The 115,343-nt window shown below is 52.6% G+C and carries 93 protein-coding genes, 1 tRNA gene, 3 pseudogenes and 1 riboswitch (2 of these 98 running past the window's edge); of the genes and pseudogenes, 41 read left to right on the top strand and 56 right to left on the bottom strand.

Features of this window, described 5'->3' with window-relative positions; genetic code table 11:
- The 3 genes and pseudogenes from BQ5361_RS03145 to BQ5361_RS03135 all read left to right on the top strand — a co-directional run.
- Positions 1-58 carry the 3' portion of a hypothetical protein gene (locus BQ5361_RS03145; RefSeq protein ID WP_035474325.1) on the top strand. 749 nt of this gene lie to the left of the window's left edge, so only the last 58 of its 807 coding nucleotides appear in the window; its start codon lies beyond the left edge, outside the window; it ends in the stop codon at positions 56-58.
- A gap of 63 nt (positions 59-121) precedes the next feature.
- On the top strand, positions 122-496 hold the full coding sequence (locus BQ5361_RS03140) for a helix-turn-helix domain-containing protein (RefSeq protein ID WP_035474323.1): 375 nt from the start codon (positions 122-124) through the stop codon (positions 494-496).
- Positions 497-500: 4 nt separating this feature from the next.
- Positions 501-659, top strand: a pseudogene (locus BQ5361_RS03135) (AAA family ATPase); the annotation flags it as partial.
- Here BQ5361_RS03135 and BQ5361_RS10290 read toward each other — a convergent pair.
- Positions 655-1,491 carry a restriction endonuclease gene (locus BQ5361_RS10290; RefSeq protein ID WP_074021963.1) on the bottom strand — a complete coding sequence of 279 codons (837 nt, stop codon included), beginning with the start codon at positions 1,489-1,491 and terminating at the stop codon, positions 655-657. The pseudogene BQ5361_RS03135 and the gene BQ5361_RS10290 sit on opposite strands and share 5 nt — an antisense overlap.
- Positions 1,492-1,665: 174 nt before the next feature.
- A pseudogene (locus BQ5361_RS03125) lies at positions 1,666-2,592 on the bottom strand (tyrosine-type recombinase/integrase).
- Between the two features lie 38 nt (positions 2,593-2,630).
- Between BQ5361_RS03125 and BQ5361_RS03120 the strand changes: the two are divergent.
- From BQ5361_RS03120 to BQ5361_RS10500, 4 genes are all read left to right on the top strand, one after another.
- Positions 2,631-3,041: a restriction endonuclease subunit S gene (locus tag BQ5361_RS03120; protein WP_257587924.1), complete on the top strand. Its 411-nt coding sequence runs from the start codon at positions 2,631-2,633 to the stop codon at positions 3,039-3,041.
- Between the two features lie 51 nt (positions 3,042-3,092).
- Positions 3,093-3,365: a hypothetical protein gene (locus BQ5361_RS10795; RefSeq protein WP_257587923.1), complete on the top strand. Its 273-nt coding sequence runs from the start codon at positions 3,093-3,095 to the stop codon at positions 3,363-3,365.
- Positions 3,366-3,397: 32 nt separating this feature from the next.
- Positions 3,398-3,691 (top strand): restriction endonuclease subunit S, encoded by a 294-nt coding sequence (locus tag BQ5361_RS10505; protein ID WP_143047481.1) that lies wholly within the window; start codon positions 3,398-3,400, stop codon positions 3,689-3,691.
- A gap of 139 nt (positions 3,692-3,830) precedes the next feature.
- Positions 3,831-4,439: a DUF7255 family protein gene (locus tag BQ5361_RS10500; RefSeq protein WP_074021962.1), complete on the top strand. Its 609-nt coding sequence runs from the start codon at positions 3,831-3,833 to the stop codon at positions 4,437-4,439.
- Here the strand turns inward: BQ5361_RS10500 and BQ5361_RS10790 are convergent.
- The 21 genes and pseudogenes from BQ5361_RS10790 to BQ5361_RS03025 all read right to left on the bottom strand — a co-directional run bounded on the left by BQ5361_RS10790 (position 4,434) and on the right by BQ5361_RS03025 (position 37,124).
- Positions 4,434-5,060, bottom strand: a complete 627-nt coding sequence (locus BQ5361_RS10790) for a restriction endonuclease subunit S (protein WP_257587922.1) — start codon at positions 5,058-5,060, stop codon at positions 4,434-4,436. The genes BQ5361_RS10500 and BQ5361_RS10790 overlap by 6 nt on opposite strands.
- Before the next feature lie 51 nt (positions 5,061-5,111).
- Positions 5,112-5,624, bottom strand: coding sequence for a restriction endonuclease subunit S (locus BQ5361_RS10785; RefSeq protein ID WP_257587921.1), 513 nt, complete (start codon positions 5,622-5,624; stop codon positions 5,112-5,114).
- Positions 5,625-5,629: 5 nt separating this feature from the next.
- Positions 5,630-6,667: a virulence RhuM family protein gene (locus BQ5361_RS03110; RefSeq protein ID WP_035474648.1), complete on the bottom strand. Its 1,038-nt coding sequence runs from the start codon at positions 6,665-6,667 to the stop codon at positions 5,630-5,632.
- An 11-nt stretch (positions 6,668-6,678) separates the two neighbouring features.
- Positions 6,679-8,232 carry a type I restriction-modification system subunit M gene (locus tag BQ5361_RS03105; RefSeq protein WP_071424918.1) on the bottom strand — a complete coding sequence of 518 codons (1,554 nt, stop codon included), beginning with the start codon at positions 8,230-8,232 and terminating at the stop codon, positions 6,679-6,681.
- Positions 8,233-8,240: 8 nt separating this feature from the next.
- Positions 8,241-8,942: a GIY-YIG nuclease family protein gene (locus BQ5361_RS03100; RefSeq protein ID WP_071424917.1), complete on the bottom strand. Its 702-nt coding sequence runs from the start codon at positions 8,940-8,942 to the stop codon at positions 8,241-8,243.
- Positions 8,943-8,946: 4 nt separating this feature from the next.
- Positions 8,947-11,774: pseudogene (locus tag BQ5361_RS03095) on the bottom strand (type I restriction endonuclease subunit R, EcoR124 family).
- Positions 11,758-12,000 (bottom strand): helix-turn-helix transcriptional regulator, encoded by a 243-nt coding sequence (locus BQ5361_RS10280; protein ID WP_074021961.1) that lies wholly within the window; start codon positions 11,998-12,000, stop codon positions 11,758-11,760. The pseudogene BQ5361_RS03095 and the gene BQ5361_RS10280 overlap by 17 nt, the downstream one beginning before the upstream one ends.
- A 473-nt stretch (positions 12,001-12,473) precedes the next feature.
- Positions 12,474-17,054 (bottom strand): hypothetical protein, encoded by a 4,581-nt coding sequence (locus BQ5361_RS03090; RefSeq protein WP_161940419.1) that lies wholly within the window; start codon positions 17,052-17,054, stop codon positions 12,474-12,476.
- Positions 17,032-18,066, bottom strand: a complete 1,035-nt coding sequence (locus BQ5361_RS03085; RefSeq protein ID WP_161940418.1) for a ComEC/Rec2 family competence protein — start codon at positions 18,064-18,066, stop codon at positions 17,032-17,034. Before BQ5361_RS03085 ends, BQ5361_RS03090 begins: the two co-directional genes overlap by 23 nt.
- A gap of 274 nt (positions 18,067-18,340) precedes the next feature.
- Complete coding sequence (locus tag BQ5361_RS03080) at positions 18,341-19,465, bottom strand: AAA family ATPase (protein ID WP_071424914.1); 1,125 nt, start codon at positions 19,463-19,465, stop codon at positions 18,341-18,343.
- 105 nt (positions 19,466-19,570) lie between these two features.
- Complete coding sequence (locus tag BQ5361_RS03075; protein ID WP_035474578.1) at positions 19,571-20,185, bottom strand: hypothetical protein; 615 nt, start codon at positions 20,183-20,185, stop codon at positions 19,571-19,573.
- Positions 20,186-20,207: 22 nt separating this feature from the next.
- Complete coding sequence (locus BQ5361_RS03070) at positions 20,208-21,035, bottom strand: nucleotidyl transferase AbiEii/AbiGii toxin family protein (RefSeq protein WP_035474580.1); 828 nt, start codon at positions 21,033-21,035, stop codon at positions 20,208-20,210.
- A complete protein-coding gene (locus BQ5361_RS03065; RefSeq protein ID WP_071424913.1) occupies positions 21,032-21,658 on the bottom strand; it encodes a type IV toxin-antitoxin system AbiEi family antitoxin domain-containing protein in 627 nt (208 codons plus the stop codon). The genes BQ5361_RS03070 and BQ5361_RS03065 overlap by 4 nt, the downstream gene beginning before the upstream one ends.
- A gap of 1,043 nt (positions 21,659-22,701) precedes the next feature.
- Positions 22,702-25,992, bottom strand: a complete 3,291-nt coding sequence (locus tag BQ5361_RS03060; RefSeq protein ID WP_071424912.1) for a DEAD/DEAH box helicase family protein — start codon at positions 25,990-25,992, stop codon at positions 22,702-22,704.
- 15 nt (positions 25,993-26,007) lie between these two features.
- The gene (locus tag BQ5361_RS03055; protein ID WP_071425045.1) at positions 26,008-29,034 is read right to left on the bottom strand and encodes a DNA methyltransferase; all 3,027 of its coding nucleotides are present in this window, start codon (positions 29,032-29,034) and stop codon (positions 26,008-26,010) included.
- A 32-nt stretch (positions 29,035-29,066) separates the two neighbouring features.
- Positions 29,067-31,997, bottom strand: a complete 2,931-nt coding sequence (locus tag BQ5361_RS03050) for an SNF2-related protein (protein WP_083389226.1) — start codon at positions 31,995-31,997, stop codon at positions 29,067-29,069.
- Between the two features lie 12 nt (positions 31,998-32,009).
- The gene (locus BQ5361_RS03045) at positions 32,010-32,210 is read right to left on the bottom strand and encodes a helix-turn-helix transcriptional regulator (protein ID WP_022062757.1); all 201 of its coding nucleotides are present in this window, start codon (positions 32,208-32,210) and stop codon (positions 32,010-32,012) included.
- Positions 32,211-32,773: 563 nt separating this feature from the next.
- Positions 32,774-33,334 carry a flavin reductase family protein gene (locus BQ5361_RS03040; RefSeq protein WP_022062756.1) on the bottom strand — a complete coding sequence of 187 codons (561 nt, stop codon included), beginning with the start codon at positions 33,332-33,334 and terminating at the stop codon, positions 32,774-32,776.
- Positions 33,335-33,426: 92 nt separating this feature from the next.
- Complete coding sequence (locus BQ5361_RS03035) at positions 33,427-34,116, bottom strand: RibD family protein (protein ID WP_022062755.1); 690 nt, start codon at positions 34,114-34,116, stop codon at positions 33,427-33,429.
- 72 nt (positions 34,117-34,188) lie between these two features.
- Positions 34,189-35,169 (bottom strand): DUF362 domain-containing protein, encoded by a 981-nt coding sequence (locus tag BQ5361_RS03030; RefSeq protein WP_035471854.1) that lies wholly within the window; start codon positions 35,167-35,169, stop codon positions 34,189-34,191.
- A 26-nt stretch (positions 35,170-35,195) separates the two neighbouring features.
- Complete coding sequence (locus BQ5361_RS03025) at positions 35,196-37,124, bottom strand: TonB-dependent receptor (protein ID WP_035471853.1); 1,929 nt, start codon at positions 37,122-37,124, stop codon at positions 35,196-35,198.
- A gap of 207 nt (positions 37,125-37,331) precedes the next feature.
- Here BQ5361_RS03025 and BQ5361_RS03020 point away from each other — a divergent pair, with 207 nt between their 5' ends.
- The 4 genes from BQ5361_RS03020 to BQ5361_RS03005 all read left to right on the top strand — a co-directional run bounded on the left by BQ5361_RS03020 (position 37,332) and on the right by BQ5361_RS03005 (position 40,315).
- Positions 37,332-37,550, top strand: coding sequence for a hypothetical protein (locus tag BQ5361_RS03020; protein ID WP_035471851.1), 219 nt, complete (start codon positions 37,332-37,334; stop codon positions 37,548-37,550).
- A gap of 80 nt (positions 37,551-37,630) precedes the next feature.
- Positions 37,631-37,831: a cold-shock protein gene (locus BQ5361_RS03015; protein WP_022062751.1), complete on the top strand. Its 201-nt coding sequence runs from the start codon at positions 37,631-37,633 to the stop codon at positions 37,829-37,831.
- Positions 37,832-38,354: 523 nt separating this feature from the next.
- On the top strand, positions 38,355-39,584 hold the full coding sequence (locus BQ5361_RS03010; RefSeq protein ID WP_035471849.1) for a hypothetical protein: 1,230 nt from the start codon (positions 38,355-38,357) through the stop codon (positions 39,582-39,584).
- Between the two features lie 347 nt (positions 39,585-39,931).
- Positions 39,932-40,315, top strand: a complete 384-nt coding sequence (locus BQ5361_RS03005) for an MmcQ/YjbR family DNA-binding protein (RefSeq protein WP_035471846.1) — start codon at positions 39,932-39,934, stop codon at positions 40,313-40,315.
- A gap of 176 nt (positions 40,316-40,491) precedes the next feature.
- On the opposite strand, the gene rsmA is transcribed toward BQ5361_RS03005, so the two are convergent.
- From rsmA to recQ, 3 genes are all read right to left on the bottom strand, one after another.
- Positions 40,492-41,271 (bottom strand): 16S rRNA (adenine(1518)-N(6)/adenine(1519)-N(6))-dimethyltransferase RsmA, encoded by a 780-nt coding sequence (gene rsmA / locus BQ5361_RS03000; protein WP_035471844.1) that lies wholly within the window; start codon positions 41,269-41,271, stop codon positions 40,492-40,494.
- Between the two features lie 138 nt (positions 41,272-41,409).
- On the bottom strand, positions 41,410-42,786 hold the full coding sequence (locus BQ5361_RS02995; protein ID WP_022062747.1) for a tryptophanase TnaA: 1,377 nt from the start codon (positions 42,784-42,786) through the stop codon (positions 41,410-41,412).
- Positions 42,787-43,358: 572 nt separating this feature from the next.
- Complete coding sequence (recQ, locus tag BQ5361_RS02990; protein ID WP_022063179.1) at positions 43,359-45,551, bottom strand: DNA helicase RecQ; 2,193 nt, start codon at positions 45,549-45,551, stop codon at positions 43,359-43,361.
- A gap of 250 nt (positions 45,552-45,801) precedes the next feature.
- Here recQ and lptB point away from each other — a divergent pair, with 250 nt between their 5' ends.
- The 9 genes from lptB (at position 45,802) to BQ5361_RS02945 (ending at position 53,906) form a co-directional block, all read left to right on the top strand.
- The gene (gene lptB, locus BQ5361_RS02985) at positions 45,802-46,536 is read left to right on the top strand and encodes an LPS export ABC transporter ATP-binding protein (RefSeq protein ID WP_022063178.1); all 735 of its coding nucleotides are present in this window, start codon (positions 45,802-45,804) and stop codon (positions 46,534-46,536) included.
- Positions 46,537-46,599: 63 nt separating this feature from the next.
- Positions 46,600-47,847, top strand: a complete 1,248-nt coding sequence (gene aroA / locus BQ5361_RS02980) for a 3-phosphoshikimate 1-carboxyvinyltransferase (RefSeq protein ID WP_035471842.1) — start codon at positions 46,600-46,602, stop codon at positions 47,845-47,847.
- Complete coding sequence (locus tag BQ5361_RS02975) at positions 47,844-48,839, top strand: chorismate synthase (RefSeq protein ID WP_035471840.1); 996 nt, start codon at positions 47,844-47,846, stop codon at positions 48,837-48,839. The genes aroA and BQ5361_RS02975 overlap by 4 nt, the downstream gene beginning before the upstream one ends.
- Positions 48,840-49,091: 252 nt before the next feature.
- Positions 49,092-49,673: a YceD family protein gene (locus tag BQ5361_RS02970; RefSeq protein WP_257526101.1), complete on the top strand. Its 582-nt coding sequence runs from the start codon at positions 49,092-49,094 to the stop codon at positions 49,671-49,673.
- A gap of 32 nt (positions 49,674-49,705) precedes the next feature.
- Positions 49,706-49,888, top strand: a complete 183-nt coding sequence (rpmF, locus tag BQ5361_RS10275; RefSeq protein ID WP_022063174.1) for a 50S ribosomal protein L32 — start codon at positions 49,706-49,708, stop codon at positions 49,886-49,888.
- 33 nt (positions 49,889-49,921) lie between these two features.
- Entirely contained in the window at positions 49,922-50,872 is a 951-nt protein-coding gene (locus BQ5361_RS02965; RefSeq protein WP_074021960.1) for a phosphate acyltransferase, read from the top strand.
- Positions 50,872-51,882: a beta-ketoacyl-ACP synthase III gene (locus BQ5361_RS02960; RefSeq protein ID WP_022063172.1), complete on the top strand. Its 1,011-nt coding sequence runs from the start codon at positions 50,872-50,874 to the stop codon at positions 51,880-51,882. The genes BQ5361_RS02965 and BQ5361_RS02960 overlap by 1 nt, the downstream gene beginning before the upstream one ends.
- A gap of 83 nt (positions 51,883-51,965) precedes the next feature.
- Positions 51,966-52,037 (top strand) — tRNA-Arg (locus BQ5361_RS02955).
- Between the two features lie 663 nt (positions 52,038-52,700).
- A complete protein-coding gene (locus tag BQ5361_RS02945) occupies positions 52,701-53,906 on the top strand; it encodes an L-serine ammonia-lyase, iron-sulfur-dependent, subunit alpha (protein WP_022063171.1) in 1,206 nt (401 codons plus the stop codon).
- Between the two features lie 193 nt (positions 53,907-54,099).
- On the opposite strand, the gene BQ5361_RS02940 is transcribed toward BQ5361_RS02945, so the two are convergent.
- Positions 54,100-55,635, bottom strand: a complete 1,536-nt coding sequence (locus tag BQ5361_RS02940; RefSeq protein ID WP_052130971.1) for a DUF4465 domain-containing protein — start codon at positions 55,633-55,635, stop codon at positions 54,100-54,102.
- A 302-nt stretch (positions 55,636-55,937) separates the two neighbouring features.
- Positions 55,938-56,159: riboswitch (cobalamin riboswitch) on the bottom strand.
- 412 nt (positions 56,160-56,571) lie between these two features.
- On the opposite strand from BQ5361_RS02940, the gene BQ5361_RS02935 reads away from it, so the two are divergent.
- Complete coding sequence (locus BQ5361_RS02935) at positions 56,572-57,396, top strand: hypothetical protein (protein ID WP_035471834.1); 825 nt, start codon at positions 56,572-56,574, stop codon at positions 57,394-57,396.
- A gap of 107 nt (positions 57,397-57,503) precedes the next feature.
- Here the strand turns inward: BQ5361_RS02935 and era are convergent, their stop codons facing one another.
- A complete protein-coding gene (gene era, locus BQ5361_RS02930) occupies positions 57,504-58,385 on the bottom strand; it encodes a GTPase Era (RefSeq protein WP_022063167.1) in 882 nt (293 codons plus the stop codon).
- A gap of 147 nt (positions 58,386-58,532) precedes the next feature.
- Between era and obgE the strand changes: the two genes are divergently transcribed.
- Positions 58,533-59,543 carry a GTPase ObgE gene (gene obgE / locus BQ5361_RS02925; RefSeq protein WP_035471831.1) on the top strand — a complete coding sequence of 337 codons (1,011 nt, stop codon included), beginning with the start codon at positions 58,533-58,535 and terminating at the stop codon, positions 59,541-59,543.
- Positions 59,544-59,558: 15 nt separating this feature from the next.
- Here obgE and BQ5361_RS02920 read toward each other — a convergent pair whose 3' ends face one another.
- The 6 genes from BQ5361_RS02920 to BQ5361_RS02895 all read right to left on the bottom strand — a co-directional run bounded on the left by BQ5361_RS02920 (position 59,559) and on the right by BQ5361_RS02895 (position 67,927).
- Positions 59,559-60,368, bottom strand: a complete 810-nt coding sequence (locus tag BQ5361_RS02920; RefSeq protein WP_143047480.1) for a DUF5689 domain-containing protein — start codon at positions 60,366-60,368, stop codon at positions 59,559-59,561.
- A complete protein-coding gene (locus tag BQ5361_RS02915; RefSeq protein WP_022063164.1) occupies positions 60,352-61,152 on the bottom strand; it encodes a DUF5689 domain-containing protein in 801 nt (266 codons plus the stop codon). The genes BQ5361_RS02920 and BQ5361_RS02915 overlap by 17 nt, the downstream gene beginning before the upstream one ends.
- A 4-nt stretch (positions 61,153-61,156) precedes the next feature.
- The gene (locus BQ5361_RS02910; RefSeq protein WP_035471829.1) at positions 61,157-63,547 is read right to left on the bottom strand and encodes a hypothetical protein; all 2,391 of its coding nucleotides are present in this window, start codon (positions 63,545-63,547) and stop codon (positions 61,157-61,159) included.
- A gap of 217 nt (positions 63,548-63,764) precedes the next feature.
- Positions 63,765-64,922 (bottom strand): diaminopimelate decarboxylase, encoded by a 1,158-nt coding sequence (lysA, locus tag BQ5361_RS02905; protein WP_035471827.1) that lies wholly within the window; start codon positions 64,920-64,922, stop codon positions 63,765-63,767.
- Positions 64,912-66,225 (bottom strand): aspartate kinase, encoded by a 1,314-nt coding sequence (locus BQ5361_RS02900; RefSeq protein WP_052130969.1) that lies wholly within the window; start codon positions 66,223-66,225, stop codon positions 64,912-64,914. The genes lysA and BQ5361_RS02900 overlap by 11 nt, the downstream gene beginning before the upstream one ends.
- A gap of 310 nt (positions 66,226-66,535) precedes the next feature.
- Positions 66,536-67,927 (bottom strand): type III PLP-dependent enzyme domain-containing protein, encoded by a 1,392-nt coding sequence (locus BQ5361_RS02895; protein WP_022063159.1) that lies wholly within the window; start codon positions 67,925-67,927, stop codon positions 66,536-66,538.
- Between the two features lie 223 nt (positions 67,928-68,150).
- On the opposite strand from BQ5361_RS02895, the gene BQ5361_RS02890 reads away from it, so the two are divergent.
- The 5 genes from BQ5361_RS02890 (at position 68,151) to secG (ending at position 71,888) form a co-directional block, all read left to right on the top strand.
- Complete coding sequence (locus BQ5361_RS02890; RefSeq protein WP_035471825.1) at positions 68,151-69,098, top strand: hypothetical protein; 948 nt, start codon at positions 68,151-68,153, stop codon at positions 69,096-69,098.
- Between the two features lie 149 nt (positions 69,099-69,247).
- Entirely contained in the window at positions 69,248-70,453 is a 1,206-nt protein-coding gene (locus BQ5361_RS02885) for a sigma-54 interaction domain-containing protein (RefSeq protein WP_022063157.1), read from the top strand.
- Positions 70,443-70,955: an LptE family protein gene (locus tag BQ5361_RS02880; RefSeq protein ID WP_035471822.1), complete on the top strand. Its 513-nt coding sequence runs from the start codon at positions 70,443-70,445 to the stop codon at positions 70,953-70,955. Before BQ5361_RS02885 ends, BQ5361_RS02880 begins: the two co-directional genes overlap by 11 nt.
- A gap of 4 nt (positions 70,956-70,959) precedes the next feature.
- Positions 70,960-71,457 carry a hypothetical protein gene (locus tag BQ5361_RS10780; RefSeq protein WP_083389218.1) on the top strand — a complete coding sequence of 166 codons (498 nt, stop codon included), beginning with the start codon at positions 70,960-70,962 and terminating at the stop codon, positions 71,455-71,457.
- A 41-nt stretch (positions 71,458-71,498) separates the two neighbouring features.
- Complete coding sequence (gene secG, locus BQ5361_RS02870; protein WP_022063154.1) at positions 71,499-71,888, top strand: preprotein translocase subunit SecG; 390 nt, start codon at positions 71,499-71,501, stop codon at positions 71,886-71,888.
- A 341-nt stretch (positions 71,889-72,229) separates the two neighbouring features.
- Here the strand turns inward: secG and BQ5361_RS02865 are convergent, their stop codons facing one another.
- The 4 genes from BQ5361_RS02865 to BQ5361_RS02845 form a co-directional block, all read right to left on the bottom strand.
- A complete protein-coding gene (locus BQ5361_RS02865) occupies positions 72,230-73,309 on the bottom strand; it encodes a hypothetical protein (protein ID WP_052130967.1) in 1,080 nt (359 codons plus the stop codon).
- 193 nt (positions 73,310-73,502) lie between these two features.
- On the bottom strand, positions 73,503-75,716 hold the full coding sequence (locus BQ5361_RS02855; protein ID WP_022063152.1) for a sodium-translocating pyrophosphatase: 2,214 nt from the start codon (positions 75,714-75,716) through the stop codon (positions 73,503-73,505).
- A gap of 34 nt (positions 75,717-75,750) precedes the next feature.
- Positions 75,751-76,125: a DUF3795 domain-containing protein gene (locus BQ5361_RS02850; RefSeq protein WP_052130973.1), complete on the bottom strand. Its 375-nt coding sequence runs from the start codon at positions 76,123-76,125 to the stop codon at positions 75,751-75,753.
- Between the two features lie 67 nt (positions 76,126-76,192).
- Entirely contained in the window at positions 76,193-76,624 is a 432-nt protein-coding gene (locus tag BQ5361_RS02845) for a DUF4377 domain-containing protein (protein ID WP_257526092.1), read from the bottom strand.
- Between the two features lie 278 nt (positions 76,625-76,902).
- Here BQ5361_RS02845 and BQ5361_RS02840 point away from each other — a divergent pair, with 278 nt between their 5' ends.
- Both BQ5361_RS02840 and panB read left to right on the top strand, forming a co-directional pair.
- Entirely contained in the window at positions 76,903-77,460 is a 558-nt protein-coding gene (locus BQ5361_RS02840) for an RNA methyltransferase (protein WP_022063149.1), read from the top strand.
- Positions 77,461-77,506: 46 nt separating this feature from the next.
- Complete coding sequence (gene panB / locus BQ5361_RS02835; RefSeq protein ID WP_035471816.1) at positions 77,507-78,322, top strand: 3-methyl-2-oxobutanoate hydroxymethyltransferase; 816 nt, start codon at positions 77,507-77,509, stop codon at positions 78,320-78,322.
- A 74-nt stretch (positions 78,323-78,396) separates the two neighbouring features.
- Here the strand turns inward: panB and htpG are convergent, their stop codons facing one another.
- The 8 genes from htpG to dnaN all read right to left on the bottom strand — a co-directional run bounded on the left by htpG (position 78,397) and on the right by dnaN (position 87,045).
- A complete protein-coding gene (htpG, locus tag BQ5361_RS02830; RefSeq protein WP_035471813.1) occupies positions 78,397-80,457 on the bottom strand; it encodes a molecular chaperone HtpG in 2,061 nt (686 codons plus the stop codon).
- Positions 80,458-80,582: 125 nt separating this feature from the next.
- On the bottom strand, positions 80,583-81,233 hold the full coding sequence (locus BQ5361_RS02825) for a lysoplasmalogenase (RefSeq protein WP_052130965.1): 651 nt from the start codon (positions 81,231-81,233) through the stop codon (positions 80,583-80,585).
- A gap of 109 nt (positions 81,234-81,342) precedes the next feature.
- The gene (locus BQ5361_RS02820; RefSeq protein WP_022063145.1) at positions 81,343-81,741 is read right to left on the bottom strand and encodes an acyl-CoA thioesterase; all 399 of its coding nucleotides are present in this window, start codon (positions 81,739-81,741) and stop codon (positions 81,343-81,345) included.
- A 20-nt stretch (positions 81,742-81,761) separates the two neighbouring features.
- On the bottom strand, positions 81,762-82,523 hold the full coding sequence (locus BQ5361_RS02815; RefSeq protein WP_052130964.1) for an adenylyltransferase/cytidyltransferase family protein: 762 nt from the start codon (positions 82,521-82,523) through the stop codon (positions 81,762-81,764).
- A 9-nt stretch (positions 82,524-82,532) separates the two neighbouring features.
- On the bottom strand, positions 82,533-83,177 hold the full coding sequence (locus tag BQ5361_RS02810; protein WP_022063143.1) for a redox-sensing transcriptional repressor Rex: 645 nt from the start codon (positions 83,175-83,177) through the stop codon (positions 82,533-82,535).
- Between the two features lie 36 nt (positions 83,178-83,213).
- Complete coding sequence (locus tag BQ5361_RS02805) at positions 83,214-85,034, bottom strand: LysM peptidoglycan-binding domain-containing protein (protein ID WP_035471810.1); 1,821 nt, start codon at positions 85,032-85,034, stop codon at positions 83,214-83,216.
- A 98-nt stretch (positions 85,035-85,132) separates the two neighbouring features.
- Complete coding sequence (locus tag BQ5361_RS02800; protein WP_022063141.1) at positions 85,133-85,909, bottom strand: 3'-5' exonuclease; 777 nt, start codon at positions 85,907-85,909, stop codon at positions 85,133-85,135.
- Between the two features lie 11 nt (positions 85,910-85,920).
- A complete protein-coding gene (gene dnaN, locus BQ5361_RS02795) occupies positions 85,921-87,045 on the bottom strand; it encodes a DNA polymerase III subunit beta (RefSeq protein ID WP_022063140.1) in 1,125 nt (374 codons plus the stop codon).
- A gap of 197 nt (positions 87,046-87,242) precedes the next feature.
- On the opposite strand from dnaN, the gene BQ5361_RS02790 reads away from it, so the two are divergent.
- The 3 genes from BQ5361_RS02790 (at position 87,243) to BQ5361_RS02780 (ending at position 91,220) form a co-directional block, all read left to right on the top strand.
- Positions 87,243-87,794, top strand: a complete 552-nt coding sequence (locus tag BQ5361_RS02790; RefSeq protein ID WP_035471807.1) for a TlpA family protein disulfide reductase — start codon at positions 87,243-87,245, stop codon at positions 87,792-87,794.
- A 444-nt stretch (positions 87,795-88,238) separates the two neighbouring features.
- A complete protein-coding gene (locus tag BQ5361_RS02785; RefSeq protein ID WP_035471804.1) occupies positions 88,239-89,666 on the top strand; it encodes a BACON domain-containing protein in 1,428 nt (475 codons plus the stop codon).
- A 27-nt stretch (positions 89,667-89,693) separates the two neighbouring features.
- The gene (locus BQ5361_RS02780) at positions 89,694-91,220 is read left to right on the top strand and encodes a BACON domain-containing protein (RefSeq protein WP_035471802.1); all 1,527 of its coding nucleotides are present in this window, start codon (positions 89,694-89,696) and stop codon (positions 91,218-91,220) included.
- A 204-nt stretch (positions 91,221-91,424) separates the two neighbouring features.
- Here the strand turns inward: BQ5361_RS02780 and BQ5361_RS02775 are convergent, their stop codons facing one another.
- Both BQ5361_RS02775 and glmM read right to left on the bottom strand, forming a co-directional pair.
- On the bottom strand, positions 91,425-92,795 hold the full coding sequence (locus tag BQ5361_RS02775; protein WP_071424909.1) for a dipeptidase: 1,371 nt from the start codon (positions 92,793-92,795) through the stop codon (positions 91,425-91,427).
- Between the two features lie 60 nt (positions 92,796-92,855).
- On the bottom strand, positions 92,856-94,247 hold the full coding sequence (gene glmM / locus BQ5361_RS02770) for a phosphoglucosamine mutase (RefSeq protein ID WP_022063135.1): 1,392 nt from the start codon (positions 94,245-94,247) through the stop codon (positions 92,856-92,858).
- 82 nt (positions 94,248-94,329) lie between these two features.
- Between glmM and BQ5361_RS02765 the strand changes: the two genes are divergently transcribed.
- Positions 94,330-95,205, top strand: coding sequence for a nucleoside phosphorylase (locus BQ5361_RS02765; RefSeq protein ID WP_022063134.1), 876 nt, complete (start codon positions 94,330-94,332; stop codon positions 95,203-95,205).
- Positions 95,206-95,381: 176 nt separating this feature from the next.
- Here the strand turns inward: BQ5361_RS02765 and BQ5361_RS02760 are convergent, their stop codons facing one another.
- From BQ5361_RS02760 to prmA, 3 genes are all read right to left on the bottom strand, one after another.
- The gene (locus BQ5361_RS02760) at positions 95,382-96,956 is read right to left on the bottom strand and encodes a peptide chain release factor 3 (protein ID WP_022063133.1); all 1,575 of its coding nucleotides are present in this window, start codon (positions 96,954-96,956) and stop codon (positions 95,382-95,384) included.
- A gap of 24 nt (positions 96,957-96,980) precedes the next feature.
- Positions 96,981-98,585 (bottom strand): L-aspartate oxidase, encoded by a 1,605-nt coding sequence (gene nadB, locus BQ5361_RS02755; RefSeq protein ID WP_022063132.1) that lies wholly within the window; start codon positions 98,583-98,585, stop codon positions 96,981-96,983.
- A 227-nt stretch (positions 98,586-98,812) separates the two neighbouring features.
- The gene (gene prmA / locus BQ5361_RS02750; RefSeq protein ID WP_022063131.1) at positions 98,813-99,643 is read right to left on the bottom strand and encodes a 50S ribosomal protein L11 methyltransferase; all 831 of its coding nucleotides are present in this window, start codon (positions 99,641-99,643) and stop codon (positions 98,813-98,815) included.
- A 131-nt stretch (positions 99,644-99,774) separates the two neighbouring features.
- Between prmA and xerD the strand changes: the two genes are divergently transcribed.
- Together xerD and BQ5361_RS02740 are read left to right on the top strand one after the other, a co-directional pair.
- Positions 99,775-100,701, top strand: a complete 927-nt coding sequence (gene xerD, locus BQ5361_RS02745) for a site-specific tyrosine recombinase XerD (RefSeq protein WP_035471792.1) — start codon at positions 99,775-99,777, stop codon at positions 100,699-100,701.
- 469 nt (positions 100,702-101,170) lie between these two features.
- Positions 101,171-102,460 carry a hemolysin family protein gene (locus BQ5361_RS02740; RefSeq protein ID WP_035471789.1) on the top strand — a complete coding sequence of 430 codons (1,290 nt, stop codon included), beginning with the start codon at positions 101,171-101,173 and terminating at the stop codon, positions 102,458-102,460.
- A 102-nt stretch (positions 102,461-102,562) separates the two neighbouring features.
- On the opposite strand, the gene BQ5361_RS02735 is transcribed toward BQ5361_RS02740, so the two are convergent.
- The 3 genes from BQ5361_RS02735 to BQ5361_RS02725 all read right to left on the bottom strand — a co-directional run bounded on the left by BQ5361_RS02735 (position 102,563) and on the right by BQ5361_RS02725 (position 108,126).
- Positions 102,563-104,332, bottom strand: coding sequence for an oleate hydratase (locus tag BQ5361_RS02735; protein WP_022063128.1), 1,770 nt, complete (start codon positions 104,330-104,332; stop codon positions 102,563-102,565).
- A 324-nt stretch (positions 104,333-104,656) separates the two neighbouring features.
- A complete protein-coding gene (locus tag BQ5361_RS02730; protein ID WP_022064079.1) occupies positions 104,657-106,714 on the bottom strand; it encodes an acetate--CoA ligase family protein in 2,058 nt (685 codons plus the stop codon).
- 98 nt (positions 106,715-106,812) lie between these two features.
- Entirely contained in the window at positions 106,813-108,126 is a 1,314-nt protein-coding gene (locus BQ5361_RS02725) for an aminotransferase class I/II-fold pyridoxal phosphate-dependent enzyme (RefSeq protein ID WP_071424908.1), read from the bottom strand.
- 378 nt (positions 108,127-108,504) lie between these two features.
- On the opposite strand from BQ5361_RS02725, the gene BQ5361_RS02720 reads away from it, so the two are divergent.
- Positions 108,505-109,248, top strand: coding sequence for a FadR/GntR family transcriptional regulator (locus BQ5361_RS02720; protein WP_022064082.1), 744 nt, complete (start codon positions 108,505-108,507; stop codon positions 109,246-109,248).
- 176 nt (positions 109,249-109,424) lie between these two features.
- Here BQ5361_RS02720 and def read toward each other — a convergent pair whose 3' ends face one another.
- Both def and ruvX read right to left on the bottom strand, forming a co-directional pair.
- Positions 109,425-109,982, bottom strand: a complete 558-nt coding sequence (gene def / locus BQ5361_RS02715) for a peptide deformylase (RefSeq protein ID WP_022064083.1) — start codon at positions 109,980-109,982, stop codon at positions 109,425-109,427.
- A 7-nt stretch (positions 109,983-109,989) separates the two neighbouring features.
- Positions 109,990-110,424 carry a Holliday junction resolvase RuvX gene (gene ruvX, locus BQ5361_RS02710; RefSeq protein ID WP_022064084.1) on the bottom strand — a complete coding sequence of 145 codons (435 nt, stop codon included), beginning with the start codon at positions 110,422-110,424 and terminating at the stop codon, positions 109,990-109,992.
- A gap of 225 nt (positions 110,425-110,649) precedes the next feature.
- Here ruvX and BQ5361_RS02705 point away from each other — a divergent pair, with 225 nt between their 5' ends.
- The 5 genes in view from BQ5361_RS02705 to BQ5361_RS02685 are tightly spaced (at most 49 nt apart) and all read left to right on the top strand, a layout consistent with a single transcriptional unit that may run on beyond the window.
- Complete coding sequence (locus BQ5361_RS02705) at positions 110,650-112,191, top strand: glycine--tRNA ligase (protein ID WP_035471786.1); 1,542 nt, start codon at positions 110,650-110,652, stop codon at positions 112,189-112,191.
- A 6-nt stretch (positions 112,192-112,197) separates the two neighbouring features.
- Positions 112,198-112,668, top strand: coding sequence for a pantetheine-phosphate adenylyltransferase (gene coaD, locus BQ5361_RS02700; RefSeq protein ID WP_035471783.1), 471 nt, complete (start codon positions 112,198-112,200; stop codon positions 112,666-112,668).
- A gap of 6 nt (positions 112,669-112,674) precedes the next feature.
- Positions 112,675-113,718: a UDP-3-O-(3-hydroxymyristoyl)glucosamine N-acyltransferase gene (lpxD, locus tag BQ5361_RS02695; RefSeq protein WP_022064087.1), complete on the top strand. Its 1,044-nt coding sequence runs from the start codon at positions 112,675-112,677 to the stop codon at positions 113,716-113,718.
- Positions 113,719-113,767: 49 nt separating this feature from the next.
- Positions 113,768-114,373 carry a crossover junction endodeoxyribonuclease RuvC gene (gene ruvC / locus BQ5361_RS02690; protein ID WP_257526078.1) on the top strand — a complete coding sequence of 202 codons (606 nt, stop codon included), beginning with the start codon at positions 113,768-113,770 and terminating at the stop codon, positions 114,371-114,373.
- Between the two features lie 22 nt (positions 114,374-114,395).
- A protein-coding gene (locus BQ5361_RS02685) for a TlpA disulfide reductase family protein (RefSeq protein WP_035471781.1) crosses the window boundary here: on the top strand, positions 114,396-115,343 show its 5' portion. 81 nt of this gene lie beyond the right edge of the window; the window shows 948 of its 1,029 coding nt (coding positions 1-948); its start codon is at positions 114,396-114,398; the stop codon falls past the right edge of the window.

Raw genomic sequence — 115,343 nt, 5'->3', positions numbered from 1 at the left:
GGACTACCGGTTTGACTGCATAAGAAATTCTGCTGACGGGAAAATTAGTTCCTGCTGATTACAATCTGCATAACATCATTATATTGGTTTGCGGCATGTCAAACAATTAAATCGTTTAGTCATGCTGAAAGAAAACCTTACATTCAATGACCTGCCCGAAATGGTAGGCAGGCTGTGTGAAAAGATTGAGAGCCTTGAGAATGTTTTGAAAGACAATCTTGCAAAACAGGCTCCGGTCAAAGAAAACCTGCATGTCCCCATGACCGTGGAGGAAGTGTGCAGCTATCTCGGAATATCCAAATCATCCTTCTACTACAAAGCCAAGCACGGAGGCATTCCCACCATCAAGCAAGGCAAACATCTGTTTGTCTATCGTGACGAACTGGACAAATGGCTGGAGAGTGGAAGGAAAGGCCAGGTGCCTTTGAGCATCGAGGAAGAACACGAGCAGATGCTTGCTGCGACAAGGCACAAGGCAAAACCAAGAGAGCTGTAGGAATATGGAAAAGACGAACAGCAATATTCCTACCCCGGAGGAACTGAAAGCCTACATAGATGAATCGGTCATCAGTGTTACCGGGACATACGAGCAGTCCGCTTCCGTGCTGATGGTGGATGATTCCATCATCGGGACTCTGGAAAATTTTAGTATCTTTATAGCTGTCGTTTGTTTATTAACCGAATTTCTCCATTTAATGCATCTTTGAGAATCGCATCTACAAAGCCAGATACATCCAAACGAATAGTGCTAGTTTGGGTTTTATGCTCATATGAATATTGAACTTCTTTTATTTTTGTTAGTCCCCATTTTGCATTAACATAAGCGTCTTCGAATGTAAATGTGATGTCGTCGATACCATTATGATCTGATGGGATTTTCTTCTCTAATGCATCTAAAGATGAGATTGGTTTATCTGAAGCGTCACAAATATTTTTATTATTCAGTTCAATTGGTATATGCGAGCTGTTTGACCACCGACCCGTACAATGAAACATGTCAAGTCTTCGTCGATATGCCTGAAAATCATAACCATTATTTGTTGCCCATTCCTCATCTACGAGAAACAATGTATGTCTGATATTTGCCGAAGTTGTGGTTATTAACTCTCCAATGATACATTCTTCTCTTGTAGGATTCCTAAGTTCCTTTAAACTGATACCGTATTGTTTTGCAAATTTTTTCGCACCTTCTTGAAATCCGGCTTTAGTAACCATAATTCCGGCTACATTATTAAGCTCGGAAAGTACCCCATAAAAATCTCTTACTTTACTGATTGCAATAGGTTTACTGTAATTTTTACATTCAATCGCAACCTTATGTGTAATTCCAGCAATCTCGTATTCCCAATATACATCTATTTGATGTTTCTGTCCAGATTTACCCTCCAGCTTCACATTATGCTGTACTTTTGTGGCTTTAATAGTATCTGCATCAACAAGTTGTTGATAAATTTCCCGAGTAAAAAGCTCGTATTCTATGGAGTTATTCATATTCTTGACTTATTAAGACCTTAGGTATTGTCTCAGGTTCAATTTTGTTCAGTTGTTATTAGTGGCTGCGGCTGACCACCAGTAACAACTGCGAATTTATCAATCCAAAGAAAGAACTCCAAATATAAACGGTCAATTCAGTATCTCTGAAACCATTTCACTTTACACAGGGCTTTATTTGCCCAATGATTTGAACATTTTGGTAATGCAACGCTTCTTTTGTTCCATATTGGGATGGACATAAAGGTTGAGTGTGGTTGAAATATTGGAGTGGCCCAACAATACGCTGACAGTTTTATAGTCGCACCCTGCTTCAATGCAACGAGTAGCGAAGCTGTGACGCAAACCGTGATATTTTAATTTGGGTATACCCAGTTTCACCATTAAGCTGTTGTAGTAATTGCGATATGTACGGGGTTCTGTCGGACACTCGTCATTGGTAAGCACATAGAAATCGTCATTGACCACCTTTTTTAATGGCTTTATCATAGCAAGCAACTCCTTGCTCATGGGTATTTCACGGCAGGAGTTTTTTGTTTTGGGGGTGTTGATGACGAGTTCCGTATGCTTTTTCTCACCCTCAATGATATAGATGCGTTCAATCGTGCGGCTGACTGTTATCCTGCCGTCCGTAACATTGATGCCGCTCCACTTCAAAGCACATATTTCCCCGATGCGTAGCCCGGTACTAAGGCTGATATAGATACCAAGCCCAGTAAAAGTGAAATGACTTTGGATGTAATTCAGAATCTTTCTGTGATTGGCGACAGACAGCACTTCCAGTTCTTTGTTGGTGGAGGTCGTTGGATACTTTATATCCCATTCGTAATAGGTCATCCATTCATTTTTGACTCCGAACTTCATCACCATTTTAAGGACTATCAGAATGTCCTTGACGGTTTTGACGCTCAATCCGTTTTCCAACTTTTGTAAGACGAAAGCCTGTACCGCCTATTCGTGGAGTGAATCACTATCCCCGAAATAAGGAAGAACGTGGTTCTCCAAGATTAACACATAAGCCGCCATCGTGGACTGCTTCACATAAGGCCGCTTGTACTCTTTCCAAGCCGCCGCAATTTCTCTAACTGTTTTATGAATCATAATTTCAAATAATTGGTTCTTATAATTAGAGAAATATAGTGTGGTTAGTTCCGGTTTTGAGATTTCCGGAGTTCAGTAGAGAGTGGAAAAGGCACAAACTATCAGAGATTTGTTCATTCTATTCAGGAGGTACTCCTTCTTCTTCAAAAAAGGAATTCTACAATGGGAATATTCCATTTATACGTTCTGGAGAATTACATAAGGACAAAACAGAATTGTTCATAACAGAAGATGGCTTAAATAATTCCGCTGCAAAATTGGTGGAAACAGGCGACTTGTTATTAGCTTTATATGGAGCTACAAGTGGGGATATTGCTATAAGTAAAATCAAAGGAGCTATAAATCAAGCAATACTTTGTATTAGGACTAAACAAAACAAGAAATTTATAGAATCTGTTTGGAATAAGCATGTTGAAAGATTACTCCAAACATATTTGCAAGGAGGTTAAGGTAACTTATCCGCTGACATCGTAAAGAACATTCCATTCTATTTTGCGGACTTGGAAGAACAGGATAAATTAGCAAACTTCATTTCTTTGCTGGACGAGCGCATTTCTACTCAGAACAAAATCATTGAGAAACTTGAAACCTTAATTAAGGGGATTGTGGTTACTCACCATAGAAAGTGCCCTAATAAACAATTTGTTAAAATATCAAAACTTGGGGAATCATTTAGTGTTGGCGTATTATCAAAAGAAGATTTAGCCGAAGAGGAACTCCATGTATCTTATATGGAGAATTATTTACCACATATAATTGCGTTGCTAATGTAATAGAAAGTAGAACAAATAGGTCAGATAATCAAGTGTATAGCAAGGGAGATGAGTTACTATTTCCTGCTTCTACAACAGTAGATGCGGTTTCACTAATTACTCCAACAGCATTGATTGTCGCCAATGTTGTGTTAGGTGGTGATATGTTCGGTATTCATATAAACAAAGAATACAATGCTATTTATATCAGCTATATTCTAAACTATGTTTATAGACATCGTATAGCTAAATATGCACAAGGAAGCACTATAATTCATCTACATTATAAAGACATAAAAAATTTCAAACTATTGTTGCCGCCAATAGAAAAACAAGAAAAAGTGTGAATACACTCAATCATATGCAAGAAAAAATTGATTGCGAAAAACAAAACCTAAGATTGTTGAATGGTTTACGCTCTTTTTTGTTGTCAAAGCTATTTATATGATTGTTTATTCGTAATTTCGCACTAAAAAACAATAGTTTATGCCCAAGAAACAAGATTATTTGAAAAGAATTTGTCTCGGATTATATAATTCAGGAAATCATAATAAGCCAAGTGATAAAGTATTTATAGAGGCAAACTTCTATAGTGTTATAGCTGATATGTATAGAGCTTTAGGAGGGAAACTGGACGAAGCCCCCTTGAATATAGGTAAATATGATATAGACTGTAAAGATTTTATCATTGAGTTTGATGAAGAAAATCACTTCAATAGGTATCGCTTAAAAACATTAAGTTCTCCAATATATAAAAATTGGTGTAATTTCATAGTGGCTGATTATCAACAATATTGTACAAAGCATGAGGATAAATGCCGTAGTTATGGCAATTTTTGGCATACAAATTCCTCAGATAAGCAATATGGCATAAGTTCACCGTGCGGAGTTTTGGACGATATTGGTTCTTCACGTTGGACACAACGAGCTTTTTATGATTTTGTAAAAGATATATATTCAATTGTAATAAATACCCCTATAATACGAATATCCATATATGACATATATCATGCACAAACTATTCTTTCCTTAATTCAACAAGAACGAGAAGCTGAACTTATGCAATATATAAAAAACAGAGTGAATTGTTTATAAAAACATTTGTAAGAGTAAATACAATTTTTGTTTATGCAAACAAAGTAATATTTGCTTTTCAACTTCTATTTTGTCATTGATATTAGAAAGTTCTTTTGCAATTTCAAATTGTAGTTTAAGATTAGGACAAAATATTTTAGCTTTACCATAATCCTTAAAATAGATATGCGGTATAGCCATTCCCGTTTTATATGGCTCAAAACTAAATTCTTGCAAGGCGAAATATATGTACTTTAAGCAATAACCATCTTTTGCTGTTAAGCGGTTGAGAGTTCCGATGTAGCTGTATTCTCCAGTCACATACTTAACCGTACCAACCCCCGAACCATCTTTAATTATCAAAATGGATTCACCATTTACATCTGCTGCTTCTGTATAGCCTGTTATGCCTGTTGCTCCATAAACAGGGAAAGCACCATATTCTGTAACTTGGATTTCTTGCAATATGGATGAATTGCATTCAAGGCAGCTTGTTATAACTGTATTAGGTTTTTGCGATGAAATAAGAGTTTTTATAATCCCCTTAATTAAGGTTTCAAGTTTCTCAATGATTTTGTTCTGAGTAGAAATGCGCTCGTCCAGCAAAGAAATGAAGTTTGCTAATTTATCCTGTTCTTCCAAGTCCGCAAAATAGAATGGAATGTTCTTTACGATGTCAGCGGATAAGTTACCTTAACCTCCTTGCAAATATGTTTGGAGTAATCTTTCAACATGCTTATTCCAAACAGATTCTATAAATTTCTTGTTTTGTTTAGTCCTAATACAAAGTATTGCTTGATTTATAGCTCCTTTGATTTTACTTATAGCAATATCCCCACTTGTAGCTCCATATAAAGCTAATAACAAGTCGCCTGTTTCCACCAATTTTGCAGCGGAATTATTTAAGCCATCTTCTGTTATGAACAATTCTGTTTTGTCCTTATGTAATTCTCCAGAACGTATAAATGGAATATTCCCATTGTAGAATTCCTTTTTTGAAGAAGAAGGAGTACCTCCTGAATAGAATGAACAAATCTCTGATAGTTTGTGCCTTTTCCACTCTCTACTGAACTCCGGAAATCTCAAAACCGGAACATTAAGGTTCTTTGAACCTTTTATCTCCTCACACTCGGCAGAGCAAATAGATTCATTCTGCTCTCGTTCAATCGAAGATTTAAGGGCTTTCTTATCTTTATTATCTGCCATAATCACTATTCATTATCAGGATCAATTTCAATCGGCAACAAGTTGTCACCATCATTAAAGCGGTCGAAATCCGAGCTAAACAAGCGGTCTTGAATGACACGGTATTTCTCAAATTCAGTTTCTGCATATTTTTTAGCAAACTCAGCCGTAACCTTGCCTGCGTCTGGAAGAACCGCATCGCCACCTGCTTCAAGAATGATGTCTATACGTTTTGCCCAGTCTTCCATCGTCATAGGAATATGACGCTTTGCCATTCGTTCAGCCATATCCAACACGGCATTGACTAAGCGTCCCATATCTTCCAGTTCTACACCTTTCAGATAGTTTTTTGCAATGCTTACATCAGTCTTTACAATTTTCCCGTCAGGGGCATTCTCCCATGTAGTCAGCCCCATATGTTCTTTTTCAGCATTGGCTCTATTCACTATCAACTCTGCGGCAGTCTGACCATGTACGGCATAGTGCATTTTGTTCTGGACTTTCTTAAAGAACAATTTTGTGGTCGGAGCATTACGGTTATAGTCAATTGCAGTGGCATAAATATCGGTAAGTTTCTGATAAAAACGGCGTTCACTCAGTCTTATCTCCCTGATTTCGGCAAGCAAATGTTCAAAATAGTCCTCGCCAATGAATGATCCGTTTTCCATTCGCTTTTTGTCTATCACATAGCCCCGGATAGCAAACTGACGAAGCACATATGTTGCCCATTGGCGGAATTGCGTCGCCCGGACGGAGTTGACCCTATAACCGACAGATATAATGGCATCAAGGTTATAGAACATAGTCTGATAGTTTTTTCCGTCAGAAGCAGTTGCCGAGTTTTTCTCGGTAACTGAATCTTTGACAAGTTCTCCTGATGCGAATATATTTTTCAAATGAAGGCCAATATTATCACTAGAACAATCGAATAATTGAGCCATTGCTTTTTGCGTAGCCCAAATCGTTTCGTCCTTATACATCACTTGAATCCCATCCTCTTTGCCTTCAAGTATAAATATCAGGAACTCTACCGTACTGTTTCTTATTTCAAACCGCTTTGCCATTGTACCCAATTTTATTCAACCAGTCCCAACTCTTTCAAATACACATCTATCTCCTCGTCAAGCTCGGCACGTTTGGCCTCCAATTCTTTGATTTCCGCCATTACTGCCTTGATATCAATCGGTTCTTCCTCCTCAAAGGTGTCAACGTAACGAGGAATATTCAGGTTAAAGTCGTTGTCTGCCACCTCTTGCAGCGTGGCAAGATGGCTGTACTTCTCTATTTCCTTGCGGTCACGATAAGTTTCCACAATCTTTTGGATATGTTGCGGACGGAGCTTGTTTTGCGTCTTGACTTTCTCAAACTCCTTGCTTGCGTCAATGAATAGAATGTTATCATCCTCCTTGCGGCACTTCTTCAACACAAGGATGCAAGTCGGTATGCTTGTACCGTAGAAGATGTTGGCTGGCAAGCCGATGATGGCATCAATGTAATTCTTCTTCTCTATGAGAAAACGGCGGATTACACCCTCTGCATTTCCACGGAACAGCACCCCATGCGGAGCTACGCAAGCCATCGTACCACCCTCGTTCAAGTGGTAAATCATGTGGAGAATAAAGGCATAATCGGCTGTTTTCTTTGGTGCAAGCCGTCCGGCCTTGCTGAAACGGTCATCGTTGTTGAACTTGTCGGCAGCACTCCATTCGGCGGAGAACGGAGGATTTGCCACCACCGCATCAAACTGCGTATCGCCCAAAGCATCCCATTCCAATGTGTCGCCGTTCTCAATCTTGAAGTTGCTGAACTTGATACCGTGCAGCAGCATGTTCATTCGGGCAAGGTTATATGTGGTCGGATTCTTTTCCTGTCCGTAAATATCAACGGCATGACCTACTTTTGCTGCACGAAGAAGCAACGAACCGCTACCGCAAGTCGGGTCATATACATTGCGAAGCCTTGTGTGCCCAATAAAAACAATCTCGGCCAATATCTGACTGACTTCCTGCGGAGTGTAGAACTCCCCAGCTTTCTTTCCGGCCCCAGCAGCAAACTGCCCTATCATATACTCGTAGGCATCGCCAAGAATATCTATTTCATTCGAGGCTTCGACACCAAACTTTATGTCGTCCAATGCCAATAGCACATTGCTGACGAGCGTATTCTTGTCATCTGCCGTCTTACCCAATTTCGGTGATGCAAGGTCAATATCAGAGAACAGGCCTCCAAAATCTTCCTCACTGTCATGCCCCAATGTGCTATCCTCGATGCGCTTCAACGAGCGTTCAAGGATGGGCAATATGTTCTCTTTCTTCTTTATCCGGTCTATCACCGATGAGAAAAGGTAGGTCGGTTCAATGAAGTAGCCGACACCCTCCAAGCATTGCTTTTTCAGTTCCTCTTGTAGTTCGACGGCATCTTCATCTTCCATGTTCCACAAATCCTTAAATGACACTTCATCATCCACCAAGGCATTGTTGGCGTATGCCTCTATCTTTTCCGAAAGGTATTTGTAGAAGATGAAACCCAAAGTGAAATACATGAAATCACTGGCCGACATATTGCCGCGCAACTTATTGGCTACTTCCCAAAGCTGATCACGGAGTTTCTGTTGCAATTCTTCGCTCATATAATTTTCTATTCTATGTTATCAATATCGATTTCTGCTGACGCCGTTTCTTCATTCTCTATTGCGCTACGCAAATCATCCAACACTTTCCCTTTATACGAAAAGTATTTTGCACCTTGATAAGCTCCGGATGTATTTCTCTTGTCTTCAGGCATGAAAGTGCCGACAAAAGGAGAAAGCTTGTAAATACGGCCTTCGTATTCAATGGAATCGTCACTGGCAACTTTTACCTCTGTATTTGTAGGCATAAAAGTTATGCATTCCCCTATTTTGATGCCCACCATGCTGAACTTAAAGCGGCCTCGCCTGACTATGCGCTTATGATCATCAACATGCTCGTCCGGCTTTTCATTATTTGTAACAGGCTTGTTGTCTTTATAAACAGTGACAACGGCATCCTCGATCATCTTGGCAATGTCATAAAATATATCCAGCGCAATTTGCGGCGCGACATTGAAAAATTCCCTGTTTTGCCTGATGCGTAAATCGGTCAGACGGTCTATGGTTTTATGGACATGTTTCTCAACCTCATTGTACTTTACAGTCTTAATGGTTGCATATATCTCAAATGGCAAAGGCACGGCGGTATTGTCGAGTTCCTTTGATCGCACATCAACTGGACGTGAACTTTTACCAATCTTTACCCAATCCTCACGAAAACTTGGATTGGTCAAGATATATACATATCCCGGTTCTTTTATCTTATCCATATTCTTAGTCCCAACTAAATGTTCTTATTATGTTCCCCAACCTATCCATAATTCTCGTAAGAGCCTTTCGGGTCTTAATCAGTCCGAGGTGTTTCTCCTTGAGTGCCTGTTGTATGATTTCCGGCTGCTCTTTCTGAAGGTAGTCATACTCTTTCAGATAATGGTCGAGCACTTCCGAAGAAAGTCCTTCGTCTTGTGCCAAAGAGTTCACAGCCTTTTCACGTTCGGTCGATATATAGCGGTTAAGGCGTTCTTCCAGTTCACTTGTGCCGTCTGCCTTTTGCCGCTGTATCATGAAATTCTCTTTGTCTTCGTCCACATTCTTTTGGATGAAGCCGTCAATGAGCTTTGCCTTGCTACGCATTTCGGCATCCTTAATCATCGTATCAATAATGTTCTTACGATGCTCAGGATAATCGTTGCTGTAAGGATCAAGGTTGGCAATCAATTCAAGGATGTAAGCAACATTGATGATGTCGCTGTGCAGAAGTTCAAGGCAGAAATCAATATCGTCTAATCCCTGGTTATTCCCGTATGGAACAGGATCTTCCGCAACGACTGAAGGTGTGACTGGAGGCTCAATAAATCCGACAGTAATGTCGAGGTACTTGCTCTTATAATCGTTGAATTGCTGTTCGGTCATGCCGAGGTCATCTGCTTCATCGCTGTAGTCTTCGTATATCTGAATCTCTGCGTGCTTACGGATGATTTCACGGAAAGCCAGCACAAAGTCTTTCTTGTCCTTTTCGCTCTGTAACAGGTCAATGCTGCCTGGTTCCGGGTATTTCTGCAAGAAGTCCGTTGCCAACTGCCGGTATTGCCGTTTCACTTCCTCAAACGGAGGACGGACAATATCCTCCGGGTTATCGGAGTTGCTGAACAATTTTATGGCCGTATCGACATTATTTTTCAAATTACGGAAGCATATAATCTTGCCGAAACGCTTTTTTTCATTCAAGACACGGTTGGTTCGGCTGAACGCTTGCAACAGTCCATGATACTCAAGGTTCTTGTCAACATAGAGTGTATTGAGTTTCTTGCTGTCAAAGCCTGTAAGGAACATACCCACGACAAGGCAGAGGTCAAGCGGTTTCATGTCTGCCCGTTTCTTTTTCATGCGCAGGTTGATGTCATCGTAATAGGCACGGAAATTCTCGGTTGTGAACGCTGTGCCGAACATTTCATTATAATCATCCATGATGGCTTGCAGCTCGTCCGCCTCACCAGTGCTTTGATTTGCAAATTGCCCCGTATTCATCCCGGTCTGTTCATCGTCCTGACTGCTGTTGGCGGCATAAGTAAATACAGCTCCGATACGGATATCCGGCTTGAGAGACTTGAAAATCTTATAGTAACTGATAAGCATCGGTACGGACTGCACGGCAAACAGTGCATCAAACTCACCGTCAAAGGTTGACTTATTGAAATTATTGAGGATGAATTTGGCTATTTCCTCCATGCGGAGAGTATCGTCATTTCTCACTTCTCCGTTTCCATGATAATACTCCACGAGGAAACCCAGCACATTTTCATCGACAATGGCATCCTTGATAAGATACTGGTGCAGGCAGTTGCCGAATATCTCTTTGGTAGTATGCCCGTCAACGGCATTCTCTGTAAAGATAGGTGTACCCGTGAAGCCGCATACCTGGGCGTTGTCGAAAAATTTCATTATCTTCTTGTGACTTTCCCCGCAATGGCTTCTGTGGCACTCGTCAAAAATCATAACGATACGGGAGTGTCGTATGTTCTCTATCCGATTACTATACCATGTCTTGCTGACTGCTGCATTGAGTTTCTGGATAGTGGTGATGATTATTTTGGAGTTGCTCTGCAACCTTTTTACCAGTTCGTCCGTATTGTCCGTACCGTCCACAGCTCCCGGCTCAAATGCTTCATACTCAAATTGGGTCTGCGTGTCGAGGTCGTGTCGGTCTACAACAAACATCACCTTGTCCACATCATCCAGTTCGGAAACGAGTTGTGCGGCCTTGAATGAAGTCAATGTCTTTCCTGCTCCGGTGGTATGCCATATATAACCGTTGTCATTGGAGTTCTTTACCTTGTCCAATATCTTCTCCACGGCATAGAACTGATACGGACGAAGCACCATCAGACATTTGTCGCCCTCGTGAAGCACAATGTATTTGCCGATGATTTTTCCGAGAGTGCATTTCTCCAGAAAGAACGAGGCAAACATATTCAGTTCATTGAACGGATGATTGGCGGCATCCGTCCAGTTGAATGTAAACTTGTAACCGCTGTTCGGATTGTTGGCAAAGTAGCGGGTTTTACACCGTTGGAGATAACGAACAGTTGAATATAGTCAAACAGACCATGAAAAGATGTCTTGTGGTAACGCTGTATCTGATTGTATGCCTGTTTGAGTTCCACGCCACGGCGTTTCAACTCAATCTGCACCAATGGCAGACCATTTATAAGAATGGTCACATCGTAGCGGCATTTCTTTCGTCCTTCCACTGTGATTTGGTTGGACACCTGAAATTCATTTTGGCACCATTGCTGACAATCAAGAAACTCCACCCAGATGCGTTTGCCATCAGCTGTATCAAGCGGATAAAATTCTCGGAGTTTCTTTGCCTTCTCAAAACGTGTGCCTCCTTCAAGGTAGATGAGTATCTTGTCAAATTCCTCTTCCGTAAACTCGGTGCGACCGTGCTCTGCCAGCCGCTTACGGTTATGTATCTCCAACTGCTGTTTGAAATTGGCTTGAAGATTTTTCTCCTCCGCAATCTGGACATATTCATAGTCCATTTGCTGAAGTGTTGCAATTAGCCCAGCTTCTAATGCCGCTTCACTTTGTATTGCCATATTCTTGAAGATTATCTGGATTAGTTCGCTTTTCTATATGAAGAACTCCCTCACATCCAACATTCAAGACTTCAGCGATGCGAAACAATGTTTCAAGATCCGGCTGGGATGTGTTTGTACACCAACGGGACACAGAACAGGTATTCTTACCAATCTGTTCAGACAGCCATTTTGCCGTCCTGCTTTGCTCAACAAGTACTACCTTTATTCTATTTAGTTGCTTCATACAGAAAAAACTTATAGTTTGATGCAAAAGTACAAAATTTGATTGTAATAAGGCACATAAATAGAGGACTTTTCCCAAATGTATCTTAATTATATCATAGCAGTTGAACTTTTAATTCTAAAGTACATAGAACATTATTTTACACTAAAAATAGAACTATGTGTACAACTATGAATATAATACTATGAACATTACACTTCACTATTTATTCTTTTTCAATGGATTTTACCCTTGTCCTTATTTTCGATATACCATACCCTTCAATATGCCCCGACATCATTACTAATACATGAAACCGGACGTTGATTTTGTAAGTGACATGCTCGACTATGTCGATGTGCGATAAGGGTCATGAAACAAGCATACTAATTCCTCTTATCTCCCTTTTATTATGTAAGGTCGCAATGATTCGACTCTATAAAAATTTTTACTTCACAAGTATGCGTCATCCAGCGTCATCTTGTGTCAATACTCTATATGTAATAATCCCTAATCAGATATGCGACAGCAGAACCGTTGGATATCAAACCATTTAGAACTTCCACATAAGCTGCTCTTAAAGCATAATCTCTACGAATGGCATCCCTTGTCTTAGCATCATCATATAAATCCTCCACGGCATTTTGCCATCGTATCATCGAATGCCGATCGCTTGATGACTGACGAAGAATTGCTTTATCTATATGTCTTAAGCAATCAGGCATAAGCCACCTAAAACCAATCTTGCAAACAAGCCATGGTAGGAAAGAAACGCCCTCTTGAGGTAGTATATCCAAAAGCTTATAAATATGTTCATTCGCGCCATTAACGATTTCCCAATCTTCAAGCAAACTGGGCCTCATAACATCAAAATTAAGCATAAGCGAAGGAAGGATTTCCTTAGCATTATTTTTCTTATACCACTCAAACATAATCTCCCACAACTGCCAGAAATGAGTTTTATTCGCTGAAATGGCAATATAGCAATAGTGATTGAACACTGATCCTATCGGACTCTCACGCCTGTCATAATGATATCTATTCCGTTGAAGACTTGATGATAACCATATTTCTTCTATAAACTTACGTCTCTTTTGGGGCATCGCAACCATATATGTGGCACAAAATTCCTCTAATCGCGTATTTGGCATTCTCATGACGTATCGATCAGGTTTATTATCCGTCAAAGCATCCATGAATTGTTTACAATAGATAAACACCATCTCATCTATAATAGTATCCTCTATATCTGTAGGAATCAGTTTGCAAACATGCGCAAATTTATCAATATCGTCTCGTTTATTTTCAGTATTGTGAATGTACTGCAAAATAATCTTCTCTGCTAATTTTTTATGGTTAGGCCATAACAACGACTTGAAGGAGTTCTCAAAACGAGTAAACAAAGAATCATTATCATCTATAGCATCAATCAATCCCCATACTATTTGCAACAATTGCTCATCATCAGGCAGACGGTCAAGCAAATATACAAGCCCATCAGAGCTATACTCCGTGTACGACTGAAACATTCCAGATTCCGAGAATCGAGATGTCTCTTGAATAATGACTTCATAGCACCATGCCCGTTCTTCTTCGTTCAGATTTTCCCAATGTTTCTTTACACCCAACGCTGCAATCAGTCCCTTTGCTTCAAACACACCACCTTGGTCTTTATGTAAGCAATATGCTTCACGCCACTCATCAATAACTTGTTCAGAATCCTCATCGTAGCGTGTTCTTGATAGGTTACCCGTCAATAGTATCTTATTGAATTGGTTACTAAACACCTCGTTTTGAGCTGCCTCCTCTTTTATATCCTCGGAAGGACTCCCTTGTAAAATGAGCCCCTTGTCCGTCTTGCCTATAATTTCATACTGAGCTATATCCATACGATTGGCAGATACTTTCTCCAAATAAGTAGTGGCCGTTTCCTTTAGATGCTTGACAAGTTTTCTAAACTCGTCAGCAAATCCCTCAGTTATGGACATTCTCAGGATTATGCCTTCCAGATCCTGTTTTCTATGCGGTAACCGATAACTATCAGACACATCTTTCTGAACATTCTTGGATGCAAGGGGACTTATCATGGGCTGCATCAGTTCAGTGCTTAATCTGGTTTTATCCCATAATATGAAATCTCTACAACTATAGATAGGCATGGCTTTCATGCCGACAAATATCGGAAATCTTGTAGCGACACTGGCCAATACTCCCCAAGCACATACATTGTAACACTTTCTGTAAACAATATCAAATACAGTCAAAAGAGTCTCCGTAGAAAGAGCATATTTAGCACCATCATTATTGTTTTTGATGGAGTCCATCATCCACTTCTCAAATGTCATCAAAAGGCTTTCTCTCACATGTGACTGGTAATTGCGTCCTCTGTACTCACGCCAAAGAGAGTCATTGCCAAAGAGAGTAATTTCTTTACCATTTACTACAACTTTTATTTTCTCTAATTCCTGTGCATGCCCGCGTTTGGACTTCTCTATATCATAGTTAAGAATTTCACAGAGGAATTCGATTGCATCTACATGGTGAGAATAGAAGAAACATTTGTAAGAAGTTGTCAATCCGCTGGATTGATGAATCATAGGATAGTAACCATGTACGATTCCTTCATTATCAAGCCATTCCTGCCTGATTAAATCTTTATATATATCGGGATATGTATATATAAAGTCCAGTGCTTCTGCACCTTCACTGAGCAGGAGAATCTCTTTAATAACATCGTACTTATAAGAATCAGGCTCTAGCGTCTTTTCGGCCCATATCTTAATCAGTTCTGGATTCTCATTCATCCACTTGAAAAGAAGGCGTATTACTTCCTTATCAGGTTTCTCATGTATTCTATCATCAGCAAGAGTCTGATTTACATCATCTGCTAATATAGAAAAGACATATCTTTTTAGGTTGGGCGCATCCTTTTCAGAAAAACTGACAAGTTCGCATTGCAGTAACAATGGTATCAAATTGCTTCTATATGCGTTGAAGGCATCTCTGTTCTTATATAGGAATGTAACAAAGGTGTACCATCCCTTCCCTGAAGGGAGCATAAAAACAGAATTTCTTAATTTTGATTCTTCTTCAATCATTCTATGACTCTCAAAAAACTCTTTAGCACTCCAGTCCACTTTTCGGAACATATACGATAATGCGACCGACAATCTCCCTAAAAGCAAATTATTGTCTTTTAAAAGGAGGTCTTTTATTGAAGCAAGGAATGATGCTCCCTTATCAGAAATAAGGATAGCATAGAACAAGGCATCATAGAACACATCATCCAAGCGGAGCGAAAGACTCTCTCTAATAAAAGCATCAAGATTTCGATCTTCCTCAGAGATATGTGTCTCAATATACTGGCGAAACATGTTTCTTGAAGCAATGTTCGAATCTATGTTCTGATAGAACTGTGCAAGACTTATTTCACCTGTTTCAACCTCACGATAATTATTATCAATATAGCAATACAAGCCCCAATCAGTTAATATATCATGTCCGGGGCGCAATAGGCCTTGCGCTGGCTGTCCAACAAGAATATCATCATCAACAAGTGACTTTACAGCATCCGTCATCTCACATTTCACTAAATTCATACCTATATGGGACGTTCTTCTTGCCACATCAATAAGAACTTTTATGCGCTGACTGGCCTCTTCAGGCTTCTTTCCTGATACAATTTGTCGGCAAAGTCTATCTTTGAATTCACTTTCTTTCAAAGTGCCTGCATTTGCTATAGTTGCAATGGAACAAGCAGTATTCAGATAGAATGGGTTTCTTAGGATATGTCGGGTCTTATCTGTTGAACAGTATGGTTGAATTTGAGGAATATCCCTTTCCACTTCCATCAATTCGTCATCACTAAGAAGACCTATATCTATAACATAGTTATCTGTGACAATAATCCCATTACATGCCAGGCACAACCTAAATTGGTCAAGAGAATTTTTTCGAATTGTGAAGACTATTTTTACTTCATGGCTCTCGTTCAGAAGATTCTCTATGAATAATACTGCTGTATCAGTATTACCATTCAGCATTCGTTCAGCACTTTCCACGAGTAACACTTTACCTCCATCTCCCCATATGGGGGATTTGAAAAGCTCAGGAAGCCTGCTTGTTATATTCCAATTTGCCAGTATGTCTGATTCTTTTGATTCATCAAGGTCATCACCCAACACTGCCACAGAGTGATATTTATTATTTGCTAACACTTCTTTGGCAAGTGCTGATTTACCTATGCCAGCTTCACCGGTAATGATAACGATATTGCCTGTTTCTAAAGAAGAATTTATCTTATCTTTATATTCTTGACGGGGCAGCTGTATTGTTCCAACAATCTTATTTTTGATGCGTTTAAGAACAGACTCAGTGTTATCAATCAGTTTATTGTATTGATTGATAATCTGTTGACACAGTTCAATCGGGATTACAGGTATCTCAGACCAACCTTTACCTTTAATGACCTCATTAATTTTCTGCAATTTCCAACCAATAAATAGGTTCCTCTCTTCTTCAACCTTATGAATAATGCCAACGAGGTATTTTTCACCATTGGAATCAACAAATACGCCAGAGCCGGAGAAGCCGCTTTCCATATACTGCATCTCCATTCCATCTTTTCGCTCCTCGTTAAGCTTAACATAGAGTCCATTTCCCACCTCGCTCTCTTTTGAAATATAACATTTGTTTTCTATCCTAAGTTTATAATCGATTGCATTTGACGGAAAACCATCTATTTCACACGGATAACCAGAACCTTCAAACGTAGCACACTTCACATTGGCAGCTATCGTCATGGCAATATCCTCAGGAAGCTTCATTACACAAATGTCAAATTCCTCGGTTGGCGAAATTGCCATTTCTGTAGGGATGACTTCATTTTCTTTGCCATCAATATCTGTAATAACAACGGCTTTTTTCTCTGGATATTTATCGCACACGTGAGCCGCTGTAAGCAGATAATAACACTCATTATGTTTGATCAACACAGCACTACCTGTGTCGTTAGCTTTAAGCTTAACTGTAAAATCGTAGTTCTTATTCATGTTACTCAAAAGTGAAGTTGGCATCATAAACAACGTTTAGATTCCCACAATCATCGTTTGCAAAAATCTCCTTTAGTTTTAAGTTCATCTGGGTGAAATGCAATTCACACCCCATCGGGTTTGCGGCATTCAATCTAGCTATAGTTTCTTTGTCAGGTAGATGATATCTATTAGCACCATTGCCAGAGATAACATATTTGGGACAGATTATATCTTTCAAGAACATGAATGAGCTATTCCTACAGCTACCATGATGGGGAATATGCATAAGGTCAAACTTAAAGTTCCCATCCTTCAACATATTTGTATTCTTCAAGCCATCAGACAAAAGAGAAGAACATGAATCAGCAGAAAACAGAAGGTTATAACCATGATAGCTTAATACAAAAGCAATACTACTATTATTTTTTACTTCATTGTCTTCCTCGTACTGCATCAGATCGAAGTCCTTGAATTTCTTGTTATAGTCCCATTCTACACCTTTAATATGTCCATCTGCTGTTTGTATGGTATCTCTAAATTCTCTGTTATTCCACCATTCTTTATAGCGTTTCATCGCGTTCTCGTCTGGTGCAACCACGGTTATTGTGGCTTCAGATAAAATTGAAGTATGTCCTGCAAATATATCCTGCCTAACGTTTACATGCTTTTCTTTAAGTAAATCACGTAATTCTTTTCCGCCATGATAGCCTATTATTCCTGTGCGTTGTACTTCATAGTCTCCTTTACCACCATAGTTCATCCAAATCTCTTTTAACCGTTCATGGTGAGTTTCAAAGAATTCTGTGTCGTTGATAAAATTATAAAGCCCTCCTATATGGTCATTGTCAATATGTGTTATTATCCACAAGTCTATCGACTCCCCCTCTCCGAATAAGTGTTCAAGTTCCTTCTTAAGACTATCGGTATAGCAGAACTTTCGTGAAATAATATTACCACCATCCACAAATATATTATGCACACTGCCATCTTCACCCGTAAAACGGATGATAATGGTATCATAATATTGCATAGGAATATATTTTACAGATAACATAACAAAAAGTTTTCGTATTCAAATCCTTGTAGTTCCTTAATTCATATACTTTTCGTTTGATTTTTTTCTTCAAAAGAAAGATAGTTTATGTATTATTTATCAAAGTCACTTTGGAGTAGGCCGTCTTGTATAATACGATACATCTCAAATTCCGTTTCGCATGTTCTTTTGCTTGTTTGGCACTAACTTGTTCAGCCGTATATAAAACATCGTTGCCACTTATGATCAAAATGGAGCCAATCTGTTTCGTCCAATCTTCCATAATTTCTTGTCTCTAAAACCCCTGCCTCCTTAACCACTCGCCCATAAAGCGGTCATATATCATGTAACCGTCAGAAGTCTGATAAACCAGTTCGTTTTCCAGCAATTTCTTCAATGCAGCACTCACGCTGCTTGCTGCCCGAAGCCTGTAGGTGCTGATAAAATCCCCTGCCAGAACCTCCTTGACACAACCCTCCTTGGCGATTGCTTTCAACAGTCGCACCTGACCGGAGGAATATGCTTTCAGCATGTCTGCATAAATATAACTGTACTCGGATAAAATCTGCTCTATGGCACATGCAACTAGTTCCATATCCACATCACGGTCGTATCCATAGAGGCGATTAAGAAGACACTGCACATACCAGGTATGTCCTTCGTACTTTTCATAAATCGAATTGAAAATATCCTGAGACAGTTCCAGATTATGTAAAGAAAAATGCCCTGTAGCAAAATTTGCGTATTCATCCTGTTGTATCGGTCCGATTGTGAGAGGTTGCGTACTTTGATAAAACGGCCTTTTCGATGAAGTGAACATCTCTTGCATCATATGCTGCTTGCTGCCGGCAAAGATGAAGTTCACATTGGACAGGAACTGAATATAGGAACGCAACAAAGCCTCGACTCCTTTCTCCGGATATTCTGCAATCTGCTGGAACTCATCAATGGCGACATAGCACCGTTTCTCCGATGAACCCAAATACTCGAATATCTCTTTCAAAGTATTTTCTTCCTCAGCCGGAGCCACATCTATCGTCACCTTAGGAACACTTGTCAATTCATCAAAAGTAAAGACAGGACGGCAACTTCGGACAAATTGACGTATCCGACTCAAAGCCTTTTGCGGAACGAAATCTAACTGCCCCAACACCGTACTGGCAAACAATCTTACAAAATCTCCTAATGACTGGGTTGAGTATATATCCAAATAGAAAGTGACAATATCAGGCTGTTCCTCTTTCAAACGATAAAAAGCATGACGGACCAGTCCTGTCTTTCCCATACGGCGGGGCGCTATCAATGTCACATTGCGACCATTATGGAGCGCATCAAGAATAGTTACAGTCTCCAGCTCTCTGTCGCAAAAGAATTCAGGGCTATAATATCCCGATATAAGGAATGGATTATTGGGCCTCATATTATTTCTATTACTTTGTTACAAATTTATCGTAATGCAAACTACGCAATAAAATACAAGATAACAAAACAACTCACCTTAAAAAACAAAAATGAAATCGTTATCTTATTCATCTTCCTCAAATCCTTCCGAAGCATTTGCCACTAACGCTTTACCTATTTCCAGTTGCAGAAACTTAGGCAATCGAAGCAACTTTGCCATTAGTTGGCTGTATGTGAAATCAACTTTGGTATCCAGTATCGGTTCTTCTTCAATGTCCGTGTCAATTCTTTCTACATACTCAGAGCCTTCGATAAAATCGGAATAGTCCGGATTCTCAGGCCAGTTTTCTATCGTACCGTCACTATTGATCCTTAAACGGATATAGTCACCGCAATCATCTGACTCCGGAATCAGACCGTTTGGTACATAATCGACAATCTTGCATATCGCCTTTTTATCTTTATCGAGCAGGAAATACGTGCCGCTGTCGCATATCTTGGCCTGCAGGTACAGATCTCCATATTCAGGCTTCCAATTCAGCAGTTTATGTGTTTTCATGTCGACTATTCCCGACCACGCACCTTTAGCAACCAACGGGTATTTGTTCTCATACAGTTCACCCATCCATGCATCTGTATAGCTGCACATTTCCTCGTTATATGGGAAATATATCATGAGATAATGCGCAATCTCACTCAATTTCTTTTTCTCAATGCCAATCAAAATCTGTTTTGCCATAATCAGTAAATATTAGCTGTTACTATTCAAACTTCATCATATCCGCCAACTGGACAAAATAATCATTTGACCAGATGCCGAGTTCCTTGGGATTTCTGACAAACGGAAGGACATCACTCTTTATCTGATTGATGTCCGCTGAAGCCAATCTGTCTTTTAATTGAGCCATGAACTCCTCCTTGCTGATTGCTTCATTGTTGAACTGACGGATACGCTCTGCAAGATGAGCAAAATCAAGAGGCACATTGTGACGGACATACCATTCAAAATCATACCAGTCACGACCTTTCACCCTGTTTTTCCAGCCTCTGTATACCAGTGCGTGCATCTTCCCGGCAAACAGATCCGGCAAAGTGAAACAGCGTGTCATGAAAGAGTGAGGTTGTAAAAGTAGCTTTTGTTCAGTCCTGAAATTCAACGGTGGCTGGGTATCAACTTCAATTTTGATTTTTATGGATTTATCGGTCCGGAAAGACACATCATATACATCTGTATTGTCTTTCAGAAAAGCGGATTCGACCTTTCCGAATCCCTTTTTGTCCTTCTTTTTAATCTCCACCTCACGACCGACAATAGCAAATTCATCAATTATAGGCTGGAAGTATTTCGTGAAATCAAACTTGTCATCGGGAGCCAGTAGGGAAAAATCCATATCCTCGCTGAACCGTTGGAGACCATGAAAGATTCTAAGGCAAGTACCGCCGTAGAAAGCAGCCACATCGAAGAAGCCGCCATTGTAGAGCCCGGCAAGTATTACCTGCTGGTTTACTTCAAATATGGCATTTCGCCGCTGCTGCTCCGTAGCCATATCGTACGCCGAGAGCATATCGTCATAAATCTCATTCTTCATTTCTTCAGCAATTTAAGTAAAGTGCGTATCGAATCGGCCTTCTTGCCGACCTTGATGTATTTCTCGAATATCCCGGCATCCATCTGTATAAAATCCTCCCGTTCCATCCGGATATCTTCCTCCAAATAAATCTCGGCATCTTTCAGATAGCGCAAATTTACTTTTGGAGAATTGGCAATCAGATCGCACAGAGCCTTCTCCGGTGTAGCCATCACGAATGCATAGCCATCTTTCTTGATACTTGTCAGTCCTACAGAAAATGCGGCCTTAGATATATGCGTATATTCAAACCTTCCGAACGGCGTATCGAAGTTCTTGGCATACTTCAAAGTCATAGACTGTTTGATGTATACCTCTTCAGGTATCAGCCCATAGTAACGCAGAGCCGATGACATGGAAACATACGATGGGGCATACAGATGATTGGCTATCAATTCGGTCGAAAGGGTCTTACCCGTTATTTCAGGACTGCACACATAAAGTCCTTTCTTGAGGCGAATTATCTGTTTGTCACGCTCAAGCAACCTGAGTTTCTGGTTTCCGCCACTGATATGAGGAAACAGGGACTCCAAAACGGAAGCCGTAACAGGGATATTTCCTAACTGTCGCAATGGATTGTTCATGGCACAAAGATAGCTATTATTTTAATATAAAAGCATATTCAATATATTTTTCCACACAAAATATTGCTTTTATATAATCCTGATCTTTAGTGAAAGCACGTAGGAAAACAAAGTGAATTACACTTCCCACCAAATATTTTTCGGCATTTTGTCAATATCCACCAAATTTTTCTCAATCCGGTATTGTCCTATCCAACTATACACATCCGCCAAACACACAAGCACTTTACTTTATCCCCGTTCTCATATATACGCCTAATAAAGTAAAGTCAAAACAGAGGGAAGAAAAGAAATGGCTTCGCCAAACGAGCCAACCCCGATTTATAAAAATCCAGAAATAACACCACCTGTTTTTTTCTTTTGGCTGCAAAAATATTCGTGAGTGCATCTTGTTTTTAGTTGACATCAGTTGGTGAAAATCCCGCATATTTTCGTAACTTCGCATCGGAGAAAACAGGTGGACTTCGGACGGGGAAAGGAAGTTTTCCCGTTGGTTCTGATTCAAGTGAAAAGTGCGGCAAAACGGACGATTTTTGGTCTGAAAAACAAGCGAAAAAGAGCTTTTCTACCGTTTAAACAGCAACTTATTCATTTTCAAGCAGTTTATTAGAATGTATTGACAAGCAAAGCATGGTGTACTCACATAGTAACACACTACATTCTCAAAAACAGCAATGGCAGACCATCAGATTTCCGAATTTCAGGTCGTGGATTATGAACTACAAACTTTTTCCACAAGTCCTGAAAGGCTATACATCACATTTACAGGATTCAGATATTCTGACGGTGCCAACGTGGTCGGCACAATCACTGAAAAACGATAAAATCACAATCGACAATGTTGCGGACAACGGCGAACAGATAATCAACTTTATACCGTCGAATTAAAATACAAAAAATCAGATAATCCCCTTGTTGTAACTTATTTACAACAAGGGGATTTTTCTATCTCTGAACTATCGGTGCAAACTTGTATGCAAATGCCTATCTGAAATTTCTGAAGACCGTTTTTCCCAAACACACATGTTGAAAACAGCATTCGTTTACACATTGGTCTCTGACGAGGAAATCATATTCTCCAATATCAGTCTAATATATGAGTCCCTTTGGTCTCCTTGAAAATAGACATGATGTTCATTGAACTTCTTCTGTTTGCTGCTCAAATCCAATTCCGGGAAATCAACCCAATGCTTCACATCTTTCATCTCCGTGTTTGAGATAATATAGCTATTCAAGGTAATACTTGTATCGTGCAATCCCGGCTCTATATCATCACGGATAACTTTATACAACTGAATTTTGCTGCTGGCGAAGCCATTCAAATATGTAATACCCTTAGGATCAATAAACGACACATACTGATGCTCGCCTACGACAAGCCATACGATAAAATCAGGATAGAATCCACTATCATCAAAGAATCCAATACCTTTACGACTTTTGTTGCGAAGTAAATACAATGATTTACCTTCAAAAAAAGCAGGATTATTATCAAAGAACCGTTGTATATCGCATACGAAATCACGTTCACCTTTGTTCAACGCTACAGGCCTCACTTCAATGAGATTGCCGATTTCCTTGTGTTTGAAGCTCGATTCATTCAGATACAGTAACGGCTGATACAGGTGTCCGGCTATACACAACGCTTCAAAATCGTTCGAATTTGCAATCCTGATTGATTTCGAAAAGGTACCTGCCGTCAATTCCTGTTTCAGCTTATTGATTGCCTTGCAGAAACCAGCTTCATCCTCGTTCTTGAACAATTCCTTGTGTATAAGGACACGATATTCCTCTTCAAAATTAGGATGGCTGCTGTCAAGGTATGCAGTCTCCACATTTCGGCTCATCCAACGGCTTTTCGCATTGTTATACACCTTTTCTACATAGCCTTTTAACAGAGCGACAAGAATATCATGCCACATAGCCGTCTGGCTGCCAAAATCCGTAAACGACATCTGAGGTTCGGGAATAAACAGCGTGTACCAGCTGCTATCCAAGGCTATTTCCTTGATATCTTCGGAAGACACACACAGATTATACCAGCTACGTTCATTTTTGTAGTCTATTATGGCAAAGTATATCCTGTTCCAATCAACGAATGCAAGATGCTCCGGTGTCAATATTGCTTTATGCAAAGTGGTATTTGTCTCGTCAAGAATACTCTTGCGGCCCGCACTGCGCATCGCTTGTATTTTCGGATAATAATCAAGCGTAATAGGAGTATTACTCAGCATACCTGCTTTAATTATTACCTTCTCATCCTTCTTGAAATCACAGCCTGCTTTTATCTTCAGGTATTTCAACCGCTTTCCTCTGAGATTGGCAACGGGCAAAACAGGCAAATCAAACTTCTCCCAATCAGAGTCATTTGTCGGCAGGCCTTCATCTTCGAGGAACTGCTTGAACTGTTCCATATAATCGGCCTTAATACCAAAAATATTGAGCGTTTCAAGGTTATACATAAAACGCGGTTTACTTTCTGGCTGAAGAGAAGCGTCCAGGGCAGAGGAACGTTTCAGCGAGAACTTATAGCCTTTCAAACGTACACCTCGGCCAAATAACTGGATAATCTGACTCCCCTCCGACTTACCCACGTTGAGCAAGCCCATGGTAGAAACGCGCCACGACGACCATCCTTCCGTGAATTTCTTGCTACCTATGAGAATATTCAGACTACTGTCGGGCTTATTGATATTGGCAAAAAGCGACTTTTCGGTATACTCCTTACTCATTACGTTAAGTCCGACTTCCTCGCATTTCTTTGCCAACGTACCACTGTCTCCAACGTTGATGATGCCGAAGTATTCGCCATTGCCGATGCGCATACCTATCTCGCCGTCCTTACCTTTCAAGTTGTCAAGGTGCAAATGTGCTCCTGCAACCGAGCAATGGAACACCAGCCCCAGCATATCATTGTATATGTCTTCCGCCCCATGTTCCGGCAGGTTGCGCAAATAGGCAAACTGACGTGCAAAGACAGGATGCCCATACTTGTCAGTAAGCCCATCACTTCCATGCAAGAGATGATCTATATTGCCGATTGAAGCCTGTTTATCGGCAATGAACTGCTGAAAGAATTTCAGAATAAAGACAATGTCGCTGACTTCCTGTGACCCGATACTTTTATCAGCCGTCACCGAGCCACCTACAAACACGGCAAGAGGATTCTCCAAAAGGAATGGACGTAAATCAGCCCGATTGTCACGATACAAACGCTGTTGCTCGTAGAAGTTGAGCATACAAGCCGTCAGGTACATGATGAGCTGGTTGTCGCTAAGCGAACTGCCCCAATTGCTGTTCATGTTCAGAATCTGGTAGTCCTTACCATAGCCATCATTATAAAAATAGCGATAGCTGTAGTCGAAAAGCGTAGCCTTGCCATACTCGTGCAGCATCTCCAGACGTTTTGCAGCATTGCTGATCGCGGATATCGACTGACCGAAAGTGGCACTATACTCAAAAGAGAATCCGGTTTCACACAATTTGTCGCGTCTTTGTTTCCATGCATCACCGCCGGAGCCTCGATGCCCTTCATCTACCAACACCAGGTTGTTGCCCTCAAAAAAGCCCACTGCCACCGTCTTGTCGCCATCAGTGTCTCCAAGTTTGGTAATCTCAAGAACATCAATGTCATGACCCGCAAACATCCCGCTGGCGGTGTTCTTGTTGAACACATCTGCTCCGATATTGCTCTTCCGGAACTCTTCAAGGTGCTGGTTTGTCAAGCCCTCATTAGGCGTAATCAGAATGATGCGATTAGGCTTCTGACGATATTTCCCGGCATAATGGCGATACTGCAACACATTTACATGCATGAGCAGTGTCTTACCCGAACCCGTAGCCGACCAGAAAGCCACCTTGTTAAGATCGGCTTCCGTGAAATCCGTCATGCCATGATAAGTTTTCGGATCGGCATTGAAACCAGATTGAAGATATGTGTTAATATCGGCAAGCAACTTCTTCTTGTCGCTGAAATATTTGTCGAGATATATCTCCGTGAATAACAGACTAAGATACTGGAAATATTTCCACCTGATCCGAGCTTCGCGTTTCTCGCTGATTGCCTTGGTGTGACGGAAAATATGCTCGTCATAAGCCAACAACATCTCCTCGGTCAGCTCGCTGGTTGCAAACAACCGCTGCACAAGCTCTTTGTGAAAGTACGACACATTGTTTTCGTCCCAACCTTCAAGAACGGGGTCTTTCAAATGTTCGCTAAGCGCTTCCAAACTGGAAGCACCAAACAGCGAGAGTAGATACCGATTGAGGACAAGCGAATTGCTCAGCTTGCCTTCAACCTGTGGTTGTCTTGTTTGTCTTTGTTTTCTTGGCATGGTGCTTCTCCGGTTTTAGCAATCCTCAAACATGCGTTTTGCAAACTCCTGCTCAGTGAGAACCACTTTCCATTGCTCTTCATCGGTGCGCAGATTCTCCAGGTTGTTGTCGCCATTCACATAGATGCGGTCGAACTCCGTGTCGCGCGTAGAATAGCTCATACGACGGAAGAAATCGTTAAGCGCATCATTGTCCACCGTGTCGCAGTCACGCCAGATAACCAGTGTGCGTTCCCCGCGGCGGGTCACACCCTCGACCGTGCAAACCCCTTTCTTGGGATGGAGAATGCTCGTTACATTCAGACCGATAAGGTAGTTGAACGTTTCGATTACATCGATATTCTCTTCACGTGTTTCATTCTGCCGGATGATGCGCAGCTTCATATTCCACGGATTTCTAAACCACTGCATATTGAAAAGCGAATCGCGAGTCTCGATGTCGAGCATATAGCCAAGCATGTATCCGCCATAAAAGTCGACATTATCTTTGCTGATATTTGCCGGCTCTATGGTAAGGTTATTGAGCGTATCCTCGTACTGCTCCAAACGCATATATTTGAAACAATGGCTGCTGCCCTCACGTGACACAGGTTTGCCTCCGTCCCAATCCTTGCTGTAAATTACCTTTTGAATACGAGGTTTGGTTACCGTATCAAAATATTCGCCCATTTCACAGAGAATATACTTGCGCTTGCCTTGATCCTTTCTGTTAAGGTTGATAACTGCATGACCTGTAGTACCAGAACCTGCGAAATAATCAATTATATAACTATTTTTCTCTGTTACGGCATAAACACAATCTCTAGTCGTAAAAATTGATTTTGGGAATTGAAATAGGTCTTTCGATATTCCCATCGATGTTAAAATTTTAGTCCCATAATCACCCGCATTATATTTAGGACCATACCATAAGGTTTTGAATTGCTCAGAATACTTAGGCATTTCAATATCTATTCTATCTCCTATTTTCACAACCTTTAAAACATTGATAATTTCAGGCATCGTCTGAAAAGCATACCTCCACTTCCTTTCTATATTTTGAACATCAATAGGATATATTGCCACAACATCAGTATTCACGTCTTTAAGATTTCCGAAGGCGTCAAAGCATTTAGACAAATTCTTTATCTCAACATTAGATTTCGGGTGAAAATTATCATCACACACGCTTCCGTATCCTATAATTTGCAAATCTTTCACATAAATAGGGAAAAAGCAATTTCTAGCATCGGTTCTTTCTGATTCACTTCCCCAATTCCTAAACTTAGACCATTCCCAATCATTTTTATTTCTTATCTGAACATTTAACTTCTTCCTCGTATACGGCACTGTAAAAATTGCATATTCATTATTGTAAGAAAAATGATCTCCCATTGTCCCTTTTTTATTATGCTCAATTGCAACAGACACAATATCATAACCCTCAAAAATTTCCAATAATTGAAGATATAAACGTCCATGTTCATATTTATCAATAGCTACAACCTGGCTTCCTTCATATGATAGAAGCTTTTTCCCTAGATTCAGTCTATCATTAATCAAGGTTAGCCACGATGAATGTTTGTAACTATTTTTATAAGCAATTTCTGAAGAAGGAGAATTATATGGAGGATCAATATATACACAATCAACTGTTCCTTTATACTTCTCCTGCAACAGTTCCAATGCCTGAAAGTTCTCGGAGTTGATGAGCAGGCCATCGCACTGCTCATCAATATTGTCGATAGAAGCAAGCAGAGTATTCCTGAACTCTGCCGTAAAGAATTTGGTATCGAGCACGAGGAAAGGATTTTCCTTGAGGAATTCCACCGACAGCGGCACGGTATAGGCCGCCGTGTGTCGCTGGTCGCGTTCAATCCCGTCAATCGCAAACAGACGCACCCACTCCTCGCGCTGTGCATCGTTGACAGCAATCTCGGCGTAGAGGCTTTCCGGTACACGGTCGAGCGTCATGCAATAGTTGGACTCTATGACAAATTTCTTTTTCAGCCACAGCCGTTTCTGATAGTTCTCCAATGAAGCCAGGAAGGTAATGAGCTTCATGCCCACCATCTTTATGGCTTTGATTACGGTGAGATGCTTCAGGAATTCGCCGGGAGTGCGCGCATTGATATCGTCGATAACCAGTATTTCATTCTTGATGTAGAAATCGAGCTCGCGGGAAAGGAAGCCCCCAAGGTCTTTATGAATGAAATAATCGAACGTGTTGCGGGCTACATAGTCATTCAAATGTTTCTGCAACAGGGTACGGGTGCGGTCGCTTTCGGTCGGACGCGGAGCCAGAACGGAAATAAACTCAGCAGGGATAGCGTTTTTGATTGCATCAAAAGCCGCCTCTACAAGCGCCTTTTGCTTGGTCGCCTTCGGGTACAGTTCGTAGGTGAAGTATATGTGCAGCGTATCACCGATAACCTCGATCGGCGTTTCCTTACAAAGAGCAAAACGACGCTCCATATTATTCTGAGCCACATTGTTGTTTTGCTCAGTGGTAGCCTCACGCAGGGTAAACTCGCAGAATTTATCGCCATCGACAGCAAAACGGTAGTTGCGGAAATACTCGGCCGTCTTGATATAATACTGGTCGGCATTGGCCCAATACAGTTTCACCTCCTCGCCCTCGTAAGGTATGGCATATACGTCCTTCTTGTAACGGCGCTGAGAGACAAAGTCTCCACCATCATAATAGCGGCCAAAGAATATAGAAAGGTGTGAATACACCTCATTTTCAAGCTCTTCACTATTGCCGCAACGGGCAATACGTTCCTTGAGCTCCTGGACTTTGGGGGCATTGTCGGGATTCATGCCCGCCTCCGTCAGCGTAGAAACCAACTTCGCCAGCTCCTTTTGCAGGGCTTCCGCATCATTGGAGGCATTCTCGCTGATAGCTTCGGCCACCTGCCGGCGCAAGTCATTGTTGAGATAGGATTCTATTTGGTCACGTTTCCTGTTCATGATGCGATAGATACCGAAATCCAGGTCTGCCTGGTCAAGCATCAGCACCTTCTTCATCGTAGCTATGAACTTATCAAATTGTGTTGCCATATTGTTTTTATTCCATTTTATTACTTTGTCGTTTATACTACCTGCCAAGCTATGGTAAACAGATGTTCCTCTTCGGCTGCTTTATCCAACGAACTGTCGATGGCAGCGATGAGAGCATCTCGACGTACTATTATCTCGTCCTCAAGAGAAAACAGTTCTTGACGTTTTTGTCGCTGGTTACGCTGAAGATTAATGATTTCCGTTTGCAACTGCCGACGGCGATGGTCGTCAGTCTCTTTTCGGAATTCCCGCTCACGTTCCTTTATTCGTTTCTTCACGTCACGCAGCTCCTCTTCGAGCGAGAAGGTCTGATCTTCAGCCCATTGTTCAATCTTGGCACTTTCTTCATCGATAAATTGCTTGTCGCGCAAAGCGATGCTTTCATTCAGTGCCTTTCGCTTCAAGGCCATCTCCGTCTGTAAATGAGTGTCATCCATAACGGGCAAAAAGTCCTTTGAGACATGGCCGCTAATTGACATCAATTTCTCAACGAAATCATCCGGCATGACACGGCCTTCGCTATCAACGGCTGTGGCAATGATACAGTCTTCATCATCCTTTGGCGAATGGTAGTGCACGATTTTAACAGAAAGAATTCCATATTTGCCAACCTCGTTTTCAATTACAGACATCTTTTCCGGAGAATCGGTATAGTCGAATACGATACCGACAGTGTCCGATGTATCCTGCCGTTTGGCCTTTGCAAGAAGATATTGCGCCAACGGATGCCCTACACGGTAGGTATAGGCATCTGAAATATCTTTACCCATACGGTATGGCCCTGTGGAGAATGGCTGCCCAGCGTCGGCAGGAGTCTGACGCAAGGTGAAGCTATATCGCTTGCTGTCAATTTTGTCTATGCTGCTGCCAAGCATACTTATAGTGAGCTGCCACAACAGTTGATAAAATTGACTCAAAGCTTGTTCATCGGCAGACTTGCGCACTTTGAGTTTATTGACCACGTCGCGATCAAAATTCTCGATGAGTCGAGTACGTGTTTTGTCAAGTACCTCCTCTATCTGCTGGCGCATTTCTTCCTGCAATCGGTCAAAGGCAGCGTCTATTTCCTCCGTGGTGCGACAAGTCTGGTAGATGTCAAGTACACGATGCTCGAAGTCGATGCCATCCATTGTACTCCCCAGTACTTCGTCGCTGCTACCGAATACGCCTTTGAACAAGTTATATTTCTGGTCAAGCAACTCATATACGCGCTGGTCGGCTCGATTGGCTTTATTGATGAAATTGACCACAACCACATCATTCTTCTGCCCATAACGATGACAGCGGCCTATGCGCTGTTCTACTCGTTGTGGATTCCATGGCAAGTCGAAATTTACCAGCAGCGAACAGAATTGTAAATTGATACCTTCGCTTGCCGCTTCGGTTGCTATCATTATCTGCGCCTCTTCCCGAAAATAATCCACAAGAGCCTGTCGTTTATCCGCTGTCAACGAACCAGTTATACGAGACGTACCCGCATAGCGCTCTTTCCATGCTGCATATATCTCTTTTGATTTAGGGTCAGTATTACTCCCATTGAACAGCACTATACGCCCAGCATATCCATTTGCTTCAAGTAGTTGTTTCAGATATTGCTGGGTGCGATTGCTTTCTGTAAAGATAAGCGCTTTCTCAGGCTGCCCATTCTTCCGTTTATCCTCAAAGGCAATCTGCAAGGCTTGAAGCAAACATTCCCCCTTTGTATTCTCGGCAATACCAAGAGCAAGAGAGTGAATCTCTTTCAGATATTTTATCTCTGACCGAATTTCTTCAATCTCATCAGCCGAGTATGTACGCTTTCTCTCTTCTTTGTCCAATTCTTCATCGTTCTCATCGAGCCACTCGTCTTCATATTCCTCAAAATCCTCCATATCGCTGGAAAGCTCGTTCACAAGCACTGCATCGCGAGCTTCGTCAGAGGTATTATCCCCGACTATATTTTCCAAGCGTTCAATAATGGTTTGCAAGGTACCTGCAATGGCAAAAGTTGACGATGATAAAAGCTTGTGCAGAACAAGCGTGATAAGCGACCGCTGGCTGCGAGGCATACCAAAACATTCGTCCCGTTGCAAATATTCACTGACCATTTTACCCAAGGTCTGTTCGTCCTTACTTGGATAATATTCCTGCACCAAAGCCTTCCGCTCGGTATATTTCACGTATTCCTGGACGTCGCTTCGCAATGTGCGATGGATAATAGGCTGAATGCGCTCACGCAAATCTTTATATGTTGATTCCTTGCGAAGTTCGGTCTTACCATATCGAGTATTAAAGCTCTTAAGCCCCCCAAAATAGCCATCATCTATAATAGAAATAAGACCATACAGCTCTTGGACATTGTTCTGCAATGGTGTAGCCGTAAGTAACAATTTCTTGTAGTTTTTCAGCCCCTCCTTCAAGACAATGGCAGTCTTATTGCTTGATTTGTAAACATTACGGAGTTTATGCGCTTCGTCAAGGACTACCAAATCCCAGTTTACACGTTCAATGTGACGTATCTGTTTCTTTGCGAACTGGTAAGAGCAAATTACAATATGTTCTTTATCATCAAAAGGATTACTATATGTATCGGCAAGGATACGATTAAAATTCTTGGATTCCAGAATGACCGACGGGAGAAAAAACTTTTCCTCCAATTCCATACTCCACTGTTTTCGCAGTGTTGCCGGAGCAATGACAAGTATATGACGATGTCGCTCTGCCCACTGTTGTGAGATAACAAGCGCTGCTTCGATGGTTTTTCCAAGCCCTACTTCGTCAGCTAAAACAGCTCCCATACTCAACGGAGACTTGAAAGCAAAAAGCGCTGCATCCACCTGATGCGGATTCAAATCAACCTGAGCTTCAGCAAGTACACTCGTAAACTTATCTTCATCACTTGATGAGCGACGACGATCAAGTTGCCATGCAAGAAACTTTTGCTGATAGGCAGTAAGGGTTGGGATATTGTTAATTTTTGCCACAGTTTAAAATAACTAGTCCTCCTTGACGAGAGTTCGCATTGGTACATTAAGCACTTGGGCTATCCGGTCTAAAGTCTCAAGATTGGGTTGCAATCTATTGGCACAGTAAGCATTGACCGTACTGAAACTCTTACCAATTTGGGCCGCAAGCTCTTTCTGCGAGACATTCTTCTCAACAAGCACAACTTTAATCCTATTCAGTTTAGCTCCCATTCCTTTCCTGTATTTTGAATTCAAAGATACCATTTATTTTGCACAAACATAGCATCCAATTGCATATAATGCTAATTTATCGCTCAATACAAATAATCTTATATGCCTTTTATGTTTATTTAAAGGACCTCTCCATCATTGCAAACAAACGATTGGGGTAAATATTTGACATCTTTCTTTGGATGCAAAAGGTGCGAATAAGCCAAGCTAAAGGCCAGGGAAAATGCAGCCTCACTCGACCCGCAAAATGGCAACTCGCAAGCCTGAAAATATCCATGAGTCTGACCGCGATTTTGCAGGCCCGCTTGGGGAAATAAACCCCGATATACCCTATCCTTGTGAACAGGGCATATCGGGTCCCGAAAGGGCGGTTTTGCTCTTTCTCTCTCTGTTTTTGAGGGAGGCGATGAAAAATCGCCAAGTATTCAGTTCCACACGATAGTGTCCAGACCGGTGGGACCGTGCATGTCTTTGACATGCACGGTCCCACCGGTCTGGATATTCGTAAGACGGGATTCCCGGAGCCATATGGCTCCGGGAATCCCGTCTTGTCGTCCAGCCGGTCATTTCAGTTTCCGGCCTTCCGAGAAAGCATCGGCCACTTTGGGGCCCACCGCCAGATAATCATTGTTGAACGGGTCGAAAATGATAGGAGCCACTTTCGCCGCGTCCACCTTACCGTCCGCACCGCATACCCGTTCATCCACGCTGACATTCACGATTGCTCCGCGCAGGATGCAGCTTTCGGGGTCGTAATCTTTCAGCCGGCACTCGACCGCGACCGCCAGCTCCTCAATCAACGGTGCATCCACAAACTCCGACTTCAAGGCATGAAAACCGGCACGGGCAAACTTATCGGGAACCTGATGGCCCGACACGAGTCCCACATAATCGCATGCAGTCACATGCGCCGCATCCGCCATGCTCACGGTAAAAGCACCCCGCCGCAGGATATTCTCGACGGTCTTGTGCCCTCCGCTCAGGCACATACTGATTTCGTTATGCTCGCTGATGCCACCCCATGCGGCATTCATCGCATCGGGCGTACCGTCTTCACCGTATGTGGCGATGATGAACACCGGCTGCGGATAAGTCCAAGGCTTTACACCGAAATTTCTTCTCATACGTCTGTTCGTTTAAATTAAGTCCATTATCATCCATACCGTTCCGGTCACAATGGAAGCGTCTCCGGGTCTCGGAACTAAAAACCGTCTCTTCACTCCACCGGGGCCGGAAACCCGTAACGCATCCATACGGTTCCCTCGCCGACCTGTTTTACCGACCGGAGCTGCAGTTTGGTGGCCGGCCGCGCCGCATCGTCTATGCCGTCGAACACGGCCGTCATACCGGTGCGTCCGTCGATACCCGGTGCAACCATCAGGCTCACCTCATCGAGCAACCCGGCCGCAAGAAATGCCCCGTTGATGTTACCGCCACCGACAACGGCCAGCCGCTCGACCCCGAATGTCTCCCGAAGCATCTCCATCGCTTCCGGCAAATCGATACGCTCCTCTCCGACCGCAATCCACGAAATTCCCGCTCCGGCCAGCGTATCGAGGTACTCCGCCGCACACTTTTCGGAAGTTATCACCAACAGGGGCTGTCCGTCGAATTCGCCTGCGGGCCAACACAGGGAGCCGTGCGTATCGACGGCGACGAGATATCCCCCGGCCCGTCGTGCCACATGTACGGCCTGCCGGCCTATCGGTGCAGGTTCTTTTGCGACAAAAGGTTCCGCAGCCGCATAATGCAGCTGCATCGTCACCCGCCCCATCAACAACGAGGGACACCCGAGTTCGGCCAGCGCCTCGTAATACTCATCGCCCGATTCAATCTGCTCGGTCATGGCGCAGTCGATGCGCCCGTCCACGGATGCCATCATATGGCAAACGATGTAAGGTCTCATGCTTTCCCTGATTTTTTATCATTCCGCTTCCGCACAGCCGGAGCGCTCCTTTCGGACCGACGGCTGCATCCGTCAATCCATCTGCACCAATTCATACTGCTGGCTTCCCAGCCCTATCCGCTCGCCGTACTCCAGCGTATGCATGCCGTGACGGGAATCGATACGCTCGATGAGATGTATCTTCCCGTGGTCTTCGGAGGCACGTACCAGGTCGGTGCAGGCCTTGTCGAGCGCTATCGGGTCGAGCGAGGCGAGAATACCGATATCCCCCATCTGCGGGTCGGCAGGAGCAGCACTGCAGTCGCAGTCCACCGAAAGATTATTCGCTACGCTGATGTAGAGTATCCGTTCGCCGCAATGGTCGGCCACTGCCTTGGCCGCCTCGGCCATCGACTCCAGAAAGTCATCCTGCTCAGGCAGGTTGTTCCACACTTCGGCCACATCCCTGGTCCGGCCGGCAGAGTGTATCCACGCCTTGCCGGCCGACGAGGCGATACCGATGGACATGTTCTTGACGGCACCGCCAAAGCCGCCCATCGCATGCCCTTTGAAATGAGAGAGGATAATGACGAAATCGTAATCGGCAAAATGGGAGCCGACGAAATCCTCCTTCAGGTGTCTGCCGCCCTCCACGGGCAGAGCCATTTCACCGTCGGCATCCATGATATCCACCGGAGCGATTGCCGTGAAGCCATGTTCCTCAGCGGCCCTGCGATGCGCTTCCGTATCGGCACGACCTCCGCCGTAAGCCGTATTGCACTCTACTATCGTTCCGTTCACCCGCCGTACCAAATCCTCTATCAACGCAGGCTGCAAATAGTTGTGGCCGCCCGGTTCGCCCGTGGAGAGCTTCACGGCCACCTTGCCGGAGGCCTCCCGGCCGAGAACCTCATAAATCTTTACAAGATTCTCCGAGTTTATCTCTTCGAACATGTACACTTTCGGTACTCCGGCCGCTGCGGCCCCTCCTCCGGTACCCTGTGCACCGGCACATCCCGCTCCAGCCGCCAAGAATGCCAGGGCGGCCATTGCCATACAAACGCTCTTTTTCATATCCGTCTCTTTTAAATGGTTGCTTGTCAGAAATTCATATTCACACCGGCCATGACCGTAGCACGGGGCATCGGGAAACCGGCCAATATCTCGTACCGCTGTGCCAGCAGGTTCTCGCCGCGTACCCAAACCGAAAGCCACTTCGCCGCACGGAACGAAGCTCGCAGGTTCCACAACACGAAATTCTCCGTCCGGTACTCCCCCTGTCCGGCGACTTTCACCTCGGTATAGAGTCCCGCCACATACTGGATTCCCGTCGATACGTCCCAGCGGCCATGCGTGAAGAGAGCCCCGGCATACAGTTTGTGTTCGGGGGCCGCCAGCACCGGCTGCTCCATGTGCAGGTAACTGTAATTGGCATCTACCGTCCATGCCGCTCCGATTCTGTACGCCGCCTGCACCTCCGCTCCGGCATTCCGGATGCGCCCCGTATTGACATTCATGGGACGTCCGTCCACCGGGACACGCATTATCAGATTGCCGCCGTCGATATAGAACACATTTACCCCGTACGACAGGCGTCCGTCCTGCATCTGCTGCGAGAATGCGAGTTCATAGCTCCACAGCCGTTCCGGTTTCAGGTCAGGGTTGGCCGGCCGGAACATATAGAGTTCGCGTATCGTCGGATAACGGAACCCTTTGGCCGCCGAAACCTTGAGCACCATGTGTCGGGGCAAGCTGAACGAGAACCCCGCCTGCGGCACCCACTCCGTTCCCACATGCGAGTGGCGGTCGAGACGCACTCCCGCATCGAACGTCAGCCACCGGACAATCTGCTGGCGGAAATCGACATAACCGGCCATCTCGTGCTCCGTCTTGTCCACGAGCGGTTCCCGCGGACCGCCGTCCGTCGGCTGGTTCCACGATTCGCCTCCGAACCGGAAGTAGTCCACCCCGACCGTCAGACGGTTTCCCCGGAACAGGCTCACGCTCTGGTACCACGAGACGCCCGCCATGTCGTCCCGCGAATTGAAGCGGTAGTCGAGCGGACTCTCCCCTTCGGCCGGATGGTATCCATCGTTCAGCCAGTGCCAGCCCCAATTATAAAAGAGACTCAAGGCACCGGAAGTGCGGCCGTAATCGTTCGCCAGCGCAACGGAAGCCATGCCACGCGTCACCCGCTGGTCGGCATCGAGCAGCGGGTCGGAGACGGTACCCGGATTCGACGCATTGAAATGCGTGACATTCACATCGGCCCACACGTTCCAGTTTCCCGAAATCTCGTATCCGAATTTGGCATAACCGCCGTACTGCTCGAACCCCATGTCGGGACGGTGGCCGTCCGTCCGGTTATACGAACCGCTCACGATACTCGTAAACCGTCCACGGCGGACACGGTTGGTCACCTCCGTCTGGAGGGTATTATAGGAGCCGTAACCCGCCCCGACATGCGTCCTGACACCGTCCTCCTCCATCTTGCGCGTCACGATATTGACAACGCCCCCCATCGCATTGGAACCGTACAGCACGGAGGCCGGTCCGCGCAGCACCTCCACGCGCTCGGCCAGAAAGGACTGGCAGGCATCCGACACGGGGTGACCGAACAGCCCCATGTACTGCGGATGACCGTCTATCAGCACGAGCATACCCGTCGTAGGGACACCCTCCTGTGCAGGTCCTCCGATACCGCGTACCGACAACTGGCCGGCAGCGCCGCCCGACACGCCGTATCCCATCACGCCGCGGCCGGCAGCGAACAGCCCCGGTACCTGCTCCGTCAATACGGGCAGCAACGAAGGTTCGTTAGCCCGCTCGACGGTCTGCCGTCCGACGACCGAAACGGTCATCGGCAGATGCCTTATGTCCGTCCGGTTGCGCGTTCCGGTCACCACCACCCGTTCGATTGCATGGGTCTCCCCCGCTGCGAGGGAATCCCGTACAGACAAGGGCTCCTGCCCCGCAGCCATCGGCGACAGCAGACACAAGGTACCTATCAAAGGAATCAATCTTTTCATGCCAATCATTCTGAAATGCGTCTTTCCCCACGCCGGACACTCCGCAGTCTCTTTACCCGATACAAAATTACCCGCCTTTCCGGAAAAGAAATTACCCTGATTACCGTTTGTCATACCAAAATTACGGGAGGACGGTAAAATTAATATTGTCCTCCCGGCAGCCGGACCCCGTTTTTGCCTATATTTACATACAAAGAACGACAGCATATGCAACAGAAAGAGACGGAACGTGCGGACGACCGCATCGACGAAGAGTTCTATGAAGAACTTTCGGAGGAGGAAATTCAAGACGAAATCGCCTCCCTGTACCGGCGACGGGGTTACATGGATGCCGAGACATTATGCAGAATCGACCGCGAGATACGGATAGCGGAACAGGTCCTGCGCCGGAGGCTCGGAGGAGAAAACGACCGGCAGGAGGAATAAAAAACGGATGAAAAGCTTGTTTATCAAAAATTTTTACATTCCTTTGCAGGGTATTATTTTTTTATTTTAAACATTTTCAAATGAAAGGTACAGTCAAATGGTTCGATACTGCCAAAGGTTATGGCTTTATCACCACTGAAGCCGGCGGTGACATCTTCGTTCACTACACCGGAATCAACAAACAAGGTTTTCGCGGCCTCGAAGAGGGACAGAACGTCGAATTCGAAGTAGGCGAAGGCAAAAGGGGCGAACAGGCCGTCAACGTAAATGTAATTGGATAATGTTAGTTATATAGCATATATATAAGTAATTTACCGTTTTACACGAAGTTCCGCACGGCTCCGCAGAAATCTGCGGAGCCGTCGTTTTTCAAAAAAAGCAGATATCGCCGCTCCTTCCGTCCCCTGCCGGGCCGTCACGCCGTCCGCTCCTTGAAGACCATGAAACGATTATTCTTTTTCCGAAAACCTCTTTTTCTTATTTTTGTGTTCTCAAAACGGGACAGTTTCCATACACACATGAAATCTTCTCAGTCGAACGTGTACGAGCCCGAACCGGCTACCGCTCTCTTCCGAAGCCGAACGACGGCAAAAGAGACCGAATCCACTTCGACGATGCACAATACCCGCAGGAATCTTTCCTGCCGAATGCCAACGATTCCCGCAAGCCACCTGCTCCGTCCACTTCGGAACCGGACACCGTACCCGAGCCGATTCATCAAATCCGAAACGGCAACCTCCCCATACCATCCGTCCCGGTAGTAATGCGACAACTATTCCGAATAGGAACAAAAACGATAAGACCATGAAAAAAACGTTACTCTTCCTTTCGCTCGCTTTCCTGATATGCGGCAAGGCGTCTGCCCAAAAAGACGATGCTCCCTATGCCGCTTTCAGTTTCGGCCTGTTCCCCCCACTGTGCACGAACGGTACACAGGCCGCCGAATACACGAACGGCGCATCTGTCAACCTGCTGATAGGCAATTCGAGAAACGAAGAGAATCTGGTCGTTTCCGGATTGTGCAGCCTCATCTCCGAACGGGCTACCGGTGTACAGATAGCAGGTATCTCCAATTACATCGGCCATGAAGGCAAGGGCCTGGTCCTCGCAGGACTGACGAACATCACACGGGAGAGTTACACGGGCATGCAACTCTCCGGCATGGTAAACCGTTCCGGAGAACACAGCCGGGGTGTCATGGTCGGCGGACTGTTCAACAGTACCAAAGGGCATTTTAAAGGACTCCAGTTCACGGGAATGTGCAACATCGCCGACGGCTTCAAGGGAATGCAATTCTCCGGACTTGTCAATTATTCGGGCGACAACAGCAAGGGCGTCATGTTCGGCGGGCTGAGCAACAGTACGAAAGGCCGTTTTAAAGGAGTACAATTCGCAGGACTGCTGAATACGGCCGGGAACGTAAAAGGAGTCCAGTTTGCCGGACTGCTCAACACCGCAAAAGATGTGAAAGGAGTGCAATTCGCCGGGTTGGTCAATGTAGCAGAAGAAGTGACGGGCGTCCAGTTCGCTGCACTGGTCAACGTGGCCGAAGAGAGCGATTTTCCCATCGGTATCATCAATATCATCAAAAAGGGAGAAAAGGGCATCGCCCTGACTTACGACATGCTGGGAAATGCGGTCGTATCGTTCCGTTCCGGCGGTAAATATACTTACGGTATACTGGGCGTCGGCTACAACCACAAAGCCGACGGCAACGGAATAACGACGGAAGCGGGATACGGTATCCACATCCCGGTCTGCAAATGGTTCGAGCTGAACAACGAATTCAAAGCGACGACCATCGGGGCCTCGTCGTCCCTGCCCGTCCTCAATTTCGGTTACCTTTTCGCTCCCTCTTTCCGCATCGGAAAACACTATAACCTGTTCGGCGGCGTCAGCTTCAACTACATGATGTCTCAGGGAACGGACAATATCGGCCTGTTCCCCGAAACCCACCTCTGGACCGGTCACACAAAGAAGCTACTGCAACAGACCTATATCGGTTATCAGGCAGGTTTCCAATTCATCTTCTGACACGCAGGAGGCCGTTCCGCGGAACGGCCTCCTGCTCTTTCCGACCGGACCGTATGAACGGCCTCGACCGGATATCCCGGGTCTGCCACCCGGAGTCCGACGACCGTGCCCGAGACCTGCCCAAAACGAAACGACGGCCATGGGCCGCAAACGCCGCCCGTTTCGGACCTTACCTGCCCGCAGCAACGAAACCGACACACTGCCGCCACCGACGGACCAACGCAAGAGAAGCGATTCGCCGACCTCAACCGCCCCGATATATTATCCTACGGTACGAGCCGCCGATAAAACGGCTGAGACCGGTTCGGTAAATTTTCGTACCTTTACCCATACCGAAACGACATACCATGGATATTCTCGAACTCCGCACCTACTGCCTCTCCTTTCCGGAAAGCGAAGAGACCACTCCTTTCGACGAAACCACGCTCGTCTACAAGGTTGCCGGCAAGATGTTCGCCATGACGGACATGATTCATGCCGACCACGTGGCGCTCAAATGCGACCCGTCGCTCGCACTCGACCTGCGGGAAAAGTACCCCGACATCGACGCGGCCTACCACATGAACAAGAGACACTGGAACTCCGTCCGGCTCGACGGCGACCTGCCCGCGGCCTTCATCCGGAAGATGGTACGCGACTCCTACCTGCTGGTCATCGGCGGCATGCCCCGCCAGCCAAGAGAACGGCTGACAAAGCAATTCATCGAAGCGGAAAACGAACTGAACCGATAACTACGGCAACCGTCATTCCTCCTCCCCTACATCGACGGAATTTCCCGGCCCTGTCTGCGGACCTCCATTCCCGAATCGAACCGGAGACGGCACATCCCCCCGCCCGCAATACCGACCGGCCATCCCCACCGGCAGGGATTATCTTGCCGCAGGACGCCGAGGCGGCAACACCGCAGTCAACGGACGGTTCCGTGTACTTCCACCCAGCGGGTAAGTTCCACGAATTCCGCGACGGAAAGCGTTTCGGCACGGCGTGTAAACCACGGATGTTCCGCTCCCCCAAAATCGCCGAATACGGCTTTCAGGGGATTTTTCAGCATCTTGCGCCGCTGCGAGAAGGCCGCCTTCACTACCCGGACGAACAGCGCCTCATCGCATCCGAGCGCCCGGGTTCCGTTGCGGCGCAGGCGGATGACCGCACTCTTGACCTTGGGAGGAGGATTGAAAACATGCTCGTGCACCGTGAAAAGGTACTCAATATCATACCACGCCTGCAGCAACACGCTCAGGATGCCGTAATCGCGGCTGCCGGGCGGCTCCGCCAGTCGAACGGCCACCTCTTTCTGTACCATGCCCACGCTTTCGGGCACCAGGTCACGGTTTTCGAGTATCTTGAAGAATATTTGCGACGAAATATTATAGGGAAAATTGCCGATGACCTTCACCCCGCCGGGAAACATCTCCCGCAGGGGCATCCGCAGAAAATCCCCGTCATAAAGCCGGGGAGCGAAATCAGGAAACCGGCTGTGCAGAAAGCCGATGCTTTCACCGTCCACTTCGGCGCCGTAGAGCGTAATATCGGTACGCTCCAGCAGAAACTGCGTCAGCATTCCCGTTCCGCACCCCACCTCCAGTACATCGCCTCCTCCGGAGAGCGCTCCGGCTATCCTGCGCGCTATGTTTTCGTCCGTCAGGAAATGCTGCCCCAACGCCTTCTTCGCCCTTACTTCCTGCATAATCTCTCTGCAACTTCCGAGGGGCAAAGCTACTCATTCCGCCGGTCATACGCAACCCGTACCCTGCCGGGACGAGACGAAAAAGGGAGAGGCGCACCGATACGCCTCTCCCCATGACGAAGGATTGTTCGCAACGAACTACTCTATCGGTTTGAGTTTTACGGTGAAGTGACGCATCAGCGGAGCCTCCCATACGATTTCGACACCGTGGGTAATCTCGTCGCGGCGGTCGTACACGTTCTTCAGCGCAGCGGCAATCACCTTCATGTGGTTGTCCGTATAGACGCGGCGTGCCACGCAGATGCGGACGAAGTCGTTGCCGCCGAAACGGTTCTCGCGCGTGATGGGGTCGCGGTCGGCCAGAATATAGCCTATCTCGCAGCCACGGATACCGGCTTCCTTGTAAAGCTCGATGGTCAGTGTCTGTGCGGGGAACTCCTCCTTCGGAATCTTCGTGAGCACCTTGGAGGCATCGACGAAGATAGCGTGACCGCCTACGGGACGCTGATAAGGAATACCGTACTCATCGAGCAGCGACGCGAGATACTGTACCTGACGGATACGGGTATCGAGGTTGTCGAACTCGGTATTCTCGTCGAGACCTACTGCAAGCGCGGCCATGTCGCGGCCGTTCATACCGCCGTAGGTAAGATAACCTTCAAAGGGAATGCAGAATTTCTTCGCAGCCTCATACCAGTCTTCCCAGCGCGTAGCGATGAAACCGCCCATGTTCACGAGGCCGTCTTTTTTGGCCGACATGGTCATTCCGTCGGCGAGGGCAAACATTTCGCGGCAAATTTCCTTGATGGTCTTGTCGGCATAACCCTCCTCGCGGGTCTTGATGAAGTATGCGTTCTCGGCGAAACGGGCGGAGTCGAAGAGGACACGCTTGTTGTATTTGTCGGCGATAGCGCGGACTTCGCGAAGGTTCTGCATCGAAACGGGCTGACCTCCTGCGGTGTTGTTGGTTATCGTAACGATGATGAAAGGCACCTTGTCATGATACTCTTCCAGCGCCTTTTCCAGCTTCTTCGGGTCTACGTTGCCCTTGAAGGGAACCTCGAGCTGCGTATTCTTGGCCTCGTCCACCGTGCAGTCCAAAGCCATGGCACGGCGGCTTTCGATATGACCTTTGGTCGTGTCGAAGTGGGAGTTGCCGGGTACTACATCGCCCTCTTTCACGAGTGCGGAGAAGAGCACGTTCTCGGCTGCACGGCCCTGGTGTGTCGGAATGACATACTCGAAGCCCGTAATGCGGGTAATGGTATCCTTCAGTTCATAGAAAGAACGTGCACCGGCATAGGATTCGTCGCCCATCATCAGCGCAGCCCACTGGCGGTCGCTCATGGCGCCCGTACCGGAGTCGGTCAGACCGTCGATATAAACCTGGTCGGCCTTGAGCTGGAACACGTTGTAGTTCGCCTCTTTAATCCACTGCTCGCGCTCTGCGCGGGTACTTTTGCGGATGGGTTCAACCATCTTGATTTTCCACGATTCTGCAAATGGTAATTCCATAGCTGTACTTTTTAAGTTTATGTAAGTTTGCGTATCTTTTGCGTGATAAAATTTTAATGCGCCAGCACAAATTTGAAAAATTTTTCTTATTCGTGCAAGTGTCCCCGAAAAAATAATTTCCACGTAACACTTTGGCCTATCATACTTTATACTGTGTGTTCAAAAACGGAATGCAACCATTTCGATGCGTTGAAAAACGGAATTGTTTGTGTTATTAAGGAAACAGCTCCGAACATATAACAACACGAGGCCCCCTGACGGAGGGCCTCGATACCGCAAAGACCGTTGGCTGAAACACCCACCATTCGCCCACTAAAATATTCCCATCACCTCTTCCGGCAATATAAACGGCCCCGCCCACATGCACGTAAGCAAATCCAAACGACCGTTGCCAGGAACAACATAATATATCCATGGTTGTTCTCAAATTACACTTATGGCCCACAGGAAATACACAACATCCTCTTCCGATATCACATACTGTAACCGTCGGGGTTGCCGCTAAGCGGCAACCCCGACAGTTACATATCCAATTAACAATAAAGAGAAGACACGACCGGAAACGAACCGGCTCAGTTCCCCTGTTCGCAGATGAATTTGATGCGCACGAGGCGAACTTCCTCTTCCGTAAAATCCGACCCGAGTTCCCGGATGGCCTCGTCCACACTGTCGCTCTCGGCATCCTCCTTAAAATACAGGTATATCTCTTCAGCTTTGTCTTCGTCTATCGTCTGCTCGATGTAGTAGTTGATATTGAGCTTCGTACCGGAATTGACAATAGCCTCTATCTCCGTCAGCAACTCGTCGAAATCGAGGTCGCGGGCCCGGGCGATATCCTCGAAATCCATCTTGCGGTCGATGCTCTGGATGACGAAGACCTTGTTCCCGCTCTTGTTGACCACGCTCTTGACCACCATGTCCTGCGGCCGGACAATATCCTTCTCCTCGACATACCGTTTAATCAGTTTCACGAACTCGGCCCCGAACTTCCGTGCCTTGCCGGCTCCGACCCCCGTGATGTTCTGCATCTCCTCGATGGTCACCGGATACTGTATCGACATATCCTCCAACGAAGGGTCTTGGAATACGACGAAAGGCGGCAGTCCGTGCTGCTTGGCCACCTTCTTGCGCAAATCCTTGAGCATGGCGAAAAGTTCGGCGTCGGCCACCCCTTCGCCGCGCCCGCCGGCGGGTGCAGCTGCATCCTCGCCCTCTTCCCCGTCGTAATCGTGGTCGAGGGTGATATAGATATCGTAAGGCTTTTCGAGGTACTTCTCACCCGCATCGTTCACCGACAGCAGACCGTAATTCTCGATATTCTTGTCCACCAGACCGAGGATGAGCGCCTGCCGTATCACAGCCCCCCAGAAGCGGTCGTCGTGATTGGACCCGGCCCCGAACCATTCGCTCTCGTTGTGTCCGTACGACTTTATCATGGCGGTCGTCCGGCCTACGAGGACGTTCACGAGATAGTCCATCTTGAACTTGGGGCCTATCGCCTTGAGCGCCTCCAGCATCACCAGCGTCTCTTCGCGTGCCTTCACCTTGGGCCGCGGATTCACGCAATTGTCGCAGCTTCCGCAGTTATCCTCTCCGTACTCCTCGCCGAAGTAGTGCAGCAGCGTCTTGCGGCGGCACATGGAACTTTCGGCATACGACACGGTCTCCATCAGCAGCAGCTTGCCTATCTCCTGCTCGGCTATCGGCTTGCCCTGCATGAACTTTTCGAGCTTCTGAATATCCTTGTAGCTGTAAAAGGTGATGCAGCGGCCCTCGCCTCCGTCGCGGCCCGCACGCCCCGTCTCCTGGTAATACCCCTCCAGGCTCTTGGGAATATCGTAATGGATGACGAAACGGACGTCGGGTTTGTCGATACCCATACCGAAAGCTATCGTCGCCACGATGACATCGGCCTCCTCCATCAGGAAGGCATCCTGATTCCGCGCCCGTGTGGCGGCATCCATTCCCGCATGGTACGGCAGGGCCTTGATGCCGTTGGCGACGAGCAGTTCGGCCAGCTCCTCGACCTTCTTGCGGCTGAGACAGTAGATGATGCCCGACTTCCCTTCGTTCTGTTTGATATACTTGATAATTTCGCGGGCGACGTCGATTTTCGGACGTATCTCGTAAAACAGATTGGGACGGTTGAATGACGATTTGAACACCGCCGCATCGAGCATTCCGAGGTTCTTCTGAATATCGAGCTGCACCTTCGGCGTGGCCGTCGCGGTAAGGGCAATCAGCGGTGCACGGCCGATGTCGTTCATGATAGGACGGATGCGTCGGTACTCCGGACGGAAATCATGCCCCCACTCCGAAATGCAGTGCGCCTCGTCGATGGCGTAGAACGAAATCTTTATCTTCCTCAGAAAAGAGATATTCTCCTCCTTCGTCAGCGATTCGGGAGCGAAATAGAGCAGTTTGGTCTTGCCGGCCAACACATCCTCCCGCACCTGATTGATGGCCGATTTATTGAGGGAGGAGTTGAGGAAATGGGCGATACCCTCGTGCTGGCTGAAAGTGCGCATGGCATCCACCTGATTCTTCATAAGGGCGATAAGCGGGGAAATCACTATCGCCACCCCCTCCATGAGGAGGGCAGGCAGCTGATAGCAAAGGCTTTTGCCTCCGCCCGTAGGCATCAGCACGAAAGTATCCCGGCCCGCAAGTACGTTGCGTATGACCGCTTCCTGATTTCCCTTAAACGCAGCAAAACCGAAATACTCCTTCAGTTTTTGGTGCAGCATGTCATGCAAATTGTCCATCTTCCTCTCTTCTTTCTTCTTCCCTATATTCCCGGCGCAGGGTAACCGTCCCCGCACGACGAGCCGAAACGGCTTCCATGCAAGCTAAAATGCCGAAATCATGCGTCCCCCAGGAATAAAACACCCCGAAAGACGTTACGATATAAAACGCACGAAATGACCTGACGATTATCCCCAACATTCTTTCGCAACATAAAGATAGAACTTTTTCTAATATTTGACTAACTTTGTAGAAAAGTTTTTTAAAAAAATGAGGCTTTACACCACCGGACTCGTCAAAAAATATAAGACGCGCACCGTCGTCAATCAGGTGTCCATCGACGTCAATCAGGGGGAGATAGTCGGTCTGCTGGGCCCGAACGGTGCCGGAAAGACCACTACCTTCTACATGATAGTAGGGCTCATCAAGCCCAACGACGGACAAATATTCCTCGAAGGCGAAGAGCGGACGGAAGAGATAACCAAACTGCCGGTGTACAAGCGCGCACAAATGGGTGTAGGCTACCTCGCACAGGAGGCATCGGTCTTCCGCCACCTCAGCGTCGAGGACAACATCCGGTCGGTACTCGAAATGACCGACTACTCCAAGGAGTATCAGCGCGAACGGGTGGAAAACCTCATCGAGGAGTTCAGCCTGCAGAAAGTACGCAAAAGCAAGGGTATCCAACTGTCGGGCGGTGAACGGCGCCGTACCGAAATAGCACGGGCAGTGGCCATCAATCCCAAGTTCATCCTGCTCGACGAACCTTTCGCGGGCGTGGACCCCATCGCCGTGGAAGATATCCAAAGCATCGTGCGGACGCTCAAGGACAAGAACATCGGCGTCATCATCACCGACCACAACGTACACGAAACGCTCTCCATTACCGACCGCACCTACCTGCTTTTCGAAGGGCGCGTCCTGAAGACCGGTACGGCCGAAGACCTGGCGAACGATGAACAGGTGCGCAAGGTCTATCTCGGGCAGGACTTCAAACTCAGATAAACATCTCTGCGGATATCCACCAGCCGACGGTTCTCCGGACCGTCGCTTTTCTGAAATACTTTTATGGAGAAGACTATTCATCCGTCGCAGGTTTCGGGAGAGGTCAGACCGCCGTGCTCCAAAAGCTACGCCCAGCGCGCGCTGGCCGCGGCACTCCTCTCCGACGGAGAGACGACGCTCAGCAACATCGAGCTCTGCGACGATACGCGCTACGCCATGAACGTCATCACGGGACTGGGCGCTTCCGTCCGGCAGACCGGCCCTACGGAATATGTCATCAGAGGGGGGCTCGCTCCCATAACCGACACCATCAATACGGGCGAATCGGGGCTCGCCACGCGGCTCTTCACCCCCATCGCAGCCCTCTGCGACAGGCGCATGACCATCACCGGCACAGGCACCATGCTCCGCAGGCCGATAGGCATGATGATAGACCCGCTACGGAACCTCGGCGTACAGGTCAGGTCCAACGGTTACCTTCCCATTACGGTGCAGGGACCGCTCAGGGGCGGTGAAACCGATGTCGAGGCCTACGTCAGTTCGCAGTTCCTCACCGGGCTACTCATGTCGCTGCCCCTTGCGGAGGGCGATACCATCCTCCATGTGGAACAGCCCAACAGCCTGCCCTACCTTGCCGTCACCGTAGACCTCGCCTCGAAATTCAGGATACGGATGGAACACAACGGCTTCCGGGAGTTCTTCATTCCCGGAGGCCAGCATTACCACCCTGCAAAACTCCACATCGAAGGCGACTGGAGCAGCGCTGCCTTCATGCTCGTAGCGGGGGCGATAGCAGGCGAAGTCACGGCCAAACGGATGAACACGCTCTCGCTCCAGGCCGACCTGGCCATCATCCAGGCGCTTACCAAAGCGGGAGCGGTCATCATCACCACACCGGACGAGATAACAGTACGCAAACGGGAACTGACCGGTTTCGACTTCGACGCCACGCAACGGCCCGACCTCTTCCCTATTCTGGCAGTCCTCGGCGCCAACTGCGAAGGAACAACGCATATCCGGGGCGTGAACCGGCTGGTCTACAAGGAGAGCAACCGGGCCGAGGCAATCGTCTCCGAATACACGAAACTCGGCATGGACGTCGCACTGGAAGACGATGTCATGACGGTACGGGGCGGCAGCCTGTCGGGTGGAACCATAGACAGCTGCAACGACCACCGGATAGCCATGGCAGCGGCCATAGCCGCCCTCGCCGCATCGGGTCCCGTCACAATCACCAACGCACAGGCAGTCACCAAATCTTACCCGCGGTTCTGGGACGACCTCGATTCCATCATACGAACAAAAGCATGAACAGTTTCGGGCACAGTTTCAGAATAACCCTTTTCGGAGAGTCGCACGGCCCCGCGATAGGCGTCACGATAGACGGAATGCCTGCCGGCATTCCCTTCTCGGAGCAGGACCTCGCTCCCGACCTCGCACGCCGCCGCAGTACGGGGACGGCAGGCACTACGCCCCGGCGCGAACCCGACCTGCCGGAAATCGTATCGGGCATCTACAACGGACACACGGACGGCACCCCGCTGACCATCCTGTTCCGGAATGCAAACACGAGACCGCACGATTATGCCGCCTTCGTCCGTCATCCCCGTCCGTCACATGCCGACCTCGTCGCTTTCCGCAAATACGGCGGCTTCAATCATCCCGGAGGCGGAGGCATGTTCTCCGGCCGGATGACCGTCGCATTGGTCGCAGCCGGAGCCGCAGCCAAAAAGCTGCTCCCCGGTGTCCGGTTCTCCACACGGCTCACCGAAATCGACGGCATGACCGACAGCAGCAGTTTCGAACGAATCCTGAACGACCTGCGCCTGGCCGGCGATACGGCCGGCGGAGTCGTCGAAATCCGGGCACAGGGCATCGCCGCCGGAACGGGTGAACCTTTCTTCGATTCGATAGAAAGTACCGCTGCTCACCTGATTTTTTCCATACCGGGTGTCAAGGGAATAGAGTTCGGAGCCGGATTCGCCGCTGCCCGCAGCCGGGGGAGCCACAACAACGACCTTATCGCGGACCGTCATGGCACGACCGCAACCAACAACGACGGAGGGATAAACGGAGGCCTCGCCAACGGAAATGAAATCGTCCTGAGAGTCGGGTTCAAGCCGGCCCCGAGCATCGCACAGCCGCAGGAGACCTTCGATTTCACGGCAGGACACCCCACCCCGCTGGTCATTCCGGGCCGGCACGACGTCTGCATCGCACTGCGCGGAGCCGTAGCTGCGGAAGCCGCCCTCGCCATTGCGCTCGCCGACCTCGCCCTGAGGGCGGGAAATGCAGCCGTCTGACAGGAGCCGCGAGGAGACACACCGGGTAACGCCGGATATTCCTCCGGTTGGATACCGTATCTATCCGAGCTTCGCACCAACAGACCCTATTTCACAAATATAGCAATACCAACCAAATACATCTACCATACTGCAACACACAATCCGTATTCCACTCATTGGCCGCAGGAGCTGACAAACGAAAACCCTCTTCCAAAGAATCGGAGAATACTTTGCATTTCAATTATATTTGTATAAATTTGCGGGCTGATAATGGAAATGAAGCTGCTCGACGCATACGATATCCCATGGAAAGGGCTTTCGAACGGATGCCATGATTTCGATTTCGAAATCGACGACCGTTTTTTCGGCGAGTTCGGAGACTCGGGCATTCAGGGCGGCCGAATGAAGGCGGAAGTCCGCATGGAGAAATCCGCCGCGATGCTCTTGTTGCACGTCACCATCGAAGGCGAGGTCACCGTGGAGTGTGACAGATGCCTGGGCGACCTCCGACTGCCGGTGAATTATACAGGCGACTTGACGGTCAAGTTCTCCGACGAGACGGAGGATTACGACGGGGAGGTCATGTGGCTGAATCCGGCGGAGGAGAAGGTACCGCTGGCACAATATATATATGAAAGCATCGTATTGAGCCTGCCCTACCGGAAAGTGCACGGCACCGGTCCCGACGGAGAGCCGCTTTGCGACAAGGAGATGCTTGCCCGTTTCAGGATAATCAGTCAGGCGGAGTTCGACGCTTTGGAGACGGAACAGCACAGCCTGGCCGATACCGACGAAGGCGGCAAACTGCAGCAGCTCATGCAGGAACTTGAAAAAGGAGAAGACAAAGAATAAAACATTAAGCAACCAAATATAAATTACATAAAATGGCACATCCTAAACACAAAGTATCCTCGACGAGGCGCGATAAGAGAAGAACCCACTATACGGCAGCAACCCCGACGGTTGCGGTATGCTCCAACTGCGGTGCAGCGGTACAGTACCACAGGGTTTGTCCCGAATGCGGTTTCTATCGCGGCAAACTCGCCATCGAGAAAAAGGCGGAATAACACGCCTGCGGCATCTGTTCAACGGTCATTCCCATGTTGAAAATCGGTATTGATGCAATGGGGGGCGATTATGCGCCCCACGTTGTCGTGGAAGGAGCGCTTATGGCCCTCCGGCATATCGACAGCGACAGCAGGCTGGTTCTTTTCGGCGATGAAGGAGAAATAAGGAGAGTGATGGAAGAGCACGGCGCTCCGTCCGACACTTTCGATATCGTCCACACCACCGAAGTTATCACCATGGACGACCATCCGGCCAAAGCCTACAACCAGAAGACCGATTCCAGCATCCGGGTTGGCTACAAATACCTGAAAGAGGGAAAAATAGACGGTTTCGCAAGTGCGGGTGCCACGGGGGCGATGCTCGTGGGGGCGATGTATTCCGCCGAAACGATACGCGGCGTCATCCGTCCGGCCATCTCGGCGCTCATATCCACACTCGACGGCGGGAGTTTCCTGCTGCTGGATGTGGGATTGAACGTGGACTGCAAACCCGACGTACTCGACCAGTACGGACTGATAGGCAGTGCATATGCCGAAGCCGTCCTGGCGAAAGCCAATCCGAGAGTGGCTCTGCTCAATATCGGCGAAGAGAGCGAAAAGGGGAACCTCACTACCAAGGCGGCCTACGAACTGATGGCCGACAACGGCTGTTACAACTTCGTGGGCAACATCGAAGCCAACGAAATCTTCACCGGCCGCAAGGCGGACGTGGTGGTATGCGACGGTTTCGTAGGCAACACGATACTGAAACAGACCGAAGGCTTCTATGAACTGGCCCGCATGCGCGGCATCAACGACGACTATATCGACAAGCTCAACTATGAATTCGTCGGAGGTACTGCCGTACTGGGTATCAATGCGGTTGTTCTGATAGGTCACGGCCGTTCGTCGGCTTTGGCCATACAGAACATGGTCCGCCAGACCGAGAAAACGGTTAAAAGCGGACTCGTTAATAAGTTACAGGACACATTTCGTAATTTCTGATGAAGAAAATTACTGCTGCAATCACAGGAGTCGGAGCCTACCTTCCCGAATATATACTCGACAACTTCGAGCTCAGCAAGATGGTAGACACCTCCGACGAATGGATAATGACAAGGGTCGGCATCAAGACCCGGCGAATCCTGAAGGGAGAAGGGCTCGGAACGTCGTACATGACCGAGAAGGCGGTGAACGACCTGTTGGAAAAGACCAACACCGACCCGCTCGATATCGACATGATAATATGCGCTACGGTCACGCCGGACATGTTCTTCCCCTCGACAGCCAACCTGACGGCTGCCAAATGCGGGCTCAAGAACGCCTTCGGTTTCGATATTCTCGCAGCCTGCAGCGGATTTATCTTTGCCCTCGTCACGGCAGCCCAATATATCGAAACGGGCCGAAACAAGAAAGTCATCGTGGTGGGCGGAGACAAGATGTCCTCGATAATCGACCCGACCGACCGGGCTACCCTGCCCCTTTTCGGCGACGGTGCAGCGGCAGTACTCCTTGAACCCAACACAGAAGGATACGGCCTCATCGACTCCATCACCCGAAGCGACGGCAACGGGGGCAAGCATCTCTACATGAAAGCGGGCGGCTCGGCCTATCCTGCCACAGAAGAGACCGTGCGCAACCGCTGGCACTATGCCCATCAGGACGGGCAGAGCGTATTCAAGGCGGCAGTCACCAACATGTCCGATGTCACGGTAGAGATAATGAGACGAAACAATCTCATGGCAAAGGACATACGGTATCTCGTGCCGCACCAGGCCAACCTCCGTATCATTGATGCCGTAGCCAAACGGATAGGATTGCCGCGGGAGAAATGCATGCTCATCATCGAAAAGTACGGCAACACGACCGCTGCGACCATACCGCTCTGCCTGTGGGACTACGAAAGCAGACTCGCAAAGGGAGACAACCTGATTCTTGCCTCGTTCGGAGGCGGATTCACGTGGGGGTCGATATACCTGAAATGGGCCTACGACGGCGGGGATTTCTCCAAATAAACGTGTTGGCGGATAACTAAAAAACACTATCTTTGCAGTGCCCTTTCCCGCCGGACGGCAGGGAAGGCCCGGAGAGATACAACGGTTCCATAGTTCAACGGATAGAACGACAGTTTCCTAAACTGTAAATCCAGGTTCGATTCCTGGTGGGACTACGAAATTGCATTCGCAATACTTGTACGCAAGCTACGGTTAAATGTATAGCCATCTATCAGAGGGGTAAGTAATAATATTTATCCCTCTGGTCTTTCAGTAACCGCTTCCAGATGCCGGTACCGTATTCCATCCGATGCGGGACAGCCCTCTTCACGACCGACAATGCGGCCATGCCCGGTTCGGATGCCACTCTGTCATAATGGAATGTACCGCTTCTCCGGGGTGCGTCAACGCCCCCCTCTCTGCGCGTCGAAAAGGCAACTTCACGCATATCGGCCCGTCTCTTCCCCGCTGACCGCACGGCAGCCTGCCGCCTCATAAGTTCTCCGCCCCTGCAAGGCAACGGGCACGCGGACGGTTCCGGCAATCGAAGAGAAGCGGCGGCTATCGGCACAGACTGCAAATCCATCCTGCTGCCCGGACTTCGTGCAGTAACAGAGCGCTCCACGCCCGACACGGCACATGGCTTCGTTCCCCGTCCTGCAGCACAGGCGGCCGAATTTCCTACCCTACTCTTCCGGTCCGGTCGACCGACAGGAACACTGCGAAAACTTTCCTTCTCCGGAAGGCAACGCCCCGTCGGGGAACCGGTGCTAAAACCGCACCACCGTAATAATTTCTTAGCAGAAAGCGTTTATCTTTGCATCCTAAAATCTTATCCTATGGAATCCATACGCGAGTTATTCAGAATATGCAACGGTCCGTCGAGCAGCCATACCGTCGGGCCCAAAAAAGCTGCGGAACAATTCCTTGCACGCCACCGCGATGCAGAGAGTTTCCGCGTCACGCTGTACGGTTCGCTGGCGGCTACCGGCAAGGGGCACCTCACGGATGCCGCCATCCTTTCGGTACTCGAACCGGTCGCGCCGACCGAAATGATATGGAAACCGGAAACGGTCCTGCCGTTCCATCCCAACGGTATGCTTTACGAGGCTCTGAAAGGAGGAAAGGTCGAAGAGGCATGGACCATTTTCAGCGTAGGGGGCGGAGCATTGGCCAACGAGCATACGAAACAGCGGAAGCCGGTCGATATCTATCCGCTCACCACCATCGAGGAGATACTGAAATGGTGCCAGGCCGAAGGCAAAACGTTCTGGGAATACGTGGAAGATTACGAAGGACACGACATCTGGGAGTTTCTCTCCACGATATGGACGACGATGTGCGAAACCATCGAACGCGGACTGAACAACGAAGGCGTCCTGCCCGGCGGACTGAAGGTACGGCGCAAAGCCAGCACCTATATGGTCAAAGCCAAAAGTTTCAACGACTCGCTCAGCAGCCGGTCGAAACTCTACGCCTATGCGCTCGCCACCTCCGAGGAGAATGCGGCGGGAGGTATCGTGGTGACGGCTCCGACATGCGGTTCGAGCGGCGTCGTACCTGCGGTGCTCTACAACATCGCCCAAAGCCGCGAAATACCGACGGTACGGATACTGCGCGCACTCGCAACGGCAGGCCTCTTCGGAAATATCGCCAAAACCAACGCATCCATCTCCGGCGCGGAGGTAGGGTGCCAGGGAGAGGTGGGGGTAGCGTGCGCCATGGCTGCCGCTGCGGCCTGCCAACTGTTCGGCGGTACCCCCACACAGATAGAATATGCAGCGGAGATGGCCCTGGAACACTTCCTCGGTCTGACATGCGACCCGGTCTGCGGGCTTGTGCAGATTCCCTGCATCGAACGCAATGCGGTAGCCGCCGCACGGGCTCTCGATGCCAACCTCTATGCCACCCTCTCCGACGGCAATCACATGGTGAATTACGACAAAGTGGTGAAGGTGATGAACGAGACCGGTCTCGACATGCCGAGCCTCTATCGCGAAACCGCGGAAGGCGGCCTGGCCAAGAACTATACGCGCCACAAATAATCTCCGGGCTCCGGCGAGCCGCTTAACAATAGATTGCAGAGACTTTCACCGATATCCAACCGGGGCCCCGGCGCCGGACAACTCCGGCAGGCAGGAAAGGAGAGTCATCCGCACGTCTGGCATCACAGGCCGATACACGACCGGGGCGGCGCTAATAGGCGCCGCCCCGGTTTTTCGATGTTCGAGCCACCGGTTATTCGAACCGTACCGCCACGTCGTCGTAAGCGAAGTAGGCAGGCGTATTCAATCCGTAGTCTCCGCAAAGGTCGGAACTGCCCATGATATTGAACTCTATCTTCGTGACAGAGCCCAATACCGACAAATCGAATTTGGTCCACTCTTCGACGATATTGGCTGAACCATTACACAGGAAGCATTCGGTGGAACCGGTCGTCCGGCCATCCGCATCGTAGCCGTAAGCGACGATTTTAAACCACGAATCCGCGGTTGCCGGCTTAGCGAAAGAGTCGCCGTAATAGAGCGAATTGAGTGTATAGCAGGTATTCACGACGTACATGTGGTCGACAACCCGGGCCTTGCCGTCGGCAAAGTAGAACGACGGAAGGACGGTTTTATACGACGTTTCATCTACATATCCGTTCTGTACACAGAAGTTAGCCGAACCGCCATGACCTGCCGCCCCGGTCGTTCCGGTCGAAACGGTCAGTTGTTCCGTATAGGTCAACCCTTTGAAATCGGCCGCAAAATAATTCGAGAGCACGTGTCCTCCGTTCCAGAAAGGCCCTCCGTCAATAATCTCCGACGCCAGCTCCGTATTGCCCGCATCGTGCCATTTATACCCCGTAATTGCAAAATCGTTGTAGGTCAGTGGACCGCCATATTGCGGTGAATCAATCAATTCACTCCAAGTCGCAACGGTTTTTCCGCAACCGGAAATGGTATAGGCTTCGAAACGAGCGTCTTCATCCTCGAAAGTAAGTACACGCATCGTCCCCTTCACCTCGAAGGCGGGCATCGACAGGATACCCGAACGAACCAACCGCTGCAACGAGGCGGTACTCTGCTCCATCATCATTCCGTCGGAAGTATGGATTTCGAGCGAGAACCCCTTCGCAAATTCCTGCACGGGCACGACCAGATAACATACCAGCGGTTCGGAAGTAAGCGCCGCTCCTTCGTCGAAATCGAGACGTATCCACCGCACGGCTTCCATCGAAGTCTGGTCGGGTACCATGCCCGCCGTATCGTTCCTCTCGCCCGGTCCGGCCAGATATTCGCCGTTATTGCCGGTCAGCACGATACGCTCCACCGTCGCTGCCCCCGTGAGGGAGAGTTTCAGCAGGGCACACTGATTCCTGAACTGCAACCCTTCGCCGACCGACTGCGCCGAAGCGGTCATCAGATGCGCCGCCGCATCGAACGAACCGGCCGTATAGTGCTGGACGGCAGGAAGCATCAACAAACCGTCCGACCGCACCGCCGAGGCCGGATAAACGGCTTCGTAAGAGGCAGCCTCCGCCACATCGACATACCAACCTTCCGATTCGCTCCCCTGCAGGGTATAGGTCGTCCCGTTCACACTGATTTTATCCCCGGCTTCCCACGATACGGAGACTCCATCGAGCGATGCGCGTGTCTCGGCATGATCTACCGCCAGCCGCACGGTAGGAACTTCAGGCTGCAATACCGCTTCCGACATGAAATCTTCGGAACAGCCCGCAAGTACCGCGCCTGCGAGCGCAACTATCATGATTCTCTTTTTCATCATTTTCTGACTTTTCAATTACCAAACTCCTTCCGTTTCAACATAATCCTCCGTCCGGATACTCGCGGCGATGCCACACTCCAGCCGCACCTCCGATACCTCGATTGCAGGTGCCTCATACTCGACAATGTTCTTCATGCTTTTAATTTTAAAAGGTTAAACAATCCATCTGTCCCGAACCGACCCGGCCGACAGGGATACGCAGTCACGACGAACAATCAAAAACACTCCGAAATCCGGATAAACTGAACGGAAAAATCGAGAATCGTCTTTTTGATTTTCGCCCGCAATCCCCCGGGCAGCCAATCGGTATCTATGCACAAAGCAGGTCTTCTGACTCGTTCCGGTTCCGCGCCTTCCCGACTTCGGCAAGCCAGTGGCAATTGATTGCGAAACCCCTTTTACTCCTTCCGGAGCAGGAACTCACAGCAATGGGTATTGTTGCAGATTCTCACTGCATTCCCTTTTCATCCGTCGCACGCTTCCCGCAGGAAGGCGTTCGGGACACTTTTGCATGCACAAAAATAGAAAATAATTGACAATTACATATCGCAGCACCGCTTTTATCGCCGTCCCGGCGACAAAGCAGGAACCGACAGCCCGGGGAAGAATACCCGCAGCCCACCCGCCGGCCGTTCCATGACTTTTCGTCAGACCAACCGGCACACTGTCCGCAACTTCTGCCAATAAGTCCGCCGACACTCTCTTTTGCACGGTTTTTGAAAAAACAGTATCTGTAAAAAGAACAGTCCCTTTATTCCGACGATGAAAGCCGGGAGCGATATTATGTAACGCACGCGATACGACCCGGACAACAAAGAGATACGGAGACCGCTTTCCAAACAAGATAATTCCCGAAGAGCCGAATCCAACCAAACGAAAATATATTACTTTTGCAAACCGATTATTAATTTTCAAATCAAAAACCGACGAATTGAAATGAAAAAGCTTACAACCCTCCTCGCAATCTTCGCAATCGCAGGACTCGGATTGACCTCGTGCGACCAGAGCGGTACCGACGAAATCGTCTATCCCTCTTTTGAAAAAGTAACCCTCGAAGAGCGTACCGACGGCACCTTCTTCGGCCGTTTCGACGTAACGTGCGCCCAGACCTCCTCGCTGAAAGAGGTGACCGCAAGCTACACTTACGGCTCGACCACCATCAGCATCCCCGACCAGGACCTCGACATCACAAAAGGCAAGAATTACGAATGGACCGTGAAGCTGACCGTTCCGGTGGAAGCAGAGGGAACGCGCGTAAGCAAGATAACACTTTCGGCTACGGTAAAGGGTTCCAACGGCGGAACCAAAAGCCAGTCGTTCGACACGCCCGCCAAGGACGACCCCACTCCCGAGGAACCGGGGGAGACGGACCTCTCAGCCGCAGCAGCCTTCTCCTTCAAGCGTGTGGGCGGACAGGCAGCCACGGGCGACCTCTCCAAATTCGGACTGAAATGGCCTGAAAACGTATTGGCAGCCACCAACGTATCGCTTCAGAAAGACGGCGCATCGAAATTCGTGGAACTCGCCGCTGCCGACTGGAGCAATATCACGACCCAGGAGGCCCTGAAAGAAGCCATCGACAAGGCTTCCGACATGAAAGCCTACACCGGTATCAGTGCCGACAAGGGACAGGACTACGACGTGGTACTCGGCGTTATCAACGAAGATGTATATTACATGCTCCACATCACCAAGGCTACGGTAGCGACCGATGCCACCGTAGGTACGACGATAGAGATTACCGGCCAGTACAAGCACTAAACGGCAGTACCGTATCAAACAAAGGAGGGAACAGCTCGCTGTTCCCTCCTTTTCCGTATACCGCCTTCACTGCTCCCCACCGACCGACGGACCGGCAGCTTCCGACGCTATTCCGAATAGCCGAAGCGACGGAGCTGGCTGTCGGAATCCCGCCAGTTGTCGCTCACCTTCACGTAAAGCTGCAGGAACACCTTCTTGCCGAGAAACTTTTCGAGTTCGATGCGTGCGGCCGTCCCCACCCGTTTCAACATCTCGCCCTTATGTCCGATGAGGATGCCTTTCTGCGACTCGCGAGCCACATAAACGGTAGCCGAAATGCGGTCAAGACCGGGCTCCTCCCGATACTCGTCTATCGCTATCTCCACACTGTACGGAATCTCCTTCTGGTAGTTGAGGAATATCTTCTCGCGGATTATCTCCGAAGCGAAGAAACGCATCGTCCGGTCGGTCAGCGTATCCTTCGGATAATAAGGTTCCCCTTCGGGAAGCCTGGCGAGAATCAGGTCGAACAGCCCTCCTATGTTGAACCCGTTCAACGCCGATACGGGAACCACCTCGGCCTCCGGCAGCCGCGCCCGCCACCGTGCCGCGAGTTCCTCCAGCGCCTCCTGGGAGGTAAGGTCAATCTTGTTGATGACCACGATGACGGGAATGCCGCTCGCGGCGATACCGTCCACTATCCGCTGCGAAGTTTCGTCGCCCCGCTCCACCGTATCGGTCACGTAAAGAATGACGTCGGCATCCTTCAGCGCCCCGGCGACGAACTTCATCATGGACTCCTGAAGCCGGTAACTGGGCTTCAGGATACCGGGCGTATCGGAATAGACAATCTGGAAATCGTCGCCGTTCACGATACCCATTATCCGGTGGCGCGTAGTCTGTGCCTTGGAGGTGATGATGGAAAGACGCTCTCCCACGAGCGCATTCATAAGCGTCGATTTCCCCACATTGGGGTTGCCTATGATATTGACGAAACCTGACCTGTGCATAGTCGGAACATTTTGCGTTACGGCCCTTCGGGGCCTTTGCAAAGATAACGCAAATACGGTTCCAATTCCCTCCGCCGCGACGGAACGGCCCCGTATTTGTGCATGCACGGATAGTTTGCTACCTTTGCAGACGGAAAAAAGAAGCGTATGGCATCATCGAACTTCGTAGATTACGTCAAGATATTCGCCCGTTCGGGGGCGGGAGGGGCCGGTTCGGCTCATTTCAGGCGCGAAAAATTCGTCGCTTTCGGCGGGCCCGACGGCGGCGACGGCGGACGGGGCGGCAGCGTCGTCCTGCGCGGCAACAGCCAGTACTGGACGTTGATACACCTGAAATACCAGCGGCACGTATTCGCCAAGGACGGTGAAGCGGGTTCCGGCGCCCGCTCTTCGGGAAAGAGCGGCGAAGATGCCGTGATACCCGTACCGCTCGGCACCGTGGCCCGCAACGCCGACACCGGCGAAATCGTAGGCGAAGTGACGGAAGACGGTCAGGAACTCGTCCTGCTCCCCGGCGGACGGGGCGGTCTGGGCAACTGGCACTTCAAGACATCGACCAACCAGGCGCCGCGCTACGCTCAACCGGGCGAACCCCGACAGGAAGGGGCGTTCATTCTGGAACTGAAGGTACTCGCCGACGTGGGGCTGGTCGGATTCCCGAATGCCGGCAAATCCACGCTGCTCTCCGTAGTATCGGCCGCGAAACCCAAGATAGCCGACTACGCCTTCACCACACTGGAACCCAATCTCGGCATCGTGGAGGTACGTGACGGCCGTTCGTTCGTGATGGCCGACATTCCCGGCATCATCGAAGGGGCCCACGAGGGGCGCGGACTGGGCACACGCTTCCTCCGCCACATCGAACGCAATTCCATCCTGCTCTTCATGATTCCGGCCACGAGCGAGAACCTGCGCAACGAATACGGCATCCTGCTCAACGAACTGACGCAGTACAATCCCGAACTGCTCGACAAGGAGCGCCTGCTGGCCGTCACCAAATGCGACACGGCAGGAGAAGAAGAGTTGGCAGCGCTTCGGGAACAACTGCCGGAAGGGATACGCACCGTTTTCATCTCCTCAGTCAGCGGCTATAACATCCCCCAGCTCAAAGATGCACTGTGGGAAACCCTGCGGCACACCAACGACCGCAAGCCCTGATACGCTCCCGCTGCTTCAAACCCGTCCCCCCGCCATATCGGAATAGAGCAGGTCGGGACGGATAACGCGCAACCGGTAGTGTCCGTCAAAGACAGAGAGCATCCCCTCTATCCTACCGCTTCCGGCCGGAAGCGGCCACGAAGCGAAACCGGCACGGCGCGATGTACGGACAGCGAGCAGATTCCCCGACCGGTCCACCACATACCGGTCGGTATCGGCAAACCCCGACGCATCGTCCGCATCCCGGTCGCACCACGCCGCACGGCCTCCCGCCACGAACTGTACCCCGTCAAACGAAACGAACCGGCCGACATCCTCCGGCCGCAAGGCGGCAATCTCCCGCGCCTGCGGCTCTACCGCCTCCTCGGCCATTCCTACGATACGCACCACCGCCGGAATATCCGCCTCGTCCACATATCCCGTTTCATACCCCTGCGACGGAGCCGTCCCCAACTGAAGGCAGCCGCCATACGCGCCCAACGTCAGTCCGTTACACGACACATCCACCAGACACCCCATGGCATAGGTTTCGAACAGCCGCTCGCTGTCGAGCTTCAGCTCTATGGCTCCGCTCCCGTCCAGCACGGCGAGTGTCTTGTAATAATTGCCCGACCGGTCGCTGCTCACCACACAGCCCCGGATACGGTAACTCTCCGTAAACGTATAGGGGTATCCCCGATAATGCGATTTCAGGTACTCCACCGTCACGACCGAAGAGGCCGCACCGCCCTCTTCCTCCTCCGGTACCCGGCCTCTTTCCGGATAGCTGCATCCGCTCAGGAGCAGCACGGCGGCCACCGCCGGCCAGCTACATCTCCACATCATTCCCGTCCCTCAACTTCAGGGCGAAGACCTCGCGCGTCCCGCCGAATTTTCCATACATCAATATTCCCGTCAGGGTCACCCGCCCGGCCGGAACGGTATCCCCTGCAAACGAAGCGTAACCGCTCGTCACGACCGCCACCGAATCCCCGGCAGCATCCCGGAACCAGACCGTTCCCGTGGCCGGCATCCCCGACTCGGCCCCCGCATCCGCCCACGTCACCGGTCCGCCCGAGCGGCAGACCTCCGCTATCCGGACAAGACGACCGCAATACCGCTCCTCCAGCCCGCCGATACCGGGCTCCAGCGGAGGTACTTCCCGGAAAAGCGTATCGCGCTCCATGCAGCGGTCGAGCAGCACACGTGAACCGAACTCCTCCACCCGATAGGCCGACCAGTCGTTCACGCCCGCCCCGAGCTGCACCACGCCGTTGTACATCCCCACCGCCAGCCCACGGGCATGGATAACTATCCGGCGGCCGCGCTGACAATAGGCATGCAGGTCGTAAAATCCGGCCCGTATCTCGACGGCACCGCTTCCGTCGTCGATAATGAAACTACGGAAGAAATTCCCGGCCCGGTCGTCGGACACCACATAACCGCCAACCGTCAAATCCTCCTGCACCACAAAGGGGTCGCCGTAAAAATGTTCACGAAGCAGGGCGAGGTCGGCATCGGGAAGCGTACCGCTCCCCTCCAGGTCGCCGGGGCCGAGCGTACCGAAACGGTCGTAGCCACAAGCAACGGTCAGCACTCCAGACAGAATACATACGAAAATCTTTTTCATAACGCTAAAAACTGACTGTCAGCGAGGCGAGGAATGTCCGGGGATAGGCATAGCTGTAACGCGCCGGGAACGGACGGTAAGCGTTCCTCCCGTCCGCCGCCGTATATTCGTCGAACCTCATCTGTTCATAGCCTCCGTAAACGATGTCGCGCCGGTCGAGCAGATTGTCTACCGACAGGCTGGCGAACACCCGCACTCCGAAGAGGGTGAACCCCTTCGTCACTCCGACGTTCAGTACCCACGCATCGGGCAGCCGCTCCTGCCGGAAACACGCCTGCCGCTCCTCCGGCGAAGAGGCCAGATAGAGAAAGCGGTCGGTACGCCGCAGCGGATTCACCGTCACGTAGCGTCTTCCGGCATACATCCCTTCGAGCGTGAAGCCCCACTGCGAGGCCGTACTGTAATTCAGTGCAGCGGCCGCCGTCGTCTGCGGAGTGGCCGAATGTACGAAACCGTCCAACCGTGCCCGGTCGCCCCCGAGCAGCAGCCGGCCGGAAGCATCCTCGTAAACCGCGACCTCAGGCTCGCCGCGATAGATGTTGTTTCCCACCGACAAGACCGTCAGCAGCACGAGCCGCTCGGCCAGTTCGATGCGTACTCCCGCCTCCACACCCCAGTCGAGCCGCGTGATGCCGGACATCACCATATCGCAATAAGCACTGTACAGGTCGTCGTAATAGCGGTCCACCTGCATGGCGCCGTGCGTATGTACGAGGTACCCGGCCAACTCGGCCACGGCGAACCACGCCAGCGGTACCCTGTACTCTGCCTGCACGCCGGCCACCCGTTCCGACCGGATGCCCCCGGCCAGCGCATTGCTGTAATCGGGCGAGAGAAAAATATCCTCATAACAGGGCATGTATTCACCGGCGAACACCTCCGCACGGAGACGATGGCGTGCCGTGAAACCATAGCGGGCGGAAACATACACGTTGTACGGTGTGAAACCACACACGGCGGAGGAGCCGTACGACCGGCTGCCGGGCAGCGTCGCCTTCTCGTAATGTCCCACCCTGCACAGGTCGGCGAACGAAAGTTCGGCCCCGAACGAGAGCCCGAAACGTCCGTACCGATAGTGGCCCGCCCCGAAGAGTACGGCCTCACGGCGGAGGATGTCGTAATCGTAGTCGTACCGGTCGCCGGGGCCCACCCTTCGTCCCGGTTTCCGCACGTCGCTTTCCACCCCGGTAAAGGGGTCGCGGTTATAGGCGAAAACCGCACCGAGCAGGTCGGCCGCCTCCCGGTAGAAGTTGCTCCGGTCCCGACGCAGACGGAAGCCGTAATCGCACCGGAAACCGTCCCGTTCCGGAGCCGTCGCGGAGAAAGCGGCCTGCCACCCCTCCACGCGCTCCATCCGCCGGTCGGCAAGGTAAAGCGCAGCCCCTCCCGATGAAAAGAGATTGGCATCGTACAGGCCCGTCCAGTCCACCTGTGTCACCCGTTCATCGCCCGAACGCCACGCCTCCTCCAGCGCGGCAATCACATGCGGTTCGGTCCGATGACCCGGCAGGTTGCCATGGTAATCAGGGGCAGGAGAGGATGCATCCGACCACGACAGCCCGCTGCGCCCCCTGTATCCGTAACGGCAGCCGACGGAAACCGAATAATACACACCGTTCCGGTCGGAAATGCCGAAATTCACCGCCGCCAGCGGAGCGAAATCGCGCCGCACACGCGAATTGCGCACCTTTCCCTGAAAAGGGCCCCAATAGGGATTGTAGAGATTATTCCCCGTCAGCACATACGCCTCACGCTCCGTCCACCCCTTCATGCCACGCTCCTGAGGAGCCGCCATCAGAAACAGCGACAGGGATGCGCCCGACCGAAAACGCTTTTCGACGGACGCCGAAGCCATGAAGGAGTCGGTGAACACCCCCTTTACGAACGCGTCTTCCCCCCAGCGGCCGCGGGCCGAGACCGCATAGTACCATCCCCGCCCCGCTTCTCCGGCCGCACGCAGGCGCATCCCGTTACGGTAGCGCCGTTGCGAAAAGGTGTAGGTAGCCGATACGCCCTGCATGGCCAGTGAAGCCCGTATGTCGTAAAAATCGGTATAGAGCGGCGAGTAGGTTCCGGCAACGGAAGCACCGTAGATACGCGACTCCTGCGGAGCAAGAGCGCCCAGCGCCGTATAGAGATGGTAATCGGGATAGCGTCCGAGGCCGGAGGATAGCTCCAGTCCTGCGAGCGAAGCGCGGGCGAAACGTTCGTCCAGCCCGCGGGAACGGTAGGAAGTGAATCCGAAACCGTAACGCGACATCTGCGCGAAGAACGTACTCCCGTCACCGAGGGGCGAATAGAAAAGGGCCGTATCGACCGTTATCTCCCGGAAATCGTCTTCAAAAGGGTCGTAGTAAGGTTCATCGTCCGCAGGTTCCTGTGCAGACAATGCCATGCAGCAAAGGGACGTCCATGCCGCCGCAACGATTTTGACCAACCAGCCTCGCACCCGAAAACAATATATTTCAACCCAAATATACTATTTTCTACGCAATAACACCTCATCCGAGAACGTTTTACCGGCCGACTTTTCCTCTTTCTTTCCCCACCGCGACATGCGAAGGGGCGCTTCCCGACAGGAAACGCCCCTTCGCACGGCAACGGCGGACGGGTCACAACTCGTCGCTGAAGACCGCCTGCGGCAGGTCGTGCAGATTGTAGCGCGAGGCCATTGCGGCACCGTAAGCTCCGGCCGTCTTTATCGAAAGCAGGTCGCCGCGCCTGAGTTCGGGCAGGGAGAGGTCGCGGGCGAAGATATCCGATGACTCGCACACCGTTCCCCCTATCGTATAGGCACGCTCCGGCCCCGTACCGGTCAGGTTCTCTATCGCATGGCGGGAGTGGTAGAGGGCCGGCCGGAGGAGTTCGGTCATGCTCGCATCTATCAGGGCGATGTCGTCCCCCAGACCGCTCACCTTCGTAAAGAGTACCGTGGAGATGAGTTCGCCGCATTGTGCCACGAGCGAGCGTCCGAGCTCGAAGTGTACCCCGACCGACGCGGGCAGGTCGAGGCCCTGCGCGAAAACGGCGAAATAGGCCGCAAAATCCGGAACGGGATGCATCTCGGGAACATCGTAATCCACACCGAGTCCGCCGCCCACATTCACGTCGGTGATGCGGAACCCCTCCTCGGTAAACCACCGGTAGGAAGCATTGACCTTCCGACAAAGCTCCGCGAAGACCCCCAGGTCGGTTATCTGGGAACCGATATGGAAATGCAGTCCCATGATGTCGATGTTGCGCAGGTCGCCCAGCATTCCCACCACATCCGTTATCTCCCGGGGCGAGATTCCGAACTTGTTCTCCGAAAGGCCCGTAGTAATATAACTGTGGGTGTGGGGGTCGATGTCGGGATTTATCCGCAGCGCCACGTCGGCGACCACGCCGAGTTCCCGTGCAAGCGCATCTATCACGACGAGTTCGTTTTTCGATTCGCAGTTAAAGGCGAATATACCCTGCCGCAGCGCATAGATTATCTCGCTGTCCTTTTTCCCCACACCGGCATAGACGATGTCCTTCGGGGCGAAGCCCGTCTCTATGGCCCGGCGCACCTCGTTGCCGCTCACGCAGTCGGCCCCCATGCCGCACGAAGCGATGAACTCCATGATACGGCGGTCGTTGTTGGCCTTCATGGCATAGTGCAGCCGATATCCGTAACGGTCGGCCTCACGCAACGCACACTCCACCGTCCGACGCAGCAGCTCCATGTCGTACAGATAAAAGGGAGTCTCATACTCCCTGAGCCGCTCCTTTACCTCCCTACTCAGCATCCTTTCCGAACAGTTTGTCGTTAAGATTCCGCAACAGACGCGTCCTGTTGCGCGTATCGGTCAGCAGAGCGATGCTCCGGTGGCTCGCACCGTAGGAAATCATCTTGAGCGGTACGTCGCCCGCAGCCTCCATGATTTCCCGTGCACGCCCATGTTCCGCATGGTCCAGACGACCCACGATGCAGACGATGGAGTTGCCCGTATCCACCTCCACCGTCCCCAGTTCGGAAAGCTCGGCGATTATCTCCGGCAGCCGGCAGTCGCTGTCCACCGTCAGCGATACGGCCACCTCCGAAGTCGTTATCATGTCTATCGGCGTCCGATACTTCTCGAATACCTCGAATACCCTGCGCAGAAAACCGTAGGCCATCAGCATCCGGGCAGAGTAAATCCGTACCGCCGTGATGCCGTCCTTCGCCGCCACGGCACGGTAAACATGACCGCCAACCTCCGCGTCGGATATAACCGTACCGGGCGCATCGGGCGCCATGCTGTTCTTCAGCAATACGGGAATGCCCCGGTCCTTGCAGGGCTGGATGGTGGAGGGATGCAGTATCTTCGCTCCGAAATAGGCGAGTTCGGCCGCTTCATCGAAATTCATCCGGCGGATGGGGAATGTCCCCTCCACGTACCGCGGGTCGTTGTTGTGCATACCGTCGATATCGGTCCATATCTGTACCTCGCCGGCACCGAGCGCCGCTCCTATCAGGGCGGCACTGTAATCGCTGCCGCCGCGACCGAGGTTATCGAGCCGACCGTCCGGCCCGGTACAGATGAAACCCTGCGTAATATAATACACACCTCGGGCAGCATCGGCCACCGACTGCCGCAACACTCCGCCGTCCACGCGCACTTCGCCGCCGTACATGAAAGCCGGGGCATGGAGCAGTTCGGCCCGACAGCCGCGCTCTTTCATATAAAGGGTAAAGAGGGCGGTAGTCAGCAGTTCGCCCTGTGCGATGATGGTACGCTGCGACACTTCGCCCGCATAGGCCGCAGCCTCCGCCGCCACCCGCTCCATCGTACGCTCTACCGCCGCCGACGCATCGGCATATCCGTCGGAAAGCAGCTCCCCGGCACACCGTACATATTTACGTTTCAGACCGGCCAGAAGCAGTGCAATCTCCTCTTCGCAGCCGCCTGCCGCCGCGAACGACGCTATTCTTTGCAGGGTGTCCGTCGTACCGGACATCGCCGACAGCACCGTCACCGACGCCCCCTCGCGCACGATGATGTCGGCCACTCTCCTCATATTGGCAGCACTGCCGACCGAGGTACCGCCGAACTTCAAAACCTTTATCATTCTTTCCCGTTTTATCCACTAAAGATGATTTACAGCACAAAGATAATGGTTTTTATTTTTTAAAAATCATTTTTATAACATTTTTTATTTTTAAGTCAATTTAAGTTTATTTTACAATACCAAATTCACCTAAAAACACACAAGATACCTACTCATTACATTCTGGTCGGACAATCCGGCATTCCCCTACAAATGCAGCAACGCAGATGCTGCGCAACGAAACGGGCCGTCCATCCGCAATGACGGAAACCAAAAGGCTGCCGGGAAGTGTTCCCGGCAGCCTTGAAGCATACAAACACACGGCAGCGTATCAGTATCCGAGTATCCTCATCATCGAACGGTAGCTCTGCTCCTTGGCAAAGAGGCGGGTATAATATTCATTATCACCCTTGTCGCGGTCGATGATGATATGCTTGGGTGCAGGTATCAGACAGTGTTGGATGCCGCCGAAGCCGCCGAGCGACTCCTGATAAGCCCCCGTATGGAAGAAACCGATATACTGCGTCTCACCGGGTGTGAGCTTCGGAAGGAAGACGGCATTGGAGTGGGCTTCGCCGCTGTAATAGTCCTCGCTGTCGCACGAAAGCCCGCCAAGGAATACCCGCTGGTATTCCTTGTCCCAATTATTGATGGCGAGCAGCGGATAACGCTGGTTGATGCCCCAGATGTCCGGCAGCGTCGTCATGAAAGAGCTGTCAATCATGTACCAGCTCTCCCGGTCGTTCTGCTGCTTCTGATTGATGATGGAGAAGAGAGCGGCACCGCTCTCGCCTACCGTGAACGAACCGAACTCGGTAAAGATATTCGGCTCCTCCACCCCGTTGGCATTGCAGACATTCTTAATCTGCGCCACAATCTCCTCGGTCATATACTCGTAATCGTAGTCGAAGGCGAGCGAATTCTTTATCGGGAAACCGCCGCCTATGTTCAGCGAATCGAGTTCCGGCGCAAGTTTCTTCAGTTCGCAGTAGACCTGGATGCACTTGTGCAGCTCGTTCCAATAGTAGGCCGTATCCTTGATACCGGTATTGATGAAGAAGTGGAGCATCTTGAGCTTCACCTTCTTGTTGTTCTTTATCCGTTCCTTATAATAAGGTATGATATCGTTGTAGCGGATACCGAGGCGCGAGGTGTAGAAATCGAACTTCGGTTCCTCCTCCGCCGCGATGCGGATTCCTATCTGACACGGCTTCTCGATGATGTCCAACAGGTCGAGCTCCTGCTTGTTGTCTATCACCGGAATGGTATTGGTGAAACCGCTGTTTATCAGGTTGGCGATGTTCTCCACATACTGCGGACGCTTGAACCCGTTGCACACGATGTAAATGTCCTTGTTAATCAATCCGCTCTCATAAAGCGCATTGATGATATGGATGTCGTAGGCCGACGATGTCTCGAGATTTATCTCATTCTTCAGGGCCTCTTCCAGCACGAAAGAGAAATGCGAACTTTTCGTACAGTAACAGTAATTGTAGGAACCCTTGTAATCGACCTTGGCCATCGCCACGTTGAACATGCGCTTGGCACGGTTTATCTGCTGCGATATCTTCGGCAGATAGGAGATTTTCAGCGGCGTCCCATACTGCTTGATAATATCCATCAGAGGGACTTCGTGGAAGTAGAGTTCGTTATCCTCCACCGTAAATTCATCCTGTGGGAACTCGAACGTCTGTTCGATAAGGTCGATGTACTTGTTTTTCATCTCATCGCAGATTATTACCGGTAAAATCGACAATCCGGCTCGCCTACTTCGGTCTTTTCCGGCCGAAGTAGCCCGGACGGATTGCACGCAATCGCGGATACAAAGCAAGCGATTCTTTTTCTATTTATCAACTATTTCGGCAGGCAATATCGTTTTTACCGCAATGCATACCGCATTTCAGTGAAAAAATCCCTAATTTTGGGCAAATCATTTCGAGAGGAATATGGTCGGAGAGGCAATAAGAGGCATACTGGACGGAGGCGCCCGCAAGGTCATCATACCAGGCTGCGGGACTTTCATCAGGCGCGAATCCGGAGAGCTCGTATTCACGGAACTGCTCCGGACGGATGACGGCAGGCTGACCGCAGCGCTCGCAGCATCGCAGGGCATCGCGCCCGAGGCCGCACGCAAACTCGTCGAAGCCTATGCGGCAGCCATGAACCGGAAACTCGCCGGAACAGGACGGATGACCGTCGAAGGGGTCGGCACCATCGTCCGAACCGCTGCAGGCAATTATACGGTCGAACCGCAGAACGGGACGGTATCGCAGCAAACGGAATCCGAGCCGGTTCGGCAGACGGAGCCCCCCGCGGCGGCGGACGTTCTCACGGAAGAGGGCGTTGCACAGACGGCAGACACCCCCCGGCCAACCGACCCGAATGCGGAAGAACGGCCGCAGGAGACCCCGGCCTGTATCGGACAGGAAGAGGTCGTCCCGCACGAAGGAGTCCGGCAGGAGGCAGTCCACACCCCCGCACCGACCTACGGACGCTACGGCAAGAGCCGGCTGCGCAGTGCGCTCTACGGTGACCGGGAACCGGACGACGAAGAGACCGCGGAACATCAACAACCGCTTTCCGAAAGTCTGCCGGACAAGACGCGCTCCGTATCACCGGCAGCAATACCTGCCGCGACAGCGACGGCGCCCTCCTCTTCCGGGAATGACGGAACAACGGAATATACGCCTCAAATCCATATCCGGCGGCCCGGCAAGCCCAAAAAACGGCCGGATGCGGTGCTCGTCATCGCAATCATCGCATTCGCCATCGCGATAGGCGTACTCGTTTACGGTTTCCTCGCCAACCGCGACATCAATGCCGTCAAGGAGGGCATCCTCATCGAAATGGACGCCAGCGGACAGGCAGCGGAACAGGCCGCAGAGGCGGAATGACATCCGGCCGGTCGCGCGAAACCAGACAGTGAAAGGACAAAGCCGCTACGGGCAAAGGTCCCAATATTCGGCATGCTTCCTTTTCTGTCCGACAGCACGACAGGGCGATACACACGATTTGAAGATTTCATACATAAGGAGATAAAAGCATGGACCTTATTGCTGTAAAACAGCGTTTCGGCATCATAGGCAGCAGCGAAGCCATGGACAGGGCTCTGGAAATAGCCTTGCGCGTGGCACCGACCGACCTTTCGGTACTCGTAACGGGAGAGAGCGGCGTGGGAAAGGAGTTCTTCCCGCAGGTCATACACGCCTACAGCGCCAGGAAACACAACAAATACATCGCCGTGAACTGCGGTGCCATACCGGAAGGCACAATAGATTCGGAACTGTTCGGCCATGAAAAAGGTTCCTTCACGGGTGCGACGGAGTCCCGCAAGGGATACTTCGAAGAGGCCGACGGAGGTACGATATTTCTCGACGAGGTAGCCGAACTTCCCCACTCCACCCAGGTGCGCCTGCTGCGCGTACTCCAAACGGGAGAGTTCATCCGTGTCGGTTCGTCGAAGACGCAGAAGACGAACGTACGCGTCGTGGCGGCGACCAACATCAACCTGCAGACGGCCATCAAGGAGGGACGCTTCCGGGAAGACCTCTATTACCGGCTCAACACGGTACCGATATATGTTCCCGCCCTGCGCGAACGCAAGGAGGATATCTACACCCTGTTCCGTAAATTCGCCTCCGATGTCGCCATCCAGTACCGCATGCCCCCGATAACGCTGGACGCACAGGCGCGGACGATGCTCGAAAACTACTACTGGAGGGGCAACATACGCCAGCTGAAGAATGTGGCCGAACAGATATCCGCCATCGAAGAGTCGCGCGTGATTACCGCCGAGGTGCTGAAGAAATACCTGCCGGACGACGGCAGTCAGACGACTGTCCCGGTCTACGTAGGCGGACAGCATGCCCAGTCGGGCGATTTTGAACGGGAACTGCTCTACAAAATGCTGTTCGACATGCGGACCGAGATGTCCGACATCAAGGGAATGCTGCACGAACTCCTCTCCGGCCGAAGCACCCCCGAGCAGGCCGAGCGTATCGCGGGCTTCCTTCAGGCGGCCAACATCATTCCAGCCTCGCAGGAACAGACGCAGGCCCCGAACTATGCCGAAAGCGAGGAGGTGACCGAACCGGAAAAAGAACTCACCAAGGAGGAGGTACTCCGCAACGCCATCGTCAAGGCTTTGCGCAAACACAACGGACGCCGCAAAGAGGCCGCGAAAGACCTCTTCATATCCGAACGGACACTGTACAGGAAAATCAAAGAATTAGGCATCAATGAATATTAGAAGATTCGTAACGGCGGCTATCTGCATCGCCGCATGTGCACTGACCGGCTGCAAGGTCACCTACTCCCTTTCGGGAGCCTCCATCCCGGCCAATGCCAAAACGGTCAGCATTCCCTATTTCCCAAACAACGCCACGCTCGTATCGCCTACGCTGAGCTCCACGCTCACGGACGAGCTGCAGACGCGGTTCACCAACCAGACGAAACTCGAACTCGTTCCGGAAAACGGTGACCTTGCCTTCGAGGGGGAAATCACGAGCTATACGGTACAGCCGGTCGCCGTAACCAGCAACGACATGGCCGCCATGAACCGTCTGACGATAACGGTCAAGGTAAAGTTCACGAACCGTATCGACCCGACTTTCGATTTCAACCGTTCATTCTCCGCCTTTCAGGAATATCCCTCTTCAAACGACCTCTCGTCAGTGGAAGGGACGCTCATTCCGGAATTGGTGACGCAGCTCGTGGACGACATCTTCAATGCGGCAGTATCGAACTGGTAGCGCCATGACCGAGCGAACGGACATTCCTGCGCCTTGCGCAGACGACCTGCTGAGCAGGTTCCCGTGGTTCGACCTCCCGTTGCTGGAACGCTGCTCTGACGGGCGAGAGCTACAAGCCCGACTGGCGATACTGTCACGTTACAGACCGGCGATTGTCCGTCCTGCCGAATGCTGTCCGAAAACGGCCGACGAACGGCAAGAGGCTGCACCGCTCCCTGCGGACGATACATTGTCAATCATCGACGAGTTCATGCGTTCGGGCGAACACCGGATAACGGCCGACGAACATACCCCGGAGGAGATTTCCGGACTGGAGGCAGGCGGACTTCCCTCCGACGACCTGCTGACGGAGGAGTTGGCCGCCATCTATCTGGCACAGGGACTGACAGGCCCTGCCGTTGAAATATATAGGAGATTAAGTTTGTTAAATCCGGAAAAAAGTGTTTATTTTGCCGAGATTATTGACAAGGCCCTGGCGGCGGAATCCGCTGGCAGGAAATGAGAAAAGATTAAAAAAGAATAACTAAAAACAATAACTCTACAATGTACATCTTTCTAATCGTACTTATCATAATCGCGAGCATACTGTTGGTTCTCGCCGTACTTGCACAGAATCCGAAGGGCGGTATGGCCGCCAACTTCGGCGCATCCAACCAGGTGATGGGCGTCCGTCAGACGGCCGATTTTCTCGAACGTTCGACATGGGCACTCGCCATTGCCATCGTGGTGCTCAGCCTCCTCGCTTCCATTGCCATGTCTTCCCACCGAAGGAATACCTTGGGTGCCGGCGACAAAGTGCTCGAGCAGATAACTACCGAAAGGGAAATCGCCCTTCCCAACACGGTTGCTCCCGTAGCGCCCGCAACGGAACTGCCCGCCGCTGAAAGCGCTCCCGCCGCAGAGGGTACCGCAGCGACAGAGGCCGCAGAGTAAGGGAAACGCAATATGAAAACATATGCCCGGAACCGATGGTTCCGGGCTTTTCCATTTTCTCCGCTCTCCGACAAAGCACGTTTTCTTTTTTGTACCGTCGCCGCTATTTCCGCACTCACCCGTACATCCGTCGCACTGCTTCGGCCGGCTCACACCGCCAAGCCCTGTCCGTTGCAGTCCGACCCGTGCAACACTTTCCCGTCCGCCGAGACCGCAGCCACCATCAACCGGCATGGAAATACGACCGCACACATCGCCCGACCGCAAAGTACCACCCGAGAACGGGCATGAGCGCATTTCACGAATGAGATGCGCCCATGCCCGTTCCATACTGTCCCTTCCTACTCCTCGGACGGTTTCCGGAAGTTCCTGAACATTCGGTCGGAAAGATATATCTGCAGCTCCAGTTTCTGCTGCCAGCCCCAACCGTCGCCGTCGTAATGCTGCACGGCCGATACGGTCAAGGCGATATCGGACAAAAACTTATGCGTCCAATAGATTTCGAGCCGGTCATAAATGCCCTTGTCCGTCCGGTAAAAAGGTTCGCCGGTATAGAGCCCCTGCCCATAAGCAGGCTGCCCCGCTACCGTACTCTCGTAATAGGGCATCAGATTGCCGCCGAGATAGAGGCTGTTGTATATGCCGAACCCCCAACGCTCCACACGGGCCTCCAACTGAATACCGCCCGGAGTGACATACCGTCCGACATAGGCACGGTCGTTTTGGAAAGTCTGCAACCAACCGACCTGGAAATAGAGCGCCGAGAACTGCGGCAAATAGTGCGTGAAATCGGCTCCGGCAAAGGGATAAATGAGAATGTTGTCCACTACGCCCCGGACCGTTTCACTGCCGGCATGGTGGTACATCCGCGCATTGTAGCCGCCGTAAAAGGCCCCGTAATTGAGCCGGCCTGCCGAAAAGATGCTGAATTTCTCGCGCTGGTCGCCCACGAGCATGCTGTTCCAGTCCAACACCAGTTCCACGTAGCCGTGGCTGCCGGTGTACTGCCCCATCAAACCGTCGAGATTGCTGTCGTAATAGGAGATATAGTCGCTGAAGAATGCATTGGAATAAGTCCCTATGAGATTCCTCCGGGGGAAACGCCCGAAATAGACACCGAACCGGTCATCCTGATATTTGTAATAGACTATCATCTCGCGCGCCACATAGGTATTCCGCCCCATGTCGTTCAGGAAATCCACACCCACCATGAGGGCATTCCCCCGCCCCCAGCCGAGCCCTATCTGGGGCGTAAGTCTCGCCGTGAAGTTCGTTACGGAAGCATCGTGTTCCACGTCGGCATACTCCTTGTTATCGAACTTAAAATCGAAATCGACATTCCACAGAAACCGTTGGGCGGAAGCCGTCGCCGAACATAAAAGAAATGCGGCACAAACCGCAGCAATTCGCAAATATCCCATCACCACATTGATATTCTTTATTTCACATGCAAATATATTATAAAGGAAGACAACAAAAAAGTTCCATTTTTTATGCCAAACCGGACGGCAGACACGGCAATTCGTATCGCCGGAATCTTTTCATTGTGGCCGGCCGCAACGAAAACGGGCGGATACGCCCGTACCCGCCCGCCCTGCCGGTCTCTCTTTCCGGTCAGAATATGCTGTAAGCAATCGTCAGACCGGCCATGACGATTGCGACCATGCTCATCAGCTTGATAAGAATATTGAGCGACGGGCCCGAAGTATCCTTGAAGGGGTCGCCCACGGTATCGCCCACTACCGTAGCCTTATGGGAATCGGAACCCTTGCCGCCCATGTTCCCCTCTTCCACATACTTCTTGGCATTGTCCCACGCTCCGCCCGAATTGGCCATGAAGATGGCCAGCACGAAGCCCGAACCGAGCGCACCGACCAACAGCCCGATAACGCCGGCCACACCAAATACGAGTCCCATGGCCACCGGCACGAGAATGGCGAGCAGCGAGGGGAAGAGCATTTCACGCTGCGCCCCCTTGGTCGAAATAGCCACACAACGGGCATAATCCGGCGTAGCGTCGCCCGTCAGGATACCCTTTATTTCACGGAACTGGCGGCGCACCTCATTCACCATGCTCTGTGCGGCACGGCCTACGGCATTCATGGTAAGACCGCAGAAAAGAAATGCCATCATCGCCCCGACGAATACCCCGACAAGTACCTTCGGATTCATCAGGTTCACCTGGAAATAGTCCATGAAATCCAGCATGGAGGCGTCAGCTATCGTCACCACGGCGCCGTCCGACAGCGTGAACGTCTGCTGGCCGAGATGTTCGAAACCTATCCTTATCTCCTCGATATAGGAGGCGAGCAGTGCCAGAGCGGTCAGCGCAGCGGAACCTATCGCAAAGCCTTTGCCGGTGGCCGCCGTCGTATTTCCGAGCGCATCAAGCGCATCGGTTCTGCGGCGCACCTCCTCGCCGAGTCCGGCCATCTGGGCGTTGCCGCCGGCATTGTCGGCTATCGGGCCGTAAGCGTCGGTCGCCAGCGTGATGCCGAGCGTGGAGAGCATCCCCACGGCGGCGATGGCAATGCCGTAAAGCCCCGTTTGCAGGTTACCTGCCGTCAGCATCCCCGCAATATCGAACCGAATGGCGCACAGGAAAGAAAGCACGATGGCGAAACATATCGTTATTACCGGTACGGCGGTCGATATCATCCCCATCCCGATACCGGATATGATGACGGTAGCCGGTCCCGTTTCGGCACTCTTTGCAATCTTCCTGGTCGGCCGGTAGGAGTGAGAGGTATAATACTCGGTGGCCTGCCCGATGATGACACCGGCGATGAGTCCTATCACCACCGACCCGGCTATCCATCCCCAGTTGGGCATATCGAGGAGATAGAGAATGGCGAATGAAGCGACTGCGATGAGCACGGCGCTCAGATTCACACCGAAACCGAGCGAACGGAGAAGCTGTTTCATAGACGCCCCCTCCCTGGTGCGGACGGTAAAGATGCCTATTACGGAGAGGATAATCCCCACGGCCGCTATCAGCATGGGAGCGAGTACGGCCTTCATCTGTACTTCGGGATTGAACATGAAGGCAGCCGAACCGAGCGCGGCGGTAGCGAGGATGGAACCGCAGTAGCTTTCATAGAGGTCTGCCCCCATACCTGCCACATCCCCCACGTTGTCGCCCACATTGTCGGCTATCGTCGCAGGATTACGCGGGTCGTCCTCCGGGATTCCCGCCTCGACCTTTCCCACGAGGTCGGCGCCCACATCGGCCGCCTTGGTATAGATACCGCCGCCCACACGCGCGAAAAGGGCCTGTGTGGAGGCACCCATACCGAAAGTCAGCATCGTCGTGGTCATCACCACGAGTTTCTGCGGCCCCTCCATATCGACGAAATGGTTCAGCACGATATACCACAGTGAAATGTCGAGCAGTCCCAGCCCCACGACCACGAGCCCCATCACGGCACCGCTTCGGAAAGCCACCTGCAACCCCCGGTTCAGCGACCGGTCGGCGGCACACGCCGTTCTAGACGACGCATAGGTAGCTGTCTTCATACCGATGAAACCGGCGAGCCCCGAAAAGAAACCGCCCGTCAGGAAAGCGAACGGCACCCATTTGTTCTGTACACCCAATCCGAAGGCGAGCCAGGCGAAGAAGAGTGCCAAGACGATAAATACGATAACGACCACCTTATACTGCTGCCGAAGATAGGCCATCGCCCCTTCACGCACGTACCGGGCTATCTCTTTCATGCGCTCCGTCCCTTCGTCCTGCCGTTTCATCTGCCTGAAAAAATACCAGGCGAACAGCAGGGCTATGAGTGCGGCAGCCGGTATCAACCAAAAAATCGTCGGTGTATTTCCCATAATCCGTTCTGTTTAAATGTTTATACTTGAATGTTTAAATAGCTCCCCTTTCCTTGCCGGACAGGCGCCCGACCGAAAGGAGGTTTGTCTTCGCACCGGGCGCGTGCCGCAAAACGGCCCCGACCATCGGGCAGCATTCCATCGACGGACAGTCGCCGCAGGTCTCGTACCCCTTCTCCGAAACACACCTGCGAATGCTGCACATGCCGTTGCAATAGGCGAATTTCACCCCTTCGGTACGACATCCCATGCAATCGATGGTCGCGGACGTAATCTCCGGAGTCCCGTTCATCACGCTCCATCTCCGGGCTGTCTCCTCCCGCAGCCCGTCGTCATTCAACAGCGTGGCCCTGCGGGCATCGCACTCCCCGCAATCCAGGCCGCAACATGCAATCAGCTCGTTATTCATGCTCTCTCCGTACTCATCTTCCTTCGTCAATACGGGCACCGGACCGTCCCCCACCCCGGCTGCCGACTCATTCAGAGAACCACTCCGGAATAAAATGTTCCGGCAGACCGTCAGAATTTTTCTTCTCTTTCGACAGGATTTCCAACAGGTCGTATTCCGTCCATGCCGGAGTAGCCATCGTATAGTCCAGATAATCCGTCTCGGAAATCCGGATTCGATATTCATAACCAGACTCATATTCGAATCCGCCGATACTATGGCCGAAAGCCTCCCATTCACGAGTATCTTCCGTTTTGACGGCGTAAACATCCGCCCGAATATTCATTCCGCACGACCATACAAGTCCCGGGACTTGTTCCGAAGCGACCAGCAGTTCGTACTCCCGATAACCGATTACCCCGTTTTCGTTCTGTTCCAAGGTCGTGCTGCGGCAGCCTGCGACACAGCACCCGCACAGGAACACCAAAAATACCCTGAATAGCCTCTTCCCGTTCATCATATCCGTCTTAAAAGGTTCTCCGAAAATACCTCCGGCTTTACATCCATGATTTTGCAACCATGCTTTGCCATCCTGCGGCACCCCCGGTCGACCGGTCGTACCCATTCTTTCCTCGGAGACAGCCGGCGGACACTGCTCCTGCGAATACAATATTTTCGTAATTTTGGGCGCGGCAGGAATGACGGTACCGAAATCAATGCAACAAATTTAATCTTTTTTCAAAAACGGCCAAACGAAGCGCCGTTTTTTCGGAAAAACAACAACCGGTTCGAAAGGAGATGAAAAAGACCACCAACGAAGAACTGCACCGTCCGAGTGCAGAAGAGTATGCCCGCATGCGCAAAATGCCCGTGACGGTCGTACTCGACAATATACGGAGCCTGAACAATGTCGGTTCCTTCTTCCGAACATGCGACGCTTTCGCCGTAGAACGGCTGCTGCTGTGCGGCATAACGGGGACTCCCCCCTCCCGCGAAATTCACAAGACGGCCCTCGGCGCCGAAAATACCGTCGCATGGCAATACTTCGAGAGTACGGCCGAAGCCGTCGAATCGCTCAGGAGGGAGGGATACGTCGCGCTCGCCGTAGAACAGGCCGAAGGAGCCGTCATGCTGGAAGATTTCCGGCCGGGAGCCGGCCAACGCTATGCCCTCGTCTTCGGCAATGAGGTGGAGGGGGTGGCACAGGAGGTGGCCGACATGTGCGACGGTGCCGTCGAGATACCCCAGGCGGGAACGAAACACTCCCTGAACGTAGCGGTAGCCGGCGGGGCGGTACTCTGGCACCTGTTCGCAGGATATATATCCGAAAAAAAGGCTGCGGATGAAACCGTGTGAAAAAGTCTCCTATCTTTGCCGACGTAATCCATTCATTCAAGAAACGATGTCCACCGAAAGAAACCTCAGGCCGGTCACCACGCTGCGGCTCGCCGAAATGAAAAGCCGCGGCGAAAAAATCGCCATGCTGACGGCATACGACTACTCCATGGCCCGTATCCTCGACAGGGCCGGAATAGACGTCATTCTGGTCGGCGATTCCGCTGCCAACGTCATGGCCGGCTACGAAACGACCGTCCCCATGACGCTCGACAACATGATATACCATGCACAATCGGTCACCCGTGCAGTGGAACGTGCCCTCGTGGTAGTGGACATGCCCTTCGGCACCTATCAGGGCAACTCGAAAGAGGCGCTCTGTTCGGCGGTACGCATCATGAAGGAGACCGAAGCAGGCGCCGTCAAGCTCGAGGGAGGCAAGGAAATCCTCGAATCGGTAGACAGAATCCTGAGCGCAGGCATTCCCGTCATGGGGCATCTCGGACTCACCCCGCAGTCGATTCACAAATACGGCACCTATGCCGTCCGGGCCAAGGAGGAAGCCGAAGCAGAAAAGCTGCTCGAAGATGCCCACCTGTTGGAAAAGGCCGGCTGTTTCGGCATCGTCCTCGAAAAGATACCGGCACATCTGGCCGGACAGGTCGCCCGCGAACTCGCCATCCCGATAATCGGCATCGGTGCCGGCCGGTACGTGGACGGACAGGTACTCGTGACACACGACATGCTCGGCATCAACAGCGAATTCTCTCCGCGGTTTCTGCGACGCTATGCGAACCTGACCGAAACGATGTCCGGTGCATTCGGCAGCTACATCCGCGACGTCAAGGAGGGCGACTTCCCCAGCGAAGAGGAGCAGTACTGACGGTCGCATAAAAAAATCCCGCGGAGCAGTAGCTCTCCGCGGGACTATTCCGGGCAGCGGCTCTGCCGCATGCGTCACTTTCCTATAAGCTCCACGCTCCTTTTGATAAAGTTGGTGAGCTGCTCACCTTTCAGCATCCCGTTGGAAAGCAGGGCAAGGTCGATAAGCTGTTTGACAAGGCTGTTGCCGGCACCTATTTCCTTCAGCCGGGCCGTGCGCTGCCCGCGCAGGTCATCCACCTTCTTGGCCAGGTCGTCGCGCTGCTGCTTCTCCTCTTCCGTCAGGTCGGCCTCCTTCTTATCCTTTATCAGTTCGTTGAGGTTCGCCTGCTGCTTCTGGGCCGTCTCTATCTTCTTGTTTATCGTCTTGAGTTTCTCACCGTACTCGTTCTCCACCTCGCCGAGAATGTCGATTACGAGCGGATGGTTGGCATTGACGGCTATCGTATAGTTGTCGGGCATCTGGCTGTAGAACTGGCTCATGCCGCCGCCGCTCATCGCCGCCATCTCCTTCATGCGGCGCATGTATTCATCCTGCGTGATGGTCACCGGAGCGTCGGTGGGCGCCATCGCTTCGAACGCTATGTTATAGAATATCTTCTGGTCGGTCGGGAGCTGGCTCTCGAACACCGGGCGCATGATATCCTGCTGCTCGGAACTGAGCGACATGCTCATGTTCGTCTCCTTGTCGATAAGCCGCTCGGCCACATCGGAATCGACACGCACGAAACGGCACCCTTTCTCCTTGTTCTCGTACCAGCTCACGAAGTGGTTGTCGAGCTGTCCGTCCATGAGCAGGACATCGTACCCCTTCTCCTCGGCTCCCCTGACGAAGCTGTGCTTGCCGACCGCATCGTCCGTATAAATATATATCACCGTACCGTTCCGGTCGGTCTGGTTCTCCTTCACCTTGTCGCGGTACTCGGCCAGGGTGAAGTAACTGCCCGCCGTATTCTTGAGCAGCATGAATCCCTCGGCCTTCTCGGCGAACTTCTCGTCGGTCACGATGCCGTATTCGATGAAGATTTTCAGGTCGTCCCACTTGCCCTCGAAATCCGCCCGCGCGGTATTGAAGAGCTCCTGCAGCTTGTCGGCCACCTTACGGGTGATGTAGCCCGATATCTTGCGCACGTTGCCGTCGCTCTGAAGGTAGCTGCGCGACACGTTCAGCGGAATGTCCGGCGAATCGATAACCCCGTGCAGCAGCGTCAGGAACTCGGGAACGATGCCCTCCACCGAATCGGTCACGTACACCTGGTTGCTGTAAAGCTGTATCCTGTTCTTCTGAATCTCGAAATTGTTGTGGATTTTCGGGAAATAGAGAATCCCCGTCAGGTGGAACGGATAGTCGATATTGAGATGTATCCAGAACAGCGGGTCGTCGCTGCCCGGATAGAGCTTCCGGTAGAATTCCCGGTACTGTTCGTCGGTCACATCGGCCGGATTATGCGTCCAGAGCGGGTCGGTATCGTTCACAATGTCGTCCCGTTCGGTATCCACATACTTGCCGTCCTTCCACTCCTGTACCTTTCCACAGGCTATCGGTATGGGAAGGAAGCGACAGTATTTACGCAGCATTCCGCGAATACGGGACTGGTCGGCGAACTCGGCGCTCTCTTCGCTCAGATAGAGGATAATATCGGTTCCCCGCGACCTTTTTTCCGCCCGTTCCGTCATGGTGAATTCGGGCGTTCCGCCACAACTCCACACGACCGTCGGCGCCTCCTCCCTGTAAGACTGGGTAACGATTTCCACCCTGTCGGCTACCATGAAGGCCGAATAGAACCCCAGGCCGAAGTGTCCGATGATATTCTGGTTCTTGTATTTCGACATGAACTCCTCGGCACCTGAGAAAGCTATCTGGTTGATATATCGGTCCACCTCTTCGGCTGTCATGCCGATACCCGCATCGGAAATCGTCAGCGTCCGCGCCGCGGCATCCGCCGTGACGTGCACCGTCAGGTCGCCCAACTCGCCGGCGTAATCGCCCGTCGAAGCCAACGTTTTCAGCTTCTGCGTGGCATCCACCGCATTGGACACGAGTTCCCGCAGGAATATTTCATGGTCGGAATAGAGGAATTTTTTAATGATGGGGAAGATATTCTCGGTAGTAACCCCGATTTTTCCGTTCTGCATATGCTTGTGTTTTTGTTGTTTCGAAGTGACAAGCAAAAACACAAACAATATGCCACCCCGTCCTGTCTGCCACTGTGACAGACAGACTGACACGTTTGCAGCAGCAAAATCCGTAACAAAGAGATTCAGCGGAACAACGGCCGCCGGATGAAACGGGCAAGATAACTCCCCGCGAGCAGGGCCTGTGCGGCCCAGTAGCACGACAGCACGGCGACACTGCTCCAGGTGAAAGGACGGACGAAACGGTTCCAGGCCAGGAACACATCGGAGATGAGAAAAAGCAGAGCCCCGGCGATATACCATCCGCGCCCCTTTCCTTTCCAGAAAAACGAAGAGGCGCACATCAGGGTTATCAGTACGGCATACACGACAACTGCTCCATGTTCCGTCGGGTTTCCGACTGCCGGGATTATCCGGGATGCCGCGACGGCAACGGCGGCACACAACAACAGAGCGGCGGCGAGCGACGAGGGACGGAACCATGCACCGCGCAGGAAATAGACCGCATAAAAGATATGGGCGACTGCGAAAAACGAAGCCTGCAACAGAAACATGCCGCTTTCTCCGCAATAGTCGCCGGCGGCGGACATCAACAAGCCGAGCGACATGAACGAACCGTGCCATTTTGTCGGGACGAGCGAAACGACGGCAAGATAAAACACGGGAAGGGCGAAGACCAGCGGCAGCAGCGGCAAGCCGAAATGCTGCCACATGCCGTACACTGCGACCGTAACGACATATCCCGCCAACAACGATATGTATGTACCCTTCTTCATTGCGTCCCCTCCATCCGACCTGTCCAAACCTTTGGCAGCACCACCGCTTCCGGATTCCGTGCCGTCCGGAAAATCCCGCTTCCGACAACAGCGGCCTGCCGAAAACGGTTCAGAAACCGAACAGTTCCAAAAACCACTGCGGCGCCCGCAACGGCCGGCGAGTAACCGCATCGACGAATACAAGCACGACCGTTCCCGTATTTATCAGGTCGCCCGCCTCGTTGTATATCTCGTGCTCGAACCTCAGTTTCACGCCCGGCCTCTCCGCAATCCGTATACGAACCGTCAGCAGGTCGTCATAATAGGCAGGCGCCAGGTAGTTCAACTGTACCTCGCGCACGGGCAGCATCACTCCGCGGGCCTCCATCTCCTTGTAGGAGAGCCCACGCCCGCGCATCATCTCGGTACGCGCCACCTCGTAATAGTTCACGTAATTGGAGTGGTGCACCACCCCCATGTTGTCCGTCTCCTTGTATCTGACACGTATCCGAACCTCGGATTCCGGCATCTTTTCCATCCTTTTCTCGTCTATATGAACGTTATCAACACTCCGCCGCAATCCCCGCCGTTCCATTCGGCGAGCCGCAGCGTTTCCTCTCCGACAAGAAGCTCATCCCGCCAAAGTTTCCCTCCGGCTTCGACCGTAACGGGATATGCGCCCGGAGGCGGCAGCAGCTTATCCCTATCGCCGGGCAGTACGCTCCGGCCCCGGATATCCGCAATGAGGATATATCCCCTCGTCAGGAACTCCGCTGCATGCGCCATCTCTCCGGAGGCAATCATATTGCGGACGACGGTCGAACTCACCTTCTCTTCGTGCACGTCGCGCCGGCCGACACGGACGGCAACGAACCCGAGCTCCCCCTGCATACGCTGCAACGAAGCGAAATCACCCTGCTGACCGCTCCCGAAACGGTGGTTGTACCCCACCACGAACCGCTTCATCCCTATCTTTCCCACGAGTATCTCCCGCACGAAATCGTCCGAAGACAGTCGGGCGAATTCGGCAGTGAAAGGCAGCACGACCACATCGTCGATGCCGGCCTCCCGCAATAACCAAAGCTTCTCGTCGAGCGTATTGAGCAACTTCACCCCGCCTCCGTCGGGCAGCACCCTTCTCGGATGGGGCCAGAAAGTGACTACAACGCTCTCTCCGCCCGCCTCGTCCGCCATCGTCTTCACCTGCTCGAGCAAGGCGCGGTGGCCGAAATGCACCCCGTCGTACGAACCGACCGTAACGACCGGGAATTTGATTGGCGGCAATCCCTCCGCCGAACGGAACACCCTCATGACGACAGGCTACATTTCATTGTTCTCTTCATTCTCCTTCACGAAATAGGCGACCTTTTCGAGGAGAGTGGTGATATCGTAGTTCTCCACCACGATGCCGAGCGGAAAGTTCAGCGGTTTGGAGGTAAAGTTAAGCACCCCCTTGATGCCGGCATTGACTATCGGTACGACCAGGTCGGAGGCTATCCGCGACGGGCACGAAAGCACCGCTATGTTGATATCGAGGCTCGACACGTCGGCCTCGAAGTCGTCCATACTGTAACAAGGTATCTCCTCGATGGTTTGACCGACCTTTTCCGGGTCCACGTCGAACGCGGCTACTATTTTCAGATTCAGCCCCTTGCCGTTAAAATAACGGGTGATGGCCTGACCGAGGTGTCCCATCCCTATCACGGCGATGTTCATCGGCGTAGGACTGTCGAGGATGCCGTTGATGAAATCTATCAGTACCTCGACGTCATACCCTTTTTTCGTATCGCTCGAAAAGCCTATCAGCATCAGGTCGCGGCGCACCTGTACGGCCGTGATGCCCTGCATGCCGGCGAGCACATGCGAAAATATGTGCGTAATACCCTGACGGTGCAGATTCATCAGCGTGCGGCGGTACTCGCTCAGTCGCTCAATGGTCTTCTCGGGAATATTATTATTGGACATAATCGAATCGTTTTTGTATTTCTCTCCGTCGGAGGATTACCGGACGCTGATGGTATAGTCGTTGCCGTAGGTCACGAGGGCCCACTCGGTATTGCCCGTATTGCCGCCCGCACCCGTTTCAAAACGGTAGGGCGTCTGCAGCGGTACCATAACACTGCCTGACAGGGCCGGTACGGCATTGCCCGCAGCGACCGCGCCGCCGAACATCTTCACCGCGTCGTAACCGCGGTAGGAGTAGAGCGAGGGCACGCGCCCGAAAGCCTCTATGTACCGCCTGTCGAAATCCAGCACCGCCTCATTACCGCGGTCGGCATGATAGGAGGTGACGAACGAAACGTTCAGTTTGAAAAAAAGACTCCGGTCGAGGTTACGATAGCGCACCCACCTGGAGTTGCCCACCACCATGATGTGTCCCGTCCGTTTGGAACGCGCCAGCCGGCTGTTCTGCACCGAGCTGAGCGCAGCCAGAATGAGGTCCACGCCGGTCTCGTCTCCGGCCAGCACCACGAAAACGTTATCCGTCCCGCTGCCTGCCAACATCTCGTCGATTTGCTGCGAAGGCGTCCCTTTGCGATATACCACCCGTTGGTAGGGATTGCCTCCTACGACGGCTTTCATCTCCCGTTCGAAAGCGGCATCGTTCACGTCCGACGTGATGAAGACGATGTTCTTGTCACCTTCGAAAAGAGGACCCATCTTCTCATAACGGCGGGAAGGCTCCGGTGACATGCTGAACACCGTAGCGCCGTATCCCTCCCCGAGGTCGGCGAGCGGCGAGACCACCGGTACGCCGGTCAGCCTCGAATATTCGGCCACCGGGGCCAATTCGTCCTCATACACCGGCCCGATGATGACATCGGAGTGCCGGAAAGCCTCCGCGGCGGTTATCGTCCGCACCGTTTCAGGCGAACGTTCCGTATTGAAAAGATTCAGCACCACCGAATGGCCGGCATTTCTCAGTTCATCGGCCGCAATCAGCGCCCCTTCGTAAAACTCCATGAAACTCGCCCGTACCGTATTGTCGTCCGACAGCGGCAGCAGCAGTGCAAGTTCCATCTCCCCCGCATAAGGGCGGCTTTCCCGAAACGGCACCTCCGTTCCGGGTAGAAGAGGATGCTCCCCCCCTCCGACCGCACCGGCCGCCTCCCCTGCAGCGGTATCCTTCGCCGCAAGCTCCCGTCCCGGGACGGGTATCCGCAGCAGCACCCCCGCCTTCAGCCCGCCGCGGACATCATTGCCGGCCTCTATGTCGGCTACGGTCACACCGTATTCGCGGCTGATGGCATAGAGCGTCTCGCCCATCTCGACGAGGTGGTAAACATATTCATCGGACACCTCCGTCAGCGTCGAGGCAAAATCGTCCATCTGCGACAGGATTTGCTGCGGCGAGGTCTTGTCCATCTCGGACTTGCGGATGAGCAGTTCCTGCCCTGCCTTCAGATGCGACGGGTCGAGCCCCGGATTGTCCTGTATGAGTGTATTGATTGCCAGTGAGTAACGCTTGGCGATAGAGTAGGTGGTCTCGCCCGGCTGCACGGTATGGGTTACGAACGTCCGCTGCATCTTGCGGCGGGACAGCTCTATCTCCGGCACATCGGTACAGAGCACCCGGACCGTTTCACCCGCTTTCAGTCCGGCCTCCTTCACCGCCGGATTGTCTTCGTAAAAACGCTCCTCGGCGACACCGTACAGCCTCGACAGGGAATAGACCGTTTCGCCCGGGGCAACCCGATGCAGATAGTAGTCCGTACCTGCCATGCTCACCACTTCGGACGACCGTGTACCGGGGGCCTGGGCAGCGGCCTCTCCGAACAGGAGGACAGACGCCGCCAAAACTATCAGCCAACTCTTCATCATCGCTCTCCTTTGACATTCATCACGCTATTCCGGCGGAATCTTCGTCTCCTCCGCCGCACGACGGGCTCCGGTACCGCCGGAACCCGTTCGACCATGCGCTATTTCTTGTTCAGCGCCGCATCGCGCAGACGTATCTCCGTAATCACCTTTTTCGTGTACATCGGAAAATCGCCGTTCATCATCCACGAATAGTACCCCGGCTCCTCCCGGAAGACCTCCGCCACCGGACGCCCCCTGTACTTTCCGAAACCGAAGACCTCCACCCCGTCCTTATCATAAAGGATACGGCCGGCATAGTCCGCACAGCGGTTCTGCTCGGTAAATTTGGCCAGGAACTCCACGTCGTTTTCCAGTTCGGGATACCGGTCGAGCTGTGCCTTCAGCACCTCGTAGGTAGCCAGCGTATCGGCTTCGGCCGAATGGGCTCCCTCCAGCTCCCGGTCGCAGTAAAAACGGTAGGCGGCGACGAGCGTACGCTGTTCCATCTTGTGGAAGATGTTCTGCACGTCGATGAATCTCCGCTTTTTCAAATCCACATCCACTCCGGCACGCAGGAACTCTTCCGCCAACACCGGAATATCGAAACGGTTGGAGTTGTATCCCGCCAGGTCGCACCCCTCCATGTAGGCGGCGAGCGACTTGGCTATCTGCTCGAAACGGGGTTCGTCCTTCACGTCGTCATCGGCAATGCCGTGTATTGCGGTCGATTCCGGCGGTATGGGCATCCCCGGATTGATGCGCCGTGTCTTCACCTCCTTGCTACCGTCGGGCTGCACTTTCACCAGCGAAATCTCCACGATTCGGTCTTTGGCCGGGTCTACCCCCGTGGTCTCCAAATCGAGGAAAACTATCGGTCTCTTCAGTTTCAGTTCCATCGCCGCGCACCCTATGCGTTAATGAGCATGGGCATGAGTATCATCAGCGTATCGCTCGCCTGCACATCGTCGTAAATAGGCTTGAAAACACCCGAACGGGTCGAATCGGCCAGCTCGATAACAACGCTGGGAGTCTCGAGGTTAGAAAGTATCTCCACCAGAAAAGTCGATTTGAACCCTATCGTCACGGGCGTCCCCTCGTAGCTGCACGACAGACTCTCGTTGGCTGAATAGGAGAAATCGAGGTCCTGGGCCGTAAGGTTTATCCGGTTATCCCCGATATCGAACTTTATCAGGTTGGTCGCCTGGTTGGAGCAGACCGCCACGCGTTTGATGGCATTCAGCAGCTCCACCCTGTCCACGATGAGCCTGTTCGGATTGTTGGCCGGTATCACGCCGTTGTAATTCGGGTAATTGCCTTCGATGAGGCGGCACATAAGGGTACTGTTTTTCAGCGTGAACTTCACGTTTTTGGAATCGAACGCCACCTTTACCGCGTCGTCCTCCTTGAGCAGAATGGTACGCAGCAGGTTGGCCGGTTTCTTGGGCAGGATGAACGAAGCCTTCGGGCCGCCCTCGGTATCGACCGTATATTTCACCAGTTTGTGCGCATCGGTGGCGACGAAGATGTATTGCGACGGAGTGAGGTCGATGAAGATACCGTTCATCACGGGCCGAAGTTCGTCGTCGGCCGTGGCGAAGATGGTCCTGTTGATACCGCCCAAAAGCACGTCCACATCGAAAGTGAGCTCCTGCGCATCGTCGGCGAGAGGCTGGGCGGCCGGATAGCTCATGCCGGAGGTACCCGGCAACGCAATGGAGCCGGTCTTCCAGCTAATCTTTATCTCCCACTTCTCCTCGTCGGCCTCGAAGGTCAGCGGCTGTTCGGAGAACTCCTTGAGCGAGTCGATGAGGAGTTTCACCGGTGCGGCTATCACGCCCTCCGATTCGACGCTCTCGGGGATTATCGTGGAGGTAATGGTCGTTTCGAGGTCGGACGCGGTCACTTTCAGGCTGCCGTCCTTTACCTCGAACAGAAAATAATCGAGTATGGGAAGCGTATTCTTGCTGCTGATAACCTTCGATGCCGTCGAAAGGAACGACAGCAATGCGGAACTTGATATGACGAATTTCATGCTCTGTATATTTTATTGAACTGTTGTTTTCCCGATTAATTTTCAAAAATAGGCATTTTCATCGATTCCGCCAAACCGCCCCTCCGTACCGGCATAAAGAATGTAACAAAACATGATTCCGCTATACAAAACCAATGTAATTATACCTATCTTTAAGGCGCGGACGGGTCCATTCCGAATTTCCGTCCTGTCGAAATATGTACCATCACCATCTCAAACATATCGCCATGGCCGCTGCCGCCGTATCGCTGTCGGTCTCCTGCGTCAGGGACGACGGAGGAAACCACCCCGCAAGAGAGTATGTCCGGGTAGGCATGACCGTTCCCGCCTTCAGCGTTTCGGGAGAAGGGGGGCGGACTTTCGACTCTCCCGAAGGATTCGCCGGCCGGACGACGCTGCTGCTTTTCTTCGCCACCTGGTGTCCCGACTGCCAGGCGGAGCTGCCCGTAATCGACGCCGTATGGCAGACGGTAGCCGGCGAACCCGGCTATGACGTCGTAGCCATATCGCGCGGCGGCGCGGAAGGACGGTACGAACAGAGTCCCGATATCCTCTCCCGGTACTGGAAAGACCATGACCTTCGGATGCCGTGGTATCTCGACGGCGACCGTTCGGTCTTCGACCGCTTCGCCAGTGCCGGTATCCCCCGCGTCTATATCGTCAACGCGGAAGGCGTCGTGGTATGGCAATCGGCCGCTCCCGAGCTCGATGCGGCAGGTTACCTCGCTCTGCTCCGGCAATACCGGTAACACACGGCAGCGACAACCATGACCTATCCGGGGACGGACAAATGTGTCCGTCCCCGGATGCCGTATACCCCATCCCCTTTCCCACCCCACCGCCCCTTCTTCCGTTACCGGCTCCGGTCGGAAGGGCTTCCGGCAAAGATGCGCTCCGGTGAACCGGCCCCGTCCGTACCGCCTTCCCGCATCGTTCTTCCCTGCCTGCCAACCCGGCACGCAACATCTGCAAAAAACACATTTTCTTATTTTACCGACCTTCCTTTATGTTGAAAGTGCATTTTTTCTCAAATACATATATTATTGTTTTATCAATTTAATTTTACTTAATTGCAACCGCAATTTTAAAAACAATAGTATATATACAACAAATACATTTTTTTTCGCTGCACGGCAGGCCGACCGGTAGGCTTGCCCGCAGCAACACTTAAACAAACACCAACTATCTCTACGATGAAAAAACTATCCTTTTTCGCTGCAGCCGTGATTCTGCTGGCCGGCTGTACACAAGACCCAAAGAACGAGTATGTAAAGCTCAGCGACGCGGCATGCACTTTCCGGGCTGCCGACAACCTTCCGCAGACGGTCCGCGTCAATGCTTCGGGCTCCTGGACGGCGGAATCCGGCGCCTCGTGGCTGACCGTGGAACAGCAGGCGGACGCCCTCGTCCTCACGGTTGCCGACAACGACACCGACTACGACCGGAGTACCGAAATCCTCATCGCCTCCGGCCGCGCCGAGGCATCGATTAGCGTCAGTCAGCTGGCTGCCGACAGCAACATCGCCCGGCTCCGTGTCCTGAAAACCTTCTCCGGCGGTACGGTCATGTCCAAAAGCGGACGGTACGTCGGCGGCATCATATCGGAACTCCAGCCCGATGAGAGCTACTGTTACTACCCGGTCATCATCGACCTCCAAACCGACGAATGGACCAAGACCGGCCCCTTCCCGTCCGCTCTGTACATGCTTCTGAGACCCTATGCCATCTCCGACCAGGGGCTGTTTTTCTGCTTCAACGCCCAGGACGGCTCGAGCCCCGGCATCGACCTGCAGGGCAACGTCATCATGCCGAAACAGGTCGAGGGTTTCAAACTGAATCCCCACGTACAGGGCATCTCGGAAGACGGCCGCATCTGGGTCGGCTATAACCAGACGGGCGATTACGACAACAATAACCTCTTCCATCCGGTCAAATGGGTGGACGGCGTTCCGGAACTGCTGCCCATGCCGGAAGCCAGCCTGCGCGGAGTTCCTTTCATAAACGGCTGCATGGCCCGCGGCTGCTCCGCCGACGGTTCGGTCATCTACGGCTCCTCATGGGACAATCTGGATTTCGGCATGCTCTACTGGAAAGACGGCAAGGTCGACTGGGCAGGCAGCGATGTGCGCCGCATACATACGGAAATAAACCGCTACGGCGAGGAGGAGATATGCGTGGATGCCATGCGCTGCATGGCCGACCTGACGCAGATAAGCCCCAACGGCAAATGGATAGCGGGGGCATACCGCTATGAAATTATGGAAGACGGCAATTATCACATCGAAACCTATCCGGCCGTCTTCAATACGGAAACAGGCAAGACCGTCATCATCAAGGATTACGGCGAAAGGGTGGTTTCGCACATCACCAACGACGGCATCGTCTGCATCGCCAACAGCTCCTACCTGCCCAACAACGGTTTCATGTACGACGTAAACACCCAGACCAACCTCGGCAGCGTTCAGGAGTGGATACTCTCCACTTACGGCATCATCGCCCCGATGGGCTACATCCGCCACGTATCGCCTGACGGACAATACCTGATGGCACATACGATGGAAGACAGCGCTCTTCAACCGCGCGTAGTAGGATGGTATCTCGCACCGGCCCTGGAGAAATAACATATTCACCTTAAAACCCGAATCAGTATGAAAAAGTATCTTTGGCTGGCGCCGGTGATGCTGCTCGCCGCCGCCTGCAAACCCGAAACAGACAACACGGCATCGCTCTCCGCGACCCCGACCGAAATCGAGTTCGCCGCCACCGGAGGCGCAGCACAAACCATTGCGGTAACGGCCAAAAACGTTGCCTGGGACTACTCCGTACCCGAAAGCACCGGGGCATGGATAACCGCCGAGAAACGCGACGGCGGCCTGTCGGTCATGGCTGCGGACAATATGAGCAAGGACGGCCGTACCGGCCAGATAAGGATATTCGCCGAGAACAACGACAAAGTCCCGGCCATCAGCATCACGCTCCGTCAGGCGGGCAATGCGGATGCCCCCGACCTTTATCTGACCGTCGAACCCGCTTCCCTGACCTTCGAGGGCGAAGGTGCTGCCCCGCAGGAGGTGAAGGTCACACCGTCCGTCGAGACACTCGCGTGGAGCGCCGCCGCAGAGGACGACGCCGCAGCCTGGATTACCGTCGAGGAGGGGAACGGAACGTTCACCGTATCGGTACAGGACAACCCCGAAGAGAGCAGGCGTACCGGAAGGATTATCGTGACACCCTCCGAACCGTCCGCCGAAGCCAAAGCGGTCATCGTGGTGCAGGAGGGCAAAATCGTCCCGCCGTCGCTGACCGTCACCCCGACCGACCCGCTCGCATGGGAATACGACGACCTCAACCAGGCCTACCTCACCGTTACCGCCGTAAACTGCACGTGGACGGCCAAAGCCGTGGACGAAGAGGGAAAAGCCACCGACTGGATATCTCTCACGCCCGACAAAAACGACACGCAGCTCAACGTCCGCCCCGCTACGCGCAATACGACCGCCTCGTCCCGTTCCGGATACATCATCATCTCGGTCGATGCAGAAAGCGTGGATGAGGTGCGCATCGCGGCTTCCCAAACCGCCGCTCCGGACCATTTCTCGACCTTCAACAACGATATCGACCTCAATACGCTGGGTTTCTCCTGGGCCCGCTCGAACCTGAACCCGAGATACCCGGACGACCTGTTCCTCTATCCCTGGTCTTCCTGGGAAATCAACATCCTTTCGGACGGAGTCAATTTCAATCCCAATACCGGCAAATTCGACGGTACCGGTCATAAACTGTCGTTCAACATCATTACCGACCGCAAAGAACTGAACGACGAGATGAACTACGTCATTCCCGACGGTGACTACATCGTCGGACCGGCCAAACCTGCTCCCGAGGACCCCGACGACCTCGCTACAAGCGACCCGTTCACCATTCTTCAAGGTCGGAAGACCTCCAGTTTCTGGGCGCCTTACCAAGGCTTCTGGTACATGGCCCTGACAGACGGAGCGACGGACGGCGACATGGCCCCCATCATCACGGGTACGGTCACGATTACCAAACAGGCCGACGGCAATACCCTCTACCGTTTCGATTTCGACCTGACCGACGACATGAACAACCGGATAACGGGCACCTACGAGGGCTCGATAGGACTCTATGTAAACGGCGTGCAGATACCCGAATAACGGGACGGCGGGCCGCAAACATAGCGACAGGTTCTTGCAGGGGGAGCCGCAGCGCAATGCTGCGGTTCCCCCCACTTTCATTCTGCGACACCGTCCGTCCGCGCACCCCGCATTCGTAACGGAAGAAGCGTTCCGACCGCCGGACAACACGGGCTGGGCGGCCATGAATCATGGCCGCCCAGCTCATACACAAATGTCAAAATATTACTTCGCCCGGCTCATTTCGGCGAAATACCGATAGAAGAGCGCAATGGTCTCGATGCCGCGGTAGAAGTTGTCCAGCCCGTAACTCTCGTTGGGCGAATGAATCGCATCGCGGTCGAGACCGAAACCCATCAGGATGGACTTGGTGCCGAGTATGGATTCAAAACCGCTGATTATCGGGATGCTGCCACCCGAATAGAACGGCAGGGGTGTCTTTCCGAAAGTCTCCTCCATGGCCTTCTCGGCGGCATGGTAGGCCGGCAGGTCGGTAGGCGACACATAGGGCTGGCCGCCGTGCAGCGCCTTTACCTCCACGCGCACGCTCTCCGGAGCGATGCTGCGGAAATAGTTCTCGAAAAGCACCGCGATTTTCCGATAATCCTGATGCGGTACGAGCCTCATGGATATTTTCGCCGAAGCCTTCGAAGGGATGATGGTCTTCGTTCCCTCGTCGATGTAACCGCCCCAGATACCGTTCACGTCAAGCGAGGGACGCACCCCGGTACGCTCGGCAGTCGTATAGCCCTTCTCGCCCTGTACGGCCGGGATATCGATGGATTCCTTGTAGCGCTCCACGTCGAACGGGGCACTGTTGAGCGCACGCCGCTCCGCGTCGGACAGTTCGCGCACGTCATCGTAAAAACCGGGAATGGCGATGTGTCCGTCGGCATCGACGAGTTTCGCAATCATGTCGGCCAGCACGTTCGCCGGATTGGCCACCGCACCGCCGTAAAGTCCGGAGTGCAAGTCCTTGTCGGGGCCAGTCACCTCCACCTGCATGTAGCAGAGTCCGCGCAGGCCGCAGGTGATGGAGGGGGTATCCCATGCGATGAGACTCGTATCGGAAACGAGGATGATGTCGGCTTTCACCAGCTCCCTGTGTTCCTCGCACCATTTGTAAAGGCTTCCGGAGCCTATCTCCTCTTCCCCTTCGAGCATGAACTTCACATTGCACGGCAACTGCCCCGTAGCCACGAGCGCCTCGAACGCCTTGGCGTGCATGTAGAGCTGCCCCTTGTCGTCGTCGGCACCGCGGCCCCAGATGCGCCCTTCCTTCACGACAGGCTCGAAAGGCTCCGTCCGCCACTCGTCCACCGGGTCTTCGGGCATCACGTCATAGTGGCCGTACACGAGCACCGTCGGCAGCGACCGGTCGATGATTTTTTCCGCGAAGACCACCGGATTGCCCTCGGTAGGCATCACCTCGGCCCGGTCGGCGCCCGACTTGAGCAGCGCATCCCGCAGCCACTCCGCCGCACGCACCATATCCCCCTTATGAACGCTCTGGGCGCTGACCGAGGGTATCCGGAGCAGCTCGAACAGCTCCTCCAGGAACCGTTCCCTGTTCTCTTCGATATACTGTTTTACCATATTGTTATTTATTAATTAGTATTGATGAAACGTTCCTTACCGCACACTCCGCCGGCCCCCTCACCGGGCCCCGGCAAGCCGCTCTATCTCTCCGGCGAACCGAGCGGCGAGCCGCCGGGCCTCCTCCGGGTCGCGGCTCTCGCTGTAAATGCGGATGATGGGTTCGGTATTAGAACTCCGCATATGCACCCATCCCTCCGGGAAGTCGATTTTCACGCCGTCCGTATCGGTGATTCTCTCCCCGCTGTACGCATCTTTCATGCCGGAGAGTATCTTCGCCACATCCATCCCGGGCCGGAGCGTTATCTTGTCTTTCGCCATGTAATACTGCGGATAACCGCTGCGCAGCTCCGTCATACGTTTGCCGCTGCGGGCCAGCGAAGTCAACAGGAGCGCCACGCCCACAAGGGCATCGCGCCCGTAATGGAGCGCCGGATAGATGACGCCGCCGTTCCCTTCGCCTCCTATCACGGCACCGGTCTCCTTCATCTTGGCGACCACGTTCACCTCACCCACCGCCGAGGCGGCATAGTGTCCGCCATGGCGTTCGGTTACGTCCCGCAGCGCCCGCGTGGAGCTGAGGTTAGAAACCGTATCGCCCGGCGTCGCCGACAGTACGTAATCGGCCACGGCCACGAGCGTGTACTCCTCGCCGAACAGCTCGCCGTCCTCGCAGACGAAAGCCAACCGGTCCACATCGGGGTCCACCACGATACCCATATCCGAACCGTTGCGGCGCACCGCCTCCATAACCTGCGAAAGGTTTGCGGCAATGGGCTCGGGATTGTGGGCGAAATCTCCCGTAGGTTCGCAGTTGAGACGCTCCACCTCCACGCCCATACGTTCCAGCAGCCGGGGTATCACAATACCCCCCACGGAGTTCACGGCATCGACCGTCACCCGAAAGCCCCGTTTCCGGACAGCCTCCGCATCCACCAGCGGCAAAGCCAATACCCGGTCAATATGCTCGTCGCCGAACGAGGAGCGCTCTATCACGCAGCCGAGCGCATCGACATCCGGATAGGCGAAATCCGGCGCATCCGCGAGCCGCAGCACCTCGCGCCCGTCGGCATCGCTGAGGAACTCGCCCCGCGCGTTGAGCAGCTTGAGAGCGTTCCACTGCCGGGGATTGTGGCTCGCGGTGATGATGATGCCGCCGTCGGCCGCCTTGGCCGTTACGGCCATCTCCACTCCCGGCGTCGTGCAGAGTCCGAGGTCTATCACATCCACCCCGCACCCCATAAGGGTACCCTCCACAAGGCTGTAAACCATCTCGCCCGAAAGACGGGCATCGCGTCCCACAGCGACCACCGGCCGCCTGCCGGAGACCTGCCGCAACAGCCACCGTGAGTATCCGACAGTAAACCGGACGATATCCGAAGGCGTCAGGTTGTCGCCCGCCTCTCCGCCGACCGTTCCCCTTATACCTGAAATCGATTTTATAAGAGTCATGATTCGTTTCTTCCTATTTGATTTTCATAATTCCACGAAAATAACTATTTTTAGCTCAACTAAAAAATAAACCCTGTCTTTTATGAGAACAATTCCCCCTTCCGAACTGCTGGTAAACGACGACGGCTCCGTGTACCATCTCCATTTACGGCCTGAAGACCTGGCCGATACGGTCATCCTCGTAGGCGACCCCGGCCGGGTGGCCATGGTGGCCGCCCATTTCGACACACGCGACAAAGAGGTCTCCAACCGCGAATTCCACACCATAACGGGAACCTGCAAAGGCAAACGACTGACCGTGATATCCACCGGCATCGGGACCGACAACATCGATATCGTCATGACCGAACTCGACGCGTTGGCCAACATAGACTTCAAAACGCGGCACATCCACAACACGCTGAAAAGGCTCACCCTCCTCCGCCTGGGAACATCCGGCGGACTGCAGCCCGACCTGCCCATCGGGACGCTCGTCTTTTCACGCACCTCCATCGGTCTGGACGGCCTGCTGAACTTCTACAAGGGACGCAGCGAGGTATGCAACCACGACATGGAACGGCGTTTCGTGCAGGAAACGGGCTGGGACGACCGGCTGGCAGCGCCCTATGCGGTCGATGCCGACCGGGAACTTTTCGACCTGTTCAGAAACGACACGACGGAGGGAATCACCCTATCCGCCCCCGGCTTCTACGCTCCGCAGGGACGCTGGATACGGCTCGAACCGGCCGACACCGACCTGTTCAACCGGATAATCTCCTTCACTTACGAAGGCCGCCGCGTAACCAACTGCGAAATGGAGAGTTCCGGCATTGCCGGCATGGCTGCAATGATGGGCCATCGGGCTGGCACCATCTGCACCATCATCGCACAGCGTACCTCCTATCAGTCCGATACCGACTATGCGCCTTACATCGAACACATGATACGGCTCGCGCTCGACCGGCTCGTTTCGCTTTAAAACGTCTGCCGGCGTCGTATCGCAAACCGAAAGAGGAGAAGATGCAGCCGAAACGGTCTGCGGGAAAGCGGCCGCCGTGCCCTTCCGACGACAGACCGAGACAACGACATGACAGACCGCACGGGCGCACGAACTTGTTTCGTGCGCCCGTGCGGTCTGTCGTTCGCCTTCGCCGGTCAGAACTCCGACGTAAAATAGAACCGAATGTCGGGAAACTTCTCCTGCGCGAGCTGGAGCGCATAGCTCGTATCAGCCAGATAGACATTGCGGCCGTGCTTGTCCACCGCCATGTTGGTATGTTTCCGTTTCATGAAATCGGCCAACTGCTCCGCATTGTCGGACTCTATCCAGCATGCCTTGTATATCTGAATAGGTTCGTAACGGCACAGCGCGTTGTACTCGTGCTCCAGCCGATACTGAATGACCTCGAACTGCAAAGCACCCACCGTTCCAATAATCTTGCGCCCGTTCAGCCGGCTCGTGAAGAGCTGCGCCACCCCTTCGTCCATAAGCTGGTCGATACCCTTGGCAAGCTGCTTGAACTTCTGCGGGTCGGCATTCTCAATGTAACGGAACAGCTCCGGCGAAAAGGAAGGAATGCCGGTGAACTTCAGATTCTCCCCTTCCGTGAAGGTATCTCCTATCTTGAAATTACCCGTATCGTGCAATCCCACGATATCGCCCGGATAGGCGAAATCGACGATGGATTTCTTTTCGGCCATGAAAGCATTGGGCGAAGAGAATTTCATCTGCTTGCCGCTGCGTACATGGAAGTAATTCCTGTTGCGCTCGAACGTCCCGGAACATATCTTCAGGAAAGCGATACGGTCGCGGTGGTTCGGGTCCATGTTGGCGTGTATCTTGAACACGAAACCGGTCATCTTGGGCTCGGTCGGCTCCACCGTTCGCGTCTCGGTAGGCGAAGGACGCGGCGAAGGAGCTATCTCGATGAAGGTTTCGAGCAACTCCTTCACCCCGAAGTTGTTGATGGCACTCCCGAAAAAGACCGGTGCGAGTTCGCCGGCCAGATAGAGTTCCCGTTCGAAAGGTTCATACACCCCCTCCACCAGCGACAGGTCGTCGCGCAGTTTCCGGGTATAGGGCCGGATATACTCGTCGAGCTGCGGACTGTCGAGCGAAAGCTTGACAGCCTCAGACACAGTCTGCCGGTCATTGGAGGTGAATGCCGAGAAGCTGCCATCGTATATGTTGTAAACCCCCTTGAAAGCGGGGCCGCTGCTCACGGGAAAGGAGAGCGGACGGACGGCGATTTTGAGTTCCGTCTCTATCTCGTCCAGCAGGTCGAACGGGTCGCGGCACGGCCTGTCGAGCTTGTTCACGAAGACCATCACCGGCGTCTTGCGCATGCGGCATACGTTCATCAGTTTGCGCGTCTGCGTCTCCACGCCCTTCGCACCGTCGATGACGATGATGACACTGTCTACGGCCGTCAGGGTTCGGTAGGTATCCTCCGCGAAGTCTTCGTGCCCCGGCGTATCGAGGATGTTCACCTTGATGCCTCCGTACTCGAATCCCATGACCGAGGTAGCCACCGAGATGCCCCTCTGGCGTTCGATTTCCATGAAGTCCGAAGTGGCCGTCTTGCGTATCTTGTTGCTCTTGACCGCGCCGGCGACATGTATCGCCCCTCCGAAAAGGAGCAGTTTCTCGGTCAGCGTGGTCTTTCCGGCGTCAGGATGGCTGATGATGGCGAACGTCCTGCGCCTGAGTATCTCTTCCTTCAATCCCATGAATCCTGTCTTGCAGTTCGTATCTTAAAACTCGGAGGAGCTTTTACGCAGGGCCGCCTCGACGGGCTGCTCTATCGGATAGTCCAGCGAATAGTGCAGTCCGATGCTCCGCTTCATGGCCTGCGCCTGCTTGATGATGAGGTAGCCCACGTCTATCATGTTCCTCAGTTCGCACAGCTCCTTGGTAGGCGTCGATTTGAGGTAGAGCTCCTCGTTCTCCTTGAATATGATTTCCAGCCTGCGCAACGCACGCTCCAGCCGGAGGTTGGAACGGACGATGCCCACGTAATTACTCATTATCTGCTGCATCTCCTTCGCGTTCTGGGTAATGAGCACCATCTCCTCGGTCGCCGTCGTTCCGTCGGCATTCCATGCCGGGATACCCTTCTGCAGGCCGTATTCGTGCAGATGGGCGGCACTGTGCCGCGCCGCCTGGTCGGCATAGACCACCGCCTCCGTCAGCGAATTGGAGGCGAGGCGATTGGCGCCGTGAAGCCCCGTACACGAAGTTTCGCCCAACGCATAGAGCCGCCTGATGGAGGTCTCCCCGTTCAGGTCCACCTTCACCCCGCCGCAGCAGTAGTGCGCCGCCGGGGCCACCGGTATCATCTCCTTGGTGATGTCGATACCGATGGAAAGGCATTTCCGGTAAATATTCGGGAAATGGCTGACGGTCTCCTTCGGGTCGCGGTGCGTGATGTCCAGAAAGACATAGTCGTCGCCTCGCACCTTCATCTCGTTGTCGATACTGCGGGCCACCACGTCGCGCGGAGCGAGCGACCCCATCGGATGGTATTTCTGCATGAACTCCTTGCCGTCCTGCGTCTTGAGGATAGCCCCGAAACCCCGCAGCGCCTCGGAGATGAGGAACGAGGGGCGTTCGCCGGGATTGTACAGGGCCGTGGGGTGGAACTGGATGAACTCCATGTTTTCAATCACGGCCTTGGCCCGGTGCGCCATGGCGATGCCGTCGCCCGTCGCCACCCCCGGATTGGTCGTCACGTTATAGACATTCCCCACGCCGCCGGTGGCGATGACCGTCACCCTGGAAAGAATGGTCTTGATACGCCCTCTCTTCAGGTCCATCACGTAGGCACCGTAACACTCGATACCTTCCGTATGCCGCGTCACGAGCTGCCCCAGATGGTGCTGCGTGAGCAAATCTATGGCGAAATGATATTCGAGCACTTCGATGTTGCGGTGGCTCTTGACCTGCGAGATGAGCGTCCGTTCGATTTCGGCCCCCGTCTCGTCCTTGTGATGCAGAATACGGTACTCCGAATGCCCCCCTTCGCGGGCGAGCTCGTATCTCCCCTCCCGGGTTTTGTCGAACCGCGTCCCCCACTGCACGAGGTCCTTCATCAGCTGCGGAGCGCGCGTCACGACCAGCTCCACCGCCTGCATGTCGCAGATACCCCCGCCGCACACCATCGTATCGTCTATGTGCTTCTGGAACGTGTCCGGCTCGTAGGTCACGCAGCAGATGCCCCCTTGCGCATAGTTCGTATTGCATTCGTTCATCTCCCCTTTGGTGACGACAATCACATGGGAGTGCTCCGCCGCCTTCAGGGCGAAGCTCAGGCCGGCAGCACCGCTGCCTATCACCAGATAATCCGTTTCGAGGTTCATCGCATGCCTAAATTTTACGTCGTCAATCCCTACTGTGAAACGATTAACGGCAAACAGCGGGGCAAAATTACAAAATTGCCGACAATAATAGCGCCGCACCCGTCATAACCTTCCCCGAAAAAGCCCCTTCCGACCCCTGTGACGGAACGGTTCCGGCCGGAAAGCTCCCGACAGCGCTCGCCGGATACGCCCCAGCCAGGAGATGCCCGGTCAATCGGCAAAGGCCGCTATGCCTCCCGACGGCAGACCACGACCGCCCACCCTTCGCGAACACGCATCCCCTCGGGACGAAGACCGAGCCCGACGGCACGCTCCCCGATGGCCTCTACGTCGCGTTCGAGAATACCGCTCATGATGAGTTCGCCCCCCTCCCGGAGCGCCTGTGCGTAACGCGGCATGTCGGCGAGCAGGATGTTGCGGTTGATATTGGCCAGGATGAAATCGTAACGTTTTCCCGCGATGGCGGACACATCCCCCAGCAGGGGCGTGACACGCCCTTGCACACCGTTTTCCGCAATGTTCTCCCGGCTGTTCTCATAGGCCCAGTCGTCTATGTCCACCGCATCGACGTGCACGGCCCCGCGCTTTGCGGCCACGATGGCGAGCACGCCCGTACCGCTTCCCATATCGAGACCGGAAAGCCCCGACAGGTCACGCTTCATCAGTTCGGCCGTCATGAGCCACGTCGTGGCATGGTGCCCCGTACCGAAAGACATCTTGGGCATGATGACGATATCCAGTCCCTGTACGGGCGCGGGCGAAAAGGGGGCGCGGATGGTACAGACACCGTCCACCTCCACCGGTTCGAAATTGGACTCCCAGAGAGCGTTCCAGTTCTGCGTCTCTATCTCGATATAGGCCGCACCCGTTATTCCGAGACCGGCCAGCATCCTGTCCGTCTCCTCCTTGCACCCGTAGAGCGCCTCCTTCGGAATATAAGCTTTCAGTACACCGGCCTCTTCGGCGAAACTCTCGAAGGGAAAATCGGCCAGCATGGCCGTAACTATCTCTGCCTGCCCGGCATCCGCCACGGGCACGTTCAACTCGACATAATCCATACCGCATGAAGAATCATAAAGTCCGAAACAGTTCGTAACTTAGCGCCAAAGATAACCATTTTACGCCAATACCGCATCCGCCCGGAGAGCCACTCTCGGCGGAGCGTTCCCGAACGACAAGAATACGCAGGATGACACGGGCAGAGAAGGAGTGGGAAGTCTATTCCGGCAAATACAGAACATACATCAAGACGGAAAGGGGGCTGGCCGCCAATACGGTAGAGGCCTATATGCGCGACCTGCGCCGCTTCCGCCGCTTCGTCACGGAACGTTACCGGCTCTCCCCTCTCGAGGTGGAAACCCCGGTGGTGGAGGAGTTCTTGAACTCGCTCTTCGAGGCGGGAGCCGAAAAGAGTACCCAAAACCGGACACTGAGCGGCGTAAGCAGCTTCTACGACTTCCTGCTGCGCACGGACGTGCTGGAAAAGTCGCCTGCCGAATTCGTCGAACGTCCCAAATCCGGCCACTACCTACCCGACACGCTGAGTATCGAAGAGATAGATGCCATCCTCGATGCGATAGACGTATCGACCGCCCACGGTTACCGCAACCGGACGATGATAGAGATGCTTTACAGTTGCGGACTACGCGTATCGGAACTCACGTCGCTGCACATCTCCGACCTTTTTTTCGACGAAGGTTTCATCCGCGTGCTCGGCAAGGGGAGCAAACAGCGCCTCGTCCCGGTCAGCGACCGCTGCCGCATGCAGGTGGAGACCTACCTGCGCGAATACCGCGGAATACCGGGCGATGAAAAATCCTCCGATACGCTTTTCCTCAACCGCCACGGCCGGAAGCTGTCGCGCATCATGGTGTTCAACGCCATCAAGGCGGCCGCAGCGGCCGCCGGAATCGACAAGGAGGTGAGTCCGCACACCTTCCGCCACAGTTTCGCCACCCACCTGCTCGCGGGCGGGGCCAACATCCGCCAGGTACAGGAACTGCTCGGCCACGAATCCATCACGACCACGGAGATATACACCCACCTCGACACGGGTCGCCTGCACGCCGCACTGAACGAACACCACCCGCTGGGCAAACGCTACCGGGAACGGTAACCTCCGTACCCCGACAAAAAACACCCGACCGCATCGTCTGCGGTCTCCCTCCCGAGTGTCCGCCACCGTCCGTTCGCTGCAAAATTTTCAACACGGGCATGGGCTTATCCGAAAAATATTTCCGATATTCGCATACGAAAACAATGTACGATGCGTTGATTTGTCGTTTTCAAAATTACAGCAGCCGCAAAACACCGAGAGAACATACAGGAGGGCCAGCAGCCGGAACCGGAACCGAACCGGTTTCCGGGTTTTCGTTTACGGATACCACAGAAAACCGAAGTGACCGGTTCCTCTCTCCGCACCGCCGCCAGGCGGATGCACGGTCTGCTTCGCATCCGAATCAACATCCTGCATACCGTACTGAAAGAGTGACGAGGCCTCCGGCCTGCGGCACCGGCCCGTCACACACTCTTCCCCGCCGCACCGAACAGAAACAACGACCGTATCATTCATTTTCAAATCAACTATGGAAATCGTTATCATCCTGCTGCTGATTGTTCTGAACGGCATCCTTTCGATGTCCGAGATAGCATTGGTATCGGCGCGCAGGTCGAGGCTGGAGACGGAAGCCCGCAGCGGCAGCAAGCCCGCCCGCGCAGCTCTCGCACTCTCCGGCGAACCGGACAGGTTCCTGTCCACCGTACAAATCGGCATCACGCTCATCGGCATTCTGACCGGTCTCTATTCGGGCGAAGCTTTCGCCGCCGACTTCGCGGTCGTCATCGCACGCGCGGAGATGTTGGCCCCATACGCTTACGGCATCGCCAAAACGGTTATCGTCATCGCCGTCACCTACCTGACGCTCATCTTCGGGGAGCTCGTCCCGAAACGCATCGGCATGGCCATGGCGGAAAAAGTATCGAAAGCCGTGGCAAGGCCCATGAAGGCGCTGTCGCTTGTGGCCGCGCCGCTGGTATGGTTGCTTTCCAAGAGCACGGCACTGGTGACCAAAGCAATAGGGCTCAAAGAGAGCGAAAACAAAGTGACGGAGGAGGAGATTAAGGCCATCGTCCGCGAAGGCATGGACACGGGCGAGGTCCAGGCCGTCGAGCACGACATCGTGGAGCGCGTCTTCAGCCTCGGCGACCGGGACGTTGACTCCATCATGACACACCGCAGCGAACTGGTGTGGCTCGACACGAACGACTCCGCCGAAGAGATACTGCGCAAGGTATGCGCCGACATGCACGACGTCTATCCCGTCTCCGACGGCCGGCCGGACGAACTGGCCGGCGCGGCACACATGAAAGACCTCTTCGGTAACATTCACCGGCCGGATTTCCGTCTGTCCTCCATTCTGAAACCGGCCAACTGTCTTCCCGAGAACCAGAGCGTCTATGAAGCGCTCGAAGAGTTCAAGCGTACCAATTCGGCCTACGGCTTCATCATCGACGAATTCGGCGACGTGCTGGGCATCGTGACACTCCGCGACATGATGGAGGCCCTCGTGGGCGAGGTACCGGATGAAGACGAGGAGGCGGAGATGGTACGGCGCGAGGACGGAAGCTGGCTGGTAGACGGACAGTGCTCGTTCTACAACTTTCTCGAACAGTTCGACCGCGAAGAGCTCTACCGCGACAACGAATACAACACCCTGAGCGGACTCCTCCTCGACGAGCTGAAACACATCCCCTCCACCGGCGAAACACTCTCCTGGAACGGTTTCCGTTTCGAAATAGTCGACATGGACGGTGCACGCATCGACAAGGTGCTCGTGCACTATGCCGCCCCCGCACCGGACGGTACCCTGTCATAAAACTCCTCCCCGCTCACAGCGGATGCGGTACGGAGGGACAAAAAAATTACGGCGGGAAAATTGCCCGCCGTAACCGTTCCGTCCGATGCGGCATGCGCCGCATCATATCAGACCATACTGTTCCAGCAGTTCGTGGATAATGGTACCCCTGCTCTTCTCGACCGCCTTCTTCTCAAGCTGTCTCACGATAAACGGCACCTTGATGTCGGCGAGTTTCTTGCCGTCCATCAGACGCGAGGCCGAGTTCATCAACATGCGCACGTCGTAACACGAAGCGAAGACTTCCGGTACACCGCGGTCTACGCCCAACAGCGTATAGACCGCCTCCATGGCCGTACGCACGGAATACTCCGTAGTGAAGACCGTATCCCGCGGCGTCTCGGCGAAGTTGCCGATGAACGCAAGGTTCACCGAACCTTCGGGCACAACGGCCGGACGGTCGCCCAGCGCACGCGGCATGAAGTAAGACATCACATAGGGCATCATGCAGGGGACGGTATTGGCCGAATTGACCGCCATATCGTGTATCTCGGCCAACGGCACCCCGATGTGGTAGAGCCACTCCTCGGCTATCTCGATGCCGGTACAATCCTTCATCGGCTTCTTCACGTAATCGCCCGGACGGTCGGAAAAGAGGCCGTATATCCACACGACGAGTTCGTTCCCCGGCTGTTTCTTGAACTGCGGCTGGCGGTTGAGCGTCCAGCTCATCAGCCACGACGAATCCTTGACGGAGACGATGCCGCCCGTCACCACCTTTCCTGCAAACGGGTCCCGCTGGCATATCCGCTCGATATAGGGAGGAATCCGTCCGTCGAGCGTGGTCAGCGTGGCCGACACGAAATTCGATTCCTTGATGTTGCCGCAGAACTTCTCCGGCTTGCCGAACGCCGGGTCCTGTACGGCAATATTCGTCCAGAGGCTCCAACTTCCGCCCAGCGAAGCATCGAGCACCGGAACGGTATTTTGGTCGCCATAGGTAGAGTTCTCCGTAATGCTGCCGTTCGTGACGAACACAAGGTCGTTCTCCGTCAGGTTTATCTCGCCCTCTCTTCCGCCCTTTTCATAGACGATTTTGGTGGCGGTCTTCTTCCCGCCCGCCTTGCTAACGATTACGTTTTTCACCTGCACGCCGTACTCGAAGCGCACCCCTTTCGATTCGAGGTGCTTGACGAGCGGCATCACCAGCGATTCATACTGGTTGTAGCGGGTGAACTTCAGCGCCGACAGGTCGGGCAGTCCGCCGATGTGATGGATGAAACGGGCGATGTAGCGACGCATCTCCATGGCGCTGTGCCACTCCTCGAAGGCGAACATCGTCCGCCAGTAGAGCCAGAAGTTGGACTGGAAAAACTCTTCGGAAAAGACATCCGAAATACGTTTGTCGTTGAGCTCCTCCTCCGAAGTAAGGAACAGCCGGGCAATCTCCTCGGCCGCCTTGTCCGTCAGGGTGAACTTGCCGTCGGTATGGGCCGACTTGCCGCGGTTCATCGTGGCCCTCATCTTGGAAAAGTTGGGGTCTTCCTTGTTCAGCCAATAGAATTCGTCGAGCACCGAAGCGTCCTTCACCTCCAGTGAAGGTACCGACCGGAACAAATCCCACAGACACTCGAAATGATTCTCCATCTCCCGTCCCCCGCGCATGATATAGCCGCGGGTATTATCGAGGATACCGTCGAGACTGCCGCCCGGCAGCTCCAGCTCCTCCAGAATGTGTATCCGCTCGCCCGGCATCTGGGCGTCGCGCACCAGAAACAGTGCCGCCGAAAGGGAAGCCAGACCCGAACCCACCAGGTAAGCCGATTTGTTCTCTACGTCCTGAGGTTTCTTCGGCCTTGCGAATGCCTCGTAATTTCCATTGCTGTAATACATAACTTTGCTTGTTTTAATAATTCAGTGAATAAATTGGTTCCGTTCATCCGGTGCACACTCCCGGAAAACCGAAGTGCGGAGTCCGCACGTCCCGACAGGCGGTACCGACGGCTGCAATCCGATACAGCCTTATCCTTTGCAAAACTCAAGCCATTCCCTGCCGGCGGCTCCGTTATCCGCAACATTCCGGAAAAACGAGGCGACCGACACCGCCCCAATCGCGTCCGGCCCCGCCATGGTCTCCTCTTTCCATCATACGACAAGCCGGGCCGCTTCAGGCGGCCCGGCTTCTACATAATATATAATTAATATAGGAATTGAGAACTATTTCTCTATCCTGATGCGGGCATCCACCGCCACGACCTCGTCGCGGTTGCCAAGCAGCGGATTCAGGTCCATCTCGAATATCTCCGGGGCGGTGCGCACGAGCATCGAAACACGCACGACGGCCTCCACGAACTTCTCTTCATTGACCGGTTCCTGTCCGCGGACACCCTGTATAATCTTATAGGATTTCAGGCCGCGTATCATCGCACGCGCCTCGTCCGGCGAAACGGGAGCGAGTCCCACGTTCACGTCTTTCAGCACCTCGATGAAAATACCACCCAGACCGCACATCACAATGTGGCCGAAACCACCCTCGCGCTTCGCTCCGATGAAGACCTCCGTTCCGCGGAGCTGCTGGGCGAGCATCACGGCATAGGTATCCTTAATCTGCATCATGCGGCGGAATTCGCGTACGACCGTCTCCTCGTCCCGCACATTGAGTACCACACCGCCCACATCGGACTTATGCACCGGACCGACGACCTTCATCACCAACGGGAACCCTATCTCGCGGGCCAGCTCCAGACACTCCGCCTCGCTGTCGGCCGTTCCCTCTTTCGCGCGGGCGATACCCGCCGCATCAAGCAGGTCGTGGATACGGTCGGGAGAAAGGTAACCGTTTCCGGCACCGTTGATGACACTCCGGATACGCTCCACATCCACGCACGGGAACTGGGCATCCTCCGGCTCCACACGCGGCGTATTGTACACCTTGGCGAGCGCATTGCCGAACAGCACCTCGTCCGGGAAATAGACGCCGCCGTTCCGAACGAACTCTTCTATCTCGCCCTTCACCCATCCGTAAGAGGGGAATATCGGAAATATCGGCTTCTTAGAGGTACGTATCTTCTCGGCCAGCAGCGCATAGACATCGTATATAGGGAAGAGTCCCGGACTGCCGAATATCACCGCGATACCGTCGATTTCCTCAAAATCGTTCTCGCACGCATCAAGGATATAACCGAGCTGCTCGGCCGTACCCGTTGCCAGAAAATCTATCGGATTGCCGACCGAAGAACCGGGAAAGAGTTTGCCCAGCAGCTCGGCCGCCTTCGGCCCCTCGATGTGGGGCACCTCCAGTTTTCCGTTGGAAAGCGCATCGGTCAGCATCACGGCCGGTCCGCCCGCATGGGTGACGATGGCGATGTTGCGCCCCTTAAGCTCGGGGTACATGAATATCCCGGCCACCGTAGTCAGCTCCTCGCGGCCGCTACAGCGCACGATGCCCGCCTTGCGGAACAGGGCATCCACCGCGATATCGGGACTGGCGAGCGCACCGGTATGCGACGAAGCGGCCCGGCCGCCGGCCTCGGAACTGCCCGATTTGACGGCGGCTATCCGGCATCCTTTGCGTATCAGCGACGCGGCGTGACGCAGGAACTTCTCCGGATTGTTGATGCTTTCGATATAAAGCAGCTTGATGCGCGAACTGTGCTCCGAATCGAACGACTCGTCGAGGTATTCGAGGGCCTCCTCCACGCCTATCTGCGCCGAGTTGCCCACAGACCAGACACTGTTGAACTTCAGCCCTTTCCTCATGCCGTTGTCCACAATGAAGATGGCCGTCGCCCCCGAGCCCGAGATGAAATCCACCCCTTTGGGGTCGAGCTGCGGGACGGGCGAGGTGAACGAACCGTTGTAATTCGTGGTCAGGATACCCGTGCAGTTGGGCCCTATCAGTGCCCCGCCCACCGAATCGATTACCTCCACGATACGGCGTTCGAGCGCTGCACCCTCCTTGTTCTCCTCCCCGAAACCGGCCGAAAGGATGACGAACGCGCGGGTACCTTTCTCTTTGGCGAGAACCTCCACCGCATGGAGGCAATATTTGGCGGCAATGGCGATGATGGCGCAATCCACCTGCGGAAGCTCCTCCACCGTGTGGCAGGACTTCACGCCCTGCACGCTGTCTGCTTTCGGATTGACCACATAGGTCTGCCCTTTGAAAGGGCTCTGCAACAGGTTGCGCAGCACGGCGCCGCCGGGTTTGTTTACGTCGTCCGAGCCGCCTACCACGACGACACCGGACGGATTGAACAGTTTCTCGTTTATCATATCAACAAATGCTTTTTCTCTCATCTTTCCGGCAGGGAGCGCACCTGCCGAAAAAGGCCCTGCCACCGGACAACAAACATCCTGCCGGATTTCGGCCTCTACTTTCCGTAATTCTCGTTAAACATGCGCAGCCGCTCGTCGAGCATCGCGTAGTGGTGCGGCCTGATGGTAGAGGAGCAGACGCGCAATCCCTGCTGGAGACTTCCGGTCGTCGAAAGCACGATGGCGCTGATACCGTAGTGAAGCAGCAGGCGAAGCAGTTCTCCCCCCTCTACATCCTTGTATCCCACCGTAAAGAAGAAACCATCGCTCAGCGGCTGGTCGAGGTCGCGGTCATAAACGATGTGGAATCCGTTCCGCTCGAATATCTCCTTCATCTTCTCCGTGCGCCGGCCGTACTCTTTCACCTCTTCCACGAAATCGAGTTCGCCGTCGTTGGCTGCCTTGAGCATGGCGGCCAAAGCGTACTGAGGAGTATGCGCCGTACCCGACGAGAGGCAGTAGAGGATGCGCTGTAGCATGACCGGCCCGAACTTGGCCAGACCGTAACGCTCCTTCAGCGCCTCGTAGGGCCGCTTGTAGAGCGCATCGGAGATAGCCATCACGGCGATGCGCTGACCCGCATAGCTGAATATCTTCGAGGCACTCATCAGGATGATGTAGTTGTCGGTATATTTGGAGACACTCGCCTGATAGGGTGGCTGGAAAGGCTTGCTCAGGTCGCGACGGAAATCCATCGCCATGTAGGCAAGGTCTTCGATGACAATCGTATCGTACCTGGCGGCCAGCTCGCCGATGGTCTTCAGTTCCGAATCCGTGAGACACATCCACGTCGGATTGTTGGGGTTGGAGTAGATGATGGCGGCTATGTTGCCTTTGGCGAGGTAGCTCTCCAGTTTCGGTCCCAGCTTCTCGGCCCGGTAGTCATAGAGGTCGAACGCCTCCCGCTTCACCCCTATTACGTCGGCCTGCGTCTTCTGTACCGAAAAACCGGGGTCTATATAAAGAATGGTATCCTTTTTCGGGTCTATTTGCGAACAGAGCGTGAAAGCCGCAAACGCACCCTGCATGGAACCTACGGTGGGCAGGCACCCTTCCGGCGAAATATCCGCATCGACGAATGCCTTCAGAAAACGGGACGACTCGTATTTCAGTTCGGGGATACCCGGCATCTCCGGATAGATGGATGCGACGCCGGCGTCCAGCGCGGCGTGTTCGGCCGCGATACCCACCTTTTCGGGCGGCAGGCCCGGCACGCCCATCTCGAGGTGGACGAACTCTTCGCCCGTACGCTCTTCGATGGTCTTCACTATCCCGCCTATCTGTCTTATGGAGCCGTTGTTAAGGTCTGTAACATCAAACTGTTCCATGGCCGCCCGGACTACGGACGGCTCTATCAGGGTGTTCTTCATGATGATATTAAAGTTTTAGATTTTCCAAAAATAGGAACTATTTATATCAGATACAAACTTTTCGGGCGAACATTATTTCAATTTTCCGCCTGAAACCTTATAAAGATAATAATATCGCATAAAGGAAGCAGTCGTCGGGCCACCGCCCTGCGCCTTTTCCGTTACGGAAAGGGTGCCGCGACGGGCAAAATAAACACAACAGACTAACAAGGAACAAGATACCCGAACAATGAACAGGAAAAAACAAAAACAGGACAAATCCGGCGAACGAAATACAAATAATATTTAATCCGTATTTTACGGCATTAACGCCAAAACAATTATATTTGTAATGAATTTTCCTTTTTTGTACGACACCCCAATTAACAATTTAGTAGTATGGATAGCCTTCGGATTGACAGAAGCGGATACACCCTCGTAGACCAGGTGGAAGAGAAGTTGATTCAATACTTCAAGGAACAGGGATTGCGTCCGGGCAGCAGCATCCCCAACGAAAACGAACTCGCCGCATCGCTCGGCATAGGCCGTACCGTCCTGCGGGAAGCGCTCAGCCGTTTCAAGATGACGGGCATGATTCAGTCGCGCACCAAACGCGGCATGACGCTCGCCGAACCCTCGCTGCTGGCGAGCCTCCGCCGCAGCATGAACCCGCTCCTGATGAGCGAAACGACCCTGCGCGACATTTTCGAGATGAGGATAATTCTCGAACTCGGTTCGGCCGACCTCGTCATCAACCTGCTCTCCCCGCAGGATATCGCCGAACTGGAACAGTTAGTAGAGAACGAAGAGCGTTTCGGCGACCCGTACTTGACCGGTTTTCACCGGAAACTGTATGAAAACATGGGAAACAAGATGATGACGGAATTCCAGACGCTCATCATTCCCGTACTCGAATATGTCGTAGAACAACACAAGCCCATGTTCGAGACGCGCCGGGCCGAACTCGCGGCGAAAGGCAAACTGGTCACGCACCGCGACTTGCTGGAACGCATCAAGGCCGGCGACACGGAAGGCTACAAAGAGGCACTGAAGCACCATTTCGACCTCTACAAGGATTACCTCAAACGGACGAGGACAGACGCTGAAGGGCTTATCAGGGAAATCATCGAAGCTGCTCTCTGACGGGCCGTCTCCGACACCGGCGGCATTCCGGCTTTCCACATGCCGGAATGCCGCCGGGTTTCGGGCATCTCCAAAGCCGCCAAGGGATAAGGTTCCGTGCGGTCACCGGCACTGCCGGTTCCCCTTTGCGCAGGACGGTCATCCAACGGCAGGGATTCCGTACGGCCCTTCCGGAGCTACTTTTTCGTCTGTTTCGTACGGTAGGCTGCCTCGTATTTGCCTTTCGCCATCGCATTCAGCTTATTCCTCACGAGCGTCTTGCGCAGCGGAGCCAAGCGGTCGGTGAAAACAATGCCCTCGATGTGGTCGTATTCGTGCTGCACCGCCCGGGCCGGCCATCCTTCGAGCACCTCCTCGTGCTCCTGAAACCGCTCGTCGAAATAGCGTATCCGAATCTTCTCCGGACGGTAGACATCCTCGTGCAGCCCCGGCAGCGAAAGGCACCCCTCGTTCATAAGCACCTCCTCGTCCGATTCCTCCGTTATCTCCGGATTGACGAACACCCTTTTGTAACCGGCCGCCGACGGGTCATACTGACCGAACGGCGAAGTATCCACGACGAACAGCCGCAGCGACTTGCCGATTTGAGGAGCGGCAAGCCCCACCCCTTCCGACGCATACATCGTGTCGAACATGTCCGACACCAGCTTTTCCAGTTCGGGATACTCCCGTTCCACCTCCATGCACTCCTCCCGCAATACGGGAGAACCGTATATGTAAATAGGATATATCATAAGACTTCTATCTGTTTTTCATCTCTTCATACATGCGGCTCTCCATGAACCCCTGCAGCAGAATGGTAGCGCTTATCCGGTCTACCGCAGCCTTGTCGCGCCGCTGCATCCGCTTCATGCCGCCGTCCAGCATCGCCCGATGGGCCAGCACGGAGGTGAACCGCTCGTCAAACATCACTACCCGCACGGCGGGAAACCGCTCCGCAAGCCTCCTGGCCAATCCGCCGGCCGCCGCATGCGTATCGCTCGGAGAGCCGTCCGTCCGCACGGGAAGCCCCACCACGATAATATCGACTCCTTCGGAGGCGACATACTCCGCAAGCCACGGCATGAGCTGCGCCGTCGGCAAGGTGTCGAGTCCGCCGGCGATGATGCGCTGCGGGTCGCTCACCGCTATACCGGTGCGTTTCGTACCGTAGTCTATGGCAAGTATCCGTCCCATACCGCCTGCAAAGTTACGTTTTTACGGCGGGATTCGGAAACGCCCGGAGGATTTATCGCATCCGCTCCCCGCACCGGACTGCGGCCGGATTCGGGTGTACTCGGAAGGACCGGAGGGAAATCCCTGCGGAAAATAGTATCTTTGTTCGATAATTTCCCGCCTTTTGCTGGGCAGGTCGCGTGATTTGTAGTACTTTTGGCATATTAAACGCAGAGGCACAAAATAATGACACAAGAAGAACTTTTCAAGAAGCTCGTCGCACACTGTAAGGAATACGGCTTCATATTCCCTTCGAGCGAGATATACGACGGCCTGAGCGCCGTGTACGACTACGGCCAGATGGGCGTCGAACTGAAGAACAACATCAAGCGCTACTGGTGGGATTCGATGACGAAGCTCCACGATAACATCGTGGGCATCGACGCGGCCATCTTCATGCACCCGCGCGTATGGGAAGCGTCGGGACACGTGGGCGCCTTCAACGACCCGCTGATAGACAACAAGGACTCCAAAAAGCGCTACCGTGCCGACGTGCTCATCGAAGACTGGATTGCCAAACAAGACGAAAAGATAGACAAGGAGGTCGAAAAGGGCCGCAAACGCTTCGGGGAACGGTTCGACGAGGAACAGTTCCGCGCCACCAATCCGCGCGTGGCGGAGATTACCGCGAAACGAAACGAAATCAACACCCGCATGGCACAGGCGCTCAACGCCAACGACCTCGACGGCCTGCGCCAAATCATCATCGACACCGAGATAGCCTGCCCCATTTCGGGAACGCGCAACTGGACGGAGGTACGCCAGTTCAACCTGATGTTCGATACGAAGATAGGTTCGGTGGCCGACGGAGCGAACACCATCTATCTGAGACCCGAAACGGCACAGGGCATCTTCGTCAATTTCCTCAACGTGCAGAAGACGGGCCGCATGAAGATTCCTTTCGGCATCGCACAAATCGGCAAGGCTTTCCGCAATGAAATCGTCGCACGGCAGTTCATCTTTCGCATGCGCGAATTCGAACAGATGGAGATGCAGTTCTTCGTACGTCCGGGCGAAGAGCTCGCATGGTTCGCGAAGTGGAAGGAGGCCCGCATGCGGTGGCACCGGGCACTCGGTTTCGGCGACGACAACTATCGTTTCCATGACCACGAGAAGCTGGCCCACTACGCCAACGCAGCCGCCGACATCGAGTTCCGCTTCCCGTTTGGTTTCAAGGAGGTGGAGGGCGTACACTCCCGCACCGACTTCGACCTGGGCCGGCACGAAGAGTTCTCCGGCAAGAAGATACGCTACTACGACGCGGAGACGGGCGAAAGCTATATCCCTTATGTAATAGAGACCTCCATCGGCGTAGACCGCATGGTATTGCAGGTACTTTCGGCGGGATATCAGGAGGAGAAGCTGGAGAACGGCGAAGAACGCACGGTACTCTCCATTCCCGCCCCGCTCGCACCGGTGAAGGCAGCCGTGTTGCCGCTCGTCAAAAAAGACGGCCTGCCGGAAATCGCCCACCGCATCAAGAACACGCTCAGATACGACTACAACATACAGTACGACGAGAAGGACAGCATCGGCAAGCGTTACCGCCGCCAGGATGCCATCGGCACCCCGCTCTGCATCACGGTAGACCACCAGAGTGCCGAAGACGGAACCGTCACGGTACGCGACCGCGACACCATGCGGCAGGAGCGGGTGAACATCGAAGCGATACCGGCCCTCGTGGAGAGCAAGGCCGGCATGCGTGCCCTGCTGGACAAACTCGCATAGCACGGCATGAAAAAAACGGCGCTCTTTCCGGGGTCGTTCGACCCGTTCACACTCGGACACCAGGCCATCGTGGAGGACGGTCTGAAAATATTTGACCGCATCGTGGTCGGCATCGGCTCCAATTCGGAGAAGAACGGGCTGCTGACCGTGGAGAACCGCAAACGGCTCATCGAAGACCTGTACGGCGCCGACGACCGGGTGACAGTGGCGGTCTACTCGGAACTCACGGGCGAATTCTGCCGCCAAATCGGGGCGAATTTCCTGCTGCGCGGCATGCGCAATACGGTAGACTACGAATACGAACGGAACATGATGGTAGTAAACCAGATGCTCTTTCCGGAAATCACCACCGTCCTGCTCTTCACGCCGCCCCGTTATGTGGCCATCTCATCGAGCATCATCCGGGAGCTCATCGCCTTCGGCGGCGACCCGACGGGACTGATGCCGGACAACATAGACATCAAAAATTACCTTTAGCACGATATGGAATTTACCGCAGGCATGATTGCCGCCTACCTCGGCGGCGAGGTCGAAGGGGATGCGGATGCCGTCGTTTCGACATTCGCCAAGATAGAGGAGGGACGCCCGGGAGCGCTGTCGTTCCTCGCCAACCCGAAATACGAACACTACCTGTACGACACGCAGTCGTCCGTGGTAATCGTGGACCGGGAATTCGAAGCCAGGGACACCGTCCGGGCGACGCTCGTACGGGTGACAGACGCCTACGCCTCGTTCGCCAAACTGCTCGAACTCTATGCCGCCCACAAACCGCGCAAGAAAGGAATAAGCGACCGGGCGGAAATCGCCGGCGACGCGACGCTCGGCAGCGACTGCTACGTCGGTGCATTCGCCGTCGTCGAGGCCGGTGCACGCATCGGCGACAACGTCTGCATCTACCCGAACGTCTACATCGGCGACGGGGTGACGGTAGGCGACAATACCACGATATATGCCGGAGTCAAGATATACGAAGGGTGCCGCATCGGCAGCAACGTCATCATCCACGCGGGAGCGGTCATCGGGGCCGACGGTTTCGGCTTCGCTCCAGACGAGAAGGGCGAATACGCCAAGATACCCCAGATAGGAAACGTCGTGGTGGAGGACAACGTGGAGATAGGAGCCAATACCTGCATCGACCGCGCCACGATGGGTTCGACCGTCATCCGTCGCGGCGTGAAGCTCGACAACCTCATACAGGTAGGCCACAATGTGGTCGTGGGCGAACATACCGTATGCGCCTCGCAGGTCGGCATAGCGGGTACGAGCAAAATAGGCCGCCACTGTATGCTGGGCGGACAGGTGGGCATCGCCGGCCACCTGACCATCGGCGACAACGTGCAGCTCGGTTCCAAATCGGGCATCTCGAACAACATCCCGGAAGGGACGGTCTATTTCGGCTACCCTGCCCTGCCCATCTCGCGGTACCACCGCGCCAACGCCGTATTCCGCAACCTGCCCGAACTGAGCAAGACGGTTTACCGCATGGAGAAACAGCTCAACGAACTGACTGGCAAAACCGGAGAATAATCCTCTACGCAGTCATCGACCTTCGCACGACCTAAACGCAACCGTGAACATGACCTCAGACAAGCCTCTGCGCATCATGGGGATAGACCCCGGGACGAACCGTATGGGCTACGGTGTGCTCGAAGTGAAGGGCAGCAGCGTGTCGTGTATCGCCATGGGGGATATCGAACTGGGGCGCCTGCCCGATGCCTATGCAAAGCTGCATCATATTTTCGAACGGGTATCGGGCCTTATCGAAGCGTATGCTCCGGACGAGGTGGCCCTTGAATCGCCCTTCTTCGGAGAGAACGTACAGAGCATGCTGAAACTCGGCCGCGCACAGGGTGTAGCGATGGCCGCCGCGCTTCACCGGGAGGTACCCGTATTCGAATACGCCCCTCGGCGAATCAAACAGTCCGTTACGGGTGTAGGCGGAGCGGCGAAGGAACAGGTGGCTTCCATGCTCAAAAGTATGCTCGGAGTGGAATATAATCCGAAAAGACTGGATGCGACGGACGGTTTGGCAGTAGCTTTGTGTCACTATTTTGTCACCACCTCTCCCCTGCCGGCAGAAGGAACGCATCCAAAGAGCGGACGGCGCGGCAGTTCGGGCAGTTGGGAAGAGTTCGTCGCCCGCAACCCGGAGAGGGAAATAAAAGCAAGAAGAAAGAAATAAACACGTTATAATCCAAAAAAGTATGAAAAAAATCCTATTGATTGCAGCCATGGCGGTTATGCTGTGCAGCTGCGGAAAGAAGAACAGCTACACCATCACGGGTAACGTAACGGGACTCGAAGGAACCGTGACGCTGATGAACGATGCGGGCGACGACATCGCCGAAGCACCCGTCACCGACGGCCAGTTCACCCTTCAGGGTACCGCCGACGAACCGTCGCTCGCCCTGCTCAGCAACAACGACCGGCCTCTGGCAATGATTTTCCTCGAACCGGGCAAAATAACCGTCGCAGGAGAGAAAAACGAAGCGCTGAAAATTACCGGAACCAAGGCAAACGACAGCAACACGGCCCTCAACGACCGCCAGTATGAAATCATGGAACGCTTCTACACGGCCGGTTCGGAAGAGGAACGCCAGGCGATAGCCGACGAGATGAAAGGCACCATCGCAGAAGCCATGGACGCCAACCTCGACAACTATTTCGGACTCTATCTCCTGACAAGCCTGATGAACGAATGGAACGGCGACGCCATCATCGCCAAACTCGACCAGTTCTCACCGGCCGTCCGGGAGACCAAGCTCGCGGGTGAAATCCGGGAACACGCCGAAGCCAAGAAGAACACCGACGTGGGCAGCAAATACGTAGATATCATCCTGCCCGATGCCGAAGGCAACGAAATAGCGCTCTCTTCGGTGGTAGGCGAAGGCAAATACGTCCTGCTCGATTTCTGGGCATCGTGGTGCGGTCCCTGCATGATGGAGCTCCCCTTCCTCGTGAAGTCCTACGAGATGTTCCATGACAAAGGCTTCGAAATATACGGCGTCTCGCTCGACAGCGAAGCGGACGCATGGAAAGAAGCCATGGCCGACAACAAAATGACATGGATAAACGTGGCAGCCATGAATGACGAAGAGCAAAAGGCCACGAAGGCATACGCCATCCAGAGCATCCCCTCCAACTTCCTCATC

The organism is Tidjanibacter massiliensis, assembly GCF_900104605.1.
GTDB classification, from domain to species: domain Bacteria; phylum Bacteroidota; class Bacteroidia; order Bacteroidales; family Rikenellaceae; genus Tidjanibacter; species Tidjanibacter inops.
The sequence above is the reverse complement of the archived record's forward strand: the minus strand, read 5'-3'. Positions and strand labels throughout refer to the sequence as shown.

Coding starts and splice junctions, on each gene's coding strand:
- BQ5361_RS03140 (WP_035474323.1), top strand. CDS start 122: ATGCTGAAAGAAAACCTTACATTCAATGACCTGCCCGAAATGGTAGGC.
- BQ5361_RS10290 (WP_074021963.1), bottom strand. CDS start 1,491: ATGAATAACTCCATAGAATACGAGCTTTTTACTCGGGAAATTTATCAA.
- BQ5361_RS10500 (WP_074021962.1), top strand. CDS start 3,831: ATGCCCAAGAAACAAGATTATTTGAAAAGAATTTGTCTCGGATTATAT.
- BQ5361_RS10785 (WP_257587921.1), bottom strand. CDS start 5,624: ATGGCAGATAATAAAGATAAGAAAGCCCTTAAATCTTCGATTGAACGA.
- BQ5361_RS03110 (WP_035474648.1), bottom strand. CDS start 6,667: ATGGCAAAGCGGTTTGAAATAAGAAACAGTACGGTAGAGTTCCTGATA.
- BQ5361_RS03105 (WP_071424918.1), bottom strand. CDS start 8,232: ATGAGCGAAGAATTGCAACAGAAACTCCGTGATCAGCTTTGGGAAGTA.
- BQ5361_RS03100 (WP_071424917.1), bottom strand. CDS start 8,942: ATGGATAAGATAAAAGAACCGGGATATGTATATATCTTGACCAATCCA.
- BQ5361_RS10280 (WP_074021961.1), bottom strand. CDS start 12,000: ATGAAGCAACTAAATAGAATAAAGGTAGTACTTGTTGAGCAAAGCAGG.
- BQ5361_RS03090 (WP_161940419.1), bottom strand. CDS start 17,054: ATGCCAACTTCACTTTTGAGTAACATGAATAAGAACTACGATTTTACA.
- BQ5361_RS03085 (WP_161940418.1), bottom strand. CDS start 18,066: ATGTTATCTGTAAAATATATTCCTATGCAATATTATGATACCATTATC.
- BQ5361_RS03080 (WP_071424914.1), bottom strand. CDS start 19,465: ATGAGGCCCAATAATCCATTCCTTATATCGGGATATTATAGCCCTGAA.
- BQ5361_RS03075 (WP_035474578.1), bottom strand. CDS start 20,185: ATGGCAAAACAGATTTTGATTGGCATTGAGAAAAAGAAATTGAGTGAG.
- BQ5361_RS03070 (WP_035474580.1), bottom strand. CDS start 21,035: ATGAAGAATGAGATTTATGACGATATGCTCTCGGCGTACGATATGGCT.
- BQ5361_RS03065 (WP_071424913.1), bottom strand. CDS start 21,658: ATGAACAATCCATTGCGACAGTTAGGAAATATCCCTGTTACGGCTTCC.
- BQ5361_RS03060 (WP_071424912.1), bottom strand. CDS start 25,992: ATGCCAAGAAAACAAAGACAAACAAGACAACCACAGGTTGAAGGCAAG.
- BQ5361_RS03055 (WP_071425045.1), bottom strand. CDS start 29,034: ATGGCAACACAATTTGATAAGTTCATAGCTACGATGAAGAAGGTGCTG.
- BQ5361_RS03045 (WP_022062757.1), bottom strand. CDS start 32,210: ATGGGAGCTAAACTGAATAGGATTAAAGTTGTGCTTGTTGAGAAGAAT.
- BQ5361_RS03040 (WP_022062756.1), bottom strand. CDS start 33,334: ATGAGAAGAAATTTCGGTGTAAAGCCTTGGACTTATCCGCAGCCGGTG.
- BQ5361_RS03035 (WP_022062755.1), bottom strand. CDS start 34,116: ATGAGACCTTACATCGTTTGCCATATGATGGCATCCGTGGACGGGCGC.
- BQ5361_RS03030 (WP_035471854.1), bottom strand. CDS start 35,169: ATGAAAAAGAGCGTTTGTATGGCAATGGCCGCCCTGGCATTCTTGGCG.
- BQ5361_RS03025 (WP_035471853.1), bottom strand. CDS start 37,124: ATGAAAAGATTGATTCCTTTGATAGGTACCTTGTGTCTGCTGTCGCCG.
- BQ5361_RS03020 (WP_035471851.1), top strand. CDS start 37,332: ATGCAACAGAAAGAGACGGAACGTGCGGACGACCGCATCGACGAAGAG.
- BQ5361_RS03015 (WP_022062751.1), top strand. CDS start 37,631: ATGAAAGGTACAGTCAAATGGTTCGATACTGCCAAAGGTTATGGCTTT.
- BQ5361_RS03010 (WP_035471849.1), top strand. CDS start 38,355: ATGAAAAAAACGTTACTCTTCCTTTCGCTCGCTTTCCTGATATGCGGC.
- BQ5361_RS03005 (WP_035471846.1), top strand. CDS start 39,932: ATGGATATTCTCGAACTCCGCACCTACTGCCTCTCCTTTCCGGAAAGC.
- rsmA (WP_035471844.1), bottom strand. CDS start 41,271: ATGCAGGAAGTAAGGGCGAAGAAGGCGTTGGGGCAGCATTTCCTGACG.
- BQ5361_RS02995 (WP_022062747.1), bottom strand. CDS start 42,786: ATGGAATTACCATTTGCAGAATCGTGGAAAATCAAGATGGTTGAACCC.
- recQ (WP_022063179.1), bottom strand. CDS start 45,551: ATGGACAATTTGCATGACATGCTGCACCAAAAACTGAAGGAGTATTTC.
- lptB (WP_022063178.1), top strand. CDS start 45,802: ATGAGGCTTTACACCACCGGACTCGTCAAAAAATATAAGACGCGCACC.
- aroA (WP_035471842.1), top strand. CDS start 46,600: ATGGAGAAGACTATTCATCCGTCGCAGGTTTCGGGAGAGGTCAGACCG.
- BQ5361_RS02975 (WP_035471840.1), top strand. CDS start 47,844: ATGAACAGTTTCGGGCACAGTTTCAGAATAACCCTTTTCGGAGAGTCG.
- BQ5361_RS02970 (WP_257526101.1), top strand. CDS start 49,092: ATGGAAATGAAGCTGCTCGACGCATACGATATCCCATGGAAAGGGCTT.
- rpmF (WP_022063174.1), top strand. CDS start 49,706: ATGGCACATCCTAAACACAAAGTATCCTCGACGAGGCGCGATAAGAGA.
- BQ5361_RS02965 (WP_074021960.1), top strand. CDS start 49,922: ATGTTGAAAATCGGTATTGATGCAATGGGGGGCGATTATGCGCCCCAC.
- BQ5361_RS02960 (WP_022063172.1), top strand. CDS start 50,872: ATGAAGAAAATTACTGCTGCAATCACAGGAGTCGGAGCCTACCTTCCC.
- BQ5361_RS02945 (WP_022063171.1), top strand. CDS start 52,701: ATGGAATCCATACGCGAGTTATTCAGAATATGCAACGGTCCGTCGAGC.
- BQ5361_RS02940 (WP_052130971.1), bottom strand. CDS start 55,635: ATGATGAAAAAGAGAATCATGATAGTTGCGCTCGCAGGCGCGGTACTT.
- BQ5361_RS02935 (WP_035471834.1), top strand. CDS start 56,572: ATGAAAAAGCTTACAACCCTCCTCGCAATCTTCGCAATCGCAGGACTC.
- era (WP_022063167.1), bottom strand. CDS start 58,385: ATGCACAGGTCAGGTTTCGTCAATATCATAGGCAACCCCAATGTGGGG.
- obgE (WP_035471831.1), top strand. CDS start 58,533: ATGGCATCATCGAACTTCGTAGATTACGTCAAGATATTCGCCCGTTCG.
- BQ5361_RS02920 (WP_143047480.1), bottom strand. CDS start 60,368: ATGATGTGGAGATGTAGCTGGCCGGCGGTGGCCGCCGTGCTGCTCCTG.
- BQ5361_RS02915 (WP_022063164.1), bottom strand. CDS start 61,152: ATGAAAAAGATTTTCGTATGTATTCTGTCTGGAGTGCTGACCGTTGCT.
- BQ5361_RS02910 (WP_035471829.1), bottom strand. CDS start 63,547: ATGGCATTGTCTGCACAGGAACCTGCGGACGATGAACCTTACTACGAC.
- lysA (WP_035471827.1), bottom strand. CDS start 64,922: ATGCTGAGTAGGGAGGTAAAGGAGCGGCTCAGGGAGTATGAGACTCCC.
- BQ5361_RS02900 (WP_052130969.1), bottom strand. CDS start 66,225: ATGATAAAGGTTTTGAAGTTCGGCGGTACCTCGGTCGGCAGTGCTGCC.
- BQ5361_RS02895 (WP_022063159.1), bottom strand. CDS start 67,927: ATGAAAAACAAGTACATCGACCTTATCGAACAGACGTTCGAGTTCCCA.
- BQ5361_RS02890 (WP_035471825.1), top strand. CDS start 68,151: ATGGTCGGAGAGGCAATAAGAGGCATACTGGACGGAGGCGCCCGCAAG.
- BQ5361_RS02885 (WP_022063157.1), top strand. CDS start 69,248: ATGGACCTTATTGCTGTAAAACAGCGTTTCGGCATCATAGGCAGCAGC.
- BQ5361_RS02880 (WP_035471822.1), top strand. CDS start 70,443: ATGAATATTAGAAGATTCGTAACGGCGGCTATCTGCATCGCCGCATGT.
- BQ5361_RS10780 (WP_083389218.1), top strand. CDS start 70,960: ATGACCGAGCGAACGGACATTCCTGCGCCTTGCGCAGACGACCTGCTG.
- secG (WP_022063154.1), top strand. CDS start 71,499: ATGTACATCTTTCTAATCGTACTTATCATAATCGCGAGCATACTGTTG.
- BQ5361_RS02865 (WP_052130967.1), bottom strand. CDS start 73,309: ATGGGATATTTGCGAATTGCTGCGGTTTGTGCCGCATTTCTTTTATGT.
- BQ5361_RS02855 (WP_022063152.1), bottom strand. CDS start 75,716: ATGGGAAATACACCGACGATTTTTTGGTTGATACCGGCTGCCGCACTC.
- BQ5361_RS02850 (WP_052130973.1), bottom strand. CDS start 76,125: ATGAATAACGAGCTGATTGCATGTTGCGGCCTGGATTGCGGGGAGTGC.
- BQ5361_RS02845 (WP_257526092.1), bottom strand. CDS start 76,624: ATGATGAACGGGAAGAGGCTATTCAGGGTATTTTTGGTGTTCCTGTGC.
- BQ5361_RS02840 (WP_022063149.1), top strand. CDS start 76,903: ATGAAAAAGACCACCAACGAAGAACTGCACCGTCCGAGTGCAGAAGAG.
- panB (WP_035471816.1), top strand. CDS start 77,507: ATGTCCACCGAAAGAAACCTCAGGCCGGTCACCACGCTGCGGCTCGCC.
- htpG (WP_035471813.1), bottom strand. CDS start 80,457: ATGCAGAACGGAAAAATCGGGGTTACTACCGAGAATATCTTCCCCATC.
- BQ5361_RS02825 (WP_052130965.1), bottom strand. CDS start 81,233: ATGAAGAAGGGTACATACATATCGTTGTTGGCGGGATATGTCGTTACG.
- BQ5361_RS02820 (WP_022063145.1), bottom strand. CDS start 81,741: ATGCCGGAATCCGAGGTTCGGATACGTGTCAGATACAAGGAGACGGAC.
- BQ5361_RS02815 (WP_052130964.1), bottom strand. CDS start 82,523: ATGAGGGTGTTCCGTTCGGCGGAGGGATTGCCGCCAATCAAATTCCCG.
- BQ5361_RS02810 (WP_022063143.1), bottom strand. CDS start 83,177: ATGTCCAATAATAATATTCCCGAGAAGACCATTGAGCGACTGAGCGAG.
- BQ5361_RS02805 (WP_035471810.1), bottom strand. CDS start 85,034: ATGATGAAGAGTTGGCTGATAGTTTTGGCGGCGTCTGTCCTCCTGTTC.
- BQ5361_RS02800 (WP_022063141.1), bottom strand. CDS start 85,909: ATGGAACTGAAACTGAAGAGACCGATAGTTTTCCTCGATTTGGAGACC.
- dnaN (WP_022063140.1), bottom strand. CDS start 87,045: ATGAAATTCGTCATATCAAGTTCCGCATTGCTGTCGTTCCTTTCGACG.
- BQ5361_RS02790 (WP_035471807.1), top strand. CDS start 87,243: ATGTACCATCACCATCTCAAACATATCGCCATGGCCGCTGCCGCCGTA.
- BQ5361_RS02785 (WP_035471804.1), top strand. CDS start 88,239: ATGAAAAAACTATCCTTTTTCGCTGCAGCCGTGATTCTGCTGGCCGGC.
- BQ5361_RS02780 (WP_035471802.1), top strand. CDS start 89,694: ATGAAAAAGTATCTTTGGCTGGCGCCGGTGATGCTGCTCGCCGCCGCC.
- BQ5361_RS02775 (WP_071424909.1), bottom strand. CDS start 92,795: ATGGTAAAACAGTATATCGAAGAGAACAGGGAACGGTTCCTGGAGGAG.
- glmM (WP_022063135.1), bottom strand. CDS start 94,247: ATGACTCTTATAAAATCGATTTCAGGTATAAGGGGAACGGTCGGCGGA.
- BQ5361_RS02765 (WP_022063134.1), top strand. CDS start 94,330: ATGAGAACAATTCCCCCTTCCGAACTGCTGGTAAACGACGACGGCTCC.
- BQ5361_RS02760 (WP_022063133.1), bottom strand. CDS start 96,956: ATGGGATTGAAGGAAGAGATACTCAGGCGCAGGACGTTCGCCATCATC.
- nadB (WP_022063132.1), bottom strand. CDS start 98,585: ATGAACCTCGAAACGGATTATCTGGTGATAGGCAGCGGTGCTGCCGGC.
- prmA (WP_022063131.1), bottom strand. CDS start 99,643: ATGGATTATGTCGAGTTGAACGTGCCCGTGGCGGATGCCGGGCAGGCA.
- xerD (WP_035471792.1), top strand. CDS start 99,775: ATGACACGGGCAGAGAAGGAGTGGGAAGTCTATTCCGGCAAATACAGA.
- BQ5361_RS02740 (WP_035471789.1), top strand. CDS start 101,171: ATGGAAATCGTTATCATCCTGCTGCTGATTGTTCTGAACGGCATCCTT.
- BQ5361_RS02735 (WP_022063128.1), bottom strand. CDS start 104,332: ATGTATTACAGCAATGGAAATTACGAGGCATTCGCAAGGCCGAAGAAA.
- BQ5361_RS02730 (WP_022064079.1), bottom strand. CDS start 106,714: ATGATAAACGAGAAACTGTTCAATCCGTCCGGTGTCGTCGTGGTAGGC.
- BQ5361_RS02725 (WP_071424908.1), bottom strand. CDS start 108,126: ATGAAGAACACCCTGATAGAGCCGTCCGTAGTCCGGGCGGCCATGGAA.
- BQ5361_RS02720 (WP_022064082.1), top strand. CDS start 108,505: ATGGATAGCCTTCGGATTGACAGAAGCGGATACACCCTCGTAGACCAG.
- def (WP_022064083.1), bottom strand. CDS start 109,982: ATGATATATCCTATTTACATATACGGTTCTCCCGTATTGCGGGAGGAG.
- ruvX (WP_022064084.1), bottom strand. CDS start 110,424: ATGGGACGGATACTTGCCATAGACTACGGTACGAAACGCACCGGTATA.
- BQ5361_RS02705 (WP_035471786.1), top strand. CDS start 110,650: ATGACACAAGAAGAACTTTTCAAGAAGCTCGTCGCACACTGTAAGGAA.
- coaD (WP_035471783.1), top strand. CDS start 112,198: ATGAAAAAAACGGCGCTCTTTCCGGGGTCGTTCGACCCGTTCACACTC.
- lpxD (WP_022064087.1), top strand. CDS start 112,675: ATGGAATTTACCGCAGGCATGATTGCCGCCTACCTCGGCGGCGAGGTC.
- ruvC (WP_257526078.1), top strand. CDS start 113,768: ATGACCTCAGACAAGCCTCTGCGCATCATGGGGATAGACCCCGGGACG.